94 protein-coding genes, 1 rRNA gene, 3 pseudogenes and 2 other annotated features are annotated in these 81,093 nt (G+C 40.3%); of the genes and pseudogenes, 92 read left to right on the top strand and 6 right to left on the bottom strand.

Annotated features, from left to right (window positions below):
* The 70 genes and pseudogenes from rrf to rpsI all read left to right on the top strand — a co-directional run.
* Positions 1 to 94, top strand: a 5S ribosomal RNA gene (gene rrf / locus J2S77_RS12045); the annotation flags it as partial.
* 173 nt (positions 95 to 267) lie between these two features.
* The gene (locus J2S77_RS12040) at positions 268 to 942 is read left to right on the top strand and encodes an MgtC/SapB family protein (RefSeq protein ID WP_370871837.1); all 675 of its coding nucleotides are present in this window, start codon (positions 268 to 270) and stop codon (positions 940 to 942) included.
* A 196-nt stretch (positions 943 to 1,138) separates the two neighbouring features.
* Positions 1,139 to 1,603 (top strand): CtsR family transcriptional regulator, encoded by a 465-nt coding sequence (locus J2S77_RS12035; protein ID WP_306977666.1) that lies wholly within the window; start codon positions 1,139 to 1,141, stop codon positions 1,601 to 1,603.
* Between the two features lie 14 nt (positions 1,604 to 1,617).
* Positions 1,618 to 2,157, top strand: a complete 540-nt coding sequence (gene mcsA / locus J2S77_RS12030) for a protein-arginine kinase activator protein McsA (RefSeq protein ID WP_306977664.1) — start codon at positions 1,618 to 1,620, stop codon at positions 2,155 to 2,157.
* Entirely contained in the window at positions 2,157 to 3,224 is a 1,068-nt protein-coding gene (gene mcsB / locus J2S77_RS12025; RefSeq protein ID WP_306977662.1) for a protein-arginine kinase McsB, read from the top strand. Before mcsA ends, mcsB begins: the two co-directional genes overlap by 1 nt.
* Positions 3,225 to 3,243: 19 nt before the next feature.
* Positions 3,244 to 5,706 carry an ATP-dependent protease ATP-binding subunit ClpC gene (gene clpC / locus J2S77_RS12020; RefSeq protein ID WP_306977660.1) on the top strand — a complete coding sequence of 821 codons (2,463 nt, stop codon included), beginning with the start codon at positions 3,244 to 3,246 and terminating at the stop codon, positions 5,704 to 5,706.
* Positions 5,707 to 5,790: 84 nt separating this feature from the next.
* Positions 5,791 to 7,161, top strand: coding sequence for a DNA repair protein RadA (gene radA / locus J2S77_RS12015; protein WP_306977659.1), 1,371 nt, complete (start codon positions 5,791 to 5,793; stop codon positions 7,159 to 7,161).
* 176 nt (positions 7,162 to 7,337) lie between these two features.
* Positions 7,338 to 8,429 (top strand): PIN/TRAM domain-containing protein, encoded by a 1,092-nt coding sequence (locus tag J2S77_RS12010; protein ID WP_306977656.1) that lies wholly within the window; start codon positions 7,338 to 7,340, stop codon positions 8,427 to 8,429.
* A 119-nt stretch (positions 8,430 to 8,548) separates the two neighbouring features.
* The gene (gene ispF / locus J2S77_RS12005) at positions 8,549 to 9,733 is read left to right on the top strand and encodes a 2-C-methyl-D-erythritol 2,4-cyclodiphosphate synthase (protein ID WP_306977654.1); all 1,185 of its coding nucleotides are present in this window, start codon (positions 8,549 to 8,551) and stop codon (positions 9,731 to 9,733) included.
* Between the two features lie 43 nt (positions 9,734 to 9,776).
* Positions 9,777 to 11,237, top strand: coding sequence for a glutamate--tRNA ligase (gene gltX / locus J2S77_RS12000; RefSeq protein ID WP_306977652.1), 1,461 nt, complete (start codon positions 9,777 to 9,779; stop codon positions 11,235 to 11,237).
* Positions 11,238 to 11,265: 28 nt separating this feature from the next.
* Positions 11,266 to 11,478: a binding site (T-box leader), on the top strand.
* A gap of 67 nt (positions 11,479 to 11,545) precedes the next feature.
* Positions 11,546 to 12,208, top strand: coding sequence for a serine O-acetyltransferase (gene cysE, locus J2S77_RS11995; RefSeq protein ID WP_306977650.1), 663 nt, complete (start codon positions 11,546 to 11,548; stop codon positions 12,206 to 12,208).
* Positions 12,198 to 13,595: a cysteine--tRNA ligase gene (gene cysS, locus J2S77_RS11990; protein ID WP_306977648.1), complete on the top strand. Its 1,398-nt coding sequence runs from the start codon at positions 12,198 to 12,200 to the stop codon at positions 13,593 to 13,595. Before cysE ends, cysS begins: the two co-directional genes overlap by 11 nt.
* Positions 13,580 to 13,987, top strand: a complete 408-nt coding sequence (locus J2S77_RS11985) for a Mini-ribonuclease 3 (protein ID WP_306977645.1) — start codon at positions 13,580 to 13,582, stop codon at positions 13,985 to 13,987. The genes cysS and J2S77_RS11985 overlap by 16 nt, the downstream gene beginning before the upstream one ends.
* Positions 13,984 to 14,724, top strand: a complete 741-nt coding sequence (gene rlmB, locus J2S77_RS11980) for a 23S rRNA (guanosine(2251)-2'-O)-methyltransferase RlmB (RefSeq protein ID WP_306977643.1) — start codon at positions 13,984 to 13,986, stop codon at positions 14,722 to 14,724. The genes J2S77_RS11985 and rlmB overlap by 4 nt, the downstream gene beginning before the upstream one ends.
* 5 nt (positions 14,725 to 14,729) lie before the next feature.
* A complete protein-coding gene (locus tag J2S77_RS11975) occupies positions 14,730 to 15,239 on the top strand; it encodes an NYN domain-containing protein (RefSeq protein WP_306977641.1) in 510 nt (169 codons plus the stop codon).
* 116 nt (positions 15,240 to 15,355) lie between these two features.
* A complete protein-coding gene (sigH, locus tag J2S77_RS11970) occupies positions 15,356 to 16,009 on the top strand; it encodes an RNA polymerase sporulation sigma factor SigH (RefSeq protein ID WP_306977639.1) in 654 nt (217 codons plus the stop codon).
* An 83-nt stretch (positions 16,010 to 16,092) separates the two neighbouring features.
* A complete protein-coding gene (rpmG, locus tag J2S77_RS11965; protein ID WP_306977637.1) occupies positions 16,093 to 16,239 on the top strand; it encodes a 50S ribosomal protein L33 in 147 nt (48 codons plus the stop codon).
* A 27-nt stretch (positions 16,240 to 16,266) separates the two neighbouring features.
* A complete protein-coding gene (gene secE / locus J2S77_RS11960) occupies positions 16,267 to 16,434 on the top strand; it encodes a preprotein translocase subunit SecE (RefSeq protein ID WP_306977635.1) in 168 nt (55 codons plus the stop codon).
* 119 nt (positions 16,435 to 16,553) lie between these two features.
* Positions 16,554 to 17,087, top strand: a complete 534-nt coding sequence (nusG, locus tag J2S77_RS11955; RefSeq protein ID WP_306977634.1) for a transcription termination/antitermination protein NusG — start codon at positions 16,554 to 16,556, stop codon at positions 17,085 to 17,087.
* 135 nt (positions 17,088 to 17,222) lie between these two features.
* Complete coding sequence (gene rplK / locus J2S77_RS11950) at positions 17,223 to 17,648, top strand: 50S ribosomal protein L11 (RefSeq protein WP_167263303.1); 426 nt, start codon at positions 17,223 to 17,225, stop codon at positions 17,646 to 17,648.
* Positions 17,649 to 17,842: 194 nt separating this feature from the next.
* A complete protein-coding gene (gene rplA, locus J2S77_RS11945) occupies positions 17,843 to 18,541 on the top strand; it encodes a 50S ribosomal protein L1 (protein ID WP_306977632.1) in 699 nt (232 codons plus the stop codon).
* Positions 18,542 to 18,584: 43 nt separating this feature from the next.
* Positions 18,585 to 18,743, top strand: a sequence feature (ribosomal protein L10 leader region).
* A 44-nt stretch (positions 18,744 to 18,787) separates the two neighbouring features.
* Entirely contained in the window at positions 18,788 to 19,297 is a 510-nt protein-coding gene (gene rplJ, locus J2S77_RS11940) for a 50S ribosomal protein L10 (protein WP_306977630.1), read from the top strand.
* A 52-nt stretch (positions 19,298 to 19,349) separates the two neighbouring features.
* Entirely contained in the window at positions 19,350 to 19,715 is a 366-nt protein-coding gene (gene rplL, locus J2S77_RS11935) for a 50S ribosomal protein L7/L12 (protein WP_306977628.1), read from the top strand.
* A 195-nt stretch (positions 19,716 to 19,910) separates the two neighbouring features.
* Positions 19,911 to 20,516: a class I SAM-dependent methyltransferase gene (locus J2S77_RS11930; RefSeq protein WP_306977626.1), complete on the top strand. Its 606-nt coding sequence runs from the start codon at positions 19,911 to 19,913 to the stop codon at positions 20,514 to 20,516.
* A gap of 357 nt (positions 20,517 to 20,873) precedes the next feature.
* The gene (gene rpoB, locus J2S77_RS11925) at positions 20,874 to 24,428 is read left to right on the top strand and encodes a DNA-directed RNA polymerase subunit beta (protein WP_306977624.1); all 3,555 of its coding nucleotides are present in this window, start codon (positions 20,874 to 20,876) and stop codon (positions 24,426 to 24,428) included.
* 46 nt (positions 24,429 to 24,474) lie between these two features.
* A complete protein-coding gene (rpoC, locus tag J2S77_RS11920; RefSeq protein WP_306977623.1) occupies positions 24,475 to 28,101 on the top strand; it encodes a DNA-directed RNA polymerase subunit beta' in 3,627 nt (1,208 codons plus the stop codon).
* 194 nt (positions 28,102 to 28,295) lie between these two features.
* Positions 28,296 to 28,547, top strand: a complete 252-nt coding sequence (locus J2S77_RS11915) for a ribosomal L7Ae/L30e/S12e/Gadd45 family protein (protein WP_306977621.1) — start codon at positions 28,296 to 28,298, stop codon at positions 28,545 to 28,547.
* A 91-nt stretch (positions 28,548 to 28,638) separates the two neighbouring features.
* The gene (gene rpsL / locus J2S77_RS11910; RefSeq protein WP_167263319.1) at positions 28,639 to 29,058 is read left to right on the top strand and encodes a 30S ribosomal protein S12; all 420 of its coding nucleotides are present in this window, start codon (positions 28,639 to 28,641) and stop codon (positions 29,056 to 29,058) included.
* Between the two features lie 35 nt (positions 29,059 to 29,093).
* Positions 29,094 to 29,564 (top strand): 30S ribosomal protein S7, encoded by a 471-nt coding sequence (gene rpsG / locus J2S77_RS11905; RefSeq protein ID WP_306977619.1) that lies wholly within the window; start codon positions 29,094 to 29,096, stop codon positions 29,562 to 29,564.
* 41 nt (positions 29,565 to 29,605) lie between these two features.
* The gene (gene fusA, locus J2S77_RS11900) at positions 29,606 to 31,684 is read left to right on the top strand and encodes an elongation factor G (protein WP_306977617.1); all 2,079 of its coding nucleotides are present in this window, start codon (positions 29,606 to 29,608) and stop codon (positions 31,682 to 31,684) included.
* 124 nt (positions 31,685 to 31,808) lie between these two features.
* Positions 31,809 to 32,999: an elongation factor Tu gene (gene tuf / locus J2S77_RS11895; RefSeq protein WP_306977615.1), complete on the top strand. Its 1,191-nt coding sequence runs from the start codon at positions 31,809 to 31,811 to the stop codon at positions 32,997 to 32,999.
* Positions 33,000 to 33,363: 364 nt separating this feature from the next.
* Positions 33,364 to 33,672: a 30S ribosomal protein S10 gene (gene rpsJ, locus J2S77_RS11890; RefSeq protein WP_306977613.1), complete on the top strand. Its 309-nt coding sequence runs from the start codon at positions 33,364 to 33,366 to the stop codon at positions 33,670 to 33,672.
* A gap of 20 nt (positions 33,673 to 33,692) precedes the next feature.
* Positions 33,693 to 34,319 carry a 50S ribosomal protein L3 gene (rplC, locus tag J2S77_RS11885; RefSeq protein WP_306977611.1) on the top strand — a complete coding sequence of 209 codons (627 nt, stop codon included), beginning with the start codon at positions 33,693 to 33,695 and terminating at the stop codon, positions 34,317 to 34,319.
* A 27-nt stretch (positions 34,320 to 34,346) separates the two neighbouring features.
* Positions 34,347 to 34,970 carry a 50S ribosomal protein L4 gene (gene rplD / locus J2S77_RS11880; RefSeq protein ID WP_306977610.1) on the top strand — a complete coding sequence of 208 codons (624 nt, stop codon included), beginning with the start codon at positions 34,347 to 34,349 and terminating at the stop codon, positions 34,968 to 34,970.
* Positions 34,970 to 35,260, top strand: a complete 291-nt coding sequence (rplW, locus tag J2S77_RS11875) for a 50S ribosomal protein L23 (protein ID WP_306977609.1) — start codon at positions 34,970 to 34,972, stop codon at positions 35,258 to 35,260. The genes rplD and rplW overlap by 1 nt, the downstream gene beginning before the upstream one ends.
* A gap of 31 nt (positions 35,261 to 35,291) precedes the next feature.
* Positions 35,292 to 36,131: a 50S ribosomal protein L2 gene (gene rplB, locus J2S77_RS11870; RefSeq protein ID WP_306977608.1), complete on the top strand. Its 840-nt coding sequence runs from the start codon at positions 35,292 to 35,294 to the stop codon at positions 36,129 to 36,131.
* A 45-nt stretch (positions 36,132 to 36,176) separates the two neighbouring features.
* On the top strand, positions 36,177 to 36,455 hold the full coding sequence (gene rpsS, locus J2S77_RS11865) for a 30S ribosomal protein S19 (RefSeq protein WP_167263337.1): 279 nt from the start codon (positions 36,177 to 36,179) through the stop codon (positions 36,453 to 36,455).
* A gap of 19 nt (positions 36,456 to 36,474) precedes the next feature.
* A complete protein-coding gene (rplV, locus tag J2S77_RS11860) occupies positions 36,475 to 36,819 on the top strand; it encodes a 50S ribosomal protein L22 (RefSeq protein WP_306977606.1) in 345 nt (114 codons plus the stop codon).
* A gap of 3 nt (positions 36,820 to 36,822) precedes the next feature.
* The gene (gene rpsC, locus J2S77_RS11855) at positions 36,823 to 37,464 is read left to right on the top strand and encodes a 30S ribosomal protein S3 (RefSeq protein WP_306977605.1); all 642 of its coding nucleotides are present in this window, start codon (positions 36,823 to 36,825) and stop codon (positions 37,462 to 37,464) included.
* 18 nt (positions 37,465 to 37,482) lie between these two features.
* Positions 37,483 to 37,917 (top strand): 50S ribosomal protein L16, encoded by a 435-nt coding sequence (rplP, locus tag J2S77_RS11850; RefSeq protein WP_306977603.1) that lies wholly within the window; start codon positions 37,483 to 37,485, stop codon positions 37,915 to 37,917.
* Complete coding sequence (gene rpmC, locus J2S77_RS11845; RefSeq protein WP_167263345.1) at positions 37,907 to 38,110, top strand: 50S ribosomal protein L29; 204 nt, start codon at positions 37,907 to 37,909, stop codon at positions 38,108 to 38,110. The genes rplP and rpmC overlap by 11 nt, the downstream gene beginning before the upstream one ends.
* A gap of 19 nt (positions 38,111 to 38,129) precedes the next feature.
* The gene (gene rpsQ, locus J2S77_RS11840) at positions 38,130 to 38,393 is read left to right on the top strand and encodes a 30S ribosomal protein S17 (protein ID WP_167263347.1); all 264 of its coding nucleotides are present in this window, start codon (positions 38,130 to 38,132) and stop codon (positions 38,391 to 38,393) included.
* A 42-nt stretch (positions 38,394 to 38,435) separates the two neighbouring features.
* Complete coding sequence (gene rplN / locus J2S77_RS11835; RefSeq protein ID WP_306977600.1) at positions 38,436 to 38,804, top strand: 50S ribosomal protein L14; 369 nt, start codon at positions 38,436 to 38,438, stop codon at positions 38,802 to 38,804.
* A gap of 38 nt (positions 38,805 to 38,842) precedes the next feature.
* Positions 38,843 to 39,154, top strand: a complete 312-nt coding sequence (gene rplX, locus J2S77_RS11830) for a 50S ribosomal protein L24 (RefSeq protein ID WP_167263352.1) — start codon at positions 38,843 to 38,845, stop codon at positions 39,152 to 39,154.
* Positions 39,155 to 39,180: 26 nt separating this feature from the next.
* Positions 39,181 to 39,720 carry a 50S ribosomal protein L5 gene (gene rplE, locus J2S77_RS11825; RefSeq protein ID WP_306977598.1) on the top strand — a complete coding sequence of 180 codons (540 nt, stop codon included), beginning with the start codon at positions 39,181 to 39,183 and terminating at the stop codon, positions 39,718 to 39,720.
* Positions 39,721 to 39,744: 24 nt separating this feature from the next.
* Positions 39,745 to 39,930, top strand: coding sequence for a type Z 30S ribosomal protein S14 (locus tag J2S77_RS11820; protein WP_167263356.1), 186 nt, complete (start codon positions 39,745 to 39,747; stop codon positions 39,928 to 39,930).
* Between the two features lie 29 nt (positions 39,931 to 39,959).
* Entirely contained in the window at positions 39,960 to 40,358 is a 399-nt protein-coding gene (gene rpsH / locus J2S77_RS11815) for a 30S ribosomal protein S8 (protein ID WP_306977596.1), read from the top strand.
* Between the two features lie 30 nt (positions 40,359 to 40,388).
* On the top strand, positions 40,389 to 40,925 hold the full coding sequence (gene rplF / locus J2S77_RS11810; protein WP_306977593.1) for a 50S ribosomal protein L6: 537 nt from the start codon (positions 40,389 to 40,391) through the stop codon (positions 40,923 to 40,925).
* A 32-nt stretch (positions 40,926 to 40,957) separates the two neighbouring features.
* Positions 40,958 to 41,320: a 50S ribosomal protein L18 gene (gene rplR / locus J2S77_RS11805; RefSeq protein ID WP_306977591.1), complete on the top strand. Its 363-nt coding sequence runs from the start codon at positions 40,958 to 40,960 to the stop codon at positions 41,318 to 41,320.
* A gap of 25 nt (positions 41,321 to 41,345) precedes the next feature.
* The gene (gene rpsE / locus J2S77_RS11800; RefSeq protein ID WP_306977589.1) at positions 41,346 to 41,849 is read left to right on the top strand and encodes a 30S ribosomal protein S5; all 504 of its coding nucleotides are present in this window, start codon (positions 41,346 to 41,348) and stop codon (positions 41,847 to 41,849) included.
* Positions 41,850 to 41,861: 12 nt separating this feature from the next.
* A complete protein-coding gene (gene rpmD, locus J2S77_RS11795; protein ID WP_167263368.1) occupies positions 41,862 to 42,044 on the top strand; it encodes a 50S ribosomal protein L30 in 183 nt (60 codons plus the stop codon).
* Positions 42,045 to 42,078: 34 nt separating this feature from the next.
* A complete protein-coding gene (gene rplO, locus J2S77_RS11790) occupies positions 42,079 to 42,519 on the top strand; it encodes a 50S ribosomal protein L15 (protein ID WP_306977587.1) in 441 nt (146 codons plus the stop codon).
* Positions 42,519 to 43,811, top strand: a complete 1,293-nt coding sequence (gene secY / locus J2S77_RS11785) for a preprotein translocase subunit SecY (RefSeq protein ID WP_306977584.1) — start codon at positions 42,519 to 42,521, stop codon at positions 43,809 to 43,811. The genes rplO and secY overlap by 1 nt, the downstream gene beginning before the upstream one ends.
* Positions 43,812 to 43,852: 41 nt before the next feature.
* The gene (locus tag J2S77_RS11780) at positions 43,853 to 44,506 is read left to right on the top strand and encodes an adenylate kinase (RefSeq protein ID WP_167263374.1); all 654 of its coding nucleotides are present in this window, start codon (positions 43,853 to 43,855) and stop codon (positions 44,504 to 44,506) included.
* The gene (map, locus tag J2S77_RS11775) at positions 44,503 to 45,249 is read left to right on the top strand and encodes a type I methionyl aminopeptidase (RefSeq protein WP_306977582.1); all 747 of its coding nucleotides are present in this window, start codon (positions 44,503 to 44,505) and stop codon (positions 45,247 to 45,249) included. Before J2S77_RS11780 ends, map begins: the two co-directional genes overlap by 4 nt.
* Positions 45,250 to 45,265: 16 nt before the next feature.
* Positions 45,266 to 45,605, top strand: a pseudogene (locus J2S77_RS11770) (KOW domain-containing RNA-binding protein).
* Complete coding sequence (gene infA, locus J2S77_RS11765; RefSeq protein ID WP_167263380.1) at positions 45,583 to 45,801, top strand: translation initiation factor IF-1; 219 nt, start codon at positions 45,583 to 45,585, stop codon at positions 45,799 to 45,801. The pseudogene J2S77_RS11770 and the gene infA overlap by 23 nt, the downstream one beginning before the upstream one ends.
* Positions 45,802 to 45,835: 34 nt before the next feature.
* Positions 45,836 to 45,949 carry a 50S ribosomal protein L36 gene (gene rpmJ / locus J2S77_RS11760; RefSeq protein ID WP_167263382.1) on the top strand — a complete coding sequence of 38 codons (114 nt, stop codon included), beginning with the start codon at positions 45,836 to 45,838 and terminating at the stop codon, positions 45,947 to 45,949.
* 24 nt (positions 45,950 to 45,973) lie between these two features.
* The gene (rpsM, locus tag J2S77_RS11755; RefSeq protein WP_167263385.1) at positions 45,974 to 46,339 is read left to right on the top strand and encodes a 30S ribosomal protein S13; all 366 of its coding nucleotides are present in this window, start codon (positions 45,974 to 45,976) and stop codon (positions 46,337 to 46,339) included.
* Between the two features lie 26 nt (positions 46,340 to 46,365).
* Positions 46,366 to 46,767, top strand: coding sequence for a 30S ribosomal protein S11 (gene rpsK / locus J2S77_RS11750; protein ID WP_167263387.1), 402 nt, complete (start codon positions 46,366 to 46,368; stop codon positions 46,765 to 46,767).
* Positions 46,768 to 46,933: 166 nt separating this feature from the next.
* Positions 46,934 to 47,878 (top strand): DNA-directed RNA polymerase subunit alpha, encoded by a 945-nt coding sequence (locus tag J2S77_RS11745; protein ID WP_306977580.1) that lies wholly within the window; start codon positions 46,934 to 46,936, stop codon positions 47,876 to 47,878.
* A gap of 44 nt (positions 47,879 to 47,922) precedes the next feature.
* On the top strand, positions 47,923 to 48,285 hold the full coding sequence (rplQ, locus tag J2S77_RS11740) for a 50S ribosomal protein L17 (protein WP_167263391.1): 363 nt from the start codon (positions 47,923 to 47,925) through the stop codon (positions 48,283 to 48,285).
* Between the two features lie 95 nt (positions 48,286 to 48,380).
* Entirely contained in the window at positions 48,381 to 49,217 is an 837-nt protein-coding gene (locus J2S77_RS11735) for an energy-coupling factor transporter ATPase (protein ID WP_306977577.1), read from the top strand.
* Positions 49,193 to 50,059 carry an energy-coupling factor transporter ATPase gene (locus J2S77_RS11730; RefSeq protein ID WP_306977575.1) on the top strand — a complete coding sequence of 289 codons (867 nt, stop codon included), beginning with the start codon at positions 49,193 to 49,195 and terminating at the stop codon, positions 50,057 to 50,059. Before J2S77_RS11735 ends, J2S77_RS11730 begins: the two co-directional genes overlap by 25 nt.
* Entirely contained in the window at positions 50,056 to 50,853 is a 798-nt protein-coding gene (locus J2S77_RS11725) for an energy-coupling factor transporter transmembrane component T family protein (RefSeq protein WP_306977574.1), read from the top strand. Before J2S77_RS11730 ends, J2S77_RS11725 begins: the two co-directional genes overlap by 4 nt.
* Positions 50,854 to 50,865: 12 nt before the next feature.
* Complete coding sequence (truA, locus tag J2S77_RS11720) at positions 50,866 to 51,603, top strand: tRNA pseudouridine(38-40) synthase TruA (RefSeq protein ID WP_306977571.1); 738 nt, start codon at positions 50,866 to 50,868, stop codon at positions 51,601 to 51,603.
* Between the two features lie 45 nt (positions 51,604 to 51,648).
* A complete protein-coding gene (purB, locus tag J2S77_RS11715; RefSeq protein ID WP_306977569.1) occupies positions 51,649 to 52,947 on the top strand; it encodes an adenylosuccinate lyase in 1,299 nt (432 codons plus the stop codon).
* A 17-nt stretch (positions 52,948 to 52,964) separates the two neighbouring features.
* A complete protein-coding gene (purH, locus tag J2S77_RS11710; protein WP_306977568.1) occupies positions 52,965 to 54,494 on the top strand; it encodes a bifunctional phosphoribosylaminoimidazolecarboxamide formyltransferase/IMP cyclohydrolase in 1,530 nt (509 codons plus the stop codon).
* Between the two features lie 445 nt (positions 54,495 to 54,939).
* Positions 54,940 to 55,377 (top strand): 50S ribosomal protein L13, encoded by a 438-nt coding sequence (gene rplM, locus J2S77_RS11705; protein WP_167263405.1) that lies wholly within the window; start codon positions 54,940 to 54,942, stop codon positions 55,375 to 55,377.
* A gap of 18 nt (positions 55,378 to 55,395) precedes the next feature.
* Positions 55,396 to 55,788 (top strand): 30S ribosomal protein S9, encoded by a 393-nt coding sequence (gene rpsI / locus J2S77_RS11700; protein WP_167263407.1) that lies wholly within the window; start codon positions 55,396 to 55,398, stop codon positions 55,786 to 55,788.
* A gap of 69 nt (positions 55,789 to 55,857) precedes the next feature.
* Here rpsI and J2S77_RS14450 read toward each other — a convergent pair.
* A pseudogene (locus J2S77_RS14450) lies at positions 55,858 to 56,001 on the bottom strand (D-TA family PLP-dependent enzyme); the annotation flags it as partial.
* A 249-nt stretch (positions 56,002 to 56,250) separates the two neighbouring features.
* On the opposite strand from J2S77_RS14450, the gene J2S77_RS11695 reads away from it, so the two are divergent.
* The 11 genes from J2S77_RS11695 (at position 56,251) to J2S77_RS11645 (ending at position 64,845) form a co-directional block, all read left to right on the top strand.
* A complete protein-coding gene (locus J2S77_RS11695; RefSeq protein WP_306977565.1) occupies positions 56,251 to 56,901 on the top strand; it encodes a helix-turn-helix transcriptional regulator in 651 nt (216 codons plus the stop codon).
* Between the two features lie 10 nt (positions 56,902 to 56,911).
* Positions 56,912 to 57,286, top strand: coding sequence for a RidA family protein (locus tag J2S77_RS11690; protein WP_306977563.1), 375 nt, complete (start codon positions 56,912 to 56,914; stop codon positions 57,284 to 57,286).
* A gap of 65 nt (positions 57,287 to 57,351) precedes the next feature.
* Positions 57,352 to 58,455, top strand: coding sequence for a threonine synthase (locus J2S77_RS11685; protein WP_306977561.1), 1,104 nt, complete (start codon positions 57,352 to 57,354; stop codon positions 58,453 to 58,455).
* A gap of 60 nt (positions 58,456 to 58,515) precedes the next feature.
* Positions 58,516 to 58,725, top strand: coding sequence for an asparaginase domain-containing protein (locus J2S77_RS11680; protein ID WP_370871836.1), 210 nt, complete (start codon positions 58,516 to 58,518; stop codon positions 58,723 to 58,725).
* Positions 58,726 to 58,910: 185 nt separating this feature from the next.
* On the top strand, positions 58,911 to 59,249 hold the full coding sequence (locus tag J2S77_RS11675) for a hypothetical protein (RefSeq protein WP_306977560.1): 339 nt from the start codon (positions 58,911 to 58,913) through the stop codon (positions 59,247 to 59,249).
* A gap of 375 nt (positions 59,250 to 59,624) precedes the next feature.
* Entirely contained in the window at positions 59,625 to 60,215 is a 591-nt protein-coding gene (locus tag J2S77_RS11670; RefSeq protein WP_306977558.1) for a lysozyme inhibitor LprI family protein, read from the top strand.
* Between the two features lie 219 nt (positions 60,216 to 60,434).
* Complete coding sequence (locus J2S77_RS11665) at positions 60,435 to 61,181, top strand: SDR family NAD(P)-dependent oxidoreductase (RefSeq protein ID WP_306977557.1); 747 nt, start codon at positions 60,435 to 60,437, stop codon at positions 61,179 to 61,181.
* Between the two features lie 206 nt (positions 61,182 to 61,387).
* Positions 61,388 to 62,260, top strand: coding sequence for a TetR/AcrR family transcriptional regulator (locus J2S77_RS11660; protein ID WP_306977556.1), 873 nt, complete (start codon positions 61,388 to 61,390; stop codon positions 62,258 to 62,260).
* Positions 62,257 to 63,720, top strand: a complete 1,464-nt coding sequence (locus tag J2S77_RS11655) for an MDR family MFS transporter (protein ID WP_306977555.1) — start codon at positions 62,257 to 62,259, stop codon at positions 63,718 to 63,720. The genes J2S77_RS11660 and J2S77_RS11655 overlap by 4 nt, the downstream gene beginning before the upstream one ends.
* Positions 63,721 to 63,903: 183 nt before the next feature.
* Positions 63,904 to 64,479, top strand: coding sequence for a DUF2087 domain-containing protein (locus J2S77_RS11650; RefSeq protein WP_306977552.1), 576 nt, complete (start codon positions 63,904 to 63,906; stop codon positions 64,477 to 64,479).
* Positions 64,480 to 64,500: 21 nt separating this feature from the next.
* Positions 64,501 to 64,845 carry a DUF6176 family protein gene (locus tag J2S77_RS11645; RefSeq protein ID WP_306977551.1) on the top strand — a complete coding sequence of 115 codons (345 nt, stop codon included), beginning with the start codon at positions 64,501 to 64,503 and terminating at the stop codon, positions 64,843 to 64,845.
* Positions 64,846 to 65,244: 399 nt separating this feature from the next.
* Here the strand turns inward: J2S77_RS11645 and J2S77_RS11635 are convergent.
* Positions 65,245 to 65,610, bottom strand: a pseudogene (locus J2S77_RS11635) (CAP domain-containing protein); the annotation flags it as partial.
* Between the two features lie 301 nt (positions 65,611 to 65,911).
* On the opposite strand from J2S77_RS11635, the gene scpC reads away from it, so the two are divergent.
* Complete coding sequence (gene scpC / locus J2S77_RS11630) at positions 65,912 to 67,426, top strand: succinyl-CoA:acetate CoA-transferase ScpC (protein ID WP_306977550.1); 1,515 nt, start codon at positions 65,912 to 65,914, stop codon at positions 67,424 to 67,426.
* A gap of 64 nt (positions 67,427 to 67,490) precedes the next feature.
* Here scpC and J2S77_RS11625 read toward each other — a convergent pair whose 3' ends face one another.
* Complete coding sequence (locus tag J2S77_RS11625) at positions 67,491 to 68,453, bottom strand: sodium:calcium antiporter (protein ID WP_306977548.1); 963 nt, start codon at positions 68,451 to 68,453, stop codon at positions 67,491 to 67,493.
* 375 nt (positions 68,454 to 68,828) lie between these two features.
* Between J2S77_RS11625 and J2S77_RS11620 the strand changes: the two genes are divergently transcribed.
* Together J2S77_RS11620 and J2S77_RS11615 are read left to right on the top strand one after the other, a co-directional pair.
* The gene (locus J2S77_RS11620) at positions 68,829 to 69,842 is read left to right on the top strand and encodes a TAXI family TRAP transporter solute-binding subunit (protein ID WP_306977547.1); all 1,014 of its coding nucleotides are present in this window, start codon (positions 68,829 to 68,831) and stop codon (positions 69,840 to 69,842) included.
* 91 nt (positions 69,843 to 69,933) lie between these two features.
* Entirely contained in the window at positions 69,934 to 71,943 is a 2,010-nt protein-coding gene (locus tag J2S77_RS11615; RefSeq protein ID WP_306977546.1) for a TRAP transporter permease, read from the top strand.
* Between the two features lie 283 nt (positions 71,944 to 72,226).
* Here the strand turns inward: J2S77_RS11615 and J2S77_RS11610 are convergent, their stop codons facing one another.
* Positions 72,227 to 72,433: a hypothetical protein gene (locus J2S77_RS11610; protein WP_306977545.1), complete on the bottom strand. Its 207-nt coding sequence runs from the start codon at positions 72,431 to 72,433 to the stop codon at positions 72,227 to 72,229.
* 451 nt (positions 72,434 to 72,884) lie between these two features.
* Here J2S77_RS11610 and sppA point away from each other — a divergent pair, with 451 nt between their 5' ends.
* The 6 genes from sppA (at position 72,885) to salA (ending at position 78,198) form a co-directional block, all read left to right on the top strand.
* Positions 72,885 to 73,874: a signal peptide peptidase SppA gene (sppA, locus tag J2S77_RS11605; protein ID WP_306977544.1), complete on the top strand. Its 990-nt coding sequence runs from the start codon at positions 72,885 to 72,887 to the stop codon at positions 73,872 to 73,874.
* 12 nt (positions 73,875 to 73,886) lie between these two features.
* The gene (locus J2S77_RS11600; protein ID WP_306977543.1) at positions 73,887 to 74,366 is read left to right on the top strand and encodes an RDD family protein; all 480 of its coding nucleotides are present in this window, start codon (positions 73,887 to 73,889) and stop codon (positions 74,364 to 74,366) included.
* 18 nt (positions 74,367 to 74,384) lie between these two features.
* On the top strand, positions 74,385 to 74,864 hold the full coding sequence (locus tag J2S77_RS11595) for a PH domain-containing protein (RefSeq protein ID WP_306977542.1): 480 nt from the start codon (positions 74,385 to 74,387) through the stop codon (positions 74,862 to 74,864).
* The gene (locus tag J2S77_RS11590) at positions 74,857 to 76,287 is read left to right on the top strand and encodes a PH domain-containing protein (protein WP_306977540.1); all 1,431 of its coding nucleotides are present in this window, start codon (positions 74,857 to 74,859) and stop codon (positions 76,285 to 76,287) included. The genes J2S77_RS11595 and J2S77_RS11590 overlap by 8 nt, the downstream gene beginning before the upstream one ends.
* Positions 76,288 to 76,348: 61 nt before the next feature.
* The gene (gene cwlD / locus J2S77_RS11585) at positions 76,349 to 77,053 is read left to right on the top strand and encodes an N-acetylmuramoyl-L-alanine amidase CwlD (protein WP_306977538.1); all 705 of its coding nucleotides are present in this window, start codon (positions 76,349 to 76,351) and stop codon (positions 77,051 to 77,053) included.
* Between the two features lie 92 nt (positions 77,054 to 77,145).
* Positions 77,146 to 78,198: an iron-sulfur carrier protein/transcriptional regulator SalA gene (gene salA, locus J2S77_RS11580; protein WP_306977536.1), complete on the top strand. Its 1,053-nt coding sequence runs from the start codon at positions 77,146 to 77,148 to the stop codon at positions 78,196 to 78,198.
* Between the two features lie 48 nt (positions 78,199 to 78,246).
* Here salA and gerD read toward each other — a convergent pair whose 3' ends face one another.
* Positions 78,247 to 78,894 (bottom strand): spore germination lipoprotein GerD, encoded by a 648-nt coding sequence (gene gerD, locus J2S77_RS11575; RefSeq protein WP_306977534.1) that lies wholly within the window; start codon positions 78,892 to 78,894, stop codon positions 78,247 to 78,249.
* A gap of 142 nt (positions 78,895 to 79,036) precedes the next feature.
* Here gerD and J2S77_RS11570 point away from each other — a divergent pair, with 142 nt between their 5' ends.
* Positions 79,037 to 79,660: a KinB-signaling pathway activation protein gene (locus tag J2S77_RS11570; RefSeq protein ID WP_306977532.1), complete on the top strand. Its 624-nt coding sequence runs from the start codon at positions 79,037 to 79,039 to the stop codon at positions 79,658 to 79,660.
* Here the strand turns inward: J2S77_RS11570 and J2S77_RS11565 are convergent, their stop codons facing one another.
* Positions 79,661 to 80,419, bottom strand: coding sequence for a polysaccharide deacetylase family protein (locus J2S77_RS11565; protein WP_306977531.1), 759 nt, complete (start codon positions 80,417 to 80,419; stop codon positions 79,661 to 79,663). It abuts the gene before it with no gap.
* 170 nt (positions 80,420 to 80,589) lie between these two features.
* Here J2S77_RS11565 and J2S77_RS11560 point away from each other — a divergent pair, with 170 nt between their 5' ends.
* Positions 80,590 to 80,817, top strand: coding sequence for a hypothetical protein (locus J2S77_RS11560; protein ID WP_306977529.1), 228 nt, complete (start codon positions 80,590 to 80,592; stop codon positions 80,815 to 80,817).
* The last annotated feature ends 276 nt before the right edge of the window (positions 80,818 to 81,093 follow it).

Here is an 81,093-nt window from a genome sequence, read left to right as displayed (position 1 = left end):
TCACACCTGTTCCCATGCCGAACACAGCAGTTAAGCTCTCTAGCGCCGATGGTAGTTGGGGTTCTTCCCCTGCGAGAGTAGGACGCCGCCGGGCACATCATTAAAGCTAAGAGATATATTGTCTTCTTAGCTTTTTTTGTTTATGATGGAATAATAATTAAACAGTATTCATACATAAAAGGGAACTGGTTTGTTAAGAGGAGTGAAATTGAAATGGACTTGATCCAATATATAAATGAACAATTCATTAATGAAAATTTTGATACCATGTTATATCGTGTATTACTTGCGACAGTACTATGTGGATTGATTGGTTTTGAACGTGAATTAAAAAACCATCAAGCAGGTTTCCGCACTCATATATTAGTTGGTGTAGGTGCCTGTGTAATGATGTTACTATCAGTTTATGGTTTTGACCCTTATATTAATGATCATGATACAGTCCGTTTTGACCCAGCTCGTATCCCTTCTTATGTAATTAGCGGGATCGGCTTTTTGGGAGCAGGAACGATTCTTGTTCATGGTATGACGATCAGAGGTTTAACAACGGCTGCGTCTATCTGGACTGTTGCTGGATTAGGGTTAGTTATTGGTGCAGGTATGTATGCCTTAGGAATTCTTGCAACATTAGTTGTATTACTAAGTTTAATTTTTCTTAACTCATTTGAGAAATTATTTACGCGTCATAAGGATAAAAATCAACTGCATTTATTAATTAATCAAGAGGCTCATATTGGAGAGATTCTAGATTTATTAGAAGAATTTCGGCTACAAATTAAGCGAATGGAAATTAAGAGTGATGAAATGGATCGTCGGAATGTCCATATTGAGCTTGAGAAACGTCAAGAATTTAACCGACATGAATTATTAAATCAGTTAAGTAAATTGAATGATGTCACTTATATTTATAATAATGATGATATGGATATAACCAATAAATAATAGTATTAGATAACGTGTGAACACTATTTGTGCCAGTGTTCACACGTTTTTTTATGCAAAAATAACTATTACAAAAGCAAACAATCAAATCATTTGCAACATAGAAAAATATCAGTATAATGAAAGTATAGTCAAAGATAGTCAAAGTCAAACTTTGATCAATTATAAATGATTGAGAAGTAAGGAGGGAGCAACGGTGAGGAATATATCCGATGTAATTGAAGCGTACTTAAAGCAAGTCATTCAGTCGAGTCAGAGTGATGTCGTTGAATTAAAGCGCAGTGAAATTGCTGACCGTTTTGAATGTGTCCCTTCTCAAATAAATTATGTGATTAATACGCGATTTACGCTTGAAAAAGGTTATTTAGTGGAAAGTAAGCGTGGTGGTGGCGGCTATATCCGTATCATTCGCTTACAGCCGAAATCGAATGAAGCTCTGCTAAAAGAGATGGATTTGGCATCGAATCAACCTTTAACTCAACAAGCTTCATTTGATTTGGTTGAACGTCTTAAAGAAGAAAATTTGATAACAGAGCGTGAAAAACGATTAATGGAGAAAGTTATGCATCGAGATATTCTGGATATACCATTACCGGATCGTGATATTATTCGCGCTAAGATTTTTAAAGAACTATTAACGACCATCAAAATGCACGGTTGATTGGAGGGGTTAAAATGTTATGTCAAAATTGCCAAGAGCGAGAAGCTTCTGTTCATTACACACAAGTCGTTAATGGACAAAAGAAAGAAATGCATTTATGTGAGCAATGTGCTCAAGGTGAGGGTTATATGGATTTTGCAAATGAAAACTTATCCCTTCACCACTTTCTAACGAATATGTTCCCGTTTGATCAAACAAAGGATCAATCCCAACAACAGATGACCTCTGCACAAACGATCAAATGTGAAGGATGTGGCTTAACGTATCATGAGTTTAGACATCAAGGGAAATTCGGCTGTAGCCAATGTTATGAAGCCTTTTCAGATTATCTAGATCCGATATTTAAACGTGTTCATAGTGGGAATACGGAACATGTTGGGAAAATCCCGAAGAGACTAGGCGGTAATTTGCATAAGCACAGGGAAATTAATCAACTCCAAGAACAGATGCAGCAAAAAATTAATGAAGAAGATTTCGAGGAAGCTGCGAATATTCGAGATCGAATCCGTCATTTAAAAGAAGAACTGCATGATGATCATGGGGGTGAAGCGTAATGTCTTTACAAGATTTTATTAATGATGCCATCAGCCCATGGATGAATGATGAAGGTCAGGATTCGGATATTGTCTTAAGCACACGAATCCGTTTGGCACGGAATTTAGAACAAGTTCCTTTCCCGACTAGTGGAGACCAATCATCACAAGAAAAGGTACTCCAGCATATTGAGCAGGAGTTTAATAATCAATCTTATGAGGATTTTAAAAAGTTTCAGTTAGTGAAGATGGCTGATACAGAGCCGGTTGAAAAACGGGTTTTAGTTGAAAAACATTTGATGAGTCCTAATTTAGCTGAAAATAGTCAAACAGGCGCGGTGCTAATTTCGGAAAATGAGCAGGCATCAGTGATGATTAATGAAGAGGATCATTTAAGAATTCAACTCTATTACCCAGGCTTAGGTTTATCTGAGGCCCTACAACAAGCCCAGAAGTTAGATGATTGGTTTGAAGAACGAACGCGGTATGCGTTTAATGAAGAAAAAGGGTATTTAACAAGTTGTCCAACTAATGTCGGAACGGGCTTGCGAGCATCGGTTATGATGCATTTACCAGCGTTAACGATGACGAATCAAATGACCCGAATGGCTCCTGAGATTAACAAATTAGGGTTAGTGGTTCGTGGAATTTATGGCGAAGGCAGTGAAGCGTTGGGTGCGTTGTATCAAATATCTAATCAAATGACGCTTGGTAAGTCAGAAGAGGATATTATTCAAGATTTACAAAGTGTTGTAAGCCAAGTCATTGAAAGTGAACGTCAATCCCGTGAATGGGTGATGCAACAATCGGGTATACAGTTAGAGGACCGGATATTTAGGTCTTACGGTGTGTTGGCTCATAGCCGTATCATTGAATCGAAGGAAGCGGCAAAATGTTTATCAGATGTCCGATTAGGCATTGATTTAGGCTTAATCAAAAACATTTCGAAAACCATTTTGAATGAGTTAATGGTGCTAACGCAGCCGGGCTTTTTACAACACTACGCGAAAAAATCTCTACAACCAGGTGAACGTGATTGGTTTAGAGCGAACTTAATTCGTGAACGATTACAATTAGAGCAATATTAATTGAAGGAGGCAAACAGATATGATGTTTGGACGATTTACAGAGAGAGCACAAAAAGTGTTAGCTTTATCTCAAGAAGAAGCTGTTCGATTAGGTCATAATAATATCGGAACAGAACATATATTACTCGGCTTAGTGAAAGAGGGCGAAGGTATTGCAGCTAAGGCACTGTCGTCATTAAACGTGACAGCCGAACAAATCCAACAGGAAGTTGAACAATTAATCGGTGTCGGTCAAAGTGAACAACAAACGATTCATTACACACCACGTGCGAAGAAAGTCATTGAATTATCAATGGATGAAGCGCGTAAATTAAATCATTCGTATGTTGGAACAGAGCATATCTTACTAGGCTTAATTCGTGAAGGCGAAGGTGTGGCTGCACGCGTCTTTAACAACTTAGGTGTTAGTCTAAATAAAGCGCGCCAGCAAGTGTTACAACTGCTAGGCAGTAACGAATCAACAGGTAATAACCGTCAACAAAAACAATCAAGCAATGCAAGCACACCAACACTTGATTCATTAGCCAGAGACTTAACAGCAGTGGCACAAGAAAGCAATATCGACCCTGTTATTGGTCGTGCTGAAGAAATTGAACGTGTCATTCAAGTGTTAAGCCGCCGCCGTAAAAACAACCCGGTTCTAATTGGTGAGCCTGGTGTTGGTAAAACAGCGATTGCTGAAGGCCTTGCACAACAAATCGTTAATAATGAAGTGCCAGAAATTTTACGTGATAAACGCGTCATGACACTCGATATGGGTACTGTTGTTGCAGGAACTAAATACCGCGGTGAATTCGAAGATCGTTTGAAAAAAGTCATGGAAGAAATTCGCCAAGCTAATAATGTGATTCTATTCATTGACGAATTACACACATTAATTGGTGCTGGTGGTGCTGAAGGCGCAATCGACGCTTCAAACATCTTGAAACCAGCTCTAGCGCGTGGCGATCTACAATGTATTGGTGCTACAACATTAGATGAATATCGTAAATATATCGAAAAAGATGCCGCGTTAGAGCGTCGTTTCCAACCGGTTCAAGTTGATGAACCAACACCGGAAGAATCACAACAAATTCTTGAAGGGTTACGTGACCGTTATGAAGCACATCACCGTGTCACGATTTCACCTGAAGCGATTGAAAGTGCTGTTCGCCTATCAGATCGTTATATCACGGATCGTTTCTTACCAGACAAAGCGATTGATTTAATAGATGAAGCAGCATCACGTGTGCGTTTAAGAAGTTACACAGCGCCACCTAATTTAAAAGAACTTGAACAAAAATTAGATGAAGTGAAGAAAGAGAAAGATGCGGCTGTACAAAGTCAAGAATTTGAAAAAGCTGCTTCTCTACGCGATAAAGAACAGAAATTAAAAGATGAACTAGAGAAGACGAAAGACGAATGGAAAGAAAAGCAAGGTAAAGAAGATTCTGAAGTAACGCTTGAAGATATCGCTCAAGTTGTCTCGACATGGACGGGAGTACCTGTTTCTCGCTTAGCGAAGGATGATAAAGAACGCTTACTCAACCTAGAGCAAACACTTCATGATCGTGTCATTGGTCAAAACGAAGCGGTCGATGCAGTTGCCAAAGCAGTTCGTCGTGCTCGTGCAGGCTTGAAAGATCCGAAGCGTCCAATTGGTTCCTTTATCTTCTTAGGACCAACGGGTGTCGGTAAGACAGAATTAGCACGCGCATTAGCGTCTTCTATGTTCGGTGATGAAGATGCAATGATTCGTATGGATATGTCCGAATATATGGAAAAACATGCGACATCTCGTCTAGTTGGTTCTCCTCCTGGTTATGTAGGCTATGAAGAAGGTGGCCAATTAACGGAAAAAGTACGTACGAAACCTTATTCCGTTATTCTATTAGACGAAATTGAAAAGGCGCACCCTGAAGTCTTTAACATCTTACTACAAGTCTTAGAAGATGGTCGTTTGACTGATGCGAAAGGTCGTGTAGTTGACTTCCGTAATACAGTCTTAATTATGACATCAAACGTGGGTGCTCAAGAATTACGTCGTCAGAAATACGTTGGTTTCAGTGTTGACGATAACCATCAAGATCATAAACAAATGAAATCGAAAGTGATGGATGAATTGAAGAAAGCATTCCGTCCAGAATTCTTAAACCGTATCGACGAGACGATCGTTTTCCATTCACTCGAAGAAGAGCATATTCAAGAAATTGTCCAACTCATGGTTAAACAATTACAAAACCGTCTGTCTGAAAGTGAAATTAACTTCACTTTAACGGATGAAGCGATTAAGAAGATCGCTGATGAAGGTATGGACCTAGAATATGGTGCTCGACCTTTACGTCGTTCACTTCAGAAGAATGTGGAAGACTTCTTATCAGAAGAACTTCTTCGTGGTACGATTCAAACAGGGCAAGAAGTAGAAATTGACGTCAATGAAGAAGGTGAATTCTATATTGCCTCCACGAAGGATCTGGAACCTGAAACAAATGAACAATCATAAGATTAACAGCCGGATTCATAGATAATCCGGCTGTTTTTCTACTTTGTTATAATGTAAGCACCTACATAGGAAAGGGAGTAAATTATGGCTAAATCAAAAGTGATCTTTTTCTGTCAGGAATGTGGCTATGAATCACCGAAGTGGATGGGGAAATGTCCAGCTTGTCACCAATGGAATACATTAGTTGAGGAAAAGGTGTCAAAAAACGCTGATCGTCATCAAGTATCAGGTGAATCCTCTAAACAACGAAAGAAACCTCAATCGATTAAAGAAGTATCTTCACAAGAAGAGGAACGTTTATCGACGCAAATGGAAGAGTTAAATCGTGTACTAGGTGGTGGCATTGTACCTGGTTCGCTTGTTCTTATTGGAGGTGACCCTGGTATAGGTAAGTCGACATTATTACTTCAGCTATCATCTCAAGTGGCGAACAATCATATGAATGTGTTGTACATCTCTGGTGAAGAATCGGAAAAGCAAACGAAACTCCGGTCTGACCGACTCGATGCGAATGAGGATCATTTATACATTATGGCTGAAACAAATTTAGAATATGTAATTGATGCGATTGATCAAATGAACCCATCATTTGTTGTCATCGATTCGATTCAGACCATCTTTAATGATGCGGTCACCTCAGCACCAGGTTCTGTTTCACAAGTTCGTGAATGTACGAGCGCCTTAATGAAAGTGGCAAAATCGAAAGGGATCTCGATCTTCATTGTGGGTCACGTAACAAAAGAAGGAGCGATTGCAGGCCCGCGTTTGTTAGAACATATGGTTGATACGGTTTTATATTTTGAAGGTGAGCGCCATCATACATTTCGAATTCTTCGCAGTGTCAAAAACCGTTTCGGAAGCACGCATGAGATGGGCATTTTTGAGATGAAAGAAGAAGGGTTAAAAGAAGTCAGTAATCCATCAGAAATCTTTTTAGAAGAGCGATCTCAAGGGGTAGCAGGTTCAACAGTAGTCGCCTCGTTGGAAGGGACTCGTCCAATGCTAGTGGAAATTCAAGCATTGATCTCCCCGACCCAATTTGGTCATTCACGCAGAATGGCAACAGGACTTGATCATAATCGAGTCCCGTTACTAATGGCGGTCTTAGAAAAACGAGCTGGCTTATTGTTACAAAACCAAGATGCTTACGTAAAAGTCGCTGGTGGGGTGAAATTAGATGAGCCTGCGATTGATTTAGCGGTTGCTATTAGTGTCTCTTCAAGTTTCCGAGACCAGCCGACACGCCCAGATGATGTATTTATTGGTGAAGTCGGGCTGACAGGTGAAGTAAGACGGGTCGCCCGTATTGAACAACGTGTTCATGAAGCGCATAAACTTGGATTTAAGCGCATTATTCTACCGAGTAATAACCTAGGCAGTTTTACACCACCGGAAGGGATCGAATTAGTCGGAGTCAATTCTGTGCAGGAGGCTCTAAAAGCAGGTTTGGAGTAATTGTGTTACAAACGAGAAAAGTTTGTAACACAATTGACATAAAAAGTTTCATGATGATATAATGATATCTTTTTGACTCAATTTTTTTAAGCGTGCTATAATAAGCTATTATAGTTCATTTATTAACTTATGTTCTATTTTGCTTTTGGCAACACTTAAGAATAGGAGGTGCAAGCATGTTAAAGAGGACGATACAATTGTTTATCGTGGTCGCTGGTGGTGCACTAGGTTACTTATATTCACCTGAAGTTGCATCATTAGTAGGCGTTGACGAGTCAAGTTGGTTCATTCCTTTTATTGGTTTAGTGTTAGGTGCAATCATATTATTTATATCTACTTTTTGGCTCGTGGACTATATTGTCAATCTGTTAAAAGTGATCGAAGAGAAGTTGGTCAAAGCACCAGTGGCTGATTTATTATTTGGTAGTTTAGGTTTGATTGTTGGTCTAGTTCTGGCCTTTCTCGTTAATATTTACTTGCAAGGTTTAAGTAATCCGGTCTTATCTGAGATATTACCTATATTCGTCATGGTGATTTTAGGCTATTTAGGCTTCCAAGTCGGGTTTAAACGACGGAATGAATTTATTAACTTATTATCGATGAATCGTAAAGAATCAGAAGCGGATGAGCATCAGGCAAACGTCAACCAAGCTCCCGACGTTCGCCCGAAAATCTTAGATACGAGCGTGATTATTGATGGGCGAATAGCTGATATTTGCGAGACACACTTTTTAGAAGGATCTATTATTATTCCTCATTTTGTGTTAGAAGAATTACAACATATCGCAGACTCATCAGATGTGTTAAAACGGAATCGTGGTCGCCGTGGATTAGATATTTTAAATCGGTTGCAGAAAGAGGTTCCTGTAGATGTTCAGATCTATGAGGGAGACTTTGAAGACATTCAGGAAGTAGATAGTAAACTAGTGAAATTAACGAAGGTCATGAATGGTGTACTTGTGACGAATGATTTTAATTTAAACAAAGTGTCTGAGTTTCAGAATGTGACAGTCTTAAATATTAATGATTTGGCGAATGCCGTGAAGCCTGTTGTACTACCAGGCGAAGAGATGAATGTCTATGTCATTAAGGCGGGTAAAGAAGACCGCCAAGGCGTTGCATACTTGGATGACGGTACGATGATTGTGGTCGAAGAAGGTAAGAATCATATTGGTGATAGTCTTGATGTTATTGTGACCAGTGTTCTACAAACTTCAGCAGGCCGAATGATTTTTGCGAAACCTAAAGCACTAGATCAAGCGCAATAAAATAACCTAGGGCTGACGCAGTATCAAATGAAAATTATGTGATGTGTCAGCCCTTTTCGTTTGGTAAATGTTCACCTATAATAAATGTAACAAGTTCTATATGAGATAGGAGACGCAGCATGGAACAATATCAAGCCATTGTTTTAGCGGCTGGACAAGGTAAACGCATGGAATTAGGGCAAAATAAACAATTACTTCAATTAGGTGATCGCCCATTAATCGCTCATACACTCAATGTGTTTGAAGAAGATCCTTTGTGTCGAGCAATTTATCTTGTTGTGCAAGCTGATGAACACGATGTGATGAAAGAAGTCGTGAACGAATATAGTTTTGGGAAGGTTATGAAGTACATAACAGGAGGTGCTGAACGTCAGGACAGTGTTCGACAGGGCGTTGAAGCGGTTGAAGAAAACGTGATCACTTTTGTCCATGATGGTGCTCGTCCATTTGTTAGACAAGATGAACTTCATGATTTGTTTGAAGCGACTAAACGACAAGGATCAGCTTTCTTAGCGACACCTGTTACAGATACAGTTAAACAACAATCAGAGCAAGGCATCAAAACTTTAGATCGTAGTACGCTTTATCAAGCGCAAACACCACAGGCATTTCAATATGATTGGCTGAAAGAAGCGCATGATCACGCGTACAAATATGGTGTTATGGCAACGGATGATGTGGCGTTATTAGAAGAAATAGGATTAGAGCCAATCGTTGTGGAAGGCAGCGTGGATAATTTTAAATTAACGAATCCTGAAGATATACAAAAAGCAGAAAATATGCTACAAATGAATAGGTTTGAGAATCGTAAGGAGGAGTCATCGATGGTTCGCATTGGCCAAGGCTTTGATGTACATCAATTAGTGGAAGGACGCCCTTGTATCATAGGTGGGGTGGAGATTCCTTATGATTACGGTTTGAAAGGTCATTCTGATGCGGATGTGTTACTACATACGATAGCAGATGCTGCTTTAGGGGCAGTTGGTCAAGGTGATATTGGCCGCCATTTCCCTGACGATGACCCACAATATGAAGGTTATGATTCAAAACAATTACTAAAAGAAGTATGGCAAGACGTAGAAGCGTTAGGCTATACATTAGGTAATGTTGACTGTACGATTATGGCACAGGCACCAAAAATGGCACCATATGTTGATGAAATGAAAAGTGTCATTGCCTCTATTTTAAACGCTCCTGAAGATCAAGTGAATGTAAAAGCGACAACAACAGAAAAGCTAGGATTTACAGGGCGCAAAGAAGGTATTGCTGCTCAAGCAGTCATTTTATTACACGAAACGTCATAAATTTTGTACAATATGACTTAGACATATGAAAGGGGATTAAATCATGACGGAAAAAGTACGCGTTCGTTATGCACCAAGTCCAACTGGTCATTTGCATATCGGAAACGCTCGAACAGCATTATTTAATTACTTATTTGCTCGTAGTACGGGTGGTGAATTCATCATTCGTATTGAAGATACAGACCAGAAACGAAATGTTGAAGGTGGTGACATCGGTCAGCTAACGTATTTGAAATGGTTAGGCATCGATTGGGACGAAAGTGTTGATATTGATGGGGGTTATGGGCCATATCGTCAAATGGACCGCCTGCATATCTATCAAGAATACGTTGATGAGCTCCTTGAAAAAGGTCTTGCTTATAAGTGTTATATGACAGAAGAAGAATTAGAGCAAGAACGCGAAGAGCAACGTGCTCAAGGGAAGGTGCCGAAATATTCGGGCGCCCATCGTGATTTAACACCTGAACAAATTCAAGCCTTTGAAGATGAAGGTCGTATTCCAAGCATTCGTTTGCGAGTGCCGGAGAACGAAACGTATACGTTTAATGATATCGTGAAGAAGAATATTACTTTTGAATCTGGAGATTTCGGTGATTGGGTCATCATGAAGAAAGACGGAACGCCAACGTATAACTTTGCTTGTGCTATTGATGATTACTTGATGAAGATTACTGATGTCTTACGTGGTGAAGATCACATCTCGAATACACCGAAACAAATGATGGTTTACCATGCATTCGGCTGGGAAGTCCCGAGATTTGCGCACATGACCTTAATTGTGAATGAAGAACGTAAGAAATTGAGTAAACGTGATGAATCAATTATTCAATTCATTGAACAATATGCAGATTTAGGTTATTTACCTGAGGCGCTATTTAATTTTATCGCATTACTCGGTTGGTCACCTCAAGGTGAAGAAGAGCTGTTTACACGTGAAGAGCTGACAGAAATCTTCGACCCAGAGCGTTTATCGACATCACCTGCTGTATTCGACCCAAGTAAACTGAAGTGGATGAACAATCAATATATTAAAGACAGCTCATTAGAGCGTGTGATTGATTTGACGTTGCCACATTTAATTGAAGCAGGTAAAGTGTCTGAAGATATGAGTGTAGAAGACCGCGAATGGGTGGAAAAACTCATCTCGCTTTATCATAATCAATTGAATTATGGCGCAGAGATTGTCGAGCTGACAGAACTCTTCTTCCGTAAAGAAATTAGCTATGATGAAGAGAGCCAGGCAGTATTAGATCAAGAACATGTGCCAGATATGTTGGCGCACTTCAAATCAGAATTAGAACAGTTAGATGAACTGACACCAGAAGATGTCAAAGCTGCAACTAAAGCAACGCAAAAAGCAACAGGTAATAAAGGCAAGCAATTGTTCATGCCAATTCGTGTTGCGACCACAGGGCAAATGCATGGACCTGAATTGCCAGATGCCATTAGCTTACTAGGAAAAGAAACAGTCATTCATCGATTGAACCAGGTCGCATCGTCGTAACGACTTTCGCTTTAGCGACATATGAATAGTCAAAGCGTTGATGAGGAGAAGTAAAACGTCTGATTTAACTCCAGAGAAAGCTACATAAGCTGAGAGTAGCTGTTAAAGATACGTTTGAAATGCACCTCTGAGCCTTCATCTGAATAGGTAGTATGGTGAAGCGGGTTGCTCCGTTACAAGTTATAAGTTGAGAGGTTCATCCTCTAAACAGAGTGGAACCGCGCTGTGTAGCGTCTCTGTCTATATAAGATATAGGCAGGGACGTTTTTTATTGAGATCAGTTACCTCATCACAAGGAGGGAAGGTTAATGTTTAAATTTTTTAAGCTGCTTAAAGAAGATGTAGACGTCGTGTTCGACCAAGACCCAGCAGCACGCAATCGGTTGGAAGTCATTTTGACGTATGCAGGTGTTCATGCAGTTTGGGCTCATCGGTTTGCACACGGCTTTCATAGACGTAATATGAAGTTTATTGCCCGGGTAATATCACAAGTGAGTCGCTTTTTCACCGGTATTGAAATCCATCCAGGTGCTAAAATCGGGCGTCGCTTTTTTATCGATCATGGCATGGGTGTTGTTGTTGGTGAAACATGCGAAATCGGGGATAATGTCACGATTTTTCAGGGTGTCACATTAGGAGGTACAGGCAAGGAAGCCGGCAAACGTCACCCGACTTTAAAAGATAATGTCCTAGTCGCAACGGGTGCGAAGGTACTCGGATCGATCACCATAGAAGAGCATTCAAAAGTAGGGGCTGGCTCTGTTGTTTTAAAAGACGTACCTAAGTATTCAACAGTAGTTGGTATCCCAGGCAATATCGTGGTCAAAGATGGGGTTAAAGTGAAGAAGAACTTAGATCACCACGAACTTCCTGACCCTGTTGCTGATAAATGTGATTATTTGGACCAAAAAATTGCTGAATTACAAGCTGAAGTAAAAGCATTGAAAGGAGAGAATCAACGTGACGATTAGAATGTACAATACATTAACGCGTCAAAAGGAAGACTTCAAACCAATCGAAGACGGTAAGGTAAAAATGTATGTTTGCGGGCCGACTGTCTATAACTATATTCACGTTGGCAATGCCCGTCCGGCGATTGTGTTTGATACGGTCAGACGGTATTTAGACTATCGCGGTTATGAGGTTGAATATGTACTTAATTTCACCGATGTTGATGACAAACTCATCAAGGCTTCACACGAATTAAGTGAAGATGTTCCGGCGATTGCTGAGCGTTTTATTCAAGCGTATAAGGAAGATGTCGGTGCTTTAAACGTGCAAGAAGCGGTTCATCACCCTCGAGTGACTGACACCATGGATGAGATTATTGACTTTATTAAAGGGTTGATCGATAAAGGTTATGCCTATGAAGCGGATGGAGATGTTTACTTTAAGACACGTGCTTTTGATGAATATGGTAAATTATCTCACCAATCCATCGACGAATTGCAATCAGGGGCCCGTATTCAAGTGGGCGATAAGAAACAAGATCCTCTTGATTTTGCGTTGTGGAAAGATGCCAAAGATGGTGAAATAGCTTGGGATAGCCCGTGGGGTGAAGGTCGGCCGGGTTGGCATATCGAATGCTCAGCGATGGCTAAAAAGCATTTAGGTGACACCATCGATATTCATGCTGGTGGTCAAGATCTGTCGTTTCCGCACCATGAAAATGAAATCGCCCAGTCAGAATGCTTTAATGATCAAACATTTGCTAACTATTGGCTCCATAATGGCTATATTCAAATCGATAATGAAAAAATGTCTAAATCACTAGGTAATTTTATTTTGGTGCATGACCTCGTCAGAGAACATGATCCAAACGTTGTACGTTTCTTTATGCTAAGTGTTCATTATCGTAATCCGATTAATTTCAACGATGAATTATTAGCGAGTGCGAAGCGTAGTTTTGATCGTTTGAAATCAGCGTATGATAATTTAGCGCATCGTAAGCAAGCGAGCATGAATCTTTCAAATGATGAGCAAGAATGGCTGGATCAAGTAGAACATCATGTTGACACATTTGTTCAAGAAATGGATGATGACTTTAATACAGCGAATGCGATCAGTGTTTTATTTGATTTAGCTAAAGATGCAAATATTTATTTAGAACAGGACCAAACGTCATCTCATGTGATTGATCGATTTATGGCAGCCTTTGATGAAATAACAGATGTACTTGGTTTCTCATTAGTCACGACTGAGTTATTAGATAACGAAATCGAAGCTTTGATTGAAGAGCGTAAACAAGCAAGAAAAGATCGCCAATTCGCTCGAGCTGATGAAATTCGTGATCAACTAGCAGATATGGGTATTATTTTGGAAGATACGCCGCAAGGAACGAGATGGAAAAGACAATGAATCCTAAGTCGATGAAAAGCCTGACGTTGGCTTACATGGGTGATGTTGTTTATGAAAAAGCGGTTCGTGAATATTTAATTCGAAGCGGAGAAGTTAAACCTAATGAATTGCATAACTTAGCTGTGTCTTTCGTATCAGCGAAGGCACAAGCGGTGGTTATGCTTCATTGGTTGGAAAAAGAAGCATTGACCGAACAAGAAGAAGCGGTAGCTAGGCGCGGTCGTAATGCGAAATCAAGCGTACCAAAAAACACCGATCCTCAAACATACCGTTATAGCACGGCGTTTGAAGCGCTTTTAGGTTATTTATACTTTAGTGAATCATTTGAACGGATAGACGAATTGATAAATGACGCGATTACCATATTGGAAGAAAGGAGTGGATCTGAGTGAGTGAAGAATGGATCACTGGTAAAAATCCAGTACTAGAAACTTTGAAGTCAGGGCGTTCTGTGAATAAGTTATTAGTGTTAGAAACGATGAAGCAACAAGCCCAGCAACAACTGATTCAAGCTGCGAAACAACAAAATGTTCAGGTTCAAAAGGTTCCCAAGCAAAAACTTGACGCAATTGGCAGTCACCACCAAGGTGTCGCAGCCTCAGTCGCAGCTTATGATTACGCTGATTTAGATGATTTGTTTGCTAAAGCCGAAGCTAAAAGTGAGGCACCTTTTTTCATCTTATTAGACCAATTAGAAGATCCACATAACCTAGGCTCTATTATGCGAACGGCTGATGCAGTAGGCGCGCATGGCATCGTTATACCGAAACGACGCTCCGTTCAATTAACACAAACTGTTGCGAAAGCATCAACAGGGGCCATTGAACACATTCCTGTTGTTCGTGTGACGAATATGAATCAGACGATTGAAGAATTGAAGCAAAATGGTGTGTGGGTCGTTGGAACAGATGCGAGTGCTGAAGAGGACTATCGTCATGCAGCTTACGATATGCCAATTGCCTTAGTTGTCGGAAGTGAAGGACAAGGTATGAGTCGACTGGTAGCTAAAAACTGTGATTGGTTTGTTAAATTACCAATGAAAGGCCAGGTTACATCACTAAATGCATCGGTTTCTGCAAGTATATTAATGTACGAGGTTTTGCGGAAGCGCGATCAGGTAGGAGAGTAGGCATCATGATTGTATTAGTAGTGGACGGCTATAATATAATCGGTGATTGGGACGAATTAAAGTCGTTAAGTGAGAGAGATTTAGAACAAGCCCGGTCACGATTAATCGAGATGTTAGCGGAGTATCAAGCCTATACAGGTCACCGTGTTATCGTCGTATTTGATGCCTATTATGTTAGAGGAGTCGAGCGGTTTTATAACACCTTGCAAGTAGAAGTCATTTTCACGCGCGAGAAAGAGACGGCCGACGATAAGATCGAAAAGCTCGTCAAAGATTTAATGAATGTAAAAACGAAAGTCTATGTAGCGACGTCAGATTATGCAGAACAATGGACAATTTTTTCTCAAGGTGCCTTACGAAAGTCGGCTCGTGAGTTAGCGATTGAGATTAATTCAATCGACAAAGATATTCGTCAAAATCTTGAAAAACAAGCTGACGTCAAGCCTAAAGCCAAAATTCCACTCAGTGATGATGTGTTGAAGAAGTTCGAAAATTGGCGTAGAGGGAATAATTAACCAGATTTAGTTGACTGAAAATTCACAACTCCTGTATAATAACCGTATATTTACAAAATGAGCAGTCGATTGACAATGAATCGTGTTAGGTATGGTTCGATACGGGAGGAATCTAAGTGAACATCAAACAAGAGACAAAGAACCACCTGAATTTTGATCAACTAGATGATGAAGTTGTATTGGATTATGTTCAACAAGGCGAAGTCCAAGCATTAGAGCATCTCATCCAAAAATATCGTAGTTTTGTTCGTGCTAAAGCGAGAACATATTTTTTGATTGGGGCTGATCGTGAGGACATTGTGCAAGAAGGTATGATTGGTTTGTATAAAGCGATTCGTGATTTCCAAGATGATAAGCAATCGTCCTTTAAGGTGTTTGCTGAGCTGTGTGTGACGCGTCAGATTATCACAGCTATTAAAACAGCAACACGTCAAAAACATATTCCGCTCAATTCTTATGTTTCGTTGGACAAGCCTGTTTATGAAGAAGATTCTGACCGTACATTAATTGATATGATTGCCGAAGACGAAAAGGCTGATCCTGAGCGATTATTAATTAATCGTGAAAGAATTGTTGATATGGAAATTAAAATGCAAGAGTTATTAAGCGAACTTGAACAAGAAGTTTTAGAACTTTATTTAGATGGACAAACATATCAAGAGATTTCGGATAAGCTAGGTCGTCATATTAAGTCAATCGATAACGCATTACAACGAATAAAACGCAAACTAGAACGGCATATTTCAGTCAATGAGATTACGTTTACCTAAGCCTTACCGCCATTTGACATTGGTAATAGTGAGTGGTAGATTAGTGAAAGTGATAAAATACGTTAATAAAAGAGGTATGTGTGATGCGTAAGAAGGTCGCATTGGCTTGTACCGAGTGCCATAATAGAAACTATACAACTGAGAAACAGACACAAACCTCAGATCGAATAGAGATAAAAAAATATTGTAATCGATGTGCACAACATACGCTCCACCGAGAGACAAAGTAACATGGTAAGGTGTTAGGAGGGGAAAACGTGATTAGCTTTTTGAAAGATGTTAGTCGTGAAATGCGGAAAGTAAGTTGGCCAACAGGTAACGAATTAACACGTTATACGGTCATTGTTATTTTGACGGTTTTATTTGTCGCTATTTACTTTACAGTCGTAGATCTAGGAATTTCGCAAATTCTAGAATTACTATAATGGTTTTATGATTGAAATGCATTAAAATGTGATATAATGTTGACAAAAGAAACCCGCTCGGCCGGGTTTTTTATATTGTCAAAAAACCCGGAGAAAGTATAGGAGGGAAAGCCGGATTTATGGAAAAGAATTGGTATGTCGTCCACACGTATTCAGGCTATGAAAACAAAGTGCGATTAAACTTAGAAAAACGTATCGAATCAATGGGTATGGAGGATAAAATCTTCCGTGTCATTGTCCCTGAAGAAGAAGAGACCGAAGTGAAGAATGGCAAAAAGAAGACCGCAATGAAAAAGACCTTTCCAGGTTACGTGTTAACTGAAATGATCATGACAGACGATTCGTGGTTTGTTGTGCGTAACACGCCAGGTGTGACAGGGTTTGTTGGTTCTACAGGGTCAGGACAAAAACCGACACCACTACTACCAGAAGAAGCAGAGCATGTTCTAAAACGCATGGGTGTCCAAGAAACACAACAAGAAGTTGATTTCGAATTGAAAGAATTGGTTCGCGTGACAGATGGTCCGTTTGCTAATTTCGAAGGTACGATTGAAAACATTGATGCTGATAAACAAAAACTAAAAGTTCACGTTAATATGTTTGGTCGTGAAACGCCAGTAGAATTAGACTTTAATCAAGTCGAAAAAATCTAATCAGATGGTTGCATTTTTAATATAAAGATGCTAGAATTTTTATGTTTCGTACGGCTAAAAATGTCGTCGTAATAAATGAGTGGGAGGGACAAGAGTTCCCGCAACCACATCACGGACTTTAAGGAGGTGTGTCTCGTGGCTAAAAAAGTAGTAGACGTTGTAAAATTGCAAATTCCTGCAGGTAAAGCGAACCCAGCTCCGCCAGTAGGTCCGGCGCTAGGTCAAGCTGGTATTAATATCATGGGATTCTGTAAGGAGTTCAACGCACAAACAGAAGATCAAGCTGGTATGATTATTCCGGTTGAAATTTCGGTTTATGAAGACCGTTCATTTACATTCGTAACCAAAACGCCACCTGCTGCGGTGCTTCTTAAGAAAGCAGCTGGTATCGAGTCAGGTTCTGGTGAGCCAAACCGTAATAAAGTAGCTTCAGTAACAAGCGATCAAGTTCGCGAAATTGCTGAAACGAAAATGCCTGACTTAAACGCTACTGACGTCGATGCGGCGGTACGTATGGTTGAAGGTACTGCACGTAGCATGGGCATCACGATTGAAGGATAATCCTTCTAAACTTGAAAACGCTCGGGGGAGGTTGCGGAAGTCGTTTCGCAACCTTTATTACGGCGTTTAAAGGATAAGCAGTTCTGTGCATAGCCAAAGCACATGATACTGTCTTCGCCTAAAGGCTCGTATGAATACGAGTTGACTTTAGTGGGAGGTTCAACCGTTAAAACCACATTGAGGAGGAAGTTAAAATGGCTAAAAGAGGTAAAAAGTTTCAAGAAGCGTTAAAGCTTGTTGATCGTTCAAAAACTTATAATATTCAAGAAGCAGTTGAACTTGTTAAGAAAACATCAATTGCTAACTTTGATGAAACAGTTGAAGCGGCTTTCCGTTTAGGGGTAGACCCTAAAAAAGCTGACCAACAAATTCGCGGTGCAATGGTTCTACCACACGGTACAGGTAAAAGCCAACGCGTTCTAGTAATCGCTAAAGGTGATAAAGCGAAAGAAGCTGAAGCTGCAGGTGCAGATTACGTAGGCGACCAAGAATATATTGATCAAATCAATAATGGTTGGTTCGAATTTGACGTCGTTGTTGCAACACCTGACATGATGGCGGAAGTTGGTAAGCTTGGTCGAGTATTAGGACCAAAAGGCTTAATGCCAAACCCTAAAACAGGTACTGTAACGTTTGAAATTGAAAAAGCTGTTCAAGAAATCAAAGCTGGTAAAGTTGAATACCGCGTTGATAAATCAGGAAACGTTCATGTACCGATCGGTAAAGTATCATTCGATGATCAAAAACTCGTCGAAAACTTTGAAGCCCTAACTGAAACATTAGTGAAAGCTAAACCGCAAACGTCTAAAGGTACTTATATGCGTAATGCTTCAGTATCATCAACAATGGGTCCTGGAATCCGTGTTGATATTTCAAGTTACGCTAAAAAATAATTGACTTTCAATTATATATTAGTTATAATTTGAGACGTTGTTAAATTAAATAATGATTATACCGTAGACAGCAGGGGCGATTCGTCGCTTAATTCCCGCCCTGCCGAGGTGTGTGACGTGATATAATTGGACACTCGAAATGTGTACAAAATAAATCCATCATGCCTCCATGTCTACATGGAGGCATTTTTTTGATGCTATAAACACCACACGGTATGATGATAAATAAGACTAGGGGGTGGAACGATGAGCAAAGGTCAAGTACTTGAGCACAAAAAGCAACAGGTTGAGATGATCGCTGAAGGTTTCCAAAACAGTAAGACATCAGTACTTGTTGACTATCGTGGCCTTGACGTAGATGAAGTAAGTGAACTTCGTCAACAACTTCGTGAAGCAGGTGTGGATTTCCGCGTTTATAAAAACACAATGACACGCCGCGCAGCTGAACAAGTTGGTTATGAAGAATTGAACGATGTACTAGTTGGACCTACAGCAATTGCATTCTGTGAAGAAGATGCTGTTGCCCCAGCAAAAGTTATTGGTCAATTCGCTAAAGACCATCAAGCACTTGAAATTAAAGGTGGCGTAATTGAAGGACAAATTGCAACAGTTGATCAACTGAAAGAACTTGCAGAACTACCGTCACACGAAGGTCTTGTTGCGATGCTTCTTAGCGTACTACAAGCACCAATGCGTAACTTCGCATATGCAACACAACAAGTTGCAGATCAGAAGAATGAAGAAGAAGGCGCTTAATCCAGTCGCCTAAAACGGATAAAAAACACAAATTACAAGGAGGAACTTAATCATGACTAAAGAGCAAATTATTGATGCGATTAAGGAAATGTCAGTTTTAGATCTTAACGAATTAGTTAAAGCAATTGAAGAGGAGTTTGGTGTATCAGCAGCAGCACCAGTTGCAGCAGCAGGTGCAGCAGGTGGCGAAGAAGAAGCTGAAGAACAAACAGAATTCGAAGTTGTTCTTGCGGACGCTGGCGACTCTAAGATCAAAGTTGTTAAAGCAGTACGTGAAATCACTGGCCTAGGTCTTAAAGAAGCTAAAGAATTAGTTGACAATGCACCTGGTACAGTTAAAGAAGGCGTTGCGAAAGAAGACGCAGAACAAATGAAAGAACAACTAGAAGAAACTGGCGCAACAATCGAATTAAAATAATAGTCATTAAGTTAAATAAGCTCGCTGACCAATCTATCAGCGAGCTTATGTTTGTTTAAGTTAATGTTCTTAAAAGCACTAAAACTAAGCTTTCGCTAGATCCTTTTTGGCGGAAGCTCAGTTTTTCTTATTGAATCAACATATAATTTACAATTCCCCAACTAATAATGATCGAGTTAGCGAGAAGGTGAGATTGTGAGTGAACAATATTTTACGAATAGCCCCCAAAGCGAAAGCCATCCGTCCCAATTTCAGACAAAAATCAACGATATAAATTTAATTTTCCATACGGATGATGGTGTTTTTTCCAAGAAACAAATTGATTACGGCACGCGTGTTTTACTAGAACATTTTTCGATACCGAATGAATCGGGGCGTGTTTTGGATGTTGGGTGTGGTTATGGTCCGATTGGCATCACCATTGCTAAACAACATGAGGGTTTTAGCGTTGACATGGTGGATATTAATGAGCGCGCGATTCAATTAGCACAAAAAAATATCCAAGAGAATCAAGTTAAAGAAGCTAATGCTTTCGTCAATGATCGACTGACAGACCTTTCAACTTATGAATATTCAGCTATTATCACGAACCCGCCATTTCGAGCAGGGAAAGCGGTTGTTTTTGATATTGTTGATCAAAGTTTTAGGTGTCTCATTCAGCAGGGTGAATTGTGGTTAGTTGTACAAAAGAAGCAAGGAGCTCCTTCGTTAAAAAAGAAAATGGAGGATGTTTTCGGGAATGTTGACGTTATAAAACGGGATAAAGGTTATTATGTTTTAAAGTCAATTAAAATTGACTAGCTTGTAGCCTTGTGATATCATTAAAAAATGCCACTAGATACAAAACTTTGTCAAGTTATTTTTCATACTTTCTAAAAAATATTAACAAAGAGTTGTAGATAAGTGAATTAGAGCCGTTTTGAGGTATAAACTGAGCACGTTAAACCGATAATGGTTACATGCTCGTTTATAGATATATAGTTTATCATGTTTTCGATGAATTGTATATCCTTTGAAAAAAGTTAGATATAACATTTGTAAACCATACAAATGTTGTTATATAGGCTTGTGAAACGATGTGGATCAAGCAAGTTCGGCATGCCTAAATGTCGGACGGTTTTTTGTTTTAAATATTTGGTTGTTTGAGGGGTGAAGCAGTTGACAGGTCAACTAGTTCAATATGGTCGACACCGCCAGCGTAGAAGCTACGCGCGAATTAGCGAAGTGCAAGAATTACCGAACTTAATCGAGATTCAAACCGCTTCGTATCAATGGTTTTTAGATGAAGGGTTAAAAGAAATGTTTGCTGACATTTCACCAGTAGAAGATTTCACTGGTAACCTCTCATTAGAGTTTGTGGATTACTCATTAGGTGAACCGAAGTATTCGGTCAATGATGCAAAAGAACGTGACGTAACGTACAATGCGCCGTTACGTGTGAAAGTTCGCTTGTTAAACAAAGAAACAGGTGAAGTGAAAGAACAAGAAGTCTTCATGGGTGATTTCCCATTAATGACAGACACAGGTACGTTCATTATTAATGGTGCTGAACGTGTTATTGTATCTCAACTTGTTCGTTCACCAGGTGTTTATTTCAGCGACAAAATTGACAAGAACGGCAAGAAAGGTTACACGGCAACAGTTATTCCGAGCCGAGGTGCTTGGTTAGAATTTGAAACTGATGCTAAAGACGTTGTTCATGTGCGTATTGACCGGACACGTAAATTGCCAATCACCGTGTTGTTACGTGCTTTAGGTTTTAGCTCTGATGAAGAGATTATTAATTTATTAGGTGATAACGAGTTTATTCGTAACACCTTAGAAAAAGACAACACAGAAGATAGTGAAAAAGCACTGATCGAAATTTACGAACGGTTACGCCCGGGTGAACCACCGACAGCAGAGAACGCAAAAAGCTTGCTTTATTCCCGCTTTTTCGACCCGAAACGTTATGATTTAGCCCGTGTCGGTCGTTACAAAATGAATAAGAAACTTCAAATTAAAGATCGCTTGTTTAATCAGACGTTAGCAGAAACAATTGCCGACGAAGAAACAGGTGAAGTGATCGCTCGAAAAGGCGATAAACTGAACCGTCGTTTATTAGATAAGATCATTCCTTATCTAGAAAAAGAAGAAGATGCCGTTGGAGAGCAGGTTTTAGAACCACAAGACGGTGTGTTAGAAGATCCTGTGAAAATCCAATCAGTTAAAATCGTTGATCCGACTGATCCAGATGGCGAGAAAACAATTAATGTCATTGGTAATGGTATTGTTGATGATGAACTTAAACATATCACTTATTCAGACATTGTAGCATCAATCAGTTACTTCTTTAACTTGTTGCACACAGTTGGTAAAACAGACGATATTGACCACTTAGGTAATCGTCGTTTACGTTCTGTAGGTGAATTATTGCAAAACCAATTCCGTATTGGCTTGTCTCGTATGGAGCGTGTCATTCGTGAACGTATGTCTATTCAAGATACAGAGTCCATTACGCCGCAACAGTTAATCAATATTCGACCGGTTATTGCATCTATTAAAGAGTTCTTTGGTAGTTCGCAGTTATCACAATTCATGTACCAAACGAACCCACTAGCTGAACTGACACACAAACGCCGTTTATCAGCTTTAGGGCCAGGTGGTTTAACACGTGAACGTGCTGGTATGGAAGTCCGTGACGTTCACTACTCGCACTACGGTCGTATGTGTCCAATTGAAACACCAGAAGGGCCAAACATCGGTCTGATCAACTCACTTTCATCCTATGCCAAAGTGAATCCATTTGGTTTCATTGAGACGCCATACCGCCGTGTTGACCCAGAAACAGGTAAAGTAACGGGTCACACCGATTACTTAACAGCAGACGAAGAAGATAACTACATTGTTGCTCAGGCAAACGCAACATTGAATGAAGACGGTACTTTCGCGGATGAAGAAGTTATTGCTCGTTTCCGTGGTGAAAACATCGTTGTTAAGCGTGAACAGATTGACTACATGGACGTATCACCGAAGCAGGTTGTTTCTGCAGCGACAGCATGTATTCCATTCTTAGAAAATGATGACTCTAACCGTGCCTTAATGGGTGCGAACATGCAGCGTCAGGCTGTACCTTTGGTTGATCCTGAATCACCAACAGTTGGTACAGGTATGGAGTATGTATCTGGTAAAGACTCAGGTGCAGCAATTGTTTGCCAACACGAAGGTGTTGTAGAGAAAGTTGAAGCAAAAGAAGTTCATGTTCGTCGAATTGAAACAGTTGATGGTAAGGAAGTAGAAGGCGATTTAGATCGCTACCGTTTCCAAAAATTCATCCGTTCTAACCAAGGTTCTTGTTATAACCAACGTCCAATCGTTTCTAAAGGTGATCGCTTGGAAAAAGGTGAAGTGATCGCTGATGGACCGTCAATGGATCGCGGAGAACTAGCTTTAGGTCGTAATGCATTAGTTGCCTTTATGACTTGGGATGGTTACAACTATGAGGACGCCGTTATTATGAGCGACCGTCTGGTTAAAGACGACGTGTTCACATCGATTCATATTGAAGAGTTCGAATCGGAAGCGCGTGACACGAAACTAGGTCCTGAAGAGATTACGCGCGACATTCCTAATGTTGGTGAAGATGCTCTGAAAGACTTAGATGAGAGTGGAATTATCCGCGTTGGTGCTGAAGTAACAGATGGTGACATTCTAGTCGGTAAAGTTACGCCAAAAGGTATGACAGAATTATCATCTGAAGAGCGTCTACTTCACGCTATTTTCGGTGAAAAAGCTCGTGAAGTTCGTGATACATCTCTACGCGTACCGCACGGTGGTGGCGGTATTGTACACGACGTAAAAGTGTTCAATCGTGTTGATGGTGACGAATTATCACCAGGCGTTAACAAACTTGTTCGTGTTTATATTGTTCAAAAGCGCCGTATTTCTGAAGGTGACAAGATGGCAGGTCGTCACGGTAACAAGGGTGTTATCTCGCGTATTTTACCGGAAGAAGATATGCCATTCCTACCAGATGGTACGCCAGTAGATGTCATGCTTAACCCATTAGGTGTTCCGTCTCGTATGAATATCGGACAGGTGTTAGAATTACACCTCGGTATGGCAGCTCGTGAATTAAATATCAACGTGGCATCACCTGTCTTTGATGGTGCAAACGAAGAAGATGTTTGGGAAACGATGGAAGAAGCTGGTTTAGCTCGTGATGGTAAGTCCGTTCTTTATGATGGTCGTACTGGCGATGCATTCGATAACCGTGTTTCTGTTGGTGTCATGTATATGATTAAGCTTGAACACATGGTTGACGACAAACTACACGCTCGTTCGACTGGACCATATTCACTTGTTACACAACAACCACTTGGTGGTAAAGCCCAGTTTGGTGGTCAGCGTTTCGGTGAGATGGAAGTTTGGGCTCTCGAAGCATATGGTGCAGCGTACACACTTCAAGAGCTCTTAACCGTTAAGTCTGACGATGTGGTCGGACGCGTTAAGACGTACGAAGCAATCGTCAAAGGTGAGAACTTACCTGAACCAGGTGTTCCAGAATCATTCCGCGTCTTAATCAAGGAACTGCAAAGTCTTGGTATGGATGTGAAAATGTTAACGGATGATGAAACGGAAATCGATATGCGAGATTTAGAAGAAGATGATCAATCGACTGATCAATTAAACGTCAATATAGAACGTCATGAGCCAGAGGAGTCGGCTGAATAATTGTTCTATCAATTAACTGTTCGAAAAAATGAGGGAGGTAGTCTCCTTGATCGATGTAAATAAATTTGAGTATATGAAAATTGGTTTAGCGGCATCGGAGAAAATTCGTGCATGGTCTTACGGAGAAGTTAAAAAGCCAGAAACGATTAACTACCGTACATTGAAGCCAGAGAAAGACGGTCTTTTCTGCGAAAGAATCTTTGGCCCAACAAAAGATTGGGAGTGTCACTGTGGAAAATACAAACGCGTTCGCTATAAAGGCATTGTTTGTGACCGTTGTGGCGTTGAAGTAACAAAAGCGACTGTTCGACGTGAGCGTATGGGGCATCTTGAATTAGCTGCCCCTGTCTCTCACATCTGGTATTTCAAAGGCATTCCGAGCCGTATGGGCTTAGTTCTTGATCTGTCACCTCGTGCTTTAGAAGAAGTGATTTATTTCGCTTCGTATATTGTGACAGAACCGGGTAACACCCCGCTTGAAAAGAAACAATTGCTTTCTGAGAAAGAGTACCGTGCTTATTACGATAAATACGGCAAGTCTTTCCAAGCTCATATGGGTGCAGAAGCAATTCGTAAACTACTTCATAGTGTTGATTTAGAATCTGAAGTAGATGAGTTAAAGGAAGAGTTGAAAACAGCGCAAGGCCAGCGCCGTACACGTGCGATTAAGCGGCTAGAAGTGCTTGAATCATTCCGTAACTCAGGAAATGATCCAGCTTGGATGGTATTAGATGTTTTACCAATCATCCCACCAGAATTACGTCCGATGGTTCAACTAGACGGAGGTCGTTTTGCGACATCAGACTTAAATGATCTTTATCGTCGTGTGATTAACCGTAACAATCGTTTGAAGCGCTTATTAGATTTAGGTGCACCAACGATTATCGTGCAAAACGAGAAACGTATGTTACAGGAATCAGTTGACGCACTAATCGATAATGGTCGTCGTGGTCGTCCAGTAACAGGACCAGGAAACCGTCCGCTTAAATCACTTTCACACATGCTGAAAGGTAAGCAAGGTCGTTTCCGTCAAAACTTACTTGGTAAGCGTGTTGACTATTCAGGTCGTTCAGTTATCGTTGTTGGACCGAACTTGAAGATGTATCAATGTGGTTTACCTAAAGAAATGGCGATTGAATTATTCAAACCATTCGTCATGCGTGAACTTGTTGACCGTGGTTTAGCGCATAATATTAAATCAGCTAAGCGAAACATTGAACGTTTACGCCCAGAAATCTGGGATGTACTTGAAGATGTGATTAAAGATCACCCTGTTATGTTAAACCGTGCACCAACATTGCACCGTTTAGGTATTCAATCATTCGAGCCAGTGCTTGTTGAGGGGCGTGCGATTCGTTTACACCCACTCGCTTGTACAGCTTATAATGCTGACTTTGACGGTGACCAAATGGCGGTACACGTTCCGCTTTCACAAGAAGCACAAGCAGAAGCACGCGTACTAATGCTTGCAGCACAAAACATCTTGAACCCGAAAGATGGTAAGCCAGTAGTTACACCATCACAAGACATGGTATTAGGTAACTATTATTTAACATTAGAGCGCGAAAATGCTCTTAATGAAGGTAAAGTTTTCTCAACACCTGCTGAAGCATTAACAGCGTATGATAATGGATATGTGCATTTACACAGCCGTATTGGTGTTTATGCCGGTGCATTAAATAAACCGCAATTTACGGAAGAGCAAAATCGTAAAGTGTTATTGACAACTGTTGGTAAGATTATCTTCAACGAAATCTTGCCGGATTCATTCCCTTACATGAATGAACCGACAGCTTCTAACTTAGAAGTAGAAACGCCAGATCAATATTTCATTGACCCAACAGAAGATGCAAGAGAAGTACTGCAATCACGTGATTTAGTACTACCATTCAAGAAGGGCATCTTGGGTGATATCATCGCTGAAGTCTTCAAATACTACAAGCTTTCAGAAACATCGAAAATGCTTGACCGTATGAAAGACTTAGGGTTCAAATACTCAACCAAAGCAGGTATCACAATTGGTGTTTCTGACATCGTTGTATTAGATGAAAAACAACAAATTATTGATGATGCACAGGAGAAAGTTGATAACGTCACGAAGCAGTTCCGTCGTGGTTTAATCACAGAAAACGAACGTTATGATCGTGTTGTTTCGGTTTGGACAGATGCGAAAGACGATATTCAAGATCGTCTATTAGGCGCATTAGGTAACTTGAATCCAATCTACATGATGAGTGATTCTGGTGCACGTGGTAACGCCTCTAACTTCACACAGTTAGCTGGTATGCGTGGTCTAATGGCTAACCCATCTGGTAAAATCATCGAACTGCCAATCAAATCGAACTTCCGTGAAGGTTTAACGGTATTAGAATACTTTATTTCCACACACGGTGCTCGTAAAGGTCTTGCCGATACCGCGCTTAAGACTGCTGACTCAGGTTACTTAACACGTCGTTTAGTAGATGTTGCGCAAGACGTAATTGTCCGCGAAGATGACTGTGGAACTGACCGAGGTATGGAAGTTAGCACACTAAGTGAAGGTAGCGAAACAATCGTGCCGCTTTATGACCGTCTTGTAGGGCGTACAGCATTCCGTTCAGTGAAACACCCTGAAACAAATGACGTCTTAGTTAAACGTGATGAGCTAATCACAGAAGACATCGCTAAAGAAATTGTGGAATCCGGTGTTAAGGAAGTTGTAATCCGCTCAGTCTTCACTTGTAACACGCCACATGGCGCTTGTAAGAAATGTTATGGACGTAACATGGCAACAGGTGAGCAGGTGGATGTTGGTGAAGCGGTTGGAATCATTGCAGCGCAATCAATCGGTGAACCTGGTACACAGCTAACAATGCGTACCTTCCACACTGGTGGTGTAGCTGGTGATGACATCACACAAGGTCTACCGCGTATCCAAGAGGTGTTCGAAGCTCGTAACCCTAAAGGTCAAGCGGTGATCAGTGAGATTCACGGAACGGTTACAGAGATCAACGAGTTCAAAGATAAGAAAGAAGTCGTTGTTCAAGGTCAGATTGAGACACGTAAGTACAATACAATGTACAATGCGCGCATGAAAGTAGTAGAAGGTGACATTGTAGAACCAGGTCAAGCACTTGTTGAAGGTTCTATTGATCCGAAAGAATTAATCAATGTTCAAGGCTTGCAAGGTGTTCAAGAGTACTTGCTTAAAGAAGTACAAAAAGTTTACCGCATGCAAGGTGTTGAAATCAGCGACAAACACGTCGAAGTTATGGTAAGACAAATGTTACGTAAAGTACGTGTGATTGAAGCTGGTGATACAGACTTACTACCTGGATCATTAATGGAATTCCAACAGTTCAAAGAAGCGAACCACGATGTCTTGGTACAAGGTGGCCAGCCTGCTGTTGCGAAACCAATTATCCTTGGTATCACGAAAGCATCACTAGAAACAGATTCGTTCTTATCTGCTGCATCATTCCAGGAGACAACACGTGTCCTAACAGACGCAGCAATCAAAGGTAAGTATGACGAGTTAATGGGTCTGAAAGAAAACGTCATCATCGGTAAGCTTGTTCCTGCTGGTACAGGTTTAGATCGTTATAGAAACCTTAAACATGTTAAAAATGAACCTGATGTAGACGTTGAAAACGTAGAAGAAGTTCAAGCAGAAGAGGTTACAACAGAATCATAATTAGTAAGATGAAGGTGGGCATCGTCGCCGGACGGCGCGATGCCCTTCTTATCTTAATGAAAATGCTAACAGGTTGGTAGCACCCTGATTTGAAAATCACCATGTTTTTCTACATTTTTCGTTGACACAATAGTCATGCAGTGATAATATATCAAAGGTGCTTCATTTAACCTTGTTACTTTGGAGGATGAAAGATGTCTTATGAAAAAGTAGTCAAGGCACAAAAACGTTTAAAAATTGGAGCAAAACAAGTGCAAAAAGCTATTAAACATGGCGAAGCACTAGAAGTCGTGATTGCAACTGATGCAGAGCGACATGTGACAGATAAAATTGTTGATGTTGCTGAGAATCATCAAATCCCAGTGATTGAAGTAGATTCAATGAAAGAATTAGGTCAAGCAAGTGGGATCGATGTAAATGCAGCGACGGTGGCAATAACAAAGTAACTTTATATGCTGATGCATGTAAGTTTCTTTTTTGCCTTTTTATGAACCACCTGGATGTGTGGAATTACAAAAATCGAAGGGAGGATATATAATGCCTACTATTAATCAATTAGTACGTAAAGGACGTAAGACTAAACGAGCAGGTTCAGACGCTCCAGCGTTGAACAAAGGTTACGACTCTCAAAAGAATCGTCAAACGCATAACCCTGCTCCTCAAAAACGTGGTGTGTGTACACGTGTTGCAACAATGACACCGAAGAAGCCGAACTCATCACTTCGTAAATATGCACGTGTGCGTTTATCAAACCAAATTGAGGTTACAGCTTACATCCCTGGTATCGGCCACAACTTACAAGAGCACAGTGTTGTTCTAATTCGTGGTGGACGTGTTAAAGACTTACCAGGTGTCCGTTATCACATTGTTCGCGGTGCATTAGACACTGCAGGTGTTGAAGGACGTAAACAAGGACGTTCTAAGTATGGTACGAAACGCCCTAAAGCTAAAAAATAAATGGTAAAAGATGATGAATGAAGGGAGGCTAACATATGTCACGTAAAGGTGCAGTTCCAAAAAGAGACGTAATACCTGATCCGATTCACAACTCTAAGTTAGTGACTCGTTTAATCAATCAAATCATGATTGATGGTAAGAAAGGTACAGCACAAAAAATCTTATACGCTGCGTTTGACTTAGTAGAACAACGTAGTGGTCAAAATCCTATGGACGTATTTGAAGAAGCTATGAAAAACGTCATGCCAGTACTTGAGGTGCGCGCACGTCGTGTTGGTGGTTCCAACTATCAAGTACCTGTAGAGGTTCGTGCAGAACGTCGTCAGGCACTAGGTCTTCGTTTCATCGTTAACTACGCTCGCTTACGCGGTGAGAAAACGATGGAAGAACGTCTTGCGAATGAAATTTTAGATGCATCCAATAATACAGGTGCAGCGGTTAGACGCCGTGAAGAAATGCATAAAATGGCAGAAGCGAACAAAGCATTCGCTCACTATCGTTGGTAATCAATCAATTATAAATCCAATCACAGGAAGGAGACATTATTATGCCAAGAGAGTTCTCCTTAGACAAGTATCGTAACATTGGAATTATGGCACACATCGATGCTGGTAAAACAACAGCTACTGAGCGTATCTTGTATTATACAGGACGTATTCATAAGCTGGGAGAGACTCACGAAGGTGCTTCTCAAATGGACTGGATGAGCCAAGAGCAAGAACGTGGTATTACAATCACGTCTGCGGCGACAACAGCCCAATGGAATGACCATCGTATTAATATTATCGATACTCCAGGACACGTCGACTTCACAGTAGAAGTTGAACGTTCGCTACGTGTTCTAGACGGTTCGGTTGCTTTACTTGACGCACAGTCAGGTGTTGAGCCACAAACAGAGACTGTTTGGCGACAAGCGACGACTTACGGAGTTCCACGTGTTGTTTTCATTAACAAAATGGACAAAGTAGGTGCTGACTACCTATACTCTGTAAGTACGTTAAAAGACCGTTTAGGTGCAAATGCACACCCAGTTCAGTTACCAATTGGTGCTGAAGATAACTTTGAAGGAATTATCGACCTTGTGAATATGCAAGCGTATTTCTATGAAGATGATTTAGGTACGCGTGCTTACGCAACAGAAATTCCTGACGAGTATAAGGAACAAGCAGATGAATATCGTGCTTCATTAGTCGAAGCAGTTGCTGAATTAGATGAAGATCTAATGATGAAATATCTAGAAGGTGAAGATTTCACAACGGAAGAACTAAAAAGTGCGATCCGTCAAGCAACTTGTGACGTTGAATTCTATCCAGTACTTGTAGGTTCAGCATTCAAGAACAAAGGTGTTCAATTACTATTAGACGCTGTAATTGATTATTTACCTTCACCACTAGATGTTCCAGCAATTGAAGGTTTCAAACCAGATACTGAAGAAGAAGTTGTTCGTAAGTCTGATGACAACGAGCCATTCTCAGCACTAGCATTCAAGGTTATGACAGACCCTTACGTTGGTAAGTTGACATTCTTCCGTGTTTATTCAGGAACACTTAAGAGTGGTTCTTACGTTAAGAACGCAACGAAAGATAAACGTGAGCGTGTAGGTCGTATCCTACAAATGCATGCGAACCACCGTGAAGAAGTTTCAGAAGTATACGCTGGTGACATTGCAGGCGGTGTCGGTTTGAAAGATACAGCAACAGGAGATACACTAAGTGATGAGAAAAATTTAGTTATCCTTGAATCAATGGAATTCCCTGATCCAGTAATTGCTGTTGCAATCGAACCGAAATCAAAAGCAGACCAAGACAAAATGGGTATTGCTTTAGCTAAGCTTGCAGAAGAGGATCCAACATTCCAAACTGAAACTAACGAAGAAACAGGTCAAACGATTATCCATGGTATGGGTGAGCTTCACTTAGACGTTATCGTTGACCGCTTGAAACAAGAATTCAAGGTAGAAGCTAATATTGGTTCGCCACAAGTTGCTTACCGTGAAACATTCCGCGCTTCTGCAGAAGTTGAAGGTAAGTTCGTACGCCAGTCTGGTGGTCGTGGACAATATGGCCACGTTTGGGTTAAATTCGAACCAAACGAAGAAGGCGGCGGCTATGAATTTCATGATAAAATCGTTGGTGGTGTCGTTCCGAAAGAATACATCCCATCTGTTGATCAAGGAATTCAAGAAACAATGGAAAACGGTGTATTAGCCGGATATCCATTAATTGATGTAAAAGCAACACTATTCGATGGTTCATACCACGATGTTGACTCGAACGAAACAGCGTTCAAGGTTGCTGCATCAATGGCACTTAAAGAAGCGAAGAGACTATGTAAACCAGTACTTCTTGAGCCAATGATGAAAGTAGAAATCGTTGTGCCAGAAGAATACATGGGTGATATCATGGGTGATGTCACATCTCGCCGTGGACGCGTAGAAGGTATGGGTACTCGTGGCCCAGCATCAGTTGTAGATGCATTCGTTCCGCTTTCAGAGATGTTTGGTTATGCGACATCACTACGTTCAAACACGCAAGGTCGTGGAACGTACACAATGCATTTCAGCCACTATGAAGAAGTTCCTAAATCAATTTCTGAAGAAATTATTAAGAAAAATAGTGGTGAATAATTGATTTTTTAACCCGAATCACTTATAAAAGGTATTGTAAGGAGTTATCTTTCGAGAGACACTCTCGGAAGATAAACCACAATATAAATTAATTAATAATTATTTACTTAAGGAGGAAATATAAATGGCAAAAGAAAAATTTGACCGCTCCAAATCCCACGTGAATATTGGGACAATTGGTCACGTAGACCACGGAAAAACTACTTTAACAGCAGCAATCACGACAGTACTTAACAAACAATCTGGTTCAGGTGACGTTATGGCTTATGATCAAATCGACGGTGCTCCTGAAGAGCAAGAGCGTGGAATCACAATTTCAACAGCTCACGTTGAGTACGAAACTGCAAACCGTCACTATGCACACGTTGACTGCCCAGGTCACGCTGACTACGTTAAAAACATGATCACAGGTGCAGCACAAATGGACGGTGCGATCCTAGTTGTATCAGCAGCTGATGGTCCAATGCCACAAACTCGTGAGCACATCCTACTTTCTCGTCAGGTTGGTGTACCAGCAATTGTTGTATTCCTTAACAAGTGCGACATGGTAGACGACGAAGAGCTACTTGAACTAGTTGAAATGGAAGTACGTGACCTACTAGGCGAATATGACTTCCCTGGTGACGACATTCCAGTTGTTAAAGGTTCAGCTCTAATGGCAATCGAAGGTCAAGAAGAGTATGAAAATGCTATCATCGAACTAATGGAAGCTGTTGACAGCTACATTCCAAACCCAGAGCGCGATACTGACAAGCCATTCATGATGCCAGTTGAGGACGTATTCTCAATCACAGGCCGTGGTACAGTTGCAACAGGCCGTGTTGAGCGTGGTCAGGTATCAGTTGGTGATGATGTTGAAATCATCGGTATGGCTGAAGAATCAAGCAAGACAACAGTTACAGGTGTTGAAATGTTCCGTAAGCTTCTAGACTATGCTGAAGCTGGTGACAACATTGGTGCACTACTACGTGGTGTTAGCCGTGAAGAAATCAGCCGTGGCCAAGTACTAGCTAAGCCTGGTTCAATCACACCACACACTAACTTCAAAGCTGAAGTTTACGTTCTATCAAAAGATGAGGGTGGTCGTCATACACCATTCTTCTCAAACTATCGTCCACAGTTCTACTTCCGTACTACAGACGTTACAGGTGTTATTCAATTACCAGAAGGCGTTGAAATGGTAATGCCTGGTGACAACGTTGAAATGGACGTTGAACTAATTTCACCAATCGCGATTGAAGAAGGTACTAAATTCTCAATCCGTGAAGGTGGCCGTACAGTAGGTGCGGGCGTTGTTTCTACAATCGTTAAGTAATAACGATCGTAATAGATCATATCTAATAAAGCTACCAGCTACGGCTGGTAGCTTTTCTTATGAAAACTATTATCTTATAAAAGCGAGTGCTTTCAGAAACGTTTACACAAGAATTCTGAATATTACGCTGCGACTTGAAATCAAAGGTACTACTTTGTATAATAATTTGAGTGGCTGTGATGAGAAATATAGTATTTTTCCTTGAAATCTTTAAGGATATTTACTATAATTTAATAGTTGCGGTCAAACAAGGCGATGAAGCGGAAGGTTGCCGACACACCCGGCCCCTTTGCCATGGCAAGGTGTGGGGAAATTTCCACGGAGAATGTCTGTTGAAAAGATAGGCGACAAAGGAGGGAAAGTAATGGCAAACGAAAAGATTCGTATCAGATTAAAAGCGTATGAACACAAGATTTTAGATCAGTCAGCTGAGAAAATCGTAGACACGGCAAAACGCGCTGGAGCAGAGGTTTCTGGTCCAATCCCATTGCCGACAGAACGCTCTGTTTATACAATCTTACGTGGTACACATAAGTACAAAGATGCTCGTGAGCAGTTTGAGATGCGTACACATAAGCGTTTGATTGATATTTTGAGCCCAACACCACAAACAGTGGATTCATTGATGCGTTTAGATCTACCGTCTGGCGTAGACATTGAAATTAAATTATAAATTTTTAGGAGGTGTGACGGATGACGCAAGGAATCTTAGGACGCAAAATCGGTATGACGCAAGTTTTCTCTGAAAACGGTGAACAACTACCGGTCACAGTCGTTCAAGCTGAAGGTAATACTGTTCTTCAGAAGAAAACAGAAGAAAATGATGGTTACGAAGCGATCCAAGTTGGTTTCTCAAATGAAAAACCTAATCGCGTTAAGAAAGCGGAGAAAGGTCATGCTGAGAAAGCAGAAGCTGAACCTAAGCGCTTCGTTAGTGAAATCCGTGACGTGAATCTTGACGATTATGAACAAGGTCAAGTATTGAGCGTTGATATGTTTGAACCTGGACAAATGGTTGATGTCACAGGAACTTCAAAAGGTAAAGGTTTCCAAGGTGCAATCAAGCGCCATAATCAAGGTCGTGGACCTGAAACACACGGTTCTCATTTCCATCGTTCACCAGGTTCAATTGGTGTAATGGACACAGGACGTGTATTCAAAGGAATGAAAGGCCCTGGACAAATGGGTGGCGAAACAGTCACGATTCAAAACCTAGAAGTGGTTAAGGTGGACGCTGAAAACGACTTAATCCTTATTAAAGGTAATGTTCCAGGCGCTAAAAAATCTTACGTAAAAATTTCAAGTGCAGTTAAGGCGTAACAATAACTAACGAAGGGAGGAAATGTCATGCCTAAAGTAGCACTATATAACCAAGCGGGTTCTCAAGTAGGCGATGCTGAACTTGCAGAGAACGTATTTGGTATTGAGCCGAATGAAGTTGTCTTACATGACGCAGTTGTTATGCAACAAGCGAACATGCGTCAAGGAACTCATAAAGTAAAAGGTCGCTCAGAAGTTAGCGGTGGTGGACGTAAGCCATGGCGCCAAAAAGGTACTGGTCGTGCACGTCACGGATCAATTCGCTCACCTCAATGGGTTGGTGGCGGAACTGCGTTTGGCCCTACACCACGTAGCTACAGTTTCAAGCTTCCTAAGAAAGTTCGTCGTTTAGCGTTATTATCAGCGTTAGCTTCAAAAGTGAAGTCAGACGAAATCTATGTGCTAGATGAATTAAACTTCGAAGCACCGAAAACAAAAGAAGTTGTTACATTGCTAAGCAATCTTAATATCGATGGTAAAGCACTAATCGTAACAGCTAATGAAAACGAAAACGTTGCTCTATCAGCTAACAACCTTCAAGGAGTTGAAGTGTTAACAGTTGATGACATCAATGTTTTAGATTTAATGAAGCATGACGCGCTGCTAATCACGAAAGAAGCAGCTGAACAAGCAGGGGAGGTGCTTTCATAATGAAAGAGGCAAGAGATATCATTAAGCGCCCAATCATTACCGAACACTCTGCGGATTTGATGGCTGAGAAAAAGTATACATTCGAAGTAATGAAATCAGCTAACAAAACAGAAATCAAAAATGCAGTAGAAGAAGTTTTCAATGTTAAAGTTGAAAAAGTTAATACAATTAACGTTAAAGGTAAGTTTAGAAGAATGGGTCGTTACGGTGGCTACCGCCCTGACCGTAAAAAAGCGATCGTTCAACTCACTGAAGACAGTGAAGAGCTAGACTTCTTTGAAACAGTATAATAAATAATTTACTAAAAGGAGGGAAATCACGATGGCGATTAAAAAGTATAAACCAACCACTAACGGACGTCGCTTCATGACAACATTAACAAATGAAGAAATCACGACGTCCACACCGGAAAAATCTCTACTTGCGCCTCTTAAAAACCGCGCAGGTCGTAACAACCAAGGGAGAATTTCCATTCGTCATCAAGGTGGAGGACATAAGCGTAAGTATCGTATCATCGATTTCAAGCGTGACAAAGATGGTATACCAGGAAACGTTGCTACGATCGAATACGATCCGAACCGTTCAGCAAACATTGCATTAATCCATTATGCTGATGGTGAAAAACGCTATATCCTAGCACCTAGAGGTCTAAAAGTAGGCCAAGAAATTCAATCAGGTGAGCAAGCAGATATTAAAACAGGTAATGCATTACCTCTAAAAGATATTCCAGTCGGTACTACTGTTCATAACATTGAACTTAAACCAGGTCATGGTGGCCAATTAGTTCGTTCAGCAGGTGCACAAGCTCAAGTGCTTGGACGTGAAGAAAAATATGTACTTGTTCGTTTAGCTTCTGGTGAAACTCGTCGTATCCTAGGCACTTGCCGTGCAACAATCGGTCAAGTTGGTAACAACGAACATGAACTAATCAGAGTCGGTAAAGCTGGTCGTAGTCGTTGGAAAGGCATTCGCCCAACAGTACGTGGTTCTGTTATGAACCCTAGTGATCACCCACACGGTGGTGGTGAAGGACGCGCACCAATCGGTATGCCTTCTCCAGTTACGCCTTGGGGCAAACCAACACTTGGTTACAAAACGCGTAAACGTAACAAAGACTCAGACAAATATATTGTCCGTCGTCGTAAGAAGAAGAAGAAATAATGCTGCTAAGCAACATGTTGCTTAAACATGAAGGGAGGCTTATTAATGGGTCGTAGTTTGAAAAAAGGACCTTTCGCAGACGATCATCTGATGAAAAAAGTCGAGAAATTAAATGAATCAAACGATAAACAAGTTATTAAAACTTGGTCACGTCGTTCTACCATTTTCCCACAATTCGTAGGACACACATTCGCAGTTTATGACGGTCGTAAACATGTCCCTGTTTATGTGACTGAAGATATGGTCGGTCATAAATTAGGTGAATTTGCACCAACACGAACGTTCAAAGGTCACGCTGGTGACGATAAGAAAACAAAACGCTAGATGAGAGGAGGTTTGCATGATGCAACAAGCTAAAGCTGTAGCTAAAACGGTTCGTATCGCTCCTCGTAAGGCTCGTTTAGTTATCGATTTAATTCGAGGAAAAGATGTAGGCGAAGCTATCGCAACACTTAAGCACACAAACCGTGCAGCATCACCACACATTGAAAAAGTATTAAACTCTGCTATCGCAAACGCAGAACACAATTATGAATTAGATGTTGATAACTTAGTTGTTTCTGAAGCATTTGTAAATGAAGGCGTAACACTTAAACGTTTCCGCCCACGTGCGCAAGGCCGTGCAACTGCTATTAACAAGCGCACAAGCCACATTACAGTCGTGGTATCAGAAAAGAAGGAGGGATAAATAGTGGGTCAAAAAATTAACCCGAAAGGTCTTCGTGTTGGTATCATTCGTGACTGGGAGTCAAAATGGTACGCTGAGCAAGAGTACGCAGATCTTTTACATGAAGACATTAAAATTCGTGAATATATTGCAGAACGCTTAAAAGACTCAAGCGTGTCACAAGTTGATATTGAACGCGCTGCAAACCGTGTTAACATTTCTGTTCACACTGCTAAACCAGGAATGGTAATTGGTAAAGGTGGTTCAGAAGTTGAAAACCTACGTAATGAACTAAACCATTTAACTGGTAAACGTGTTCATATCAATATTGTAGAAGTTAAGAAACCTGAACTTGATGCAACATTAGTTGCTGAAAATATTGCACGTCAGTTAGAAAATCGTGTTTCTTTCCGTCGTGTCCAAAAGCAAGCTATCCAACGCGCAATGCGCTCAGGAGCTAAAGGTGTTAAAACACAAGTTTCTGGTCGTCTAGGCGGAGCGGATATGGCTCGTATCGAACAATATAGCGAAGGTACTGTTCCACTTCACACTCTTCGTGCAGACATCGATTACGATAATGCAGAAGCAGACACAACTTACGGTAAGTTAGGTGTTAAAGTGTGGATCTATCGTGGTGAAGTCCTTCCAACAAAAACTGATGAATAAGGAAGGAGGATCAGCAATATGTTAATGCCTAAACGCGTTAAATATCGTAAGCCACACCGTACTAGCCTTAAAGGTAAAGCTAAAGGTGGTACAGAGGTGACATTCGGTGAATTTGGCTTACAAGCTCTTGAAGGTGAATGGATTACAAGTCGTCAAATCGAGGCTGCTCGTATTGCAATGACTCGTTATATGAAACGTGGCGGTAAAGTCTGGATCAAGATCTTCCCAGATAAGCCAAAAACAGCTAAACCATTAGAAGTACGTATGGGTTCCGGTAAAGGTGCTCCTGAAGGCTGGGTAGCTGTCGTAAAACCAGGAAAAATTATGTTTGAAGTAGCAGGTGTAAGTGAAGAGGTTGCTCGTGAAGCACTACGTCTTGCATCTCACAAACTTCCAGTAAAAACGAAGTTCGTAAAACGTGAAGAAATTGGTGGTGATAGCAATGAAAGCTAATGAAATCAGAGAACTAACCACTGCCGAAATCGAACAAAAGGTAAAATCATTAAAAGAAGAACTGTTTAACCTACGCTTCCAACTTGCTACGGGACAGTTAGAAAACACTGTACGTATCCGTGAAGTACGCAAGTCAATTGCACGTATGAAAACAGTTATTCGTGAAAGAGAAATCGGCGTAAATAATCGATAATTGAGAGGAGGTTACCTCGATGGCTGATCGTAATTCTCGTAAAGTCTATAGTGGTCGTGTTGTTTCTGACAAAATGGACAAAACAATCACGGTTTTAGTTGAGACTTATAAGTTCCACCCACTATACGGCAAGCGTGTTAAATATTCTAAGAAATTCAAAACGCATGACGAAAACAACCAAGCTAAGAAAGGTGACGTAGTTCGCATCATGGAAACACGTCCTTTATCAGCTAGCAAACGTTTCCGTCTAGTAGATATCGTAGAAGAAGCTGTTGTTATTTAATAAAGTTCGCTCGGAGTATTTCCGAAGGGAGGTAGCAATTGTATGATCCAAGAAGAAAGTAGTTTGAAAGTTGCTGATAACTCTGGTGCCCGCGAAGTACAAACGATTAAAGTACTAGGTGGTTCAGGACGTAAAACAGCGAATATTGGTGATGTTGTCGTTTGCACAGTCAAACAAGCAACACCAGGAGGCGTTGTTAAAAAAGGCGAAGTCGTAAGAGCTGTTATTGTTCGCTCTAAGAGAGGCGTGCGTCGTAAAGACGGTTCATATATTCGCTTTGACGAAAACGCTGCTGTTATCGTACGTGACGATAAAAGCCCACGCGGAACACGTATCTTCGGACCTGTTGCACGTGAACTACGTGAAAACAAATTCATGAAGATCGTTTCCCTAGCGCCAGAAGTTTTATAATAGAGAAAATAAAGCCTTGTTAAGGAGGTGCACGATTCATGCATGTAAAAAAAGGCGACAAAGTTAAAGTCATTTCCGGTAAAGACAAAGGAAAAGAAGGCACTGTTTTAGAATCATTTCCTAAGAAGGAACGTGTTGTGGTAGAAGGTGTTAACTACATGAAGAAACACTCTCAACCATCTCAAGAAAATCCACAGGGCGGAATTTTAAACCAAGAAGCGCCAATTCATGTTTCTAATGTGATGCCTGTCGACCCGAACACAAATGAACCAACCCGTGTTGGCCATGAAGTACGTGACGGTAAGAAAGTTCGCATCGCTAAGAAATCTGGTGAACCTTTAGATAAATAGTTTTATGAGGAAAGGAGGTCTACTTGATGAACGCACTTAAAAAGCAGTACCAAGAAGAAGTTGTACCTAGTTTAATGAATAAATTTGAATATGACTCAGTCATGCAAGCACCTAAAATTGAAAAGATCGTTATCAATATGGGTGTTGGCGACGCTGTTCAGAACTCAAAAGCGTTAGATAACGCTGTAGAAGAATTAGAATTAATTTCCGGTCAAAAGCCGGTGATTACAAAAGCGAAGAAATCTATTGCTGGATTCCGTCTTCGTCAAGGTAATCCAATCGGAGCTAAAGTAACACTACGTGGTGAGCGTATGTACGAGTTCCTTCATAAGCTTATTGCTGTTTCACTACCACGTGTACGTGACTTCCGTGGTATCTCAAGCAAAGCATTTGATGGACGCGGTAACTACACACTAGGTGTTAAAGAACAGTTGATTTTCCCGGAAATTAATTACGATAAAGTAAACAAAGTACGCGGTATGGATATCGTAATTGTTACAACTGCTGACTCGGATGAAGAAGCTCGTGAATTACTTTCACAATTCGGAATGCCTTTCAGACAGTAACTTTCACCTAAAGGAGGGAAAATTGTGGCTAAGAAATCAATGGTCGCGAAACAACAACGTAATCAAAAATTTAAAGTACGTGAATATACACGTTGCGAACGTTGTGGCCGTCCACATTCAGTTATTCGCAAATTTAAATTATGCCGAATTTGTTTCCGTGAATTAGCATACGAAGGACAAATTCCAGGCGTGAAAAAAGCTAGTTGGTAAGCCCAGAGTCGGGAAGGAGGTAATCAGAAATGGCAATGACAGATCCAATTGCAGATCTATTAACACGAATTCGTAACGCCAACATGGCACGTCACGATCAATTAGAAGTACCAGCTTCGAACTTGAAGAAAGAAATCGTTGATATTCTAAAGCGTGAAGGTTTCATCCGTGACTACGAATTCATTGAAGATAATAAACAAGGCGTTCTACGTCTATTCTTAAAATACAGTGCTGATAGCGAGCGTGTTATTACAGGAATTAAGAAAATCAGTAAGCCAGGCCTACGTGTTTATGTGAAATCAGATGAGGTTCCACGTGTTCTTAACGGGTTAGGTATCGCTGTTGTTTCAACATCCCACGGTGTATTAACGGATAAAGAAGCTCGTCAAAAAGCGGTAGGCGGCGAAGTGCTAGCTTACGTTTGGTAATCATTAATGAACAGTCAGGAGGTGTAATGAATGTCACGTGTAGGTTTAAAACCAATTGAAATCCCAAATGATGTTGAGGTAAGTGTTGATGGTAACGTTGTAACCGTGAAAGGTTCTAAAGGCGAACTATCACGCTCAATCCATCAAGACATGGACGTTAAAATTGATGGTCAAGAGTTAACAGTCGTACGCCCAAGTGAAAAACAAGCACACCGCGCACTCCACGGTACTACTCGTAGTAATATTGCTAACATGATTGAAGGTGTTTCTAAAGGTTTCGAAAAAGCTTTAGAAGTACATGGTGTTGGTTACCGTGCGCAAATGCAAGGTGATAAGCTTGTCGTAAACGCTGGTTACTCTCACCCAGTTGAAATCGAACCGATCGAAGGTGTCGATATCGAGTGTCCTACGAATACACGTATTGTAATCAAAGGAATCGATAAAGAGAAAGTCGGTGCGGCAGCAGCTAACATCCGTTCTATTCGTACACCTGAACCTTACAAAGGTAAAGGTCTTCGTTATGAAAATGAACATGTACGCACTAAAGAAGGTAAGACTGCTAAATAATTTCCGTTAAGAGACAGAAAGGAGTGACCTAGATGATTACGAAGCAAGATAAGAACGCTGCTCGTAAAAAGCGTCATACCCGTGTTCGTCGTGATTTAGTCGGAACATCTGAGCGTCCACGCTTAAATGTTTACCGTTCAAATAAACACATCTATGCACAACTAATTGATGATTTCGCTGGTGAAACAGTTGCAAGTGCTTCAACAGTTGATAAAGAATTCAACGGAGAAGCAACTGGAAACGTTGAAGCTGCGAAACAAGTCGGTGAGTTAGTCGCAAAACGTGCGACAGATAAAGGTTATCAATCCGTTGTTTTTGATCGTGGTGGTTACTTATACCATGGACGAGTAGCAGCATTAGCTGATGCTGCACGCGAAACAGGATTAGAATTTTAAATAAGTTATAAAGGAGGGAAAAGGCATGCATACACAAATCGATCCAAGCAAGCTTGATATTGAAGAGCGTGTCGTTACGGTTAATCGTGTCGCTAAAGTTGTGAAGGGTGGTCGCCGTTTCCGCTTCACAGCACTAGTTGTTGTCGGTGACAAAAATGGTCACGTTGGTTTCGGTACTGGTAAAGCGAATGAAGTACCAGAAGCCATTCGTAAAGCGATCGAAGAAGGTAAACGTAACTTAGTACGTGTACCGATTGTTAATACAACAATTCCTCACCAAATTCATGGTCAATTTGGTTCAGGTAACATCTTACTAAAACCGGCTACTGAAGGTACAGGAGTTATCGCAGGTGGTCCAGTACGTGCGGTGTTAGAATTAGCAGGTGTGCACGACATCCTATCTAAATCATTAGGATCTAACACACCAATCAACATGGTGCGTGCGACAATTCAAGGTTTAAGCGAACTTAAGACAGCAGAGGAAGTTGCGAGATTACGCGGCAAATCTGTTGAGGAACTGAAAGGATAAGGAGGGATAAACATGGCTAACAAATTAGAAATTACCCTCACACGTAGTGTAATTGGCCGTAAGCAAGACCAGCGCGACACGGTTAAAGCACTAGGTCTTAATAAAATTAGACAATCAGTCGTTCATGACGATACAGAAGCGATTCGTGGCATGATCAACAAAGTATCCCACTTAGTTGAGGTAAAAGAAGCGTAAGTAACGATTAACGTAAAGAGGAGGTGCTCGACGAATGAAACTTCATGAGTTAAAAGGAGCTGAAGGCTCTCGTAAAAAACGTAATCGTGTAGGTCGCGGAATGGCTACTGGTAACGGCAAAACATCAGGTCGTGGCCATAAAGGTCAAAAAGCGCGTTCTGGCGGTAACATCAGTCCAGGTTTCGAAGGTGGGCAAATGCCTATTTACCAACGCCTTCCGAAGCGTGGTTTCACAAATATTAACCGTAAAGAATATACGATTGTAAACTTAGATACTCTTAATCGTTTCGATGAAGGAACGGAAGTAACACCAGAACTTCTTCTAGAAACTGGTGCTATCAGCAAAGTTAAAGCAGGCGTTAAGATCCTAGGCGACGGAAGTCTAGATAAAAAATTGACTGTTAAAGCTGATAAGTTCTCTGCTTCAGCGAAAGAAGCAATTGAAGCGGCAGGCGGTCAAACTGAGGTGATTTAATGTTCCGCACATTTTCCAATTTGTTTCGCGTGGCCGACATTAGACAGAAAATCCTTTTCACGCTTGCCATTTTAATTGTATTTCGACTAGGAACGTTCATCCCTGTTCCGTTCACTGATAGTGATGCTCTTACAATGATGAATGAAACCAATAGCTTTGGGTTTATTGATACATTCGGAGGAGGCGCATTAAGTCAGTTCTCGATCTTTGCGATGAACATCTTCCCATACATCACAGCTGCGATTATCATGCAGTTGTTACAAATGGATGTTGTTCCAAAGTTTACTGAATGGCGTAAACAAGGTGAAATGGGACGTCGTAAATTAGCCCAATTTACACGTTATTTCACAGTGGTTTTGGCTTTTCTCCAAGGTATTGGAATGTCAATTGGCTTCAACCAGATGACAGATGGTGCATTAATAAGTAATCCAGGGATTGTGACTTACTTAACGATTGCGATCGTCCTAACTGGTGGAACGACATTCTTGATGTGGCTTGGTGAACAAATCACTGAATTCGGTGTCGGTAACGGAATTTCAATTATCATTTTTGCAGGTATTGTGGCCGGAATACCAAATGGTGTGAACCAGCTTTATGAAACTTATATTTCAGGTGCTGGTGATCAACTGTTCATTAACTTGGCTGTAATAGGAATTATAGGTCTTGTTGTTATTGCTGTTATCGTAGGCGTTATCTTTATTCAACAAGCATTACGTAAGATTCCGATTCAGTATGCAAAAAGAACTGTTAATCGTTCTCCAGTTGGAGGACAGTCAACGCATTTACCATTAAAGGTAAATGCAGCAGGCGTTATTCCGATCATTTTTGCAATTGCGTTTATCATGGCACCTCGGACAATAGCCCAATTCTTTGAAGGTAACGAATTTGCACAAACAATGGCTTGGGTATTCGATTACACTGAGCCGGTAGGAATGGTCATCTACTTTGGCTTAATTATTGCTTTCACGTATTTCTATACATTTGTTCAAGTTAACCCTGAACAAATGGCTGAGAACTTACAGAAGCAAGGTGGATATGTACCAGGTATTCGACCAGGCAAGAATACTGAGACGTATTTAACACGTGTCATGTATCGTTTAACGTTTGTAGGCGCGCTATTCTTAGCTGTTGTTGCGATCTTCCCGATTATGTTAGGAAGTATTGCTGACTTACCTGCATCTGTTCAAATTGGCGGTACGAGTCTTCTAATCGTTGTCGGTGTTGCATTAAATACAATGAAACAATTAGAAAGCCAATTAGTAAAACGTCATTATCGCGGCTTTATTAAATAGTCGCTCTGATGTAACGGATAACTGAGAGCGAGGGGAAAGATATGAATCTTATTTTGATGGGACTGCCAGGTGCTGGGAAAGGTACTCAAGCAGAAAAAATCGTAGAAAAGTATGATATCCCTCATATCTCAACTGGAGATATGTTCCGTTCTGCGATCAAAGAAGGAACACCTTTAGGAAAAGAAGCAAAGTCTTACATGGATGCAGGTGACTTAGTCCCTGATGAAGTGACAGTAGGTATTGTTAAAGAACGTTTAAGCAAACCAGACTGTGAAAAAGGCTTTTTATTAGATGGTTTTCCGAGAACAGTTGCTCAAGCTGAAGCTCTCGAAAACTTGCTAAGTGAATTAGATACAAGTTTAGATTACGTCATTCATGTAAAAGTACCGGAAGAGAAATTAGTCGATCGCTTAACAGGCCGTCGTATTTGTCCTGAATGTGGTGCAACTTATCATGTGGAATTCAATCCACCGAAAGAGGATGGTAAGTGTGACATTGACGGGGCAACGTTAATTCAACGTGAAGACGATCAGCCAGAAACGGTAAGAAATCGTCTAAATGTTAACATGGAACAAACGAAACCATTATTAGATTATTATGGTGACAAAGGTTACCTTGTTGATGTGAATGGCGATCAACATATCGATGACGTGTTCGAGCAAATCGATGATATTATCGGAGGCTTAGCTAAATGATTATTCGTAAAACTCCACGTGAAATTGAAATCATGAGACACGCTGGTAAAATTGTAGCGTTAACGCATCAAGAGTTAGCGAAACACATTAAGCCAGGTGTTACAACAAATCGGTTAAATGACATTGCGGATGCATTTATTCGTGATCATGATGCCATCCCTTCATTTAAGGGATACAGCGGTTTTAGTGGTAGTATTTGTGTTTCTGTTAACGAAGAGCTTGTCCATGGCATTCCTAGTGATCGAGCATTAAATAATGGCGATATTATCAGTATCGACATTGGTGCTGAATATCAAGGTTATCATGGTGACTCAGCTTGGACATATGCTGTGGGTGAGATTAGCGAAGAAACGCAACATTTACTGGATGTGACAGAAGAATCTTTATTCAAAGGTTTAGAACAAGTCAAAGCCGGTAATCGTTTAACAGATATTTCACACGCGATTCAAAGCTATGTTGAGCCGTTCGGTTACACGATCGTGCAAGAATACGGTGGCCATGGTATTGGCCAAGATCTTCACGAAGACCCGCATCTTTCAAACTTTGGGCCTCCAAACAAAGGACCGCGTTTGAAAAAAGGTATGGTGCTTGCCATTGAACCAATGGTTAACCAAGGTGAGCGTTACGTTCGAACTTTAGACGATGATTGGACCGTTGTAACATCTGATGAAGCAAATTGTGCTCACTTCGAGCATACAGTTGTGGTAACGGACGATGGTTATGAAATATTGACAAAAGCTTAAGTGAAGGTGATGACGGTTGAACGATGGAGATTCGCGATGTCCGGAGTTAGGACAGTTAGTGAGGATAAAACGAGGAAGAGAATCAGACCAATATGCAGTTATTATTGGATTTGATGACCAGAAGTTTGTTAAGCTAGCAGATGGTGAAAAGCGTAAGTTCGATCGACCAAAACGAAAGAACCTTCATCATGTCGAATTGATTGATTATGTTTCTCCAGAAGTAAACCGCAGCTTAGAAGAAACAGGTCGAGTGACTAATGGAAAACTTCGCTTCGCAATATCAAAATTTGTCAACGAACTGATGACAGGTTAAGAAGAAGGGAGATTCTCTCGATGGCGAAAGACGATGTAATTGAAATGGAAGGAACGGTCCAGGAAACTCTACCGAACGCAATGTTTAAAGTGGAGTTAGAAAATGGACACGAAATCCTAGCCCATGTTTCTGGTAAGATTCGTATGCACTTCATTCGTATTTTACCAGGTGACAAAGTGACAGTAGAGATGTCACCTTATGATTTATCAAGAGGTCGTATCACGTACCGTTATAAATAACGAAAAGACTCCGATCTAAAAGGAGGTAGGAAGAATGAAGATAAGAGCTTCAGTCAAGCCAATTTGTGAAAAGTGTAAAGTAATCCGCCGTAAGGGTAAAGTAATGGTAATTTGCGAAAATCCTAAACACAAACAAAAACAAGGCTAAAACAAAAGGAGGTGCAATGCACTCATGGCTCGTATTGCAGGTGTAGATATTCCACGTGAGAAGCGTGTTGTCATCGCGTTAACATACATTTATGGTGTTAGCCATACAACAGCTAGTGAAATTGTTGCAGAAGCAGGCGTTAGTGAAACAACTCGTGTCCGTGATCTAACGGAAGAAGAGTTAGCTAACATCCGTAAAGCAACAGACAATTATACAGTTGAAGGTGACTTACGTCGTGAAGAGTCACTTAACATCAAACGTTTAATTGAAATTGGTTCATATCGTGGACTCCGTCATCGTCGTGGCTTACCAACACGTGGTCAGAAGACTAAGAACAACTCTCGTACACGTAAAGGTCCACGTCGTACAGTAGCAAACAAGAGAAAATAATTGATTAAAAAGGAGGTATGCTTGTCATGGCTCGTAAGACTAATAAAAACCAAACACGTCGTAAGCGCCGTGTGAAAAAGAATATAGAATCTGGTGTTGCTCACATTCGTTCAACATTTAACAATACGATTGTGACGATTACAGATACGAATGGTAATGCTATTGCGTGGAGCAGTGCTGGTGCCCTTGGTTTCAGAGGTTCCCGTAAATCAACACCATTCGCAGCACAAATGGCTTCAGAAGTAGCGGCGAAAACAGCTCAAGAAAACGGCATGAAAACTATTGAAGTGGCTGTAAAAGGCCCAGGTGCAGGTCGTGAAGCAGCGATTCGTTCACTACAGGCTGCAGGTTTAGAAATCACTGCAATCGTTGATGTGACCCCAGTACCTCACAATGGTTGCCGCCCACCAAAACGTCGTCGTGTCTAATCTGGCGTATATAATTTGTCAGCCCGTCTATAATGGGATATGATAGCTTTAAAAGTATAGCACGGTTATTTTGGGATTGATCCGCGTTTTAGCGTGGATCCCGCCCGTTTTGGGAATAACGATGGATCTCATCGTTTTTTCGACGTTTTGAAGGAGGGTTTTGTGAATGATTGAAATTGAAAAACCGAAAGTGGAAACGGTCGAAGTTAGTAACGATGCTAAATTCGGCAAATTCGTAATTGAACCATTAGAGCGTGGATATGGTACAACGATGGGGAACTCCTTACGTCGTATCTTACTATCCTCCCTACCAGGATCAGCTGTAACATCCGTACAAATTGAAGGAGCGTTACATGAATTCACAACACTTGAATATGTGATGGAAGATGTCACGACCATTATTTTAAATCTGAAAAAGCTAGCTTTGAAGATTTATTCTGATGATGCGAAGACATTAGAAATTGATGCAAGTGGTGAAGGTGACGTCACAGCTGCAGATATTCAACATGATAGCGATGTCGAAGTATTAAACCCTGAGCTAAAGATTGCGACAATCACTGGTAACGGTAAATTAAGCATGAAAATTAATGCTGAAAAAGGCCGTGGTTATCGCCCAGCAGAGTATAACAAAAAAGACGAACAACCAATTGGCGTTATTCCAGTTGATTCAATCTTCACACCAGTAGAACGTGTGACGTACCAAGTCGAAAATACACGTGTTGGTCAAGTCACGAATTATGATAAATTAACGCTTGATGTGTGGACAGACGGAAGCATTCGCCCTGAAGAAGCTATTTCTCTAGGTGCTAAAGTGTTTACTGAGCACTTAAATGTTTTTGTTGGCTTAACAGACGAAGCACAAAGCGCAGACATTATGGTCGAGAAAGAAGAAGACCAAAAAGAAAAAGTGTTAGAAATGACAATTGAAGAACTGGATCTATCAGTTCGTTCATATAATTGCTTAAAACGTGCGGGAATCAATACTGTACAAGAACTAACACAGAAATCTGAAGAAGACATGATGAAAGTTCGTAACTTAGGACGTAAATCTCTTGATGAAGTGAAACACAAACTTCATGCTCTTAACTTAGGCTTACGTAAAGACGATTAATAGATGCATCACAGTCAATCCCTATGCAAAGGAGGTCTTTAAGGATGGCAAAAGCGAAATTAGGTCGTACGACTGAACAACGTATGGCTCTTCTACGTAACTTAGCGACTGATCTGATCGTTCATGAGCGCATTGAAACGACAGAATCAAAAGCGAAAGAGTTACGCCCAGTCGTTGAGAAAATTATTACGCTAGGTAAGCGTGGCGACCTTCATGCTCGTCGACAAGCAGCTTCATTCTTGCGTAAAGTTGAAGCAGATGAAGAAGGTACTGACGCGTTACAAAAATTATTCTCTGATATTGCTCCACGTTTTGAAGAGCGCCAAGGTGGATACACTCGTATCCTTAAACTAGGTGAACGCAAAGGTGACGGAGCAAAAACAGTGATTATTGAATTAGTTGACTAATTGAATGATTCATTAAAAGAGGGGAGTTCAGATCTCATATAAGTGAGAACTGAACCCTTTTTTTATGCTATAATGACAGAAAGTAAACCTAAGGAGTGCGCGGATTGATTGAGTTGGAGCAAGTTTCTTTTCGTTATCAAAACGAAGCAAGTCATGTCTTTGAAAACCTTAATCTCACCATCGAACAAGGTGAATGGGTCGCGATTGTTGGACGTAATGGTTCAGGCAAGTCAACATTAGCTAAATTGCTTAACGGTTTATGTTTAGCAACAAGTGGCGTTGTGCGGGTGAATCATACCGTCATAACTAGTGAATCAAAGCACCAAGTCCGGACACAAATTGGTATGGTTTTTCAAAATCCTGAAAATCAATTTGTCGGAACTACCGTCGCTGATGATGTGGCCTTTGGGTTAGAAAACCTGGCTGTCCCACGTGATACGATGATTAAACGGATCGATCAGAGTCTTGAACAGGTCGACATGACAGCTTATAAAAATCACGAACCGTCACGCTTATCAGGTGGTCAGAAGCAACGTGTGGCTTTAGCGAGTGTATTAGCGATGCAGCCAGAAGTGATTGTGTTAGACGAAGCCACGTCAATGTTGGACCCAATCGGGAAGGAACAAGTGTTATCAATTATACAAGAACTCCATGAACAACTTGATGTGACGGTTATAATGGTTACACACGACTTGAATGAAGCCGCTTTAGCTGATCGTGTGATCACATTGAATGAAGGTACTGTTTGGTTTGATGGCAAGCCAAGAGAGTTTCTGGAGAAAGGCGATCAATTACATGAGGTCGGTCTTGAACCACCGTTTGTCACTAAAGTCTATCAGCAATTAAGCAGACAGTCGATCACCGTTACGCAAGAGCCCTTACACTATGAAGAACTGGTGGATGAATTATGGAGATTGTATTTGAAGACGTAGACTATATTTATCAACCGAATACCCCACTCGAGCATGTTGCCTTACAAGATCTTTCATTTACGATTCCATCACAGTCTTTTACGGCGATTGTTGGCCGAACAGGTTCAGGAAAATCAACCTTATTACAACAGTTAAATGGGTTATTACAACCAACATCAGGGACTGTCACGATTGGTAACACTAGATTACCAGGTGTTAAAGCTAAACCATTAAAAGAGTTGCGAAGGCGAGTTGGTCTTGTATTTCAATATCCAGAGCATCAATTGTTTGAGGAGACGGTAAAACAAGAATTGTTGTTTGGTCCAAAGAACTTTGGGTTAGACCTCGCACAACTTGAGGCCCAATTGCCTCAAGTATTACAGGATGTAGGACTTGATGAATCATTTTTAGAACGGTCACCTTTTACATTAAGTGGCGGACAAATGAAGCGGGTCGCCTTAGCAAGTGTGTTAATTTTAGATTCAGAAGTACTTGTCTTAGACGAACCGACGGCCGGACTAGACCCAGTCGGTAAAAAGCAACTGCTACAATTATTTAGGTATTTAAATGAAGAAAAGGGTAAAACGGTCGTTTTAGTGACTCATAATATGGAAGATGCTATGGCTTATGCTGATCAGCTTGTGGTATTAAATGACGGTTGTATCGACCGTGTCACCTCTCCGAAACATTTAATAGAAAAACGAGATCAGTTAGAAGCGATTGGTTTAGCTCCTCCTGAATCGATTAAATTCGTTGATTACATGAAACAAACTTTAGATGTGAACTGGAATGGTCATGAAGCAACGGTCGTTACAGTCAGCCAGGCTTTAATTAATCGGATAAAGGCTGGTGCTAACAAGTGAAGCAATCATTTATTTTAGGCCAGTATATTCCGAGAGATTCATTCATACATAGATTAGATCCACGGACGAAAATCATTTCGCTCATTTTGTTTGTGATCACGATGTTTGTCATTGACCGCTTGTTCATTTATAGCTTATTATACGGGTTTGTATTGGGTTGTGTTTTATTATCAACAATCCCGATAACCTATTTAATCAAAGGGTTAAAGCCAGTATGGTGGCTCGTCGTGATTACCTTTATCTTTCACGTTTTATTTCAACGTGATGGTGAAGCCTTATTTGATGTGTTTGGATTCATTATTTATGATCAAGGTTTTATACAAGGTGGCGAGATTGCTAGCCGTTTGCTTCTGATGATTGTTATGGCAACACTCCTGACGTTAACGACACCACCATTAGCGATCACAGATGCGATGAGGTGGTTTTTAGCGCCGTTGACAAGGTTGGGGCTACCTATCAATGAATTGGCGATTATGATGGCGATCTCATTAAGGTTAATCCCAACTATGACAGAAGAGATGGATAAGATCTCAAAGGCTCAAGCAGCTAGAGGTCTTGATTATACGCGAGGACGATTGAGAGATCGACTTAAGGCTTTATTACCGTTATTAATTCCGTTGTTTATAAGTGCCTTTAAACGAGCTGAAGCATTAGCTATGGCTATGGAGGCGCGAGGTTATCAAGGGGCTGACCATCGTACATCTTATCGGCAAATCGCTTTTAGGACAATGGATTATATCATCGTATGTCTGATGACGACGGCAACGGTATCAATTTATCTGATGACAGGGTAAAGGGGAGTTAATGTGGAACGAATTAAAGTACATATCGCTTATGATGGCACACATTTTGCTGGTTATCAGGTGCAGACAAATGAACGAACAGTTCAATTGGTGATCGAACAAGCCTTAAAGAAAATGCATCGTGAAGATATTCGGATTTATTCATCTGGTAGAACTGACTCGGGGGTGCACGCGTTAGATCAAGTCATTCATTTTAATACGCGCTTAACGTTGGATTGTTCGGCGTGGCACCAAGCTCTACAAACCTTATTACCATCAGATGTGCAAGTGCAACGAGTCGAGAAAGTTGATGAACAATTTCATGCACGGAAGAGTGCTCAAGGGAAAATTTATCGCTATGTCGTGTTGAATCAACGTCATTATGATTTATTTAATCGGCAGTACGAATGGCATGTCATGAAACAGGTAGACGTAGGTTTGATGAAGGTAGCGGCTGAAAAAATCGTCGGTACTCATGATTTCACGCCTTTTTCTGCATCTAAGTCTAATGTCACTGGAGATAAAACACGAACAGTGAATGCTATTGATATTTGGGAAGATAATGGCCGTATTGTTTTTGAAGTAAAAGGTGACGGCTTTCTCACGCACATGGTCCGAATTATTGTCGGAACATTAGTCGAAATCGGGCTAAATAAAAAGGAATCGACCTGTATTGATGAGGCATTTGCAACATTAGACAGGCAAAAAGTCGGGATGACAGCCCCTAGTCACGGGTTATTTTTGTGGCAAGTGATCTATTAATTGAGAAATCGAGATAAGTTTGGTTAGAGATAGGAGCGGGATGAGATGATCGAACGTTATACACGTGAAGAGATGGGACAAATATGGACAGAAGAAAATCGGTTTAACGCCTGGTTAGAAGTCGAGGTGTTAGCAACTGAGGCATGGGCTGCATTAGGCGACATTCCAAAAGAAGATGCCAAGAAAATCCGTGAAAAGGCATCATTTGATAGTGAACGAATCCATGAGATCGAACAGGAGACACGTCATGATGTCGTGGCGTTTACCCGATCCGTGTCTGAGACGCTCGGCGAGGAGAAGAAGTGGGTCCACTATGGCTTAACCTCGACAGATGTGGTCGATACAGCTCTATCATATGTGATTAAACAAGCTAATACGATTATTCGAAAAGATCTGCATCACTTTTTAACTGTCTTGAAACAAAAAGCACAGGACCAAAAATATTCCATTATGATGGGACGGACGCATGGCGTTCACGCAGAGCCTACTACATTCGGCTTGAAACTAGCCTTATGGTATGAAGAATTCAAACGCCATATTGAACGATTTGAAGTGGCTGCAGCAGGAATTGAAGTCGGTAAATTATCAGGCGCTGTCGGGACTTATGCAAATATTGATCCTTATGTTGAAGATTATGTCTGTCAACAATTAGGACTAACGCCTTCACCGATTTCGACTCAGACGTTGCAACGCGATCGCCACGCTGATTATATGTCCACTTTAGCGCTGATTGCGACATCAATCGAGAAGATGGCGACAGAAATTCGTGGCTTACAAAAAAGTGAAACGCGCGAAGTAGAGGAATTTTTTGCGAAAGGTCAAAAGGGATCGTCGGCAATGCCTCATAAGCGGAATCCAATCGGGTCTGAAAATATGGCTGGAATGGCGCGCGTGATTCGAGGTTATATGATGACGGCTTATGAAAATGTACCGCTTTGGCATGAACGGGACATTTCCCATTCCTCAGCTGAACGTGTGATTTTGCCAGATGCGACGATTGCGCTCGATTATATGTTAAATCGATTCTCAGGTATTGTTGAGAAATTAACGGTCTATGAGGACCATATGCGCGCTAATATGGACGCTACTTATGGCTTGATCTATTCTCAGCGTGTGTTACTCACTTTAATCGATCAAGGATTTTCACGTGAACGTGCGTATGATCTTGTTCAGCCACTAGCAATGCAAGCTTGGGAAGAAGGCCAGTCATTCCCTGAGTTAATTCGCCAAACAACTGAGATAGCAGATAACGTCGACAGCGAAACGTTAGAAGCATGTTTTGATGCGACATACCATTTAAAGAATGTCGATATGATTTTCGAACGCTTAGGACTAGATGATTGAACGAGGGGATGACAGATATGACACGGCGCGCTTTAATGAGTGTTTCAGATAAAACGGGGATTGTAGATTTTGCGAGTCAACTCGTTGAAGAGGGTTTCGAGATTATTTCAACGGGTGGAACCAAACGAGTATTAGAAGAAGCGGGTTTATCCGTTATTGGGATATCAGACGTAACCGAATTTCCAGAGATTCTGGATGGTCGAGTTAAGACGCTTCATCCTCATATTCACGCAGGTTTATTAGCGAAACGGGATGATGATCAACACATGGCCACGTTACAAGACCAAGCGATTCAGACGATTGACCTGCTTGTCGTTAATCTTTACCCATTTAAAGAAACGATTTCGAAACAGGATGTCGAGCATGATGAAGCGATAGAAAATATTGATATTGGTGGCCCTGTAATGTTGAGAGCAGCAGCTAAAAATTACCAAGATGTCACGGTTGTGGTCGACCCTGGTGATTATGAGCGAGTGATTGATCATGTGAAAGATGCTCAAGACAGCTCGCAACTAAATCAAGCTTTAGCAGCGAAAGTATATCGCCACACAGCACAGTACGATGCGCTAGTCGCAGAATACTTAACGAATGAATCCGGGGAAACTCTCCCTGAATCGAAGACGATTACCTATGACTTAAAAGAATCATTACGCTATGGGGAGAATCCGCATCAAGAAGCGGCTTTTTATGCGAATCCACTTGCTACCGAGACCTCGCTTGTCCATGCTAAGCAAAGACATGGAAAAGCGCTATCTTATAATAATATTCAAGATGCGAATGCAGCTTTACAAATTGTTAGAGAGTTTAGCGAGCCAGCTGCCGTCGCGGTGAAACATATGAATCCATGTGGCGTTGGTATTGGCGATCGTTTAGATCAAGCATTTACGAGGGCATATGAAGCAGATCCCGTTTCGATCTTCGGTGGTATTGTCGCAGTTAATCGAGAAATTGATGAGGTAGTCGCGAATCAATTGAGTCAAATTTTCTTAGAAATTGTGATTGCCCCGAGTTATACAGAGCGAGCTTTTGAAATTTTAACTCAAAAGAAAAATATCCGCTTACTCGAGCTACCGATGACAGTAGATTCGCCTGAGCAAACCTTGCATTCTGTAAAAGGTGGACTGTTGATCCAAGATGAAGACCGTGCACCGAAGGAAATGACTGACTATAGCGTCGCAACAGACCGCGAACCAACTGAAGCGGAATGGCAACAATTGTTATTCAGCTGGGATGTTGTGAAACACGTTAAATCTAATGCAATTGTCTTAGCGGCGAATCAGCAGACAATCGGTATTGGTGCTGGCCAGATGAACCGCGTAGGCGCAGCAAAAATTGCGATTGAACAAGCTGGCGACCAAGCAAAAGGTGCGGTCATGGCATCAGACGCCTTTTTCCCAATGGATGACACCGTTGAAGCGGCTCACCAAGCAGGTGTGACAGCGATTATCCAACCAGGCGGATCCAAACGAGATGCTGACTCGATTCAGAAATGCAATGAATACGGAATTGCGATGGTGTTCACAGGTGTTCGTCACTTTAAACACTAAGGGTCAGGGTCGCCCAACTATATCAGCGCTCGCCGAAATATTTTAGCGTTCGTTGATATATTGTTAAGGTCGCCGAAATAATACTGAGGTCGCTGATATAATGATTGAGTCGCCGAAATAATGCTGAACGCGCCGATATATTGATAAAGTCGCTGATATATTGTTCAACGCGCTGATAAATAGTCAAATTCGCTGATATATCACAAAACTCGCTGATATCTTGCTCAAGGATCTGAACAATATAAGATAGGATTGTTAAAACCTTTTAATGAAATCATTATAATAACTTCATTAAAAATCGAGAAAAGATGCGATTTATCTTGACATTATACCCATAGATATTATAATATATTCTATGGCATTTTATCATATCCACGTAATAGCCCCGGAAACTATTCGTGATGAGATAAACGTAATGAAACGGAAATAACAGGAGGGAACCGTCATGCGCCAAACATTTATGGCAAACGAACAAAACGTTGAGCGTAAATGGTACGTAGTTGACGCAGAAGGCCAAACTTTAGGTCGTCTATCGACAGAAGTTGCAGCACTTCTACGTGGCAAGCATAAGCCAAGCTACACACCACACGTTGATACAGGTGACAATGTCATCGTAATTAATGCAGACAAAATTCAGTTAACAGGTAAGAAATTAACTGATAAGAAATATTACCGTCATTCAAACTACCCAGGTGGTTTGAAAGAGCGTAGCGCAGAAGAAATGCGTAATAATTATCCAGAACAAATGCTTGAACAAGCAATCAAAGGCATGCTACCTAAGAACAAATTAGGTCGTAAAATGGGCAAAAAGCTACACGTCTATCGTGACGCTAACCATAGACATCATGCACAAAAACCAGAAGTTTACGAGCTTCGTGGATAATTAAGGAGGGTAATTGAATTGGCACAAGTACAATATAACGGCACTGGCCGTCGTAAAAGCTCAGTAGCACGTGTACGACTAGTACCAGGTAATGGTAAAGTCGTTGTGAATAAAATCGATGCAGAACAATACTTCCCACACGAAACTCTACGTCGTGTGATTAACCAACCATTAGACGTGACAGAAAACACAGGTAACTATGACATTTATGTCAACGTTGATGGTGGTGGATTCTCAGGTCAAGCTGGTGCGATCCGCTTAGGCGTTGCTCGCGCTCTATTAGAAGCTGACCCTGAATACCGCCCATCGCTAAAACGCGCTGGACTTCTAACGCGTGACGCACGTGAGAAAGAACGTAAAAAATACGGTCTTCGTGGCGCTCGTCGTTCACCACAGTTCTCAAAGCGTTAAAAACCCTTATATATCAAGGTTTCAAACACCTATTCGTTATCAAACGAATGGGTGTTTTTTTATACATAGTAATTTAGGCATTTTATGGGTTTTCGTGTGTGGGCGTAAGTTTACATTATGTTTTGGGGCACACTCTTGCATAGAGTGAAGGTTATCTAACATTATTCTCTTATCGATTAGCAGGGCTGGAGTTTCAAGCTCGTACATGTTCATTTAATCGATTCCTCCTACAAGAATATCAATGGAATTAGACACAGTACCCTTTACAAGCTCAATTATATAAAAAAAAATATATAAACCAAAATAAAGGGCGCTTTATATAATTTTTTATATGTTATAATGAAAAAGTCAATTCGAAGTTATATGCGATTCCCAGTAATTAAGCAGAAGAAGCACTTATACTATCAAGTAGTAGGACATATTTTTTTATCGAAAATTATACATGGGGTGAGAGGTAGAGATATGGAAGAGAGAAAGCAAATATTGGAGAGTTACATTCCCTTAGCAAAATCAACGGCTAAAATGTTTGGACATCATTGTGAAATTGTTATTCACGATTTAACAAACCCCCAAGCATCTGTCATATTCACAATAAATAGTCATGTAACGAGTAGAGAAGTCGGTCAATCCTTTGATCATCTCGTGACAACGGTATTACAATCGAAAGACTTTAAAGAAGATCATCTGGCCGGTTATACATTTGTTACAGAAGATAAACGCACGATCCGCTCTTCAACAACGTTAATTCGCGATTTCAAAGAGAAAGTGATCGGTGCTTTCTGTATTAATTTCGATGTGGAAGCATTACTTCAAATGCAACAGTTTATGAACACATTTCTTCCAACAGCAGTTCCAGTAGAAGAGAAAGAAGAGAAGCCAAGTCCTGAGATTAAAAATGTAGAGGAGATCGTTGATAGTTTAATTAATCAAATCATACAAAACAGTGCTCATCCAGCTATGAAACGCCATGAAAAGGTAGAATTGATTCGTTTCATGGATAAAAAAGGGATTTTTTCAATGAAGGGATCTATCGATAAGGTTGCAGATTCATTAGGCATATCAAAGGTCACTGTTTATAGCTATTTAGATGAAATAAAAAATAAATCAAGGTAAGGAGAAAACAATGAAAAGTATTTTTGAAGTAGAAAATTTAAAATCTAATGGTCATTACGCACTTGCGACTATTCATGATGATATCGTCTATGTTTCCGGACAATTTTCTATTGATCCAGAAACTCGTGAAAGGAAATATGGTTCCGTTGAAGAGGAAACAATCCAGGCACTTAATAATATAGAAAAGATTGTAGAAGCAGCTGGAAGTAAAAAAGAACAAATATTACGTATGACATTATACATTCCTGATGTGGAACTATGGGATAGGGTAGATACTGTTTATAAAGAATTTTTCGGAGAATATAAACCGGCTCGTACGGTGGTACCCACAAATAAATTACATTTTGGATTTAAAATAGAAGTTGATGCCATCGCGTATATATAAATTTTTTTGAATCTGGCATATAAAAAATTCTAATATATATAAAAAATCTAAAGGATGGATAAAGGATGGAACAATATATTTGTAATGACTGTGGGAAAAAGCATGCTATTACGCCCGTTATATGGAAATGTACGTGTGGCGGTTTATTAAATTTGGAAAAAGATACTCCTACAATAAATGTGGAATCATGGAATCGTTATCCGAACTCATTATGGCGTTATTTAGAAACCATGCCATTCCAAAAGGATTCAAATACTTGGAAGTCTATAACAATGGGAGAAGGTCAAACCCCTTTAATTGTTCTAGATTCTCTTGAACCAAATACTTATGTAAAAGTTGATTATATGATGCCTACTTTATCCTTTAAAGACAGAGGAGCTGCAGTTTTAATGACGAAGGCAAAAGAACTGGGGGTCAAAAAAGTTATTGCGGATAGTAGCGGGAATGCTGGAACTGCCATTGCTGCCTACGCTGCACGTTGTAATATTGCTTGCGACATTTATCTAAGAGATGAAACGTCCTCCAAGAAAATTGCACAAGTGAAATCTCATGGTGCCACGATTAAACCAATTAAGGGGACTCGGGAAGATATTGCAGCAGCTGCCCAACAAGCGGTAAAAGAAGAAAAAGCCTTTTACGCAAGTCATGTATATAATCCTTACTTTTATGAAGGAACTAAAACGTATGCTTACGAAATTTTCGAGGAATTGAATGGTACACCCGATACCTTAATTATTCCTGTTGGTAACGGTACGCTTTTACTAGGTGCATTCTATGGATTTAAAGAGTTACTTGCCAATGGCTTAATCGAAAAAATGCCGAAAATTATTGCCATACAAGCAGTTAACTGTTCCCCACTAGTAGAGGCTTTTAACAATGGGGATTTATCAGCCCAGCCTGTTATGAATAAAGGCACTTTAGCAGAAGGGATAGCTATAGCAACACCGGCGCGTTCCTCGCAAATTTTAGAAGCTGTACGCGAAACTAATGGTGATTTTATAACGATTGAAGAAGATGAAATTCTGAGTGCCCGTGAGAAACTTAGTGATAAAGGTTTTTATGTTGAAGTGACAACAGCCGCAAACTATGCTGGCTATTTAAAATATAAGAAAGAACCAGAAGAAAAAATAATCGTACCTCTTTGTGGTGCAGGAATTAAGTCAAATTGACCGCTCTTATCCTAGGTCCATGTTTTTGCATGGATCTAGAATAAATGAGCAGCTAGATGAATGAAGGGTGTAGAGTGGATGACAATGAAAAGTAAGCCAACCATTAAAATAATTGCAACTGGTGGAACGATTGCGGGAGCTGGATCTTCAAATACCACTACCACTGGATATAAACCTGGTGCCGTAACTATTGAAGAATTATTAGAGGGAACACCGAACTTAAACGACTTTTCCATTTATTATTGTTTAAATATAAGGTGTTTTCTATAATGAAAAAAAAGTACATATCTATTAAAGTTTGAAATTTTATTAATGAGGCTTTGTTTTATTTTTTGATATGAGGTTTTTTAATCCTTTGTAGATGCAAATTTAATTTAATAATTCTAAATTAAAAGTGGAGGTTAATAATTCTTGAAAAAAGGTATGTAGTTTATGTAGCTATCACCATAATTTTAATGGCAAGTATTTATTTCTTAGTAGTATCCAACATTAATAATGATGAAACAATCTATATTAAAATGCATGATGATGTTGAGAGTATTACGAATGAGGAGAATAAATTCAAAGGAAATGTGATTGAAGAGTTGGCTGTAGAGAATTTGATTAGCTATTTGTATGAACAAAATCAAACATCTAAAGGTTTTGAGGTCCACTTAGAAGAAAAGGAACAAGAAGAGGGTCAATATATTATGCAAGTATTTATCGTAGTTGGAGAAGATGAATCCCAAAACAAAGAAAATCTAGGGTTGTATTCTGTTGGTAAAAGTACTGGTAAAATATCAGAACTTAATTAAAGAAACTGTTTTTTAGGAAAAACTCTCACTTAGTTCAATGAACTATACCCCAGTTAGTGACTAATTAAAATGTCTTTAACTGGGGTTTTGTATGTTAAGCGCCGTCCACTATTATAATAAAATTAATCTTTAGTACGACAATCTATTCATCTGTATTTACAGATCCAGGTGTAAGTTAAGTGTAGTTCTATACGCCTGGGAATCCTTGTGCTAAGATTATGTAGTATACGTATTGGTGTCTTCCGCTATTGATTGATGGGTCAAATAGCATCGATTTGTATATAGACTTGGTTTGAAGACAGGTTGATTTTATAGCTTAAGTGATAAAGTCATTTCTTAGGAGGGTTATTTATTACATACAATAGAAAGCTTGACGTGGTCGTAATTGCTTTATTGATTGTATTAGCAGCTTGTGGTACTTCAGAACCTTCAAGTGATGTATCAGGCGCTCAGTCACAAAACAACAGTGAAGTTAATACTAATTTAGATGCAAAAGAAAGCCCAACCACCTCTAAAGAGGAAGATGAAGTAGAAAATAGTTCTAGTGAATCAGGGGGTGTATCTAGTGGTGGATCTTCAAAAGAAGAAACATCTGATAGTATGACGCAAGAAAGTTTAAAAGAAGAATTTCTTATAAAGTTAGAGGCGACTAAAAAAGAAGCAGAAGGTCTGGAAGCAAAAGACTCTTCCACATATGCTTTAAAAGAAGAGGATAATAGTAGATGGAAAAAGTGGGATGATTTGTTGAACGAGATTTATGGTGTTTTGGAGGAGCAATTAAGCTCGGAAGAAATGAATCAGTTAAGAGAAGAACAACGGAATTGGATCGAAGTTAGAGATGAACGTGCACTAGAAGCATCGGAGGAATATAAAGGAGGTACACAAGAGCATTTAGAGTATGTCAGTGTGCTTGCGAATGTAACGAAGGAAAGGTGTTATGAGTTAGTTGAGAAATATATGAATTAATGATTCAAAACCACCGTTTGTAATCTGAGAGAAAGACCACATCCATGACATCGACCTATTTGTTGCTGATTATAATAAATTTGAGTCGCTTGAAGAAGGCGTAGTTCCAATTGACAACATTATATACCACTAAATGCTTACATGGTAATTATGCTTTATTTAATGTTGATGTTAAGCTATTATCAACGCTATATGATGATTTAAAGTAGGAGTGAGTAAATGTCGTATTTAAATAACCATGTGGTTCTTGTAACAGGAGCTAATCGCGGGCAGGGAAAGGCTATTGCTCAACACCTTGCTTCATTGGGGGCTATAGTTGCGGTTGGTGCTCGAAACTATAGTGAGGCTGAAGCACTGGCTAGTCTGATTGGAGAGAGTCACGCCATTCCAGTTCAGTTAGATGTAACAAAAGAATTAGACTGGAACTCAGCAGTTGATGAGATCATAAATAAATTTGGTAAGCTTGATGTGTTAGTGAATAATGCTGGAGCTCTAAAACGCAAACCCTTTACAGAGACAACCCTAGATGATTATCAAAAGCTAATTAATACCAATCAACTTGGTGTTTTCATGGGGATGCAAGCAGTTATTCCCCAAATGGAAAAGCAGCAAAAAGGATCCATTATAAATAATGTCTCTATTTCTGCTTTTGCTCCAATTAGCCAATCCTCTGCTTACGCAGCGACAAAAGCATCAGTGGTTGCGATGTCAAAAGCTGCAGCTATTGAGTTAGGACCAAAAGGCATTCGAGTAAATATGGTGCATCCAGGTGGTGTTGAAACAACGATGGCTACACAAGGTGAACATGTTCCTTCTTATTATGATTCAGTACCTTTAGGACGTATCGGTCAACCAATTGAAATTGCTCGGGCTGTAGCGTTCCTTGCATCTGATGAAAGCTCGTATTGTACGGGGACAGAAATTGTGGTAGACGGCGGAATGACACTGGGGACACCGGATGAGTAAGAAATCAGTAAATAGAGTGAAAGATATGAATTAGTTCACTTTAATTAACAGGTACTTTAACCACGAGATCGCCTTTGTTTCAGACACCCATTCGTGATCAAACGAATGGGTGTTTTTTTGAATTGTATCTCACAAATTCGTATGATATGATGTTCGAGTGACTATTAATTCACATTTAGTGAATGGTTGGTCAAAAGGAGGTTATGATGGGGAATCGAAGAGAGGAAATGCTGGATGCAGCTGTGCAGTTATTTCAAAAAAATAGCTTTCATGAAACGTCTGTAGAGGATATAACAAGTGCCTGTGGTATTTCTAAAGGCGGTTTTTATAAACATTTTAATTCGAAAGAAAGCATGATTTTGGAATTATTACAACGCTATTATGATGAATTGTTTTGGGAAGCAGAGCACCTAACGAAGGATCTGGAAGGTTCTCCGTTACTTATACTTAAGAAGAAAATTGCGATTGAATTGGAGAAGTCGATTGATTATCATTACTTTTTCCATGCAGTATTGACGGATTTCCACCCGAACGACAAAGGTCCTATCCCAAGTGCTTTGAATCATATTAAACATAAACTTCAAGAATGGCATAAACATGCATTGCTTGAAGCTTTCGGATCAAAATCCACCAAGTATTTAAACGACTTAGCTGTTGTTATGGACGGGATGATTCACAGTTATTTGATGAAAATAATCTGGAAGAACAATTTGCCTTTAGATACGTTGGCAGAATTTATCGCTGAATGCTTGCAAGCAATCGTTACAAATGATGACCACATCTTTCCAGTTTTGCCGAGTGATCATGACGGAGAAGACAGTCATTTGTCCATTTTGGGGAATATGAAGCGTGAACTGGGGACGATACATTCTGAATTACAAACGAATCCTCAAGCTAATCCAACTGTTCAGAAGGATTTGGAGACGATTGACCTATTAATTGAAGAATTCGGTCAACAAAACCCGCGGGAATTTCTAATAGATGCCTTACTTACACAGCTTTCCCAACGTCCTTATCTAAAAAAACAAATAACATCTATATTAACAACATGGGAAATAAGGAAAGGAGATTTAACATGAGCGACACAGCAAACTCCTGGAATTTGCCGCAGAAACAAAAAGTATTGATGATTGCGGCATTATTAACAGGTGCTTTTATGGGGATTATCAATGAAACATTATTAGCAACCGCGCTTCCGTCCATTCAGGAGGCATTTAATATAACACAAGGTCAAGTCCAGTGGATGACGACAGCTTTTTTAATGACAAATGGTATCATGATTCCTTTGTCAGCATTCTTAATTGATCGGTTTTCAACAAGAGCCTTATTTTTAACGGCGATTGGCTTATTTGGTACAGGGACTTTGATCGCAGCGCTCGCACCTGTGTATCCGGTCCTTCTATTAGCTCGAGTAGTGCAGGCTTCAGGTTCCGGTATTATGCTACCACTATTAATGACGGTACTACTGGCTGTAATTCCTGTAGAACGACGCGGGACGGCTATGGGAATGATGGGGATCGTTATAGCATTTGGACCAGCGATTGGCCCAACATTATCAGGGTTTCTTTTGGAATATTTCACTTGGCGTTCCCTGTTCTATACCGTTCTTCCGATTGTTGCGATTACGATGACTGTTGCTATTCTCTTCCTTAAGAATGTGACTGAACTTCGGAAGCCTAAGATTGATGTTCTATCGATTATCTTGTCTTCTGTCGGATTTGGATCATTCCTTTATGGATTTAGTATTGCTGGTGAATCTGGTTGGGCGAATGCTCCTGTTATCACAGCTATTATAGGCGGTATGTTAGTGATTAGCTTATTTATTTGGCGACAGCTTGTTCTAGGTACACCAATGCTCGAATTCCGTGTCTTCCAGTTTCCGATTTTTACATTGGCGATTGTAATCACGATGACAGTACTTATTTCGTTGATTGGGGTTGAAACATTATTGCCTTTATTCATGCAGAATGTCCTGCAGTTCACCCCGCTTGAATCTGGATTGGTCATTCTTCCTGGTGCGATTGTGTTGGGAATTATGTCACCAATTACTGGGCGTTTATTTGATAAATTTGGAGCTAAGTGGTTAGCCTTGATTGGCCTCGGAGTTGTTATTGTAACAACATTTATGTTTACACAAGTATCACTAGAAACAACATTTACGTATTTAACGGTTATTTTTGCGATTCGCATGTTTGGTTTATCACTTGTATTAATGCCTGTTATGACATCTGCATTGAATCAACTACCATCGAAATGGTATTCCCATGGGTCTGCTATGGCTAATACCATGCAACAAATTTCCGCAGCGATTGGTACAGCAATTCTTGTGACACTTGTCTCTATGGGTGCTCAAAACTTTACACCAGATGCAAGTGCTTCTCCAGAAATGGTTGGTATGTTAGCTCAAGTCGTTGGGTTTGAATGGGCGTTTATGGGAAGTACTATACTTGCGGCAGTTGCCTTTATCTTGGCACTGTTCCTTCACCCACCTAAGAAAGAAAAAGAGATCGTCCGTCAAATTCATGAACAATCGATGTAGAGTTTTTTGGTTAAAATTTAATTACCTTAATGCGTTTTATCCCCTTTGCACCTAATGCAAAGGGGATATTTTTTATGAAGAAGATGCATCGCATTTATTAAATAATCAATACCTTCTTGTAAAACGCATCTAATTAGACTACAATCTAATTAGATAATTATCTAATCATAGGGGGGATGATTGATGCAATTAGATAAATTAGTTCACTTTCATAAAACAGTCGGGAATCATACACGTCTAAGAATCATTGGGTTACTGAAGGAGGGTGGCGCTCTTCACGGCCAGGCCATTGCGGGTAAATTAGGGTTAACACCACCAACTATTTCGCACCATCTAACAAAACTTAAAGAGATTGATATTGTCTACCAACGTCGTGACAAAAATACGATTTATTATGCGCTTAACGAACGGAAATTAGACTTATTAGCTGAAGCTATTACAAGATTGGGGGATGATGACATGAATGAGGAACTCCAAGTGACGGATGAAGAAAAGCATAAGGTGTTAAATAACTTTATTGGGACTGACGGCCGAATTAAATCAATGCCTGCTCAACTAAAAAAACGATTAATTATTTTAGAACATATTATTAAAGGTTTAGAAGCAGGTAAGTCGTATCCTGAGCCTAAAATTAACGAACATATCAAACAATTTCACGATGATTTTGCGACGATCAGAAGAGAATTCATTATGCACCAGTTTATGACGAGAGATAAAGGATATTATGAACTTAACCCTCGGGAATTGTGGTTGATATAAACCTTTAAAAGGAGCCTAATGATGTTCATTGAATTAACAAAATTTAAAGTCAAGAATGGTAAGTCTAAGAAGGTTGACGAATGGTTAACCTTTTTAAATGAACATATGGAAAGTGTCTTGTTAACGTTAGAAGATGAGAAAATGTTTGTTGAAACCATTTTTAGAGAGAAAGATGGAGATCAAGAATATCTATACTGGTATTCGATCCAAGATAGTGATGGTCAGAGTGTTGAGGATTCGAATCATTGGGTGGATAAGAAGCATTTAGAATACTGGAATGAATGTATTGATCAAGCCAGTAAACCAATTGACTTAACGCCGTCTGTCACCATGATTCCCGCTAAAATTAAAGATAGTATGACCTAATAAAACAGAAACGCGCTAAACGTTTCTGTTTTATCTAACATAAAGTCCTTGACCAATATAAAGGGTATTTAAATTGTCATCTTTCGGGTTTAGTTCCCGCAATTCCCATAGTTTCATGCCGTGTTGTTTCGCAATGTTTGAAGCTGTGTCGCCTCGTTTAACTTCATATTGATTGCCGCTAATTCGCATTTTTTGTCCAGCTTGTAAACGCCCAAAATCATTAATATTTGGGTTTAAAATCTCAAGTTGTTTGAGGCTGATCCAATTGTCTATGGCGATTTCCCATGCTGTATCGCCACGTTTCACCGTATAATATTGCGATGAAGGACGTTCGGGATTGGGATCATAGTCGTCTTCTTTTGGTTTTGGTGGGTTTGGATCTTGCGTTGTTTCTGAATAAATAAACATTTGTACCCAATGTCCTTGGTAAGAGCCAACACCGATACGATTAAAGTCTGGGCTTAATATATTTCGTCTGTGGCCCGTGCTGTTCATCCAATCTTGAACGACGGCTGATGCTGAAGGCTGCCCTTTTGCGATATTTTCTCCTGCGGTACGATAGTTGATTCCAAATTGGTTCATCATATCAAATGGTGATCCATATGTTGGTGATGTGTGGGAAAAGTAGTTATTGTTGTACATATCCTTCGCCTTTTCTTCAGCGACTTTCGACAATTCCGTACTATAGGTTAGCGGACTTCTTCCTTGATCTTGTCTTTCGGCATTCGTCAATTCAGCTACTTTCTCTTCCGGAGATTGAGCTGATACATGAAATGGGAAAACGTATATCGTCATTAATAATAGTATGATCAGTAGGTTTAGAACTCGCATAGTATTCTCTCCTTTCATCCTTTAGTGTTAAATAAAGATGAAATTTTAAGCTGGTAATCATAGGATTTGTCACGGCTTTAAAATATTTGTATGAATAATGGGTAACTGAACAAAATGAGAGACTACTCAGTTTGTTTTGTTCGTTTAATTGTCATTGAAATCGCCGTTATAACAATACTGGACGTGGTATAGTATAAGTGTAAGCAAAAGTCGTAATGAAAGGCGGCGTTGTTTTATGACACAAGGTATTGAACGTATCAAACAACAAGAATTGAAAAATCGTATTGTGTCAGCTGATGAAGCTGCGACATGGATTAAAGATGGTATGACACTAGGCTTGAGTGGTTTTACAAGAGCGGGAGATGCGAAGGCATTACCTCAAGCTTTAGTGAAACGTAGTCAGTCTGAAACGTTTAAAGTGGACATATTTACAGGAGCATCTCTAGGATCAGATTTAGATAAATTGATGGCTGAAGCGGGAATCATTCGCAAACGATTACCGTTTCAAGCTGATAATGTCATGCGTAAAAAGATCAATCAAGGTGAGTTTGATTTCGTTGATCAACACTTATCGCATACAGCTGAAATGCTGCGTAATCACACGATGGAACAAATTGATGTCGCAGTAGTTGAAGCGATTAAAATTACTGAAGATGGCATGATCATTCCGACAACATCTGTCGGTAATTCACTAAGCTTTGTGGAAAGTGCAGATGTGGTAATTGTGGAGATTAACACAGCCCAACCAGAGGAATTGGAAGGCGTACATGATATTTATTCATTAGCTAAACAGGGCGAACGTCAACCTATTCCTTTAACGAAAACGGAAGACCGTATCGGTACACGAGGTATCCCGGTTGATCCAGATAAGATTAAAGGTATTATTTTGACGAACCAGGCTGATTCACCATCACCCATTGTGCCGCCTGATGATGAAACGAAACAGATGGCTAGTCATTTAATTCGATTTTTAGAATCAGAGGTTGAACAAGGGCGTTTAACGAAGGAGCTTGCCCCATTACAGTCAGGTATTGGGTCAGTAGCTAATGCTGTGTTCCATGGATTATTAGAATCTAATTTTGAAAATTTGAAAGTATACTCAGAAGTCTTACAAGATGCTGTGTTCGATTTAATTGATGCTGGCAAAGTTAATATGGCGTCTTGTTGTTCAATTACATTATCTCAAGACAAGATGAATCAAGTGTTCAACGACATCGACCAATATAAAGACCAATTAATTTTGCGTACTCAAGAAATCTCAAATCATCCTGAAATCATTCGTCGTTTAGGCTTAATCTCCATTAATACAGCGTTAGAAATGGACATTTACGGAAATGTTAACTCGACGCATGTGCTCGGCCGTAATATGATGAACGGCATCGGTGGATCAGGTGACTTTGCGCGCAATGCACGTTTATCGATTTTCGTTACGAAATCGATTGCGAAAAATGGTGATATTTCAAGTGTTGTGCCAATGGTTTCGCACGTAGACCATACCGAACATGACGTCGATATCCTTGTGACAGAACAAGGATATGCAGACCTGCGTGGTTTGGCGCCTCGACAACGTGTCGAAAGAATCATTCAGAACTGCGCTCACCCAATGTATCGCGAGACATTGATGAATTACTTTGAAGAAGCAAAAGAACGTGGTGGTCAGACGCCACATATGTTAGAAAAAGCATTGTCATGGCACACACAATTTGAACGAGAAGGAACTATGCGTCCTTTAGTTGAAGTAAAATCATAATAAATAAAACGGGCAAGGTTGATCAATATAAGACGATCAACCTTGCCCGTTTCTTTATGATTGATTAAAAGGTTAGATATGAAACAATAAAATAAAGGATCACAATGATAATGGTTGGCCAAGTATAGCGAATCATCGATGGTTTATTTTCACGCATAAGTACGTAGAGCATGATAAGCATCATGACCAGACTGAGCACACCCATTGTAACCAACGAAAAGCTCACACCTTGTAATATGGCCCCTTTTTGATAAAACGCATCGGTGAAAGCTAGCAGTAACAGATTGAAAAGGTTGCTACCAAGAATGGATCCTGCAGCAATCGCGTAGTTAGCTAGTCTGTAAGCAGCAATAACAGCTACTAATTCAGGAAGTGATGTGGATGCAGCGATTAGCACACTACCAACGAAACTAGAATTAATCCCCGTTTGTTCAGCGATGATATCACCTGTGATTGATAACACACTACCTGCTACCAACACAGTGAAAGCTGAGATGACGAAGAAGCGTATGACTTTGTTTAGTGACAAACGCTTATCATTTTGCAAGATTTCTTCATCAGGTTCTTCACTTTCAAATAGTTTCACACTAATGATATAAAGAAGGACTAAAATAAACATCTCGATCCCAATGTTGAAGATCGTCAAGCTATCATCGATCAGCATGGCAATAATGACAGTTGTTGTTAATGCAATTCCGAATAGGATTGATGGAATGTGTTGACGAGAATCCTGCAGGTTAAAAGCTTGTCGTTTTCGGTAGTATAAATCAACACCAGCTAAGATCAAAAGATTGAAAACGTTGCTCCCAAGCATATTTCCAACAGCAATATCGACATTATCGACATAAACTGCTGTGACACTAGTTGTTAACTCAGGTAAAGATGTGGCACCAGCGATTAATAAGCCACCTACCATGGCCCCGCTCATCGTCGTTTGTTGACTGATTTGTTCACCGTAAACATTTAATTTAATCGCAGCGTAGACGACGAGAATCGCAGCGATCAGGAAACTGATCCAAACCATCATGTTGTCACTCCTTATTATAGGTCTAAAAACATAAAAAAGACCCTGGCCAGCATACTAGGCCAAGGTCTTGCGTATTATATGATGAACCGGATAATGTTCAAATTATCGAGATTGACGATTCATCAACCGCTATATACGGTCGCTACTCCCCTTGTCTATCATAACTATAGCTTAATAGATGCAAAGAGTCAATATAGATGATATAGTAATAGCATTGGAATAAATTTTTATAAAATTAGCATTTTTAGTTAATTTGGGTTAAACTAATAAGGGAGTTTATTTTATAATGTTGTTAACTAGATTTCTTAGTTTGCTAAATTATTGAGTTAAGAAATCTGGTCATATAAAACTTAAACAATTTAGGGGGAGATTCACATGAAAAGATCCATTGTATGGTTACTAGCCATTGGATTCTTGGCCACTATGGTATTAGCTGCTTGTGGCTCAGGAGATGATGGTGGAGGTGAATCGCGAATTGCGATCGGACCTGCCGGTAGTGGGACTCAAGCCGCTGCAACCGTTATTTTAGAAGGTGCTGGTATTGAAGACGGAGATTACGATAAATACGAAGAAGGTTTCGGTAATGCTCGTGATGGTCTTCAAGACGGTAACATTGACGCATCATTTGGTTTACTAGGTTTACCAGCAGGTAGTGTTAATGACCTACAAGCGAATACTGGTGATGCGAAGTTAATTAGTTTAACAGAAGATGAGGTTCAATATGCACAAGATGAACTAGGTTATTTACCATATACAATTACTGCGGATTCTTACGATTTCTTAGAAGAAGACGTGCAAACGGTTACAGCATATGCTGTACTTGTAGCTAATACAAATACAATTGATAACGAATTAGCGTATGATTTAGCTCGTGTTTCTATTGAAAATGCGGAAGATAATACACACCAGCAGTCTAATCATATGACGTTGGAAAATGCATTAAGCGGATCTGACGGTTTACCTATTCACCCAGGTGCTGCTGAGTATTATGAAGAGCAAGGTTTAGAGATTGAAGGAGATGTAGCTGAGGTTTCAGCAACTTCTGAAGATCGTGCAGATGAAATTGTTATGGGTACTGGTAGCTCTGGTGGTACTTACTATCCACTAGGCGGTGAAATGGCAACAGTATGGAATAACAATATTGATGGTGTTAGTGTGACATCAACTGAAACAGGAGCATCTGTGGAGAACTTAGCTTCAATCGGACGTGACGAACTTGACTTAGGTATGACCGTTCATATCCCAGCTCAAGATGCATTCAACGGTGAAGGAGAATTTGATGGTGCAGCAGTAGAAAACTTTGCATTCATCGGTCATATTTATCCTGAAGTTATGCAGATAATTACGCGTGAAGAAACAGGTGTTGAATCATTATCTGACCTTCAATAATTGATAGGTCAATGGATTGGTGTAAAAAGGACCGACACAGTGTGCCGGTCCTTTTTATACCTACCCATAAATGCTGAAGGTGGTGAGGGGTGTGTCTAATAGAAAAAACAACAAGGCTAATGATGAAAATTCTCAAACATCAACAGACACCCAACAAAAAGGTGATCAGGTTGATGAACAGGAACTATTGAGGCAATATGATCGGGAAAGCAATGTCAGAGGCAACATTGGAAAATGGGCATGGATCGTAACCTTTTTAGCCATATATCTAACGATTTTCCATTTATACACAGGTTATTATGGAACGCTTCAATCCCAAATTCAAGGAGCTGTTCACGTCGGGACAGCACTTGGTATTATTTATTTGTTATATCCAGCGAAAAAGGGATTGCATGACCGAGGAGTTCCTTGGTATGACGTGATATTAGCTTTCACAGCGATTTTTGTTGGTTATTATAAAATTTTGTTCTTCGATAAAATTTTAGATGCACGGATTCATGGGTATGAAACGTTAGACATTATTGTAGCTGTACTTGGTGTTTTATTATTACTAGAAGCAACAAGACGTGCAGTAGGTGTGCCCATTGTCGTGGTTGCAGGTATAGTCATTTTATATGCCTTATACGGAAATATCATTCCAACTGATGTGCTATCACATACAGGTTTTTCCTTTGAAAAAGTGATGACAGATCTGTGGTACCGTGAAAATGCGGTTTTCGGTATTCCGGTACAAGTGTCGGCTAAATTCATCTTCCTGTTTTTACTCTTTGGTGTGATACTAGTCCATTCAGGTATTGGTCAGTTCTTTAATGACCTAGCTTTTGCTTTAACCGGACGTTTTACGGGGGGCACGGCAAAAGCTGCTGTATCAGCCAGTGCTCTTCAAGGTATGGTATCAGGAAGTTCGATTGCTAATACGGTGTCATCGGGTTCATTTACGATTCCGATGATGAAGAAGGCGAGATTCCGACCTGAATTTGCAGCTGCTGCAGAGGCGTCTGCTTCAACAGGCGGTCAGTTAATGCCACCGATTATGGGCGCAGCAGCCTTTATTATGATTGAGTACACAGGGACAGACTATGGAACTATTATGTTAGCAGCCCTTATTCCAGCCATGCTTTATTTCTCAGGCATATTTATGGGGGCACACTATGAAGCGAAGAAGGCTGGTATTTTTGGAGCCCCTAAAGAGAGTCTACCAAGTGCTTTAAACTTATTAAAGACGAAAGGGCTTATGCTTTTGCCTTTAATCACGATTGTGACGACGTTGTTTATTGGATATACACCACAACGTGCGGCACTGATTGGTATTCTGACTGCGTTTGTCGTCAGTATGTTAAGTAAAGAATCGCGGATGTCGATTAAGAAAATCTTCTATGTGTTAGAGCAAGGTGCAAGAACAGCATTGCCAGTCATTGCAGCTGTTGGTACAGCAGGGATTATTGCTGGTGTTGTTGGTATGACTGGTTTAGGTGGTAAAGTCGCCTCAGCGATTATTACCTTATCAAACGATATTCAGTTATTAGCGCTCATATTCACGATGCTAGCTTGTATTATCTTAGGTATGGGCCTACCGACAACAGCGAATTATGTTGTCACAGCGACTATTGCAGCGCCAGCCTTGATCAATGGGTTTGGTGTAGAAGTATTAGCTGCTCACCTATTTGTCTTTTACTTCGGTATTGTGGCAGATATTACGCCGCCTGTTTGTTTAGCCGCCTATGCAGGGTCAGGTATAGCCAAGTCAAATCCGTTTAAGAGTGGGTTGACCGCCGTTAAACTGGCGATTGCCGCATTCATTATACCGTACATTTTTGTCTATAATCCGATATTAGTCCAAGCTGGAGATCATTCGATTATGGCTCTTATATTAGCCGTTATTACGGCCTTAGTTGGTATGATGGGTGTGAGTAGTTCGGTTATGGGCTATTTCCAGCGCGAAAGCCGTGCTTGGGAGCGACTCGCATTACTTACAGCAGGCTTAATGCTCATTACACCGAATCCATATATCGATATTGCGGGTGTAGTGATCATCGGACTGGTCTGGTACGTTCAAACGAAGCGCCCGAAAGATCGCGAAGGCATTGCGGCGGCAGCATAATAAGTAAAGAGAATAGTATGATAGAAAAAAGCCCAGAGCACTGACTCTGGGCTTTATTTTTTAGATTTTTAATTGTAAGGTTCTGTTAAAGTTTAGTGTTGATTCTCAAATGATGTGGCACTGAGTTGTTAAATTGTGAGGAGCGAAGGTGGCGACTCCTGTGGGAAAAGCACGAGTCTCGAGACCCCGCAGGCCACGTCTTTTGGCTGAGGAGACTCGAGCCGTGCCCACGGAAAGCGTCCGCCGAGAGCGGATCACAATTCAACAACGGACTTCAACAAAGCTAATTGTAAAAATCAAACCATGTTAAGATCGTCACACCGATTACAGTGACAAGGGTTCCTGTTAAAGCTAATACAACTGCCGTTTTCATATCTCTGGTCTCAATCCACCCCACAAAAACCATAAACAATGTCACGAGTAAGCCAAAAAAGATAGCTGCAAAGGGATGAGTCGGTGTAATCCAGTCATACCAATTAATGAAATTCAAGGGGGCTAACCTCCGTCCATAAAGGTGTGATGATTAAACTAGTTTTTGTTGTTAAAGTTTAATGTTGATATTCAAATTATGTAGCACTGAGTTGTTGATTTGTGAGGAGCGAAGGTGGCGACTCCTGTGGGAAAAGCACGAGTCTCGAGACCCCGCAGGCCACGTCTTTTGGCCGAGGAGACTCGAGCCGTGCCCACGGAAAGCGTCCGCCGAGAGCGGATCACAATTCAACAACGGACTTTAACAAAGCTTACTAAAAAATAATCCCAGCATAAATACACCAAGTTAGCTTTATCATACCATAACTTTATGAACGACTTAGTGTTGTTTATGAAGGTAATGCTGACTTTCAAAAAATAATTTCATCATAACTATATTGGAAAAATCATCAAAAGTGATACAATGAAGAAGGAATTTTTAGAAAAAGGGAGTACATAAGGAGGAGACAAGAATGAACCAAAAACGTTGGATTGCGTTAGCGATTGCGATTGGTTTGTTTGTATTATCGATGGTTGCTCAATTTACAACCACTGTAGCGACGACTGATTTTACAGAAATGTTCCAATCAGAAAGTGAATATGAAGAGGAAGTTGTTGAACAAGGAAGTGTTGATGAACGTGTTGCCGTAGTTAATGTAGAAGGTGTGATTCAATCTGGTGTCACAGGTGGCGTATTTAGTGGCGCTACATATAATCATGATCGCATACTAGGTATGCTTGATCATGTGAAAGAAAGTGATCAGTTCGAAGCATTAGTATTAAATGTGAATACACCTGGTGGCGGTGTCGTTGAGAGTGCTGAGATTCATGACCGCATTGTCGAAATTCGTGATGCTGGTAAACCAGTATATGTTTCAATGGGGAATACGGCAGCTTCAGGCGGTTATTATATTTCTGCTCCAGCTGATAAGATCGTAGCTCATGAGGCGACACTAACTGGTTCAATCGGTGTCATTATGGAATCGATAAACTTTGCAGAACTTGCTGATAATCTAGGCGTTGACTTTAATACCATTACGAGTGGTGAATACAAGGATATTATGTCTTCTTCTCGTCCGATGACAGATGATGAGGAAGAGATTTTACAAACGATGGTCGATGATATGTACCAGGACTTTGTGGATGTCATTGTTGAAGGGCGCGACATGGATGAGTCGACAGTTCGTGAACTTGGTGATGGACGCGTATATACAGGATCACAAGCTGCTGAGAACGGTTTAGTGGATTCATTAGGTTCACTTGATGATACGATTGCACAAATGAAAGAAGAGCAGGATTTACAAAATGCACAAGTTGTCGAACTGGGTGCTGGTGTCGGGTTTAATTCATTAATTAATGGTGCAGCAACTAGTCTGTTTGGCGATGAAATGCGCGCTTCTAAGCTCCAAGAATTCATGCGACAATCTAATTCGCCACGTGCGATGTACTTATATACAGAATAGGGGGTGACGTCGATGAGTGAGGTTTATGAAGCAGGCCATCAAGAAGTGACTGAAAGAACCGAAAAGACGTCGATTCGTTATGCTGGTTTCTGGATGCGCTTTTGGGCTTATACTGTCGATTTAATTATTGTATTTTGTGTCAATGGTATTGTCTTAATGCCATATCGATTGATTACAGGTGGCGATGAATTTGAGGTTGGTTTTTGGACAGTCGCTGTGATCATATCCACTATTGTTCTTTATGCTTATTTCGTTGTCATGACGAAATATTTGCAACAAACATTAGGGAAACGAATTTTTGGGTTGAAAGTGATTCGGCAAGATCGAATGCCTTTACGTTGGTCTGATCTCATTTTCCGTGAAGTGGTCGGCCGATTTTTCCATCGTGTACTAGGCTTTACGAATTTACTTTATATCGTCGTCGCCTTTAACCCTGAGAAGCAAGGGGTACACGACATGATCGGCGATACGTATGTCATACATGATGCATAAATGTAAGGAGGTGACGTAATGCGACAGCCACCGCAACATCGTATAGCAGTCGATGCGATTAAGGCATGGCGTATTACTGAAGTCATCGTTATGGTGATTTTATTGTTATTGGTGATTGCTAGTTTTATAGTAGGTCATTTTTTCGATTGGGCTTTATGGATACCATTTACAGCGCTCGCCGTATGGGGTGTTTTAGCGTATTTAATGATTTTTCTTATTCCTGTTGTCCGTTGGCGTCGTTGGCGCTATGAAGTGTTTGACCAAGAGATTTATGTGCAACATGGTATCTTGATTGTTTCGAGAACATTAGTACCAATGATCCGAGTGCAACATGTCGATACCAAACAAGGTCCAATTTTAAAACGATTTAATTTATCAAATTTAACCGTGTCGACAGCCGCAACGATTCATGAAATACCAGCACTACCACAAGAAGAAGCAGCCGCTTTACGTGACCAGATTTCTGAGCTAGCGAGGGTGGATGAAGATGATGTCTGAACCGAGAAGACTTCACCCAGCAGCCGTTATTTTTAGTGTGATTAAAATTTTCAAGAATTTAATATACGTCATTGGTGCAGGTGTTCTAGCTTCGTTTGGTAATACGATGTTTATTTATATTGCACTCGGTATTTTAGGGTTAACGATTATTTTCACGATCATCAGTATCATTGATTGGTTTCGTTTTCATTATTATATTGAAGGTGATGAACTACGGATTGAACAGGGGATTTTTGTGAGGAAGCATCGTTATATTTCAAAAAACCGGATTCAATCAATCGATTTAACGCAAGGAGTTATTCATCGCATACTAAAGTTGACGAAAGTCCAGATTGAAACGGCTGGAAGTGGGCTTGAAACGGAGGCTTCCCTGAGTGCAGTGACATTCTCTGAGGGAGAAGCGATTCGCCGTGAATTAAAGTCAGATCAAAGTCTTGTCAAAGAAGAACAGAGTGAAAGTGAAGAAACGGTAGAATACCCTCAACGTCAAATCACGTTTAATCGGCTAATTGTAGCTGGTTTAACGTCTGGAAGCGTTGGTGTCATTATTGGCTTGATGGCTGTTGGATTTTCAGAAATTGAGCGATTTATTCCTGATTCAGTCTATGACCAAGCGATGAGCTGGATGCTATCATCGGCTGTTGAGTTATTAATTTTCTTAGCCTTAGTGACATTTATTTTACTGTATGCTCTTGGTATTTTAGGAACTGTTATAAAATTTGGTCGTTTTCAAATCACAAGGTATGAAACGGAACTGTTTATTACCCGCGGCCTTTTAGAGAAGAAACAGATGACCATTCCGTTGAAGCGGATTCAAGCAATTGGTTTTAAGCAAAGCTTAATTCGGCAACCACTAGGGTTTGGAACGTTATATGTAGAAACTGCTGGGGGAGCTGATGGGCAAAACGCGAACGCCAGAACGTATTTGTTCCCTATTATCAGATATGATGAACTCCGCCAATTTTTACAGACTGTTCTACCTGAATACGAGGCTTTTCCAGAACAAGTACAAGCTATTCCAAAAAAAGCGAACTTCTTTTATTATGTTCGGGCAGCGTTCTTTCCTGTTGTCGCGTTGATTGCGATCTTAATATTCTTACCATTCGTGTGGTATGTGCCGACTATTTTAGTTCTGTTGGCTGTCGGGCTAGGGTTACTTAGACGCCAGACAGCAGGCTATAGCTGGGATGACCAGCAATTAACATTGGCTTACCGTGATTTTAGTAAAGATATGGTGATGATGAAACATAATCGCATTCAAGCATTTGAAAAACGTCAATCTATCTTGCATAAACGACTAGGATTAGCAACAATACGTGTCTCTCTTTTGAATCATTTTGCTGGACGTCATGTCTTATTGAAGGAAATGGCCGAAAGTGAAGTAGATCGACTGTCTGACTGGTATTCCTTAAGGAAACAATAGTTCATATCATAAGCATGTTTAAACCTCCTCGTCCATATATATAGACGAGGAGGTTTATTTGATGAAGAAATATATAATATTGGCCGTTATTAGTGTAGTCTTTTTGGGCTTGAGCTTATACAGTGTTTTTTGGGATCAAGGGAAGACGGATTCATCTGCTAATGTGATGCCATTGGCAGGACAAGTTATTGTTCTCGACCCAGGTCATGGAGGTGTCGATGGCGGGGCTGATTATGGAGAAGATCAAGAGAAAACAGTAACCTTACAAACGGCTTTGTTTTTGCGTGATTATTTGCAAGAAGCAGGGGCTCAGGTTGTGTTAACACGTGATGGTGATTATGATCTTGCACCTGAAGACATGGATGGGTACTCGAAACGTAAGTCTTATGATATACGGAGACGCGTGAAATTGATTCAAGACGTTGAGGCGGATGTTTTCATTAGTATTCATTTGAATTCGGTAGTAAATGAAGGTTGGAGAGGCGCTCAAACGTTTTACTACCCAGAAGAAGAAGAGAATAAGCGTTTAGCTAATGCGATTCAGCAACGCCTGAAAGATTCGATTGAAACGAACCGTCAAGCGCTCGCTATGGATAACGTTTATATTTTGAAACATGCTGAGACAACGAGTGCTTTAGTTGAAATGGGCTTCTTATCTAATTCTGAAGAGCGTGCTTTACTTACATCTGAAGATTATCAAAGGCGATTAGCATCATCTATATATGAAGGGGTTGTAGAGTACGTGACGGCTGAACAAGAATTGTGAAATCGATTAATCGTATTGACTGAGTGTCGTCTGAAATTATGTTATACTAGCTTTGGCATGAAATTGATGACGACTAAAGGAAGGTGTCTAACGTGATTACAGAAGAACGCGTAATAGAATTATTAAAACCAATTGAAGATCCACATATACATAAGACGTTCGAGGAAACAGATGCCATCGAGAGCGTTAAAATTAAAGAGGATAAAGGTCATGTGTCAGTCAAAGTGGCTTTAGCTGACCCGAATTCAGGTGAACAATTACAGTTACAACAAGAAATTGTTGGGATGCTTAAAAAGGAAGGCGCTTCAACAGTAGGACTTCGCTTCACAGAGTTACCTGAAGAAAAGCGTGATGCTTATATGGCTGAAGCGAATGAAGAACAAGAAGCGAATTTAATTGGACAAACAGGTACAACCTTTATTTCCATCGCAAGTGGTAAAGGTGGCGTTGGTAAGTCGACAGTAACGGTTAACTTAGCGATCGCCTTAGAACGCTTAGGCTATAAAGTTGGTGTTGTCGATGCGGATATCTACGGTTTCAGCGTTCCAGATATGATGGGCGTAGAAGAACGCCCGCAAGTACGCGGTGAGAAGATTATTCCTGTTGAGCGTTTCGGCGTACAATTGATTTCGATGGGCTTCTTTGTTGAAGATAACTCACCGATTATTTGGCGTGGTCCTATGTTAGGTAAAATGCTCACAAGCTTCTTTAAAGAGGTAGAGTGGGGCGATTTAGATTATCTATTGCTTGATTTACCACCAGGAACAGGCGATATTGCCTTAGACGTACAAGAATTACTACCATCGTCTAAACAACTTATTGTATCAACGCCTCACCCTACAGCTGCTTTCGTTGCAGCACGTGCTGGACAAATGGCTCTCAAAGCTGACCATGATATCATCGGTATTGTTGAAAACATGGCTTACTTCGAAAGTCAATTAACTGGACAGAAAGAATATGTCTTTGGTGAAGGTGGTGGCGACAAGCTTGCTGAAGTGTTAGAAACGGATGTGCTTGGACGTTTACCATTACAGCAGCCATACGATGAAGAAGACACATTCGCACCAGGCATTTACCAAGAAGATCATCCAACAGGCAAGATCTTCTTATCAATTGCTAATCAGGTAGCGAAGCGTTGTAAATAAATGAAAGAGGTTTAGGGTGAACGCCCCTAAACCTCTTTTTATATGGTGTTAGCCTCCAGAGGAACCTTGTCCTCCGCCGCCTCCACCACCAGAAGACCCTTCGTTATTTTGTTGATTGACATCACCTTCACTTGATGACTGCCCTTGACCACTTTCCATTTCTTCTGCGGCTTTGATTAAGGATTCAGTCATTTGGGCTTTGAATACAGGGTTGTTCAGCGTCTCCTGGATGGTTTTTTCTAAATGACTTTTATAATCTTGGCTCTTTAATATCTGTAGAATCATTTTCCTAGCCTCTTCGTTTTGAAAGAGACTAATCATTTTATTTTGGTATTCTGAATCACTCATTAATCCTTTAAGAAGTTCTTGATCTTGTTTCCTTGTTGCATCAACATAACTTTGAACGAAAGAAGGGTCATTAAATAATTCGCTCCAAAATTTCTTGCCTTTATCACCTGAAAACATCGCTTCCACAGCTTTGTTGACTTCTTCAGACTGTAAAACTAATTCTTGTTTTAATGATTCGTCCTTTAATGCTTCTTGAAGTGCTTTTTTACCATCATCGGTTTTTAAGATGTCAGTAACCATCTTTTTGGTTTTTTCGTAATCAGGGGATGATTGTTCATCATTACTCCCGCCGTTACAACTTGCTAATAACATGACGATTACGACCATGTATATAATTGGTTTAGCCATCATGGATGCTCCTCTAGATGTCAATTTGTACTCTTAATATGAAGCGGTTGTGAAAAAATATACATATTTAAAGAAGGCAAAAATAGCTAAAGCATGGTAAAATACGAGTGGACTGGATTTATAGATCGTAGGAGGAAAAACAGTGACAATTCGTGTTTGGATTAAATTTTTCTTAACATTATTAGCAATCGGTGCCCTAACAACTGTTGTGACAAGCTTTATTGTATCAACGCACGCTTACGCACCATTTCTAGACCCTTTTAATGCCTGGGAGCTATTGGGTGTGATCTTATGGTATTCAGGTTATGGACTTGTCTATAGTGTGATTGCACAAATGGGCTTTTTCGCGTATTTAACCTTGCATCAATTCGGTAAAGGTTTCTTCGGATACTTTTGGAAACACGCCCAAGTTATCATGATTTTATTCACTTTATTTGAATTAGTGTATTTAAGATATCATCAGGATGCAGGGCCTGAGGGCTTATGGCCTTACTTTATTGCACCTGCATTATTATCTATATTCGCTTATGCTATTGCTAAGATTAAGGCTAGAGAAACGCATCCGCGTGCCTTTTTACCAGCTTTGTTTTTCATGATTGTAGTAACAACCATTGAATGGATTCCAACGTTACGTACAGGCGACCCTGAGTGGCTTGTGCTCATGGTGGTGCCTTTATTAGCTTGTAATACGTATCAGTTACTTAAATTACATCGGATTGTAGGCTTTACTAATCCGGAAGATGCAGGTAGTAATCAAAAAGCATAATTAATCGAGAGGGGTCAGTTTCACATCAGCAGGGGAAAGTAATTCTGTTGTTGAAACAAACTGATATCCCTCTCTTTTTTTCTGCTTAATCACTTGTTCTAATATTTCTGGCGTCTGCTTTAAATTATCTTGCGCAAAGAAGAGAACAATATCCCCTGAACTAATGGTTGAATTTAATTTTTTAGATACGTCCTTAACCTCGCTATTTTCTTCGATATGAGCATATACGCTCCAGAAGATCATGTCGTAACCCTGTTCTGACACAATGTTATTCACATTATCATGATATTCATGTTCAGGTGGACGGACGAAGCGTAATGGTTCGAACCCTAAGTTATGGACGATCGTTTCACCATTTTTGATGTCATCTATAATAGCGTCTTTAGGTTGATCTGCATACCGTTCAAGACTATATCCTAATAATCCAATTTCATGTTGTTCTTCCACGATTAATTCTGCTAATTCTTCTTCACGAAGCGCCCATTCTCCATTAATGAAAAAGGTTGCCTTAACTTCTGTTTCTTGTAAAACATCAAGAATATCAATGATGACATCGTCTCCCCAAGAAACATTAAACGTCAAAGCTATTTCTTGTTTATCTTCTTCAGTATTAGTGATTGCGCCAGATGGAGCGGAATGATTTTGATTGACTAACAACGTCTGTTTAGCCAAGAACTGCCACGAAGCGATCGCTAGAATGATGATTACCAATAGCACACACCACTTTTTCCAACTTGTCCAATTAATCGTTTTATACATAAATGATCCAACCTTTTTTCTGTGAATTTGGAGGGTTGTCCACCGTAAGCTAATAAATAATTCTGAAATATATATATGAACAATTGCATAGTTTTAGAATGGTGATTATACATAATCCCTGGCATAAAGGGGAAAATGATGGTGACTTATTGAAGAATGGAAGTGAAATAATGATTGGATTACTGGTGAATGGATCGGAACAAATGGAATTGGAATATCTGTTGAAGCGGGAAATGGATGAATTATTATACGATTTTAACTACCATGATCTTGATGAAAATGTACAAGAGGCGATTAAAGAACGGTATACGTTGTTGTTTAATATCTATAAGCGGTTTGCTACGCAAAAAGAATGTTTGAAGTACGTTCCGCATAAAAATTTGTTTGATGTAAAATAAATTTAAAAAACCTATTGATGTCGACATAAGCATGTGATATATTTATTTTTGTCGTCGAAACGAGGCGATTGATTACACAAATTCAATTTTGGAATAGAAAAACAAATTATTATTTATTTGTTGACACCCCATTTGAAATTGTGCTATATTAATTCTTGTCGCGAAAAAATGACAAGCGATTTCGAACCTTGAAAACTAAACAAAATAGCCTGTCGTCAATTCGTTTTTCTTCTTATGCTTAATAGGAAGAAAGCGGAGACGAAATTAAAGAAACAA

Origin of the sequence: Alkalibacillus salilacus (genome assembly GCF_030812915.1) — a bacterium.
GTDB classification, from domain to species: domain Bacteria; phylum Bacillota; class Bacilli; order Bacillales; family Alkalibacillaceae; genus Alkalibacillus; species Alkalibacillus salilacus.
The sequence above is the reverse complement of the archived record's forward strand: the minus strand, read 5'-3'. Positions and strand labels throughout refer to the sequence as shown.

Excerpts from the sequence above, each read along its gene's own strand:
- mcsA (WP_306977664.1), top strand. The coding sequence starts at position 1,618 with ATGTTATGTCAAAATTGCCAAGAGCGAGAAGCTTCTGTTCATTACACA.
- J2S77_RS11590 (WP_306977540.1), top strand. The coding sequence starts at position 74,857 with ATGTCTGAACCGAGAAGACTTCACCCAGCAGCCGTTATTTTTAGTGTG.
- clpC (WP_306977660.1), top strand. The coding sequence starts at position 3,244 with ATGATGTTTGGACGATTTACAGAGAGAGCACAAAAAGTGTTAGCTTTA.
- rplJ (WP_306977630.1), top strand. The coding sequence starts at position 18,788 with ATGAGCAAAGGTCAAGTACTTGAGCACAAAAAGCAACAGGTTGAGATG.
- J2S77_RS11650 (WP_306977552.1), top strand. The coding sequence starts at position 63,904 with ATGCAATTAGATAAATTAGTTCACTTTCATAAAACAGTCGGGAATCAT.
- rpsH (WP_306977596.1), top strand. The coding sequence starts at position 39,960 with ATGGCAATGACAGATCCAATTGCAGATCTATTAACACGAATTCGTAAC.
- radA (WP_306977659.1), top strand. The coding sequence starts at position 5,791 with ATGGCTAAATCAAAAGTGATCTTTTTCTGTCAGGAATGTGGCTATGAA.
- map (WP_306977582.1), top strand. The coding sequence starts at position 44,503 with ATGATTATTCGTAAAACTCCACGTGAAATTGAAATCATGAGACACGCT.
- rplC (WP_306977611.1), top strand. The coding sequence starts at position 33,693 with ATGACGCAAGGAATCTTAGGACGCAAAATCGGTATGACGCAAGTTTTC.
- rplQ (WP_167263391.1), top strand. The coding sequence starts at position 47,923 with ATGGCAAAAGCGAAATTAGGTCGTACGACTGAACAACGTATGGCTCTT.
- J2S77_RS11695 (WP_306977565.1), top strand. The coding sequence starts at position 56,251 with ATGGAAGAGAGAAAGCAAATATTGGAGAGTTACATTCCCTTAGCAAAA.
- J2S77_RS11625 (WP_306977548.1), bottom strand. The coding sequence starts at position 68,453 with ATGATGGTTTGGATCAGTTTCCTGATCGCTGCGATTCTCGTCGTCTAC.
- J2S77_RS11560 (WP_306977529.1), top strand. The coding sequence starts at position 80,590 with ATGATTGGATTACTGGTGAATGGATCGGAACAAATGGAATTGGAATAT.
- rpsJ (WP_306977613.1), top strand. The coding sequence starts at position 33,364 with ATGGCAAACGAAAAGATTCGTATCAGATTAAAAGCGTATGAACACAAG.
- rpmC (WP_167263345.1), top strand. The coding sequence starts at position 37,907 with ATGAAAGCTAATGAAATCAGAGAACTAACCACTGCCGAAATCGAACAA.
- rpsL (WP_167263319.1), top strand. The coding sequence starts at position 28,639 with ATGCCTACTATTAATCAATTAGTACGTAAAGGACGTAAGACTAAACGA.
- rpsM (WP_167263385.1), top strand. The coding sequence starts at position 45,974 with ATGGCTCGTATTGCAGGTGTAGATATTCCACGTGAGAAGCGTGTTGTC.
- mcsB (WP_306977662.1), top strand. The coding sequence starts at position 2,157 with ATGTCTTTACAAGATTTTATTAATGATGCCATCAGCCCATGGATGAAT.
- J2S77_RS11565 (WP_306977531.1), bottom strand. The coding sequence starts at position 80,419 with ATGTATAAAACGATTAATTGGACAAGTTGGAAAAAGTGGTGTGTGCTA.
- J2S77_RS11780 (WP_167263374.1), top strand. The coding sequence starts at position 43,853 with ATGAATCTTATTTTGATGGGACTGCCAGGTGCTGGGAAAGGTACTCAA.
- purB (WP_306977569.1), top strand. The coding sequence starts at position 51,649 with ATGATCGAACGTTATACACGTGAAGAGATGGGACAAATATGGACAGAA.
- nusG (WP_306977634.1), top strand. The coding sequence starts at position 16,554 with ATGGAAAAGAATTGGTATGTCGTCCACACGTATTCAGGCTATGAAAAC.
- J2S77_RS11595 (WP_306977542.1), top strand. The coding sequence starts at position 74,385 with ATGCGACAGCCACCGCAACATCGTATAGCAGTCGATGCGATTAAGGCA.
- J2S77_RS11730 (WP_306977575.1), top strand. The coding sequence starts at position 49,193 with ATGGAGATTGTATTTGAAGACGTAGACTATATTTATCAACCGAATACC.
- cysE (WP_306977650.1), top strand. The coding sequence starts at position 11,546 with ATGTTTAAATTTTTTAAGCTGCTTAAAGAAGATGTAGACGTCGTGTTC.
- purH (WP_306977568.1), top strand. The coding sequence starts at position 52,965 with ATGACACGGCGCGCTTTAATGAGTGTTTCAGATAAAACGGGGATTGTA.
- rpmD (WP_167263368.1), top strand. The coding sequence starts at position 41,862 with ATGGCTAACAAATTAGAAATTACCCTCACACGTAGTGTAATTGGCCGT.
- rpmJ (WP_167263382.1), top strand. The coding sequence starts at position 45,836 with ATGAAGATAAGAGCTTCAGTCAAGCCAATTTGTGAAAAGTGTAAAGTA.
- rplW (WP_306977609.1), top strand. The coding sequence starts at position 34,970 with ATGAAAGAGGCAAGAGATATCATTAAGCGCCCAATCATTACCGAACAC.
- fusA (WP_306977617.1), top strand. The coding sequence starts at position 29,606 with ATGCCAAGAGAGTTCTCCTTAGACAAGTATCGTAACATTGGAATTATG.
- rpsE (WP_306977589.1), top strand. The coding sequence starts at position 41,346 with ATGCATACACAAATCGATCCAAGCAAGCTTGATATTGAAGAGCGTGTC.
- cwlD (WP_306977538.1), top strand. The coding sequence starts at position 76,349 with ATGAAGAAATATATAATATTGGCCGTTATTAGTGTAGTCTTTTTGGGC.
- J2S77_RS11745 (WP_306977580.1), top strand. The coding sequence starts at position 46,934 with ATGATTGAAATTGAAAAACCGAAAGTGGAAACGGTCGAAGTTAGTAAC.
- J2S77_RS11660 (WP_306977556.1), top strand. The coding sequence starts at position 61,388 with ATGGGGAATCGAAGAGAGGAAATGCTGGATGCAGCTGTGCAGTTATTT.
- J2S77_RS11620 (WP_306977547.1), top strand. The coding sequence starts at position 68,829 with ATGAAAAGATCCATTGTATGGTTACTAGCCATTGGATTCTTGGCCACT.
- rplE (WP_306977598.1), top strand. The coding sequence starts at position 39,181 with ATGAACGCACTTAAAAAGCAGTACCAAGAAGAAGTTGTACCTAGTTTA.
- J2S77_RS12010 (WP_306977656.1), top strand. The coding sequence starts at position 7,338 with ATGTTAAAGAGGACGATACAATTGTTTATCGTGGTCGCTGGTGGTGCA.
- rplX (WP_167263352.1), top strand. The coding sequence starts at position 38,843 with ATGCATGTAAAAAAAGGCGACAAAGTTAAAGTCATTTCCGGTAAAGAC.
- J2S77_RS11600 (WP_306977543.1), top strand. The coding sequence starts at position 73,887 with ATGAGTGAGGTTTATGAAGCAGGCCATCAAGAAGTGACTGAAAGAACC.
- secY (WP_306977584.1), top strand. The coding sequence starts at position 42,519 with ATGTTCCGCACATTTTCCAATTTGTTTCGCGTGGCCGACATTAGACAG.
- rpsQ (WP_167263347.1), top strand. The coding sequence starts at position 38,130 with ATGGCTGATCGTAATTCTCGTAAAGTCTATAGTGGTCGTGTTGTTTCT.
- rplB (WP_306977608.1), top strand. The coding sequence starts at position 35,292 with ATGGCGATTAAAAAGTATAAACCAACCACTAACGGACGTCGCTTCATG.
- J2S77_RS11685 (WP_306977561.1), top strand. The coding sequence starts at position 57,352 with ATGGAACAATATATTTGTAATGACTGTGGGAAAAAGCATGCTATTACG.
- rplV (WP_306977606.1), top strand. The coding sequence starts at position 36,475 with ATGCAACAAGCTAAAGCTGTAGCTAAAACGGTTCGTATCGCTCCTCGT.
- rplD (WP_306977610.1), top strand. The coding sequence starts at position 34,347 with ATGCCTAAAGTAGCACTATATAACCAAGCGGGTTCTCAAGTAGGCGAT.
- rplA (WP_306977632.1), top strand. The coding sequence starts at position 17,843 with ATGGCTAAAAGAGGTAAAAAGTTTCAAGAAGCGTTAAAGCTTGTTGAT.
- J2S77_RS12040 (WP_370871837.1), top strand. The coding sequence starts at position 268 with ATGTTATATCGTGTATTACTTGCGACAGTACTATGTGGATTGATTGGT.
- gerD (WP_306977534.1), bottom strand. The coding sequence starts at position 78,894 with ATGGCTAAACCAATTATATACATGGTCGTAATCGTCATGTTATTAGCA.
- rplL (WP_306977628.1), top strand. The coding sequence starts at position 19,350 with ATGACTAAAGAGCAAATTATTGATGCGATTAAGGAAATGTCAGTTTTA.
- rplR (WP_306977591.1), top strand. The coding sequence starts at position 40,958 with ATGATTACGAAGCAAGATAAGAACGCTGCTCGTAAAAAGCGTCATACC.
- ispF (WP_306977654.1), top strand. The coding sequence starts at position 8,549 with ATGGAACAATATCAAGCCATTGTTTTAGCGGCTGGACAAGGTAAACGC.
- tuf (WP_306977615.1), top strand. The coding sequence starts at position 31,809 with ATGGCAAAAGAAAAATTTGACCGCTCCAAATCCCACGTGAATATTGGG.
- rpsG (WP_306977619.1), top strand. The coding sequence starts at position 29,094 with ATGTCACGTAAAGGTGCAGTTCCAAAAAGAGACGTAATACCTGATCCG.
- rplP (WP_306977603.1), top strand. The coding sequence starts at position 37,483 with ATGTTAATGCCTAAACGCGTTAAATATCGTAAGCCACACCGTACTAGC.
- J2S77_RS11915 (WP_306977621.1), top strand. The coding sequence starts at position 28,296 with ATGTCTTATGAAAAAGTAGTCAAGGCACAAAAACGTTTAAAAATTGGA.
- scpC (WP_306977550.1), top strand. The coding sequence starts at position 65,912 with ATGACACAAGGTATTGAACGTATCAAACAACAAGAATTGAAAAATCGT.
- rpsK (WP_167263387.1), top strand. The coding sequence starts at position 46,366 with ATGGCTCGTAAGACTAATAAAAACCAAACACGTCGTAAGCGCCGTGTG.
- J2S77_RS11645 (WP_306977551.1), top strand. The coding sequence starts at position 64,501 with ATGTTCATTGAATTAACAAAATTTAAAGTCAAGAATGGTAAGTCTAAG.
- rpsS (WP_167263337.1), top strand. The coding sequence starts at position 36,177 with ATGGGTCGTAGTTTGAAAAAAGGACCTTTCGCAGACGATCATCTGATG.
- rplO (WP_306977587.1), top strand. The coding sequence starts at position 42,079 with ATGAAACTTCATGAGTTAAAAGGAGCTGAAGGCTCTCGTAAAAAACGT.
- J2S77_RS11680 (WP_370871836.1), top strand. The coding sequence starts at position 58,516 with ATGAAGGGTGTAGAGTGGATGACAATGAAAAGTAAGCCAACCATTAAA.
- rplF (WP_306977593.1), top strand. The coding sequence starts at position 40,389 with ATGTCACGTGTAGGTTTAAAACCAATTGAAATCCCAAATGATGTTGAG.
- infA (WP_167263380.1), top strand. The coding sequence starts at position 45,583 with ATGGCGAAAGACGATGTAATTGAAATGGAAGGAACGGTCCAGGAAACT.
- J2S77_RS11655 (WP_306977555.1), top strand. The coding sequence starts at position 62,257 with ATGAGCGACACAGCAAACTCCTGGAATTTGCCGCAGAAACAAAAAGTA.
- sppA (WP_306977544.1), top strand. The coding sequence starts at position 72,885 with ATGAACCAAAAACGTTGGATTGCGTTAGCGATTGCGATTGGTTTGTTT.
- J2S77_RS11675 (WP_306977560.1), top strand. The coding sequence starts at position 58,911 with ATGGCAAGTATTTATTTCTTAGTAGTATCCAACATTAATAATGATGAA.
- J2S77_RS11665 (WP_306977557.1), top strand. The coding sequence starts at position 60,435 with ATGTCGTATTTAAATAACCATGTGGTTCTTGTAACAGGAGCTAATCGC.
- rplM (WP_167263405.1), top strand. The coding sequence starts at position 54,940 with ATGCGCCAAACATTTATGGCAAACGAACAAAACGTTGAGCGTAAATGG.
- gltX (WP_306977652.1), top strand. The coding sequence starts at position 9,777 with ATGACGGAAAAAGTACGCGTTCGTTATGCACCAAGTCCAACTGGTCAT.
- rplN (WP_306977600.1), top strand. The coding sequence starts at position 38,436 with ATGATCCAAGAAGAAAGTAGTTTGAAAGTTGCTGATAACTCTGGTGCC.
- rpmG (WP_306977637.1), top strand. The coding sequence starts at position 16,093 with ATGCGTAAGAAGGTCGCATTGGCTTGTACCGAGTGCCATAATAGAAAC.
- J2S77_RS11975 (WP_306977641.1), top strand. The coding sequence starts at position 14,730 with ATGATTGTATTAGTAGTGGACGGCTATAATATAATCGGTGATTGGGAC.
- J2S77_RS11690 (WP_306977563.1), top strand. The coding sequence starts at position 56,912 with ATGAAAAGTATTTTTGAAGTAGAAAATTTAAAATCTAATGGTCATTAC.
- J2S77_RS11985 (WP_306977645.1), top strand. The coding sequence starts at position 13,580 with ATGGAAAAGACAATGAATCCTAAGTCGATGAAAAGCCTGACGTTGGCT.